The sequence below is a fragment of the Thalassospira sp. MCCC 1A02898 genome (assembly GCF_001618185.1).
Taxonomy (GTDB): domain Bacteria; phylum Pseudomonadota; class Alphaproteobacteria; order Rhodospirillales; family Thalassospiraceae; genus Thalassospira; species Thalassospira tepidiphila.
The window spans coordinates 56,547-154,928 of record NZ_LPXK01000002.1 but is presented as its reverse complement, the minus strand read 5'-3'; the positions used below and the strand labels follow the sequence as shown (position 1 = coordinate 154,928).

Here is a 98,382-nt window from a genome sequence, read left to right as displayed (position 1 = left end):
TGCCTTTATCATGGTGGGTGATGAGAGATTCGAACTCCCGACCCTCTCGGTGTAAACGAGATGCTCTAACCAGCTGAGCTAATCACCCGTCTTCTTGGGGTCCATGGCCCCGAAGCGGAGCGGAACATAGCATGGATTTTCCAAAAAGCAATGCCGGTGACGCAAGTCACCGGCATTTTTTAGCTGAACATCGTCAAACTTAGTTGACGGCGTCCTTAAGGCCTTTACCAGCCTTGAACTTCGGCTGTTTCGATGCCGGGATGTCGATTTCTTCACCGGTGCGCGGGTTGCGACCTTTTGAAGCAGCGCGAGCAGCGACAGCGAAGGTACCGAAACCAACCAGACGAACTTCGTCGCCGGATTTCAGAGAATCGGTGATGGAATCGAAAACAGCGTCTACTGCCTTGGCAGCGTCAGCTTTGGACAGATCAGCTTTAGCAGCTACACTTCCAACGAGATCGTTTTTATTCACTTCCTGGCCCCCTTGTTTGGACGTTCGGAGTTATGAGGAAATTTGGTTTGCCCCAAACCTGTTGCATGGACAGTGTAAGCAGGTCGCAAACAGCTCGTCAATGCGAGAGACGCAGTTTTCTGCGGTTTTTGACGTTTTTTTCGATTTTTTGCGCTTTACACCAATCCCGACATGTTCCTGCGCCGATTCTTGGGCAAAGTTATCCACAGAAAAAGGGGGCCGACAGTGTCGGCCCCCTTGTTTTCTGCGCGTTCTGACGATCCCTAGTGAGTCGTCACACCGCCGATTTCCGATTCTTCGCCGTCCTTGGATTTGACAGCAACGTCATCAACCTCTTCTTCCCACTCGATCGGGACAAGCGGATTGACCAAGGCGTGGCTCAGAACTTCGTCAACATGCGACACTGGAATGATTTCCATGCCGCGTTTGACGTTGTCCGGAATCTCTTCGAGATCCTTTTCGTTTTCCTGCGGGATCAGAACGGTTTTTACCCCGCCGCGCAACGCAGCCAAGAGCTTTTCTTTCAAACCGCCAATCGCAAGCACACGGCCACGCAGCGTAACTTCGCCGGTCATCGCAACGTCCTTGCGCACCGGGTTGCCGGTCAGAACCGAAACAACCGAAGTCACCATACCAACACCTGCCGACGGACCGTCTTTGGGGGTGGCACCTTCTGGCACGTGAACGTGGATGTCACGTTTCTGGAACAAGGTCGGCTTGATCCCGAAATCAACCGCACGCGAACGGACAAACGAGGTCGCCGCCTGGATTGATTCCGTCATGACTTCACCGAGTTTACCGGTGGTTTTCATGTTGCCCTTGCCCGGCACGGTAACAGATTCGATCTGAAGCAAATCGCCACCGAACTCGGTATAGGCAAGACCGGTGACAACACCGACCTGATCTTCACCCTCGGTCTCGCCGAAGCGGAACTTGCGGATACCGGCATATTTACCAAGTGTCCGCGGGGTAACACGAACCGTTTTCAGGTTTTCAAGCATGATACGCTTGGTCGCCTTACGGGCCAGCTTGGCCAATTCACGTTCGAGGCTACGCACACCGGCTTCGCGGGTGTAATAGCGGATCAGATCACGAAGTGCTTCGTCCGAGATGCTCCATTCCCCCTTCTTCAGGCCGTTATCCTTGACCTGTTTGGGAATGAGGTGACGTTTGGCGATCTCGACTTTCTCGTCTTCGGTGTAACCGGAAATCCGGATGACTTCCATACGGTCAAGCAGCGGCTGCTGCATGCGAAGCGAGTTGGCCGTGGTGACAAACATCACATCCGAAAGATCGTAATCGACTTCGAGATAGTGATCGTTAAAGGTCGAGTTCTGTTCCGGATCCAGTACCTCAAGCAATGCCGAGGCCGGATCGCCGCGGAAGTCCGAACCCATCTTTTCGATCTCGTCGAGAAGGAAGAGCGGGTTGGAATATTTCGCCTTTTTCATGCCCTGGACAATCTTGCCCGGCATGGACCCGATATAGGTCCGGCGGTGACCGCGGATTTCGGATTCATCGCGAACCCCACCGAGTGACATGCGCACAAAGCTACGCCCGGTCGCATTGGCCATCGACTTGCCAAGCGATGTTTTACCAACACCGGGAGGACCAACGAGGCAAAGGATCGGACCTTTGACCTTTTTGGTACGCGCCTGAACCGCAAGATATTCAAGGATGCGTTCCTTGACCTTTTCCAGACCGTAATGCTCCTTGTCGAGCACCTTCTTGGCCTTTTTCAGGTCGTGGGAAACACGCGAACGCTTGTTCCACGGAATGGACACCATCCAGTCAAGATAGTTGCGCACCACGGTGGCTTCTGCCGACATCGGGCTCATATTGCGCAGTTTCTTGAGTTCTGCCTGTGCCTTTTCCTTGGCTTCCTTGGGCATTTTGGCCTTGTTCAGCTTCTCTTCGATTTCAGAAGCTTCATCCTTGCCATCTTCGCCCTCGCCCAGTTCCTTCTGAATGGCTTTGAGCTGTTCATTCAGATAGTACTCGCGCTGGGTTTTCTCCATCTGGCGTTTGACGCGGTTGCGGATTTTCTTTTCAACCTGCAACACGCCAATTTCGGATTCCATGAAGCCGAAAATACGTTCCAGACGATCGCCAACCAGCTTGGTTTCCAGCAATTCCTGCTTTTCGGAAATCTTCAGCGACAGGTGGGATGCCACCGTATCGGCAAGCTTGGCCGGTTCTTCGATCTGATTGACCGACACCAGAACTTCAGGTGGAATTTTCTTGTTCAGCTTGATGTACTGTTCGAACTGGGTGACGACAGAACGGGCCAGCGCTTCGAGTTCGCTGTCATCCTCGTCACTGTCTTCACGCACCGAACCATAGGCCTGGAAGAATTCCGGGTTATCGACGTAGCCGGTAATTTCGGCACGTTTTCCGCCTTCAACCAATACCTTGACGGTTCCGTCCGGCAGCTTGAGCAGCTGCAAGACAGTTGCGACAGTACCAATTTCATAGAGATCTTCGACAGCCGGGTCATCAAGACCGGCGTCTTTCTGGGTGACAAGCAGGATCTGCTTGTCTTCGCGCATCACATCTTCGAGTGCACGCACCGATTTTTCACGTCCGACAAACAGCGGAACAATCATGTGCGGGAACACGACAATGTCACGCAACGGCAGCACCGGGTATATTTCGCCACGCGCCAATTCGACCATTATGTTCTTTCCCTACTCTGAGCCGTAACGCTGCTGTGCGGTCCTGCCATAGGCCCCGCCAGCAACGCGAACATGTTTTAGATAATCGTTAGATAATCCGGATTTCCCGCACCGCAATAGTTGCCGGTGCGGGAATTACGTTCAGGCAGTATTTTCAACACCTTCACGACGTTCTGCATGGATCAGCAACGGCTTTGCCTTTCCATTAACGACGTCAGCGTTGATGACGATTTCCTCGACGCTTTCCATGGTCGGCAGATCGAACATGGTTTCAAGCAGGATGCCTTCCATGATCGAGCGCAAACCACGCGCACCGGTCTTGCGTTCAATTGCCTTGTCGGCAATCGCCTTGAGCGCATCCGTCTGGAAGGTGAGTTTCACGTCTTCCATATCGAACAGGCGCTGATACTGCTTGATCAGTGCGTTTTTCGGCTCGGTCAAAATCTGGACCAGAGCTTCGTTGTCGAGGTCTTCGAGCGTTGCCAGAACCGGCAGACGACCAATGAATTCCGGGATAAGACCGAACTTCAAAAGATCTTCCGGCTCGACTTCGCGCAGAACATCACCAGCACGGCGTTCATCAGGGCCACGGACGTCGGCACCAAAGCCGATTGCGCTGCCCCTGCCACGCTGGGAAATCACCTTGTCCAGGCCCGCGAACGCGCCGCCGACGATGAACAGGATATTGGTGGTGTCGACCTGCAAGAATTCCTGTTGCGGATGTTTCCGGCCGCCCTGCGGCGGTACGGAAGCAACAGTGCCTTCCATGATCTTGAGCAATGCCTGCTGCACGCCCTCGCCCGAAACATCACGGGTGATGGACGGGTTGTCGGACTTGCGCGAAATCTTGTCGACTTCGTCGATATAGACGATGCCGCGCTGGGCCCGCTCGACATTGTAGTCAGCAGCCTGCAGCAGCTTGAGAATGATGTTTTCGACATCCTCACCCACATAACCGGCTTCGGTCAGGGTGGTGGCATCTGCCATGGTGAACGGCACATCAAGAATACGTGCCAGGGTCTGGGCCAGAAGCGTTTTACCGCAACCGGTCGGACCAACCAGCATGATGTTCGATTTTGCCAGTTCGATGTCTTCATTCTTGCTGGAATGGTGCAGGCGCTTGTAATGGTTGTGAACCGCGACCGAGAGAACTTTCTTCGCATGGCCCTGACCGATGACATAGTCATCAAGGACCTTGCAAATCTCTTGCGGAGAAGGCACCCCGTCTGCCGATTTGACGAGATGTGTTTTGTGCTCTTCGCGGATGATGTCCATGCAAAGCTCTACGCATTCATCACAGATGAACACGGTTGGACCGGCGATGAGCTTGCGAACCTCGTGCTGGCTCTTTCCACAGAAAGAACAGTACAGAGTGTTCTTGGAGTCCCCGCTATTCGATTTGCTCATACAAACCCCAATTACGTTTGACGTTATCTTTTATCGCCATGTTAGCCGGTAAACGATACCGATCTCAACGTTTAATCTGCGCTTTTCGGCTTTATGGCGTCATGTTTGATATGGGTTCGCTATCTTGGTTGCGAAACCCCTTGCATTAATCACCCAAACGTTCGGGCGGCCAGCAAGTTCCGAACAATAACGCCCAAGCCTGCACATACTCTTGTCTATGACTTAAAACTGCCATGAGGCAAGACATAAAAAAACGCCCCGGCCGATCACCGGGGCGTTTCCACCAATCACACCTGAGTGATCAGTCTTTCTTTTCATCACTTTCCGGCTTCGGACGCGATGTAACGACCTCGTCGATCAGACCAAATTCCTTGGCCTGATCAGGGGTGAGGAAGTTATCACGCTCCATTGCGTCTTCGATGGTCTTGAGATCGCGGCCGGTATGTTCGACATAGATCTCGTTAAGACGCTGACGCAGAGCCAGAATTTCACGGGCATGAATTTCGATGTCCGATGCCTGACCCTGGAAGCCGCCAGACGGCTGGTGGATCATGACGCGTGCATTGGGCAGGCAGTAACGCTTGCCTTTTGCACCGGCCATCAGAAGCAGCGAGCCCATGGATGCCGCCTGCCCCATGCACACCGTGGAGACATCGCAACGGATGTACTGCATGGTGTCATAGATGGCGAGACCCGAGGTCACAACACCGCCCGGTGAGTTGATGTAAAGCGAGATATCCTTATCCGGATTTTCCGATTCGAGATGCAGCAACTGCGCACAGATCAGTGACGACATGCCGTCATGGACCTGACCGTTGATGAAAACGATGCGCTCCTTAAGAAGGCGCGAAAAGATGTCATAGGCACGCTCGCCACGGCTGGTCTGTTCAACGACCATCGGTACAAGCGAATTCATCCGTTCTTCAATCATCAACTGCAATCTCCCTGCATGATCCTAAACCGTGTCCGGCCGGATTACTTGTCTTCGGATTTGTCAGCAGCTTTTTTAGCGGCCGGCTTTTTGGCTGCAGCTTTCTTGGCCGGGGCTTTTTTAGCCGGAGCCTTTTTCTCTGCGTCCTTTTTCGCCGGTGCTTTCTTAGCAGCCGATTTCTTCTTCGGAGCTTCGTCTTCCTCTTCCGGCTTCAGAAGGTCTTCAACCGAAACGGTTTTTTCTTCTACCTTGGCGAGTTCGACGATGTAATCAACGACCTTGTCTTCATATACAGGGCCCTGAAGCGCCTGCAAGGCCTGCGGGTTATTTTTATAGAATTCGATAACCTGCTGTTCCTGACCCGGATATTTCTGGGCTTCGGCAACGAGGACCTTGTTGACGTCTTCCTGAGTGACCTGGATCTCATTCTCACGGCCGACTTCTGCAAGCAGAAGGCCCAGAAGAACGCGACGTTCTGCGATTTCGCGGAACTCTTCGGTCAGCTCTTCTTCGGACTTGCCCTTGGTCTCGTCGTCTTCCTGTCCAGCTTCACGGGCCTGTTTGATCTGGCCGATGATGCCTTCGAGTTCGTTTTCAACGAGCGACTTCGGCAGTTCGAAGCTGTGGTTTTCAGCCAGCGCGTCAAGAAGCTGACGCTTCATTTTCTGACGGGAAACCGATTCGTATTCGCGGCCAAAGTCCTTGCGGATCGCTTCTTTAAGGGACTCAAGGCTGTCCTGACCGAGTTTCTTGGCCAGTTCATCATCCAGCTCAGCCGGTTTCTTTTCCTTGATTTCCTTGACGGTTACGTCGAACTCAGCGTCTTTGCCTGCGAGTTCGGCAGCACCGTAAGCTTCCGGGAATTTCACTTTGACGACGACTTCGTCACCAGCGTTCACACCGGTCAGCTGATCTTCGAAACCTTCGATGAAGGAACCCGAACCGAGTTCGAGTTCGTAATCTTCGGCTTTGCCACCTTCGAACGCTTCGCCGTCGATTTTGCCCAGAAAGTCGATAACGACAACGTCACCGGCTTTGGACTTGCGCTTGCGTGCGAGCGGTGCAGTCGTACCCTGTGCGGATGCGATGCGCTCGAGGGTTTCGTTCACCTTGCTGTCGTCAAGTTCAACAACTTCACGGGTCAGCTTCAGCTTTTTGAAGTCCATTGCTTCGATGGCCGGGATGATTTCGACTGCGATGTCGAATTCCAGATCGCCGCCTTCATCGAATTTGGTGACTTCGATTTTCGGCTGAACAGCCGGGCGCAGGTCATTGTCGTTCAGAACCTTGCCGGTGTTTTCGTTGACAGCGGCTTCAAGGACTTCGCCCATGACGGCCTGGCCGTAACGCTGACGCAGAAGTTTCGCCGGAATCTTGCCCGGACGGAAGCCCGGCAGGCGAACCTGATCCTTGATCTCGTCAAGTTTGGCGACGACTTTTTCTTCGATATGTGCGGCGGGCACGACGACTTTGAACTCGCGCGCCAGGCCTTCGTTTTTGGTTTCAGTAACCTGCATAGATAACTCTTTTGCTTGGTTCGAATAATGTCCGTTACGCGACGCAGTCCGGACGTCAGAAAGTCAATACGACTAAACGAATATGGTACCCGGTCAAATTTTCAGCCTGCTTATGGTACGGGTGAAGGGACTCGAACCCCCACGGATTGCTCCACTGGAACCTAAATCCAGCGCGTCTACCAGTTCCGCCACACCCGCACACAAGCATAGAAATCACTCCGGTCACACCGGAATGAGTGCGCCTTAATACAAACTTCGATCCCCTCATGCAAGCATCGCCTTTTCGACAAACGCAATCTTGTCGAAAATATCCATCAAACAGGGCCTAAATCGACGGCAATCAGCCGATTTCAGGTGACGCCCCCCTAGCGAAAATGACGTTTTACGGCACTGGAAACCGCGATTTTGCCCTGCCCGACGTAACTTTCGTGATTTTTTTCGATGGTCGAAAGGTCATAGAGATAGTTCACCATCATCCCGAATGACTGGTTCCAGCCATTTTCCTTGGCATTGCCATTCCAGTTCAACCGTTCTACCCGCGCACCGTTGCTCAGATGAAAATGCGCGACCGGATCAAAGGCGGTGTCCATGCCGGGACGCTTGGCATTCAAAAGATACCACGCCGTGACATATTCGATATTTGCCCGCGTGCGTTCAGAAACGCCGTCCGGGCTGGTGGCAGGTGGTTTTGGCCCCATCAGGTCATCACAATCGGTCAAGGCCGCCTCAATCGCCTTGGGCAGGCCGGTTTCCTCACCCTTGGCCATGGTATCGAGCTGCCGGTCCATCCAGTTGCGCAGTGCCGGTATTGGCGACAGGGTTGAAAACTGTTTGAGATGCGGCAGATCACGCTGCAATTGGGCGACCACCCGCTTGATCAGGAAATCGCCAAAGCTGATTCCCGCCAATCCGGCCTGCGCGTTTGATATTGAATAGAAGATCGCCGTGTCGGGCTTCGTGTCGCTTTTGGGTGCCTTTTCCCTGCCGCCCAAATCATCATCCTTGCTTTCGATCAGCTCATCGACGTTGCCTGCAATGCCGTTCACAAGCGCGACTTCCACGAAAATAAGCGGCTCATCGGGCATCCCGGGATGGAAGAAGGCGAAACACCGACGGTCTGAGGCAAGTCGACGTTTAAGGTCATCCCAGCTTTGAATGGCGTGAACGGCTTCATAGGCGATCAGTTTTTCCAGCAGTGCGGCCGGTGAATTCCATGTGATGCGTTGGAGTTCAAGAAAGCCGATATCAAACCAGCTTGCCAGCAATGTCTTGAGATCGCGTTCCAGAATGGCAAGTCCCGGGGCCACTTTGCGCCAGCGCAAAAGATCAGCCCGCAGATCAACCAGGAACTTCACACCTTGCGGTAATGAGTTGAATTCCTTGAGGATCAAGCGGAATGGCGGCACCAGTGCGGCACGCAGTTCAGTTTCAAGCAATGCCTGTTCGGCCAGATCATCAGCCGCCGTCCAATCGGCCATGACTGCCGCAACACGATCGCGGTCCACACCGAATTCATTGACCAGAAGATGCAGGAATTCACGTTTTCCCGTGTCATCAAGGCGCAAGAAATCATGTCCAAGGGCGGCTGCGCGCGCACGGGCCGATACCGCCCCACCACGCCTTGCCAGACAGTCGGCGATTTGTTCACGCCAGCGATCCTGGCGGGTCTGGCTTTCATCAAAACCAAGGCCACGCACCACCGGGCTATCTCGTAGTTCGCGCCATGCGCCACGAAGATTATCAAGGGTTCTGTCGAGAAACGTCTGAGACATGCCTGTCTCCCACTCCGATATCAGAAGAACTTCAAATCGTTTCCTCAATGCGCGATGTCCCATCCCATCACGCCATACCGTTTTTATATCGGGTGATTATACCGCAAGTGCCAGCGGCAGCGGCGACTTCTTATTCACCTTATTTCACGTCATGCCTTTTTGCGCGACGCCAGCCAAAGTTCGCGCAAGACAGCCGGAAGATGTTCCGGAATGTCTTCGGCAATCAGGCCGGGGCCGATATCCGCCCCGCTTCGTGCATGAAGCCATACCCCCATGCAGGCGGCGTCAAAACTATCCATGCCTTGCGCCATCAACCCACCAATGATCCCGGCCAACACATCGCCCGACCCGGCGGTTGCCAGCCAAGGCACATCCACCGCACTGATGGCTGCCCGCCCGTCCGGCGCGGCAATCACCGTATCAGCCCCCTTGATCAGGACAGTGGCGCTGCAGCGTTTGGCCGCGGCCCGTGCCCGACAAAGCTTGTCGCCGTTGATATCGGGAAACAGGCGGGAAAATTCGCCCTCATGCGGGGTCAGGACAGTCGGGCCTTGCACGGCAAAGCACAAGGTAGACGGATCTTCGGCAAAGCTTGTGAGTGCGTCGGCATCAAGCACCGTCGCCCGGCACAGATGCAAAAGTTTCAGAACAAGGGCACGCGTATCATCACCAACGCCAAATCCCGGCCCGATGACAAAGGCATTATGACGACAGTCATTCACAAGCGCATCAAATGCAGACATCGGGGCGGTCATGTTGCCAGGCGCATCCGATGCGTAGATCGGCAATGCCTGTGCATCTGCCACGATGGTCAGAAGCCCCACCCCGGATCGGCGTGCGGCACGCGCCACAAGGCGGGTTGCCCCGGTCATGGTAGCGCCACCAAAGGCCAAAAGATGCCCGCGATGGTATTTGTGGCCTTCAAGCCCCGGCCAATGGATGCCAGCCCGCCACAAAACCGGATCGTTGCGCCAACAGGCAGGCGCAATATCAAGGACCGTCTGATCGGTGATACCGATATCGCGCACGGCCAGTTCACCGCACATCAAACGCCCCGGTAAAAGATAATGCCCGGGCTTCGCGCGACAAAACGTCACGGTCAGGTCGGCCTTGACGGCGACACCCAGAACCATGCCGGTATTGCCATCAACCCCCGATGGTACATCCACCGCAACAACACTGCACGGGCTTGAATTGATTGTGGTGACAAGTTCGGCAACATCGCCGGTGATGGCGCGTGCAAGCCCGGCCCCGAAAATGCAATCGACCACCAGATCCGCGCCGACAACAAGGGCGGGTGAAAGAAGTTCGGTCGCCCCTTCCCAGCGGGCAGCATGCAGGGCTGCGTCCCCTTTTAGGTCAGCCACATCGCCCATCAGCCCCAAACGCACCGACCAGCCTTCATCGCGCAGAAGCTTGGCAATGGCAAAACCATCACCACCGTTGTTGCCGGGGCCACACAACACCGATACGGAACGCGGTGACCAGTGACGGATGATTTCCTCAAACACGGCGCGACCGGCATTTTGCATCAAAACGTCGCCGGGGATGCCGCCTTCGATTGTGCGGCGGTCTGCTTCGTACATTTGATCGGTTGTCAGGATTTCAAACATTTCACCCCGTCATCCTTGTCGTGAACTTCCGGTCTGCGTTGTGCATCAAGACAGCATTTAAAACAGGTCCAGTCGACTGTAGCCATTTAAATTTCACCCCACTATAGTGCAGCGAAATTCGCATGTCGGATAGTTGGCAGAAAGGCTGACCATCAGACCGCAACACGAAACTTTCCGCAGCAAGGCTTTGCCCGCATGCATGTAGTCGTCATGGGCGCCGGGGTCATCGGGACAACGGCGGCCTGGTATCTTTTGCAAAATGGTCATCAGGTTACGGTCATTGATCGTCGGCATGCCAGTGCGCAGGAAACAAGCTTTGCCAATGGCGGTCAGATTTCTGCTTGTCACGCCACACCCTGGGCGAATGCATCCACCCCCAAACAAATCCTGGGCTGGCTTGGCCGGGAAGAAGCACCGCTTCTGTTTCGGATGCGCTTTGACCCGCAGCTGTTTTCTTGGGGCTTGCGGTTCTTGCGCAACTGCACCGATGCGCGGGCCAAGATCAATCTGGAAAAGGCGCTTAGGGTTGCGATCTATAGCCGCGATTGTCTGCGTGCCCTGCGTGATGAACTTGATCTTGAATACGATCATAGCACACGTGGCATCCTGCATATCTGCCGTACTGAGCAGGACATGGTCGCGGTCGAAAAGGCCACCTCCCAGATGCAGGAATACGGCCTTAAGCGTAGGCTTGTCTCGCCCCAAGAATGTCTCAGCATTGAACCGGCCCTGCGTGATGCCACAGCCCCTATCATTGGCGGCAGCTTTACCCCGGATGATGAAAGCGGTGATGCACGCAAATTCACCGAACGTCTGAGCGAACATTGCATCGCCAAGGGCGCATCGTTTCACTTCAACACCAACATCAACGGCCTTGTGCATGATCAGGGAAAGATCACCTGTGTTCAAACAGACCAGGGTGACATCCATGCGGATGCCTTTCTGGTCTGTCTGGGCAGTTACAGCCCGTTGATGCTGGCGCCGCTTGGCATCAAATTGCCGATTTATCCGTGCAAAGGATATTCGATTAGTATTGATACCACCGGCTATTCCGGGGCACCCGAAACGGCCCTGATCGATGACAGTGTGAAAATGGTGTATTCGCGCCTCGGCACACACCTTCGGGTTGCAGGCACAGCGGAGCTTGATGGCTATAACCTTCGGATGTCGCCACGCCGCCAAAAACTTATCGTTGATAAAGCACTGGAATTATTCCCGAATTCAGGTGATCGATCCAGCGTCGATTTCTGGTCTGGTTTGCGCCCGGTAACACCGGATTCTGCCCCTGTTCTTGGGGATACGAAGTATGCTAATCTATACCTTAATACGGGGCATGGGACGTTGGGTTGGACGATGAGTTGCGGATCAGCAAAAGCCGTCGCCGATCTCATCAGCGACAAGACCCCTGACATCTCTCTGACGGGGCTGGGTATCGACCGCTTTTAGCGGACGACCTGATTATTATGGGATCACGGGCTGACATGACCAGCAACACACCAATTGGTTCAACCAATGTGCCATTGGCCGATCAGGTTGTTCTGAACGCCCTGCCCTATGCCGCCGTCATATGCGACCGCAACGGCATTGTCATGCAATGTAACGAAGCCATCGCACGTTTGATCGGTGTTTCGCGTGATCGCATGCTGGGCCGCAAGGCCGGTTTCATTTCCAAAGGCCTGATGAGCGATATCGAAGATGTGTTTTCTTCGGGCCGGACCTGGCGCGGCGATATCATTCTGGTCGGTGCTGCCAGGGAAAGCCATGTCTGCGATCTGTCCATCGCCCCGCTTGAATATTGCCAAAACAATGAAACGCGCACTGCGGTGCTGATGACGTTGCTTGAAAATGACCGTCAGGCACAGGCCGAACGCACCCTGATGGAGCAAAACCGCAATCAGTCGGATGCCAACGCCTCAAAATCCGATTTTATCGCCAATATGGGCCATGAATTGCGCACCCCGCTTAATGCGATTATCGGCAACTCCGAACTGATTGCGCATGGGGTTCTTGGCGATCTGCCCGACGGATACCGCGAATGTGGTCGTGACGTTTACGAGGCGGGCAAGCATTTGCTTGAACTGGTCAATAATGTTTTGGACGTGTCAAAGCTGTCGGCCGGTTCCATGACCTTGCAGCTTGAAGAGGCTGATCTTGGTTCGGTGATACGCGATGCCGCCCGGCTTGTCGGGGATGATATTTCGCGTCGCAGCCATCAATTGCAATTCGATCTGCCTGAACAGCCGGTATCGATGCTGTGTGACAAGCTGAAACTCAAACAGATCCTGATCAATATCCTGAGTAACGCCGCAAAATTCACACCCGAACACGGCAAGATCCGCATCGGCCTGACCACCACCGACGAGGACGTCACCTTTGCGATCGAGGATAATGGTGTCGGCATGAGCCCGAATGACATTCCCCGCGCGCTTGCCCGGTTTTCACAGCTTCATCCATCCGGGGTGAAGGAGAGTGTCGGCACCGGTCTTGGCCTGCCGCTGGCCAAGCTTCTGGTAGAACTGCATGGCGGTCGGCTTAGTATCGAAAGCGATCTTGGCAAGGGCACGACCGTGCGCATTACCCTGCCCCGCCCGTAAGCTCATATCATTAACTCCGTACAGCAAAAGACCCGCCTGGACATGTCCAAGGCGGGTCTTTTGATCTTCAGGCCTTATTGGGCCGCAGATTGATTTATCTGTTCGTGCCGCGCGATGATGTCCTTGGGCCAGCGGCTTTTGATGTAAGACAGGCTTGCAATGATTTCCTCGTCGCTCAGCACGCCCTCATAGCCCTGCATGGCCGATTTATAATCGCCCCCGGCCATTGCCGCCGGTCCGTATTTGGTCAGTTCAAACAACACCTGATCGGGGTGATGCCAAGTATGGCCCGTTTCATCATGAGGCGGTGCCGGAAGCAAACCGTCAGGACCGCGTTCCCGCCAATTGGCTTCGCCCTCAAGTCTGGCACCATGGCAGGACGCACAGTTTGCGTCATAGATCTTCTTGCCCTGCGCCACCAGTTGCAGATCACCGGGACGCAACGACACATCCTGATCCGCGATCCCGTTTGGGCCAAAGAATGTGACGATGCCATACATAATCGCCGCACCGACAAGGGCGCCAAGCGCCATAACACCTTTATTCTTCAATGTGCTCTCTCATTCTTTTGTGTTTCGGCATCACGCCTTGCGGGCAAGATCATTGATGATCGGGCAGTTCGGACGATCATCACCATGACAGGACTGCACAAGGTCGGAAAGTGTATCGCGCAGGCTTTGAAGTTCGGCGATCTTGCGTTCGATCTCTGCCAGATGGGTTTTGGCGATTTCCTTTACATCGGAAGAGGCACGGTTGCGGTCCTCGTAAAGTGACAGCAACACCCGGCAATCTTCGACCGAAAACCCCAGCCCGCGGGCACGTTGCAGGAACCGCAACTTATGCAGATCGTTTTCGTCATAGTCGCGATACCCGTTGGCAAGACGCCCCGGTGAAACCAGACCGATATCCTCGTAATAACGGATGGTTTTCGCCGGAAGTCCGCATTCAGTCGCGGCGTCAGAAATGTTCATCGCCCTCTCCTACTTCCGGACTGTCCAGCGCCGCAATGTCAGCGAGTTACCAACAACCGAGACGGAGCTAAGCGCCATCGCCGCACCGGCAATCGCCGGGCTAAGCACGCCGAATGCTGCCAACGGAACACCGACCACGTTATAGGCAAAGGCCCAGAACAGGTTCTGTGCGATCTTGCGACGGGTGGCGATCGAAATATCAATCGCGGCAGACACAAGTGCCGGATCAGACCGCATCAGGGTGATGCCAGCCGTTTCCATGGCAACATCAGTGCCACCACCCATGGCAATACCGACATCGGCCGCGGCCAGTGCAGGCGCGTCATTGATCCCGTCACCAACCATGGCCACATGACGGCCTTCCTTGCGGAGTTTTTCGACTTCACGCGCCTTGTCCTGCGGGCGAATACGACCTTCGCCACGTTCCAGGCCAAGTTCACGTGCCACGTGGCTTGCGACATCCTGACTGTCGCCCGACAACATGATCGATGAAATGCCGCGTGCCTTCAGATCAGCAATCGCCTGTTTGGCACCTTCGCGAATGCGATCCTCAAGGGTCAGGTAACCGGCAAACGTGCCATCAATCGCAACCAGAATAACGGTTCTGCCTTCGCCTTCGTGTTTCTTGATGTCCTTTGCCAGATCCTGTGACGGACCTGCGATATCAAGATCACTCAGCAAGGCTTCGCTGCCAATGGCGATTTTGTGCTTTTCAACATCGGCCATGACACCGGCACCGGTTTTGCCCTTGAAATTATCGATATCGGGCAGTGATACACCTTCATCCTTGGCAATCGAGACAACCGCACGCGCCAGGGGATGTTCACTGGCGGCCTGAACCGCTGCTGTCAGGCGCAGAAGTTCATTACGGTCAACACCCTCAACCGGGCAGATATCGCGCACGGTCGGCGTGCCTTCCGTTAGGGTTCCGGTTTTATCAAAGATGACGGTATCGACATTGTGGGCCTGTTCAAGTGCCTCGAAATTGCGGATCAGAATACCGTTGCGCGCAGCACTGCCGGTACCGGCCACCAGCGCAGTCGGCGTCGCCAGACCAAGCGCACAAGGACATGCAATCACCAGCACGGAGACGGCGGCAACGATGGATGCCTCTGCGCCAAAGCCGGTAAACAACCATGCGGCCAAGGTCAGCAGTGCAATGACAACCACAATCGGCACAAACACGGCCGATACCCGGTCGACCAGCTTCTGAACCGGGGCCTTGCCGGTCTGGGCCTTTTCAACCAGGCGAATGATCCGCGACAACGTCGTATCATCGCCAACCGCACTGACTTCGATATCAAGACGACCCGTACCGTTCACAGCGCCACCAACAACAGTATCGCCACTAACACGTGCCACAGGTCGGGTTTCGCCGGTGATCAGGCTTTCATCAAGTTCACTTTCACCGGCATGAACCTTGCCATCGACCGGCACACGTTCGCCCGGCAGAACGCGAACGATATCGCCAACCGTAAGGCTTTCAATCGCGACATCCTGTTCGCCTTCGCCCGCGACCACCTTGCGCGCACGACGTGGACGGAGCGCCATCAATTCACGAATGGCGGCTGATGCCCCGCGTTTGGCGCGTTCTTCCATGATTTTGCCCGCAAGGATCAGGGTAATGATCGCAGCGGACGCCTCGAAATAAAGATGGGTCTGCCCGGCATTGGCCGTCAGCATGTTATAGAGGCTGAGGAAATAGGCCGCCGATGTGCCAAGGGCGACCAGCACATCCATATTGGCACTGCGATGGCGCAGGGCTGCATATGCCCCCTGATAGAAGCGCGCACCGATATAGAACTGAACCGGTGTCGCAAGCGCAAGTTCAACCCATGCCGGCAGATGATAGGACACACCAAGGTTCATCCAGACCATCTGCAAAACCAGTGGTGCGGTCAGCAATGCCGATACCGCAAGAAGGATCAGGGATTTGTCCTGTTTCTTCTCGTTGCGCGCCGCCTCGTCTGCATCACCATCTTCGGATCCGGATTTATTGCGTGACGTTGCGTGATAGCCGGCATACTCAATCGCCTTGATCGCGACGGCATCATTGACCTTGCCCGACAGGGCCGAGATATCGGCACGTTCCAGCGCGAAATTGACACTTGCCGTTGTGACGCCCGGCAATGCCGAAAGTGCCTTTTCAACCCGCAAAGCGCAGTTCGCGCATGTCATGCCATCTACATCAAAGGAAAGCTTTTGGGTCACGACGCTATAGCCTGAATCCGCTACCGCCTCGGCGATTTTGGATGTATCAAGCTTGCTGTCGTCAAAATGCACATTTGCGCTGTTAAGTGCAAAGTTCACGGTGACATCAGAAACACCATCGAGACCAGCAATGGCCTTTTCAACGCGGCCTGCACAGTTTGCACAGGTCATGCCTTCGATCTCGAGGTTCACTTCGCTGGTATTGGCAGTCGGCTGCACGGATGCCCCACCGCCTGCTGCGGTATCGTACTCGTCTGTTCGGCGATCCATATCACGCACCTCAAAAAAGGGGTTATTACAAGATATGGGGCACGATAGACCTTCCAGCAACTGGAAGGTCAAGATAAAAAAGCGATATATAAAAATGCAGGACTAAGCCTCTGATACCAAAAAGAAAGCCCCGGACATTGCCGGGGCCTTCTTAAAATTGTTTGCTGGCTGATGATCAACCTTCCGGGTTTGGTTCCCCGGCTGCGCGGAACTGGATGTAGTTCGGCAGGCCCATCATGTCGATCAGGCGGATCTGCTGTTCCAGCCAATAGGCATGATCTTCTTCGCTGTCATCAAGCAAGGCGACCAGCATCTGGCGTGTCTGGAAATCATCCTCTGCCTCGGCGATCTTGATCGCCTTTTTCAGAAGATTGATCACGTGGTATTCGTGTTCAAGATCGTTTTTCATCATCTCGGGCACGGTTTTGCCGATCTTGATCGGTTCGCGCGATGCGGTATCGGGCACGCCTTCAAGGAACAGGATACGCTCGATCAGACGCTTTGCGTGTTCGAGTTCCTCATCCTTTTCGTGATGCATGCGTTCATAGAGCGAATGCAGGCCCCAATCGGCATACATTTCAGCATGTGTGTTGTACTGGTCGGCCGCCGACAGTTCGGCAGTGAGCTGTTTGTTCAGCGCGGCGAGGACCTTTTTACCACCCTTCATGGCGTAATACTCCTGATCTGATTAGTCGCCGTCGCCTGAACGGCTCTGGATGTAGTTTGCAATCCCGACATTTTCGAGCTGCCATTCTTCGGTCTCAAGCCAATCAACGTGCTCTTCCTGTTCTTCCAGGAATTTCACAAGCAGATCGCGCGTCACAAAGTCCTCGGCCTTTTCGCAGGCGGTGATGGCTTCGCGCAGAAGCGGCAGAGACGCCAATTCAAACTTCATGTCACAACTGACGATCTCTTCGACATTTTCGCCGATCATCAGTTTGTTAAGGTTCTGGAGGTTGGGAAGACCTTCAAGAAACAGAATGCGCTCAATCGTGTCGTCAGCGCGTTTCATTTCCTTGATCGAGAGCTTGTACTCATACTCGCCCATTTCTTCCACGCCCCAGTCCCGCAGCATTCTGGCATGCAGGAAATACTGGTTAATCGCAGTCAACTGGTTGGTCAGAATGCGATTAAGATATGTGATGATCTTGGGATCACCTTTCATCATGGCTCTCCTGATGGTTGGGCTATGCAGATAGTGGGAATCCACCCGGCTTGTTTCAAGGAAAAAACGCGCCTTTGATTACCATTATCAATAATTTAGCCGATTTTTCCGAAATAAGCCAGTTGGGGTGAATGACTAAAAATCATTCGCACGGATTTCCCTGAGAATGAAAATCGGTTCGGCGAAATTGCCCTTCGCAAAGATCTTGTGCCCGGATGTTTTCGTACGACTCGCAACTGCCGTGCAATCGATTGAAGCAAAACATGAAGCCGCGCTTTCAAACCATTCGTTTCATCCTTGGGGATCAACTGACACCGTCGCTTTCAAGCCTGAAGGACGCCGATCCCGATCAGGACCTGATCGTCATGGCAGAGCCGCATGACGAGGCCACCTATGTCCCCCATCATCGCCAGAAGATCGTGATGATCCTGTCTGCGATGCGCCACTTTGCCGAGGAATTGCGCGAAAACGGATTTCACGTCGCATATTTCGATTATCAAAACCATCCCACCAAATCCTTCACCGACGCCCTGAAAGCGGCCGTTACCGAGCACAACGTCAAAGAAGTCATCATCACCGAGCCCGGTGAATGGCGGGTCAAACATGAAATCGATACATGGTCCGAAGACCTTGATATCTCGGTTGATGTGCGCGCCGATGACCGGTTCTTTGCCCCGCTTTCGGCATTCGCGGATTTTGCCAAGGACCGCAAGGAACTCCGGATGGAGTATTTCTATCGCGGTTTGCGGCGCGATACCGGCATCCTGATGGAACCCGATGGCAAGCCGGTTGGCGGGCAATGGAACTTTGATCACGACAACCGTAAAAGCCTGCCCGATGATGTGACGCCCCCAACGCCAAAGACCTTTGCGCCCGACAAGATCACGCAGGGCTTGCTTGATCGCGTTTGCGATGATTTTCCCGATGCGCTGGGCAATGTTGCGTCATTCGGCTGGCCGGTCACGTGCAAGGATGCGCTTGCGGCACTTGATCATTTCATCAAGCATCGCTTGGCGCAGTTTGGCGATTACCAGGATGCGATGACGGTTAAAAGTGCCACCCTTTATCATTCCCTGATCAGCCCATGCCTCAATACCGGGCTGTTGTTGCCTGATGAAGTCTGCCGGGCTGCCGAGAAGGCCTATCATGAGGGCAAGGCACCGCTGAATGCGGTTGAGGGGTTTATTCGCCAGATCCTTGGCTGGCGGGAATATGTCCGTGGGCTTTACTGGTATCTTGGCCCGGATTACGGCAGCGGCAATCATTTTGATGCCAAACGCCCCCTGCCCGGGTTTTTCTGGGATGGTGATGTACCGATGAATTGCCTGAAACAGGCGATTGGCGAAACGCTTGAAAATGCCTATGCCCATCACATTCAGCGCTTGATGGTGATTGGCAATTTTTCCCTGCTGGCCGGGCTTGATCCCAAAGAAGTCTGCGACTGGTATCTGGCGGTCTATATCGATGCGTTTGAATGGGTTGAGCTTCCCAACACCTTTGGCATGGCGCTTTATGCCGATGGCGGCAAGATGGCGTCAAAACCCTATGCCGCCAGTGGCAAATATATCGACCGCATGTCAGATTACTGCAAGGACTGCCAGTACAACCCGCGCAACAATACCGGCAAGGATGCTTGCCCGTTTAATGCGCTTTACTGGCACTTTCTGGATCGCAACGCCGACAAGCTTGGCAACAATCCGCGCCTTGGCATGCCATATCGCAACTGGGCCCGCATGAAGGACGACAATAAGCGCGACCTGATCGCACAGGGCGACGCGTTCTTGCGCAAACTTGATGATGGCAAGCTTGACACCGGATCAGAACAAGGCAGCCTTTTCTGAGCCTTAGAAATCAAACGTGATCTGTTGATCGGATTTATAGCGCCCGGCCGGTGGACGTTTCTGTTTAAAGGTTCGGCTGCCATGTTGTTCAACAATTTGCTGTGCCTGATCGCGGAAATCATCGTTTTTGCGAATGGCCCAGATGTTGGTGCGGGCATGTCGGGCGGCGTCCATATGATCGACAATCGGCGCTGGATAATGTTTTCCGATCTCAACGCCCAGATCAATCTGTTCAATCGGGGCAAGACGCCAGGGTTCGTGAACGAAGGCGTCCGGCACGTCGAGCAATTCCGGCACCCAACGGCGGATGAACGCACCATCGGGGTCCTGATCATTAGATTGTTTGACCGGGTTATAGATGCGTGGCGTGTTGATCCCGGTCGTGCCTGATTGCATCTGGATCTGCGGGTAATGAATGCCCGGTTCGTAATCGACAAATTGCCGTGCAAGATGCAATGCGGGTTCACGCCAATGTTGCCAAAGCTGATAGCTGACAAAGGCTGTCAGCATCGCGCGCATCCTGAAATTGATCCAGCCGGTGTGATCAAGGGCCCGCATGCAGGCATCGATAAAGGGAAATCCGGTTTTGCCCGCTTTCCATGCCAGAAGTCCCGTATCATCGGGATGATCAGGCCTTAACCCGTCATAGGCCGGGTGCAGGTTTTCAATCTCGATCCCCGGTGTGGCTTCAAGCTTTTGGACGAAATGGCAATGCCAGTGTAGCCGGCTTTCATACGCCTTTAGTGCGGAAAGAAATCCTTTGGGGCGATCAGTTGCAGGCATGGCATGGATATCGCACCGTCTTTCACGCACAGCATGAATGATTTCGCGCAAGGATACTGTGCCATAGGCAATATGCGGGCTTAGCCGTGAACAGCTATCAAACGCGGTTCGGGGCGATGACATTTCGCGGTGATATCGCTGCCCGCGATAGCCAAGAAAACTGTCAAGCAACCGCATCCCCGCGCGCCGTCCACCACCCTGCGGATCATTGCAAGGTGCGGAAAGGTGCGCCACCGGATGTTGCGGAATCGTGCCGGGATCAAGATCAACAGCAGGTGTTTGAAACCGCACCTGCCCAGTCGGTGGGCTGGCAAAAAACGCCTGCCATGCCCCGTGCCAGTGATCGCGATCAAGCCTGCCACGAATGACCGCGAACTGCCGATGTTCCTGGAATGCAATGCCACTTTGGCGCGCCCAATCCGAGACGGCCAGATCACGTTTGAACGTCCAGAGATTGCCGGTTTCTTCGTGTGCATGAATGGCGCGGATATCGAATGTGTCGGCAAGCCCGGCCAAGATATCAACAACATCGCCAACCCGCACAGTAAGAGATTGACCAAGCGCACGGGCATCAGACGCCAGTTCATCAAGCGACGCACGGATAAATTGCCAATGCCGTGCTGATGTGTCTGGCAGTCGCCAATAGTCGGGCTCGACGACATAAAGCAACACAACAGGATATCCGGCAGCGATCGCCGCATTCAGCGCCGCATGATCATGCAGACGCAGATCGCGCTTTAACCAGACGATTGTGATTGCTGTGCCCATCAGCGCCACCCAACAACACCGGTTGGGTCAGGTGTGGTGGACAGACTTAAAATGCGGAAACAAAACAGCGGCATGCAAACGGAACTCGCAATCACAAGAACATTGCTTCCATACGCTGCTTGACTTTGTCCGGATTGGTTTGGCCCAGAGTCTAAGCCAGAAACACAAAAAGCCGGACTTGTGTCCGGCTTCCGCATTGGCAATCCCGATTGACGGGTGCCTATATGGTGCGAGCGTTATGCAATCGCGTCACGTGCTGCTTTACGAGCAACGTCTTTGATCTGCCACTGGGAAATCCCGACATCATCAAGATCGCGCTTATCAAGGCCGTAAAGTTCATTCGCGACCGAGCGTGCATAGGCCCAACGGCGAACAGCAACAAGAATACTGGACAGGAACATGTTGAACCTCCTTGGGTTACAATTTTGAATGCTGCCTTGGAGGTAACCTCCAACTGTCTGGCGCATTCATCAGCTTGCTTCGCGTTGCAATATGTCGAAATTCCACTTGATCCTCAACCACCAAAAAATGCATATCATCTGTGCCGTTTATTCACAGATAAACACATATGAACAAATCATACCCGACAATCCGTGGCTGATACGGCGATTAAGTATGATGTTTTGAGTTGAATTACACCTGAACGCGCATAGTGCAGCGCAGCATTTTTGCCGGCTTTTCAGGTCAAAACGCCCTGTCCTATGCCCTGCCCTCTGCAACCTTGGCAAAGGGTAAAGCAGATTGAAGGGCATGGACGGTAAGCGGCGCGGCAACGCCTTTGACCGCGAAGTCACCACAGCACACCGTCGGCTCGGTGATGTGGCTTGCCAGAACATCTGACATCAACAAGGGTGTGCCGATCTGTTTGGTCAGGCTTTCCAGACGGGCCGTCCGGTTAACCGCCACCCCCATCACGGTGAAATCCAGTCGGTGGGTACCGCCAACATTGCCATAGACCACTTCGCCGTAATGAAGCCCGACGCCAAAGCGAAGGATTGGTAAGCCTTCTTTCAAACGTTTCCGGTTGACATTTTCCAGATCGGCCAAGGCGGCTTCGGCCGCACGCACGGCGTTTTCACAGACACTTTCGGCGGATTGATTGTTTTCCTGGGCAAAGACAATCAGCATGGCATCGCCGACAAAACGCAAAATCTCGCCCCCATGGGCGCGCACGGCACGTTCAACCGTTTCAAAATAGACATTAAGACTGTCAAGCAGCTGTTCGACCGACAGCGTTTCGGTCATCACCGTGAAATCGCGCACGTCACTGAACCAAAGGGCTGCACGAATGGTTTCACCGTCGCCGCGACGAATATGACCATGCATGACCCGCGCACCGGTGCGTTCGCCCAGATAGGTATCAAGCAACGAATGTTCGATCCGTTTGGTCACATGCAGTTCAAGCACCCCGCCAACGTGATCCAGCAATCCTTCGAAACAGGCGATTTCGCTATCATCGAAACCGTCGGGCTGATCTGTCGCGATGGTCATCACGCACCAGCGTCCGCCACTGAACCGAATGCGGGTACAATAATAGTCTGTCAACCCCATGCCGATCAGTTCGCCGACAAGCGGGTGATGATCGGCCGGATTGACCCTGGCAAGGTGAATGCGCACCGGGCCACCATGCAGGTTAACGTCTTCGACCGGGCTTCCGATGTAAGAACCGCTTTCATGAATGCCGTGGGTGGCCTCCCACAGACGGGCCCCGTGTTCGCGATCCCAAAGAAACGACCAGACGGCGACTTGCGGATGGAGTGCCTCCATCGAGCAGCGCATGCGTGCAATATGAAATCCTTGGGCGTTGATCCGCGTCATCAGTTGGTCAAGGAAGGCATTTGCATCCTCGATCAGGCGACCTTCTTTGGCAATCCAGTCGATAACAGGTGCGCTATTCCACATGGTCGTCCTCTATTCCCCTGCTATCACATGATAATCACGACCAAATTCAATGCACTTATTCCGAGACGTCACAGCTTTAATGCCGACAAACGCCCTAATTGTTTTTGCTGCTCTGCAATATATTAGCGATGTATATTGCCAATTTTGTAACAAAGTGTTTCAGTTCGCAATCTGGAAACGCCCTGTTACAGTTTTGTGGATGCATTGTGCCCCTTCTCGCAGCATGTTGTCGCTGCAAATGGTTAAAAGCCAGGGAGGAAACCTAGATGTATCTGCGCAAAACCATCCTCGCCACTGGTGTGGCGTTTTCTGCACTCGCGACTGCTAACTTTGCTCATGCCGAGCCGACCGCTGAAGTTCTGCACTGGTGGACTTCGGGCGGCGAAGCAAAAGCTGTCGCATCCCTTAAAGAAGATTTCGAAGCCAATGGCGGCACCTGGGTTGATAGCCCGGTCGCTGGTGGTGCTGGCGATGCAGCCATGACCGTTCTGCGTTCGCGCGTTCTGTCGGGTGATGCACCGGCTGCTGTTCAGCTTAAAGGTCCGGCAATTCAGGAATGGGCCGAACAGGGTGCCCTTGCTGATCTCAATGACGTTGCCGCTGCTGAAGGTTGGGATGACGTTATCCCGGCTGCGATCCAGGACGTTATGAAATACGAAGGCGACTATGTTGCTGTTCCGGTAAACGTACACCGCGTTGACTGGATCTGGGCAAACCCGACCCTTCTGGCAAAAGTTGGTGCCGATTCCGCACCGACCACCTGGGACGAGTTCAACGCCCTTGCTGACAAACTCCAGGCTGCTGGCATCACGCCGGTTGCCCATGGTGGTCAGCCGTGGCAGGACGCAACCGTCTTTGAAACCGTCGTTCTTGGCCTTGGCGGCCCGGAATTCTTCCAGAGCGCTCTGGTTGATCTCGACGAAGACGCACTGAACTCCGACACCATGAAAGCGGTGTTTGACCAGATGCGCAAAATCCGTGGTTATGTCGATGCCGACTTCCCGGGTCGTGACTGGAACCTTGCAACTGCAATGGTCATGAATGGCGAAGCCGCCATGCAGATCATGGGTGACTGGGCAAAAGGCGAATTCCTTGCTGCTGGCAAAGTACCGGGCAAAGACTTCATCTGTGCAGCAACCCCGTCTGAAAACGGCTACCTGTTCAACGTTGACAGCTTTGCCATGTTCAACGTTTCGGGCGACGACAAGGTCGCAGGCCAGAAACTGCTTGCCGAACTGATTGTTGGCGAGAAGTTCCAGGAAACCTTCAACCTTCTCAAAGGTTCGATCCCGGCACGTTCAGGCGTTTCGCTTGATAAGTTCGACGATTGCGCCAAGAAGTCCGAAGCTGACCTCCAGGCCGCACAGGAAGCCGGTGGTTTCCTTCCGTCCATGGCACATGGCATGGCACTGCGTGGCCACCTTGCAGGTGCGATCGTTGACGTCGTGACCGCACATTTCAACTCCGACATGTCGTCTGACGAAGCCGTCTCGCGTCTGGTCGAAGCTGTTGAACTGGCCAAAGACTAATCTCATCTGATCAGTACAATCTGAGATATGAGCAATTTGCAGGCCCCGGATTTTCCGGGGCCTGTTTCCCACTCATTTAACTTTTGAGGCAAAGGTTATGGGGGCTTCTCAAAGCACCGAAAGCAACCTGACGGCCAGCATCCAGCGTCATCTGTCCAAGATCGTTGTTGCACCGTCCTTTGCTGCGTCCCTGTTTTTTGTCTACGGGTTCATCCTGTGGACCGGCTACATGGCGTTTTCCAAGTCGCGCATGCTTCCCGTCTGGGATTGGGCAGGGCTTCGGCAATATGAACGTCTGTGGCAGATGGAACGCTGGCATGTTGCCATTGAAAACCTGCTGATCTTTGGCGGTCTGTTTATTGTGACCTGCCTGATCATCGGGTGCCTTCTGGCAGTTCTTCTTGATCAGCGTATTCGCGCCGAAGGTGCGCTTCGTACGATCTTCCTTTATCCGATGGCCCTGTCCTTCATCGTGACGGGTACTGTCTGGAAATGGCTTCTTAATCCGGGCCTTGGCCTTGAAAGCATGATGCATGACCTCGGCTGGACGAGCTTCAAGTTCGACTGGCTGGTCAATTCGGACATGGCGATCTACACGGTTGTGATCGCAGCAGTCTGGCAGGCATCGGGCTTTGTCATGGCAATGTTCCTTGCGGCATTGCGCGGCGTCGATCAGGACATCATTCGCGCAGCCTATATGGACGGTGCCAGCCTGCCCCGGATCTATTTCGGTATCATAATTCCGTCGATCCGCCCGGTCTTCCTGAGTGCGATCGTCGTTCTGGCCCACCTTGCTGTCAAAAGCTTTGACCTTGTCATCGCGCTTACCGGTGGCGGCCCGGGCTATTCATCCGATCTTCCGGCAACCTTCATGTACACGATGGCCTTCCAGCGCAACCAGCTTGGGGTTGGTGCGGCCAGTGCCATGATGATGCTGGCAACCGTTATGGCGATCATTGTGCCGTATCTGTATTCCGAACTGCGCGGAGGCAAGAAAAATGGCTGATATTCAGACCTATAGCCACGATGCAGGCTGGAAACATACCGTTCTGCGCGGGTTGCTGTATCTTATTCTGATCCTGTTTGCGGCCTATTACCTTTTCCCGCTGATCGTCATGATTTCGACCTCGTTGAAATCACTCGACGAAATTCGTGAAGGGTCGCTGATTTCGCTGCCGCGCGTGGTGACGTTTGATGCATGGAACTATGCATGGAACGAAGCCTGCGTTGGTGTCGAATGTACCGGGATCAAAATCTATTTCTGGAACTCGGTCAAAATGGCGATCCCCGCCGTTCTGATTTCGACCTTCCTTGGTGCGATCAACGGCTATGCGTTGACCAAGTGGCGGTTCAAGGGTGCGAACATCGTCTTTGCCCTGCTGCTGTTTGGTTGCTTCATTCCGTTCCAGGTCGTTCTGCTGCCGATGTCACAGGTTCTTGGCAAGCTTGGTCTTGCAAGCTCGACCCCGGGCCTTGTTCTGGTCCACGTCGTTTACGGCCTGTGCTTTACCACCCTGTTCTTCCGGAACTACTACGTTTCGATCCCTGACGAACTGGTCAAGGCAGCCACCATTGACGGTGCCGGGTTCTTCACCATTTTCTGGCGCATTATTCTGCCGATCTCGACCCCGATCATCGTGGTTTCGGTCATCTGGCAGTTCACCCAGATCTGGAACGACTTCCTGTTCGGTGCTTCGTTTGCTTCTGGCGCAAACGCACCGATGACCGTCGCACTCAACAATATCGTCAACACCACAACCGGCGTGAAACAGTACAACGTTGATATGGCAGCAGCCCTGCTGACCGGCCTTCCGACGTTGCTGGTTTATGTTCTCGCTGGCAAATACTTCGTCCGCGGCCTGACCGCCGGCTCGGTGAAGGGATAAGCAAATGGCATCACTCACCCTCGATAAAGTTCGCAAGGCTTTTGGCCCTGTCGAAGTTCTCAAGGAAATCAACCTGGCGATTGACGATGGCGAGTTTCTCGTCCTTGTCGGTCCGTCCGGTTGCGGTAAATCGACCCTTCTGAACCTGATTGCAGGTCTGGAAACAGCCACCGACGGGGAAATCCGCATCGGGGATCGCGTTATCAACGACGTGCATCCCAAAGACCGTAACATCGCCATGGTGTTCCAGTCCTATGCGCTTTACCCGAACATGACGGTGCGCAAGAACATCACCTTTGGCCTCGAAATCCGTGGCGTTTCCAATCAGGAACGTGACAAGGCCGTTGCCGATGTTGCCAAACTGCTTCAGATCGAAGCACTTCTGGATCGCAAACCGTCCCAGCTTTCGGGTGGTCAGCGTCAACGTGTGGCCATGGGCCGCGCGCTTGTGCGTGATCCGGATATCTTCCTGTTTGACGAACCGCTTTCAAACCTAGATGCGAAACTGCGTGTCGACATGCGGACCGAGATCAAGAAACTGCATCAGCGCCTTGGCTCGACCATCGTTTATGTCACCCACGATCAGATCGAAGCCATGACCCTGGCATCGCGCATCGCGGTGATGAAGGACGGTATCCTGCAGCAGTTTGATACGCCGCAGAACATCTATGAATGCCCGAACAACATGTTTGTTGCCGGCTTCATCGGATCGCCGTCGATGAACTTCATTGATGCGACCCTGACCGAGGACAACGGCAAGCTGGCCCTGACCATCCCGCGCGATGGCAACCCGATTGTCCTGCCGCTTTTTGAGGCGCCGGAAAGCTATCGTGGCTATATCGGCAAGGATGTAGTGTTTGGCATTCGCCCAGAGGCCCTGACCCACAAACGTACCGGGTCGGACGAACCGGGCAGCCAGTATGTCAACTTCGACAGCAAGGTCGAAGTGATCGAACCGACCGGTGCCGACACCATGACCGTGATCGAAATTGCCGGGAAGGAAATCGTTGCGCGCGTCCGTCCGGACCGTCAACCGAAACCGGGCGAGAGCATGACGTTCTCGGCCGACATGTCTCAGATCAGTCTGTTTGACCCGGATACCGAGTTGCGGATCTGATCTGATTGGCGGGTGGTTCTGGGGGCCACCCGCCATTCTTCTTTTTGGGCCCTGCTCTGCCCGATACTGTGCTGAATGGCCCTAAACCCTGCGCGGCAGGGATACGATAACTTCCAGTCCTTTTCCCGGCATATTGCGCAACTCGATGCGCCCGTCATGGGCATCAATGACCGTTTTCACGATCGACAGCCCAAGACCACTTCCCCCGGTGCTGCGCGCCCGCGATCCTTCGACACGATAAAACGGCAGGAACACCTTATCCTGATGTTCGACCGGAATCCCGGGCCCTTCGTCACGGATGGTGACCAAAACCGTATCCGCCGTTGCTTCCAAACTGACATTGGCCCGATGGCCGTATTTCAGGGCATTTTCAATAAGGTTGGTAAAGGCACGCTTTAACGTACCCGGACGGCAAGACAACCGGATGCTGCGTTTGCCCTCAAAGGAATGGGCATCATCATTGCCGCCGAACACTGTGTGGACCGAGCTGAATTGTAAGGGTTGTGGCCCGGCAAAGCTCACCGGGCGGCCAAGATCGGCGTAATCGTCACAGATGGCCTCAAGCACGGAAATGAAGTCAACCGTGCGCTCTTCTTCCTTGGCGATCCAGTCACCAAGGAAATCAAGCGCGTCATTGAGAAGACTGTCCATTTCATCAAGATCGCGCAAAACGGTTTCGCGCAGTTCATCATTTTCGATGAATTCGGCACGCAGTCTTAACCGCGTGCTGGGTGTGCGCAAATCGTGTGAAATGGCGGCCAGCATCCGGGTGCGGTCCCCCAGCATCCGTGAAATACGTTCGCGCAAATCGTTATAGGCCGCGGCCATTGACCGGGCCTCGGTCGGCCCGCGTTCCTCGACCGGTGGGCCGCTGACATCATCGGCGTGATCAATAATCGCACGCGTCAGACGCTTGAACGGGCCTGCCAACAAATCGGCAAGCCCGGCAAACACGACAAGAACCGCCGCCACCCCCATCAGGAACATCAGAAAGACCAGCGATGGCGATGAATAATTCGCCCACAGCTCGTTATGGTGCACCAGAATGCGCTTGCCCGACGGCATCATGATTTCGACTTGTGCCTCAAGCCCCAGACGCGCAATTTCACGCGACAGTTCGGCAAAAAACAGGCTGGGATTTTCGGTGGCCTCGATAGTGGCGCGCTGTTCGGCACTCAAACGACCACGTTCGAAATGCACCTTGACCGAGGTTGGCCAACCGGTATTGGCCAGTCGGACCGGCATGGCGATATGCTGCGCGGGTCTGGAAAACAGCAACAAGGTCCCGACATCATCGGATGGCAGGATGCGCATTGTCATGCCATCGCGCGCAGCAATATCGATGATGTTTTCTTCAAATTCCGGGTTTTCGGCGATCCGTACCAGTTCGCGAATGGTAAAGCCAAGCGTATAGGCCCGGCCAATGCGTTCGTCCCGCTCGATCACGTAATAGGATGCCATGGCGCTAAGGGCTGCAATGATCAGCCCGCCCAGCATCATCAAAAGAAAGATACGCCCGCCCAGCGTGCGCGGCTTGTAGCGGCGCATATAGTTGCTGAATTTTGCGAACATATCGGCCATGGGTCGGCCTAAATCGTCTGGGTGTCGGCGCAGAACTGATAGCCGATGCCGCGCACTGTCTTGATCAGCTTCGGGTTCTTGGCGTCTTTTTCGATCTTGCGGCGCAGGCGACTGATCTGGATATCGATGCTGCGATCAAACGGAAGGGAGCTTTGCCCGCGCACAATATCGACAAGCTGTTCACGCGACAGCGCCCGCTTGTTGTTCTTGACCAGCGCCAGAAGCAACGAAAACTCGCCGGTCGACAGATGCACGGCGACATTATCGGCATCGCGCAATTCACGTGATCCGATATCAAGCGTCCATTCGCCGAAAATGATCTTGTGCGCCGGGGCGACTTCGTTATCAGACGGCCCAACCGCCCCCGTTTCAAAGCGCCGGAACACCGCACGGATGCGTGCCAGCAATTCACGCGGATTAAACGGTTTGGTCAGGTAATCATCCGCACCAAGTTCAAGGCCAAGAATACGATCGGTATCCTCGCCCACCGCGGTCAGCATGACAATCGGCACCTTGGAGGTCCGTCGAACATCCCGGCACAGGGCAAAGCCGTCCTCGCCCGGCAACATGATATCAAGAATCACCAGATCGATTTTCCAGTCGCGCAGTGCACGATGCATTTCATTGCCGTCGGACACGGTGGTAATGCGAAAACCGTGTTGCAACAGGAACTTCTTCAAAAGCTTCTGGATTTCCTGGTCGTCATCTACGACCAGGATATGTGGTTCACGTCGCGTCGTCAGTGTCCCGAACTCCCCTGATATTCATCGGCCATGTCCCCGACCGCGGCGGGAGTTTAGTCGATATCGCCAACGGTTTGAACCGTTTTCCATCTGGCGTTTAAAAAGGAAAAAGCCGGGCAATGCCCGGCTTCCCCATATCCAACAGTCAGGGCTGTAATCGGGTTACTGCAGGTCATAAACCTTGGTGCTACCAGATACTTCCGATGCCACCACCAGCATTGCGTTGCCGGTCGGGCTATCCTTGGCATCAACAAACTGCAGGCCTTCGGGGGCCAGTTCACCGGCAGTATCATTTTCCGGATTGCCAGAGAAACGACGATCACTGTGATAGGTGACGAATTGCGGGTTGGTCGGGTTGGTCAGGTCATAGACCATGAAGCCACCCTGACGCTCCAGCCCGATAAAGGCATAGGGCGTACCGTTTACATAGCCACTTGCAATGCCTTCTGGCTCCGGGCCCTTGTCATCGGAGCGGTTGTCACGGCTGTAGTTTTCAGTATCCGAGGAATTGAAAACATTGGGATAGTTCGCCGCCAGGATCTGCTCAAACGCATCACCACTGTCAAAGACCATTTCGCCATCGGCATTCAGAACCGAGAACGACCGTGCGCCATAGCTATAGATGACATCGAAATCACCATCGCCATCAATGTCACCCTGTGCCGTGGTGGTCTTCAAACGACCAAGATTTTCATCCTTTTGCAGGGTGCTTGCCGTCGGGAAGGCCACCGGATCAAGGGTTAGCTTGCCAACGCGGGTTTCTTCGCTGTAGCCGTCATAGTCACGTGAATCGCCTTCGTTGGCGATCAGGACCCATTCCTTGCCATCAATATTGATCGCATCAATGGTGTCAGGCATGAACATGCCCATCACCGGCCAAGTGCGGATATTGATCTTGCCGTCCTTGTCGCTGGCATCAAAGGCATGGACCAAATGATCCTTGAAACCAAGACCGGCGACGTTTTTGACGGTTGCAGTTTCGATATCGATAATCGCAACCGCGTTGTTTTCCTGCAGCGAAACATAGGCGGTTTTGCTGTCCTTGGAGACGGCGATATATTCCGGCTCCACATCCTGTGCCACGCTTGAAGCACCCGGATTGGATGTCCGCATGCCATAGGGCAGCTTGCCATCATTCAGGAACTTGAAATCAACCGTGCGGACGTCATCATCAGACAAGTTTTCTGCACCACCGGCCATGGAAATGATCGAAACACTACCTTCCGGATCATTGGTGAATGCGTCATTCGGCTCACCCTCGTTCGCGACCAGAACATATTTCCCATCCGGGGAGAACTTGATCATGTCGGGCAGTGCGCCAACGGTGACCGCTGAAATGAACCCGCCATCGGTATCAAAGAAAACGGCCTGACCCGGTGCCTGCTTATCGCTGTTTTCCACGGCTACGGCGACAACGCCATTTTTGATGGCAACACTGTTGGCACCCTTGCCCCAGGTGGAAAGATCAATCGCGGAGATCTTGGTCAGTTCGGACGGATCGGACATATCAAGAATATCGATCACTTTGTCCGCGCCATTGACGACAAAGATGCGCTTTGACACCGGATCAAATGCTGGGATTTCCGCCGCACTTTCATCGAGCATCCCGGTACGATATTCGCCCATCGGCACAATCGTGATCGGATGCGCACCCGCATTCATGACGTCACCCGCCATCTTGGTTTGGTTGGGTGCCGTGCCTGCACAGGCTGTCAGAAGCAACGAAACAGCGGCTGTCGCCATCAATGAAGAACGCATGTTTTCCCCTTGGAATAACCGTAATCAAAGCAGGCAGACTGCGTGTTTGTTGTAACGGTTTCATGACCCGGTCGTGACAGTTTCATAAATTTCTTATCGATGGGACTGCTCCAATTCCGGTCTGGTTTCGTATCGAAACTATATCTCGAAACAATCCGTCGGGACTTGCCCCGCGACCCAGACAGGAGCCACACATGCCACGGATGTCAAACGTGAATATTGCGATCATTGGTGCCGGAATGGCGGGCCTAAAGGCTGCCAGCACGCTGCACCGCATCGGCATGAACGTAACGGTTTTTGAAAAAAGCCGCGGTCTTGGCGGGCGACTGGCGTCACGGCGCACGGACTTTGGTCATTTCAATCATGGTGCGCAATATGTGACGGCGCGTGATCCCGGATTTAATGCGTTTTTGCAAGAAGCAACCGAGTTTAACGCCGCCCAGAACTGGTCCCCCAACCTGCATCGCGGGACACCCGCCCCCGCACAATCCGGTGCGGCACTCTCACCGATCGCGCGCCATGTCGGCAACCTTGCCGAAGAACCCTGGTATCAGGGCGCGCCGCAGATGAACAAACTGATCCGCCCACTGGTCGACACCTTCCCGATCCAGAAACAGCACCGCATTGTCGGTATCGAGCCATCCGGCCCGCGCAGCTTTATACTCCATGATGATCTGGACGGGACTTACGGCCCGTTTGATGGTGTGATCGTCACCGCCCCTGCCCCGCAGACTGCCGATCTTTTGCGCCCGCTTGCGCCGCGCTATGCCCCGATTGACGAGGTTGTCATGGCGCCGTGCTGGGCAGTGATGGCGGCCTTTGAAAGCCCGCTTCCCACCGGCTTTGACGCGATGCTGTATCCGAGCCCTGAAATCAGCTGGGCCGCGCGCAGCAGCCAGAACGAAGACATGTTCCATCGTCGCACACCCGATCCGTGGGTCCTGCACGCCAGCCCGGAATGGTCACGCGCCCACCTTGAAGACGACAAGGACCGCGTGATTGAAAAGCTGCTGGCGGCTCTTCGTGATGTCAGCGGTGTGAATCTGCCGGAACTTCATTCGGTGCAGGCCCATCGTTGGCGCTATGCGCGGACTGAATTGCCACTTGGCAAAAGTCACCTTAACGGCATGAACGGCCGGGTGATTGCCGCAGGCGACTGGTGCCTTGGCGCACGGGTCGAGGCGGCCTGGCGCAGTGGCCGAACAGCGGCACATGCCATGGTCGAAGCCCTGATCGGATAATCGGTAAACGTGATCCGAACGCAGTGTCATGCCGAAAAATGCCAATGGACATCGTCACAGCAAATCAGACCTGCCGCAGAAAACCTGCGTGACATGCGCGCGGCCCTTTAACTGGCGGCGCAAATGGAAGGATTGCTGGGACGAGGTTCAATATTGCTCTGACCGGTGCCGTGGCCAGCGAAAGCAACCTGCAAAAACGAACATGCAGAACCAAGTGTCATGATGTTTGACCAAAAAGACGAAGATCAGCCAACCTATGCCATCCTGCGCCAGCGCGTGATTGATCTGGCAACAGAGCGCGGGCCAGACAAAACGATATGCCCGTCCGAAGTTGCCAAAACCTTTGGCTCTTACTGGCGGGATTTGATGCCGCGCGTGCATCAGGTCGCAGAACAACTATGTGCCGAACGCAAACTGACATTTGAAAAGGGCGGCATCAGCCATGGCCAAAACCGCCCTTCGGGTCACTATCGATTGCGCATCGTCCTTGATGATCAGGACGACTAAGACAGCTTATGCGCCACGCAAGGCATGCAGGCGTTTGATCAGACCGGCCGTCGACGCATCGCGCGCACCGGCATCTTCCTTACCCTCGACCATCGGAAGCAGTTCCTTGGCAAGCTGCTTGCCAAGTTCAACCCCCCACTGGTCATAAGAATTGACGTTCCAGATGATGCCCTGAACAAAGATTTTATGTTCATACATCGCGACCAACCGGCCAAGGGTGAAGGGATCAAGCTGCTTATAGAGGATCATGGTGCTGGGCTTATTGCCATCAAACACCTTTTGCGGTGCCAGCACATCAATCTCGGCCGGTGACAGGTCACTGCCAGAGAGCTCTTCACGGACTTCGGCCTCGGTCTTGCCGCGCATCAATGCCTCGGCCTGTGCAAGGCAGTTCGACACCAGCTTGTCATGATGGTTGGCCAACGGATGAAGCGCATTGGCAGCCACGATGAAATCAACCGGGATCAGTTCCGTGCCCTGATGGATCAGCTGATAAAACGCATGCTGACCATTTGTCCCCGGTTCGCCCCAGATAATCGGGCCGGTTTCATAGGCAATCTGTTTGCCATCGCGGGTCACCGACTTGCCGTTACTTTCCATATCGGCCTGCTGCAGATAGGCTGGCAGGCGCGACAAGTGCTGGTCATAGGGCAGGATAGCCTGACTGGATGCGCCGAGCACATTGCGATACCACACCCCGATCAGGCCGAGGATCATTGGAATGTTGGTTTCAATCGGGGCGGTTTTGAAATGGTTGTCCATTGACTGCGCACCACGCAGCAATTCTTCGAACTTGTCATACCCGACGGCGAGAATGATCGGCAGACCGATTGCCGACCACAGGCTATACCGGCCACCAACCCAGTCCCAGAAACCGAATGCATTGTCGGTATCAATGCCAAACGCCGCGACTTTATCCAGCGCGGTTGAGACAGCAACAAAATGCTTGGCTACGGCGGCTTCGTCTTTCAGCATGCCTACGAGCCAATCACGCGCCGAATAGGCGTTGGTTAGCGTCTCGTCAGTGGTGAAGGTTTTGGACGCGATGATGAAAAGCGTCGTTTCCGCATCAAGGAATTTCAGCGTATCGACAATATGCGCGCCATCGACGTTGGACACGAAATGGCAGCGAATGCCATCGATGTGATAAGGACGGAGCGCCTCGTTAACCATGACCGGGCCAAGGTCTGAGCCCCCAATACCGATATTAACCACATCGGTGATTTTCTTGCCGGTATGGCCTTTCCATTCGCCGGAATGCACGCGTGCCGCGAAGTCCCTCAAACGCCCAAGAACCTCCTTGACCGCAGGCATGACGTCTTCGCCGTCAACCTCGACAGGGCCGCCATCAAGATTGCGCAGCGCTGTATGCAGGACCGCACGGTTTTCGGTGACATTGATCCGATCACCAGCAAACATCCGGTCGCGCCAGCCTTCGACATTGGCCGCCTTGGCAAGCTCAACCAGAGCCGCCATCACATCGTCGGTGATCAGGTTTTTGGAATAATCAACAAACAGGTCATTGAGGGCCGCACTGTATCGTTCAAAGCGCGCGGGATCGTTGGCAAAAGCCTGACGCAGATTGAGCTTTTCGGAAACTTCCGCGCCCAGTTGATCGAGTTTATCCCAGCTTGCGGTCATTTTATCAGCAGACATACCACCCTCGGCCCATTCAAATTTATTCATAACAATACGGTGCTATTGCCAACAGGCTAACACGCGTTTCAAACCATGTGTGGGACAGTTTGCAGTACGCGGCGGCAAGATTATGGCCGCCGCGTGATTTTTCATTTAGGCCTGTGATCTTATCGGTTCGAAAGAAAGTCTTCGACTTCTTTTTCCGTCGGCAATGCGTTGATGGCACCACGTTTGGTTGCCGTGATCGCCCCAACCGCATTGGCAAAGCGGCACGCGGCTGCAAGTTTTTCTTCAGAACCCAGAAGTTCCGGGTCCTTCAGCAGGCGCGACAGGAAGCCTGCCGTGCAACCATCCCCTGCCCCGGTGGCATCAACCGCGGTGATTTTAAAGGACGGTACAAAACCATCGAAAGCCCGCGTGATGTAACGCGATCCCTTGGGACCGTAGGTCACAATCATCGCACGCCACTGATCACACCACAGATCCTTGATGCCTTCTTCAAGATCATCCTTGCCGGAAACAAAGGTGATTTCCTCGTCCGACATCTTGACGACATCGGCCTGACTGATCGCAAGGCGCAGGATTTCACGGGCCTTTTCCGCACTCGGCCACAGCGGCAGGCGCAGGTTCGGGTCACACGAAATGATCGCGCCGTTTTCACGTGCGATCTTGATCGCCTCAAGCGTTGCCGCGCGCGGGTCATCATCGATCATGCAAAGCGTTCCGTAGTGGAACAGATCGGTAGATTTCAGCATGTCCTGATCAAGATCAGCAATGCTGAGCAACATGTCGGCTGACGGGCTGCGATAGAATGAAAATTCGCGTTCCCCGTCGGCACGCAGGGAGACGAATGCAAGCCCGGTCAGGGCTTCCTTGGTCAGGACAATGCCCGATGTATCGACATTGTCGGCCTTAAGGGTATCGACCAGAAAATGGCCAAAGGCATCATCGCCGAGTTTACCGATAAAACCGGTTTCAATACCCAGACGCTGCAAACCCACAGCCGCATTTCCCGGTGCGCCCCCGGCCGCCTTGGCAAAGGCCGGCGCATCGGCAAGGCCGGTTCCGGTCACGGTCGGAACAAAATCAATCAGCAGTTCCCCAAGACAAACAGCTTTGGCTGTCATGACGTTTCTCCGTTCGAATTGTCCGCAAATTCGGCGGATCAATGGTATGTGGTCTGTGGGACCCACCGCCTTTTAAATCGATTCAACGCGTCACACAAATGCTAATCGAACGCGGCTTCTCATTCGCCAGCATATCGGCTTTTCACATTCTTGCGCAAAAGGCTTGGCCAAAAAAGATTAGGGCTTCAGTGCGAAAATCGCCCCGGATATAAAGTCGCGAAATCAAAACCAAACCACACTAGCAGACAACAGGGCATTTTCATGAGCACACTCGTCGCACGCAATCTGATGCAAAGTTTTGATCAAATTACCGACTATTGGTCGCCAAAGATTATTGGTGAAGTGAATGACCAATATCTCAAAATTGCAAAAGTAAAAGGCGAACTGGTCTGGCATGCCCATGACGAGGAAGACGAGCTGTTCCATATCGTCAAAGGAAGCCTGATCATCGAGTTCGAAGACCACAAGGTCGAACTGAGCGAAGGTGAATTCCTGACCATCCCCAAAGGGGTCATGCATAACCCGATTGCCAAGGAAGAGTGCTGGGTCCTGCTGATCGAAAGCAAATCGACCAAACACACCGGCAATGTTGTTACTGAAAAAACCAAAACCCTGTCGCAGCAACTGTAACCTCCACGAAGTTGCTGCGACAGAGTGCCTGTGGCGGACGAATTACGTCCTCTGCAGGCCTTTGCCAAAGCCGACTTCGCGTTGGCGTTCAAGTTCGGTCATCCAGCGTTCGAACATCGCATCACGCTCAAGCTGAATGGCGTAGTGGCGATGAAGGGCTGCGGTCAGGCGTCCTTCGCGGCCAAGAAGTTCATCGGCAAAGGCGATCATGACCGAGTTCGGCCAGGCAATCGGGCGCATTTCGCGGATGGTGGTAAAGATGCTGTCTTCATCACGATCCGGCTCGCACTGTGCCATCAGCGTGATCATGGCGGCGGTCGAACGCGACACGCCCATGTGACAATGCACCAGCAAATGGCCATCGCGGCGATCCGCACGGCTTCCGATCAGGGTTTCACCATAGGCAAGGATGGCCTCTACATCAGCCTTGGTCGGGGCCGGCCGGCCTTCCTTGTCCTCGATCACGTCATGGAAACGTAAAATAGTGCGTTCATGCGGGTCAAAGTTGGCAAAAATGGTCGGGTCTTCACGTTCGGGATCAAGGACCGACAGGACATGGGTCACACCATGGCTGCGATGGGTCGGCAGTTCGTCAATACCACAGATGGTCAGGCGCGAAATAGCAATTGGTTTCATTTCCGTATCTCTTGTCTTCTTTTGTTTTTCTGATTGCTATCAGAGCACAGGAAAATGAAAAAACAAGGGCCGGTATCATGAAATAATACCGGCCCCCTTAAATTTTGATCTGAAATGTCAGATTACTTTGCGCGGTTAACCGCATGAATGTTCAGCATTTCCCACGCCATGGTCGCACCGGCAAGCGATGTGATGTCAGAAACATCATAAGGCGGAGAAACTTCGACAACGTCACTGCCGATCAGGTTCACATGCCCCGCAAGACCACGCAGGATCGATACCGCCTGATGGCTGGTCAAACCGCCCAGAACCGGCGTACCGGTGCCCGGTGCATAGCACGGATCAAGCCCATCAATGTCAAAGGTGATATAGGCCGGGTTGTCACCCACCGTGGCCTTGATTTTTTCGACAATGGCGTCAATCGACATCGACTGAACATCCGGGCCATAAAGGATATTGAACCCGTGGGTCGATTCATTGTGGGTGCGAATGCCGACCTGAATGGATTTTGACGGATTGACGATGCCCTTTTGGGCCGCGTGCCAGAACATGGTGCCGTGATCAATACGATCGCCGTCATCTTCCCAGGTATCGGAATGGGCATCAAACTGGATCAGAGAAATGCCATCACCGTACTTTTCGGCGTGTGCCTTCAAGATCGGATAGGTGATGAAGTGATCGCCACCGATGGTCAGCATCTTGGCACCGGACTGAACGATGTCACGTGCGTGATCTTCGATCATTTCCGGAAGCTTTTCCGGATGGCCCGGATCAATGACCATGTCGCCATAATCAATCACCGCCATCTCGGCAAAAATATCACGCCCGGACGGGAAATGCGGTGCCCACGCAAGGTTGGTCGATGCACGGCGCACACCCTGCGGGCCCAGACGCGTGCCCGGTCGGCTTGATGTTGCAAGATCATAAGGAATACCGGTGACAGCAACATCAATCCCATTGAGGTCGCGCGAATATCGGCGGCGCATGAAGGACAGCGCACCGGAATACATCGGCTCGCTGGTGTTCTGATGCACAGATTTCGCCGTAAAGGCGTTATCACCGCCCTTGGTGTCAATGACCCCGGTGCTGCTCATTTTTAAACCCTTCTCACTTCCCGTATCAAACCCGGACCATCTGCCTGCCAGCGGTCGACGGAGTTCTTACGCGTCGCCCAGTGCAATCCAGGTCGACTTGATTTCACAATATTTGTCCAGCGCATGCAGAGAACGGTCGCGACCGGTACCGGACTGTTTGTAACCACCAAACGGCATGGTAATTGATCCACCGTCCCAGCAATTGACCCAGACAAGACCCGAACGCAGTTTCTTTGCGGTCATGTGTGCCTTGTTGATGTCACGCGTCCAGACTGCTGCTGCCAGACCATATGGCGTATCATTTGCGGTCTGAACAGCCTCTTTCCAGTCCTTGACCGAAATAACCGACAGAACCGGGCCAAAGATTTCTTCCTTGGCAATCGTCATGTCGTTCTTGATGCCGTCAAACACGGTCGGCTCGACATAATACCCACCAGATTCGGTGCGAACCCGCTTGCCACCGGTGCGAAGAACCCCGCCCTCGCTGGAGCCTTTTTCGATATAGCCCAAAACACGGTTCATCTGGCTTTCATCGACAATCGCGCCCATCTGGCTTTTCGGATCAAGCGGATCACCCGGCTGCATTTTCGCACCCGCGGCGACCACTTTTTCAATAAACTCGTCCTTGATGCTTTCTTCGACAATCAGACGCGAACCAGCTGTGCAGACCTCGCCCTGATTATAGAAGATACCGCCCGCTGCCGCCGCGGCAGCCGCATCCATATCCGGGCAATCGGCCAGAACGATGTTCGGGCTTTTGCCACCGCATTCCAGCCAGACACGTTTCATGTTCGACTGACCGGAATACTGCAAGAACAGCTTGCCGACTTCACCCGACCCGGTAAAGGTCACGCAATCAACATCTTCATGCAGGCCAAGCGCCTTGCCCGCCGTCGGGCCAAAGCCCGGCACAACGTTTAGAACGCCTTCGGGAATACCGGCCTCAACTGCGATTTCGGCAACACGGAGTGCGGTCAGTGGTGACTGTTCAGCTGGCTTTAGGATGATCGAGTTCCCCATCGCCAGGGCCGGGCCAAGCTTCCAGACCGCCATCATCAGCGGGAAGTTCCACGGCACAACGGCGGCAACCACGCCCAGCGGTTCACGGGTGATCATGCCAATTTCGTTGGTGCCCGACGGGGAGATTTCGTCATAGATCTTGTCAATCGCCTCGGCGTACCAGCGGATGCACTTATAGGACAGCGGAATGTCATCGCGCGCGGCCAGCGTGATCGGCTTGCCCATATCAAGGCTTTCGAGAAGTGCCAGTTCGGCGGCGTTCTTTTCAAGCAGATCGGCGAAATGAAGCATGATCGCCTTGCGTTTTGCAGGGGCGGCTTCGGACCAGCTGCCTTTTTCAAACACCGCACGCGCCGATGCCACCGCACGATTGACGTCTTCGACGTCGCATTCGGCAACCTTGGTCAGCACCGACCCGTCACGCGGGCTGATGCAATCAAATGTCTTGCCGGATGCCGCATCGACATAGGCACCGTTGATGAACGCCTTGTTGCGAATATCAAGGGCGGCGGCCTGCGCGGTCAGCTGTTCAAAATTCATCGGATTGGTCATCGCAAGTCTCCTGACGGATGGCGCGTTTGGATTTTTCAAAGTTGATCATGGCTCTTGGCACCTTGGTGGGCACTCTGGCAGCACGATCTGTCATCAATATGACGGTGGTGTCGCCGCACTGACGACTTCACATTCCCCGTCACCCACATTTCGAAAACGATGTGGAATTTCTGCATTGAAGTAATAGGCATCACCGGGACCAAGCACCTTGACCCGTTCGCCCACCGTGACTTCAAGCTTGCCACGGACGACAACACCGGCTTCCTCGCCCTTCTGGACAATCAGGTTGTTACCGGTATCCCCGCCCGCAGGGTATGTTTCATGCAGCACGCGCAGGTTACGATCCTTGCGCGAAGCCCCGACAAGACGCATCGACATCGTCCCATCAGAAAGCTCGACAAGGTCTTCTTTCCTGAAAAAGATTTCTTCACCGGTATCAAGATCAATGGTGAAGAAATCAATCAGGCTCATGGGAATGCCAGCCAGAACCTTGGCCAGGCTATCAACAGACGGGCTGACCCGGTTCTGTTCAATCGTCGAGATCGTGCTGTTGGTCACACCGGCCCGGCGGGCCAGTTCACGTTGCGACAGCCCGTACATGCTGCGCACCGCCTTCAGACGATCCCCTACCTTTTGCGACATTCCCGTCTTTTCCCTGTCAAACTTTATTGTTGTTTTGTCTGGTTATACCGCGTCGAGATACCAGCGATATTCCAGCTGGGTGACTTCGGCAAAGAATTCGTCATATTCGGCACGACGGCAGATATCGAACACCTCGACAAAACGTTCGCCGAGATATTCCTTGACGATATCGCCTTCGACAAAGCGATCGAGGGCCGAAATCATGCTGCGCGGAACAATGCGTCCGTCATGCTGTTCATAGCCGTTGCCAACTGTGGGCTCGCCCGGATCAAGTTTGTTCTTCATGCCGTGATGCATTCCAGCCAGAACACACGCCAGAACCAGATACGGGTTGGCATCGGCACCCGACACACGGTGTTCAACACGCGCAGCCTTCGGGCTGCCAGCCGGAATACGAAGGGCGACGGTCCGGTTGTTCAAACCCCAGTTCGGTGACATCGGCGCATAGGCCTTGTTCTGGAACCGGCGGAAGGAGTTCGGGTTGGGTGCAAAGATCGCCATGCTTTCAAACATGCTTTCCTGCAGGCCACCAATCGCAAAGCGCAGATTGTCCGACACTTCCTCGTCACCTACCGGCGACAGGACGTTATTGTCATCCTTGTCGCGCAGCGACACATGAACATGCAGGCCGTTGCCCGCCTGATCGGAATAGGGTTTTGCCATGAAGGTCGCAGTCACGCCGTGATCCCAGGCAATCCCCTTAACCACGCGTTTGAGCTGCATGGCGTGATCTGCCGCCATCATCGGATCGGTCACGTGACCAAGATTGATTTCAAACTGCCCCGGGCCTGCCTCGGCAACGATGGTATCGGCCGGAATGCCCTGACGGTTCAGTTCGGCAACCGCATCATGCAGGACTTTTTCAAAATCCTCGATCTGTTGCAGGCCATAAACCTGCACGCCATCAGACGCAATACCACCACCAAGCGGCTGCGGCGGCAGCGGTGCGGCGGTTTCCTGGTTCTGATCGGCAAGATAGAATTCAAGTTCAAGTGCCACGGTCGGATAAAAACCATCGGCCGCCATGCGATCAACGACGCCCTGCAACACATTGCGCGGATCAGCAAAAAACTTGGTGCCGTCAAGGTTATACAGGCTCATCATCACCTGTGCGAGCGGCAGTTCACCATAAGGCACACGGCAAAGGGTTCCCGGGATCGGTTTTGCCAGATTGTCCTGATCACCGCTCGACCAAAGAAGGCCCGTGCCTTCGGGGTTGTCACCCGTGATATCAACCAGGCACATGGAGCCCGGAAGCGTTACACCTTCGCTAAAGCTTTTAAGGAATTTCTGTTTGCTGATTCGCTTGCCGCGAAACACGCCGTTAATGTCGGGAATGAGCAACTCAACAAGTTCGACATCCGGATTTTCTTCAAAGAATCGTTGGGCTTCCGCCCTACTGTCTTCGACGAACGACTTGTTCATCGTCATATACTCCCAGAGAAGGCCTGTTATTAAACTGTAACGCATCGTGCCGCGCCGGATAGCCCCGGTCAAGCCCCTTCGTTCGATATATCGTGCAAATCATGCAATGCACAATTTTCTGGCGCGACAGGATGGCTCAGTAGCACAGACCACTCACATCGACCGCCAGGTAACAAAAACTGACCTTGAATTCCTCAAAAAGATTGTCGAAAAATCCTCTTGCAAAGGTGTTCGAAAAAACGAACACTAAGGTCAGATGTTCAACATATCGCACGAAAGCAGAGCAGCGCCGCTGTCAGGAGACGTTATGAATAATTTCGACAAAACCGCCTATTGGCAGGATATTGATCAGGCTCACCACATTCACCCGTTCACCGATACGGCGGACCTGAACAATCGTGGCACCCGGGTTATCACACGTGCCGAAGGCGTCTTTATCGAAGATTCCAACGGCAAACGCTATCTTGATGGCATGGCTGGTCTGTGGTGTGTCAATGTCGGCTACGGTCGCAAGGAACTTGCCGAAGCAGCCTACAAGCAGATGCTTGAACTGCCCTATTACAACAACTTCTTCCAGTGCGCGAATACCCCGGCGATCGAGCTTTCCAAAGTTCTTGCCGAAATCACGCCCGAAGGCCTGAACCACGTTTTCTATGCCAATTCCGGCTCGGAAGCGAACGACACGGTTGTCCGCATGGTGCACCAGTACTGGAACCTTAAGGGCAAACCGGAACGTACCACCATCATCAGCCGCAAGAACGCCTATCACGGCTCCACCGTTGCCGGTGCGTCGCTTGGCGGCATGTCGGGCATGCATTCGCAGGGCGGTGCGCTGGTGCGCGATATCGTTCATATCGATCAGCCATACTGGTACGGCGAAGGCGGCGATCACACCCCCGAGGAATTCGGCCTGATTGCAGCCCGCAAGCTTGAAGAAAAGATCAAGGAACTTGGTGCAGACCGCGTTGGCGCCTTTATCGGTGAACCGATCCAGGGTGCTGGTGGCGTGATCATTCCGCCGTCAACCTACTGGCCGGAAATTCAGCGTATCTGCAAGAAATACGACATCCTTCTGATTGCGGACGAAGTCATTTGCGGCTTTGGCCGGACCGGCGAATGGTTTGGCTCGGACACCTTTGACATCAAGCCGGACCTGATGCCGATGGCAAAAGGCATGTCTTCGGGCTATTTGCCGATCTCGGCGGTTATGGTTGGCGATCGGGTTGCCGATGTCCTGATCAATGAATGCGGTGAATTCACCCACGGCTTCACCTATTCCGGTCATCCGGCATGTGCGGCGGTCGCACTTGAAAACATTCGTATCCTGCGTGAAGAAAAGATGGTCGAACGCGTCAAGGACGATATAGGCCCGTATTTCGCCAAGGCACTGAAAACCCTTGAAGACCACCCGCTGGTCGGTGCGGTCGAGACCGTCGGTCTGATTGCTGGTATGCCGCTGGTGGATGACAAGAAAACCCGCAAGATGTTTGACAAGCCGGGCACCGTTGGCACCATGTGCCGCGATGCCTGTGTGGCCAATGGCGTGATCATGCGTGCCTGTGGTGATCGCATGGTGCTGTCGCCGCCGCTTTGCATTACCAAGGAAGAAATCGACGAGCTGGTCAAACGGGCGCGTGCCGCCTTTGACGAGACCGCGAAGAAACTTGGCAAAATGTAATCCGGTTTCGATTACAGTAACTTATACAAATACCCGGCATGAGTTATCATTGCCGGGTATTTTGATTACAGCGATAATAAACCGCCAACCAAAGCCTGCCTCACAGGCATGCACTTTCCAACGCCCCTCACCCAAGCCAAGCCCCAAAAGAGCCCACCATGCTAAAACGTATCTATCAACCTGCCGCCTATCGCACCGATACCCTGCCTGACAGCTATTGGGTCGAAAGTGCATCACCACTTCCTGCCTGTGAAACCCTGCCCGAAGAAGACCAGCTTAATACCGATATCGCCATCATCGGTGGCGGTTATTGCGGCCTGTCGACGGCCCTGGAACTGGCAAAGAACGGCGCCAGTGTTGCGGTGTTTGATGCCGGTCGATCCGGTTGGGGCGCGTCGGGGCGCAATGGTGGTTTTTGTTGCATGGGTGGCAGTGGTAAGGGATTTGGCCAACTGGCGAAGACCTTTGGTGAAGACGCGGTCAAACAGTTCGCCCGTCATCAACGCGATGCCATCGATCTGGTGGATCAACGCCTGAATGACTGGGCCATTGATGCGGATCGCCATTCTGACGGCGAAGTGGTTCTGGCGCATAAACCCAACCGCGTCGCCGAACTGGCCCATGAAGCACAGGAACTATCCCATTTCACAACCATCCCGACAGAACTGCTAAGCCGCGACGCATTGAAGGAACGCGGACTTTGCGCGGCGGAAACGTATGGCGGTTTGCATGTTCAGGCCGGTTTTGGCATCAACCCGATGAAGTATCTTTCGGGCTTGCATGAACAATGCGTTCGCGCGGGTGTTCGGATATTCGAACAGGCAACCATCGAACGGTTTGAGGAAGATGGCGACACCTATCGCCTTTATGCTGGCAACCCCCAAATCACTGCCGCCAAGATCGTCATCGCCACCAACGGATATAGTGCGGAAAACCTGCCCGACTGGATTGGCGGGCGCTTGATGCCTGTCTTTTCGGGTATTCTCATTACCCGTCCGCTCCACCCGGATGAGTTGGAAAATCAAGGCTGGACCAGTGACCTGATGGCTTTTGACAGCCGCATCCTGCTGCATTATTTCCGCAAGCTGCCTGATAATCGTTTTCTGTTTGGTGGACGCGGCGGGATTACCGCAACACCCAAGGCCTTTGCCGCAGGCAAACAGGATCTGCTCGATAATTTCAAACGCATGTTCCCGGCCTGGCACGATGTTGCCTTTACCCATCACTGGAACGGGCTTGCCTGCCTGTCACAAAGCTGGCGGCCCTATATCGGTCGGGTTCCTGGGCATCACGATGTCTGGACTGCCCTTGCCTGGCATGGCAACGGGGTGGCGATGGCAAGTCTTGGTGGCAAGCTTCTGGCAGAACGGATGCTGGGCATCTGCGATGAAGAGGATCTGGGCGCTGTCTTGACGACCCCGATGGATAAATTCCCGATGGCGTCATTCCGGCGTGTGGCGCGTTCTATCGGCTATCGCTATTACGGTCTGCATGATCGCTTTGCCTGAACGGCCTTGCCGTTATCGGTGATCTGTTTGCGTTCGGACACAAAGTGACATATGTCATGTCCGAAAATCGCTTCGTCGTTTAAAGCGGTTCCAGTTGATGCGCAAAAGAGGCCCTTTACCATGTCCGAAAAACAGCCAACCCTTGCCGAAATCAAGGAACGTCGCGAAATTGCCACGCGGCGTATCAAGGAAGATACCGGCATTGATACGGACATGATCAAGAACATCGTGCATGGCTTTTACGCCAAGGTGCGCGATGACGACCTGCTGGGTCCGGTGTTTGATGAAAAGGTCGATAACTGGGACCACCATCTTGATCGCATGGTGATGTTCTGGTCCTCGGTCGCGCTTGCGACAGGCAACTATGACGGGCGCCCGATGCAAAAGCACTTGCCGCTCAAGATCACCCGTCATCACTTTGACCGCTGGTTGCAACTCTTTGCCCAAACCCTTTCGGAATATTGCGAAGAACCCGCCGCCCGACATTTCATGGAACGGGCCCTTCGCATCGCTTCAAGCTTTGAAGTCGGCATTGCCGCCCATAATGGCGTGATCCTGTCCAAGGGCGAACGCTATGACCCGGTATCAAGTTGGGAACCAAACTGATTCTGAAACGTTAGGCAATCAGACACACATAACCACGCACCCCGCAAAACCGCGGGTTTGCTTTTTGTCGGCTAAGTTGACAAATTTAAATGATTGCGATTTCATGTGGTTATGAAGAATGCTGGAAGAGTAGAAAAAAATAGCTCTGTTCGTGACGTCCAATGGACGCGCCGCAATGCGGCATCCGGCATTCTGACAATTGGATACATCTGGCCTGGAACACCCGTCCCAAAGTGGTCGGGTGTGGTTCAGTGCGTTACCGCACCTGAACTGCCCGGTTCACCGATGGTCTTTAAGTCCGATTGCAAAGTAGATTTACGAAGCGACCTGAGACGACGAAACGGAGAGCCTGGACATGTGGTCGGTGATCACTCTTATTGTCATTTTACTGGTGGGCGCCATCGCCTACACCATCTATGGCCAACGCCATCACCTCGCCCCCAGCAAGGGCAGAAAGATCAATCTCGCAGAGCGCTCCAATAGTGCCCTTCTGATCGTTGACGTCCAGGAAGATTTCACCAGTTCGGATGGCAAGCATGCCTATCCGGCCGACATGGTCGATAAACTGATCACTGCAATCAATAAACTGGTTGAAGCCGCCAATGCCAATGGAACGCCGGTGATCTCGATCCGCCAGACATTCCGTGGCTGGTACATCAACTTTCTCGTAAAGCTCCTGAATGAAGGTCGTGGCAGCCCCAAGTCCAAGGGCCTTGATCTTGATGAACGGATCAACGGCGATATCGACCACGATATCGTCAAGGCACGTGCGGACGGGTTTAGCGAACCAGAGCTTGATCGCGTTCTAGATCGTCAGAAAGTCGGCAAACTGATTATCGTGGGTCTGGACGGCGATTTCTGCGTCAAGGCAACAATGCAGGCAGCCCTGAACCGCGGGTATGACGTATCGTTCAGCGACGCGACCACTTTGGCTTTGAACCCTAAAAAATGGGAACGCACCAAGGCACTTCTGACCGCACGCGGCGCATCCGATAATACGGGCCAAGACACACAGGTCGTTAAGACCGATGCAGCGGATGCAGACCCATCTGGCGCCCGCACCCCTGACAGTACGCCCGATACGGGCAACCAGAATACCACGGTGCCCGACACCGGTGATCAGGACACCAGTGCCCAGAACAAAAAAGAGAAAGACGAAGACGAAGGACGTAAAATGGCTTAGCGCCATACAAAGCGCTAAGCTCTCCATCACGTCACATCAGATCAAAGCTTGTCGCGGATCGAATACCACAGCATCGCGGCCACCAGCATCGGGAAGCGCAACATTTTCCCGCCCGGGAACACCGGGGTTTTGATGTTGGCCATCACGTCAAACCGTTCCATGGTGCCAGAAACCGCATCGGCCATGATCTGCCCGGCAAGGGTTGCCATCGCAACCCCGTGCCCGGAATAGCCCGAAGCGGTAAAGACATTATCCTCAATCTTCTCAAAAAACGGCATGCGGTTCATCGTGATCGCCAGCGTCCCGCCCCAGCCATAATCAATCTTGACGTCTTTAAGCTGCGGATAGACTTCCAACATATGCGGCGAGACAAACGCCTTGATGTCACGCGGGAAATTATAGCCATAGGTCTCCCCGCCACCAAACAGCATGCGTTTATCCGCACTCAGCCGGTAGTAATTGATCACGAATTTTGAGTCCGCGACCGCGACATCATCACGGATCAGTTCGCGCGCCAGATCATCGCCAAGCGGCTCGGTGGCAATGACGAAATTGTTGATCGGCATGACACGTTTTGCCACCCGATCATCCAAGGCATCAAGATACCCGTTGCAGCCAAGGACAAGCTTGTTAGCGCTAACAACGCTGCTATCCTTGGTTTTCACCGTGACCTTGCCCGCCTGATTTTCATATGACGTGACAACAGCGCCTTCGAAAATGCGTGCGCCTGCCGCGCGTGCGGCATCGGCCAGACCAAGGGCGAAATTCAGCGGATGCAAATGCCCCGCCCCCGTATCAAGCGAACCGCCATGATAAAATTCGGTGCCCAGCATCGCACGCATTTCATCGCGGTCGACAAACCGGATATCCTCATAGCCGTATTCGGTTTGAAGCTTTTCGGCGTAGGCATGGGAATGTTCGACAAAGCGTGCGCGGTGATCGGCATGCAAAATGCCCGGCTTCCAGTCGCACTGGATATTATGCTTGGCAATCAGGGCCTTGACGACGTCCTTTGACTCTTCGGCGATATCCCAAAGCTTATGCGCATCATCGCGCCCGACCATCTGTTCAAGTTCATCCTGTTCACGCCGCTGGCCGGACCCGACCTGTCCGCCATTACGCCCCGACGCGCCCCAGCCAACCCGGTGCGCCTCAAGCAGGATGACGTCATAGCCGCGCTCAGACAGATGAAGTGCGGATGACAGCCCGGTAAAGCCGCCACCAATGATGACAATGTCGCAGGTCTGATCCCCTTCAAGCTTGGCGAAGGGTGCGGTCGCATTCGCCGTCGCGGCGTAATAGGAATCAGGATATTGACCCGGCCTATCATTGGCGGTCAGCAAGTTCGGGGTGAACATGAGGAACCCTCATATTTGTAAATGGATGTGGGCTTATCCTGCCCAATCCGGCCGACCTATCAAGGAAAAACTGCCCTTTTTCCGGCCTTAAATCCGCTTTTCGCCGATTATGCCAAAACCGGCCAAGTCAAGGCAGAACGATTGCGCAAAGCGGCCAACAAAGCGTGATACCTGCGGCACTGATTTTTGCTGTTGGTACGCAACAGGCCTTTGAGAATCAGCGTTTTAAGTTTTTTGGCTAACTGCCTCGACCATGCGAAGGGCGGTTTTGGTGGCTGCACAGCCACCGCGCGCTGTGCAGCGCAAATCAGGATGCATCATATTGCCGATCTTAACCGTCTGATCGACCAGTTCGTCATATGCCAGCACCGCGTCAAACCCGGCCAGAACCGCCATCGCCGAAGAAAAGGCATGCGACACACCGGCGACATTTCGGGCATGACACGGGATTTCAACATCCCCGCCCACCGGATCACAGACAAGGCCCAGCGTATTCATCAGACACATGCTGGCCGCATCAAAGCATTGCTTTGGCGTGCCGCCATAGGCCTGTGTCACCCCGGCGGCGGCCATTGCCGCCGACGCCCCGGTTTCAACTGAACAGCCACCGCATTCGGCGGCAAAGGTCCCACGCGCGGCAAACACCGCCCCGATCAATGCCATGGTTTGCAACGCGTCGGTCGCACCATCAATATCAATACCATGGCGGATCAGGCCATAAAGCGTGCCCGGCACAACACCGGCACTGCCCGCCGTTGGTGCGGCACAGACAAGGCCCCGGTTGCTGTCACGTTCCATCGCCGACAGCGCGCCGGCCATGGCATCCTGCAACACCGGGCCACCGAGCCCCGCGGGCAAGTTGGCATCACGGACAGTACGGGCCCGAAGTGTCAGAAACCGCATGACGTTGTCTTCCGGCTTGGCATCAAAGCCCTCTGCCACGACACGCAGCATCAGTTCACAGCGTTCACGAAACAGCGCACGGGTGGCTTCGCGCGATAGCCCAAGGCGTTTTGCCTCCAACACAAGCGCGGCATCGGCGATGGAGCCCCCTTCCTGATCATCCGCCACTGCAATCACCGCAGCACTTTCGGAAAACAGATCATCGGTGGCGCACACCGGATATTGCGATGCTTCGGCAAAGCGCACATCGGCAATGCCATCGCGGTTTCGAATGGCCGTCAGGACGTCGGCATTCGGCAAGGCCTGAAGCGCGATTTCAACCCGTTGGTGATCGGGTTCAACCGACACACCCAGCAGGCTGTTTTCCCCAACTGCCAGCTCGTTTGCCAACGCGTCGGCCTGTGCCACCGCTTCCGGGCCCCAGACAAAGACGGTTGCCGTTTTCCCCGTCATGAACAGGCGTTCGCCATTGCGACCGTCGATGTAATACATGCCCCCGCCGACGGATGCGCCGCTATAGAGGTCTGTACGTTGCTCGCCATCCGGGGTCGTGACACTCAGTTCAAGATCAACACGGTTTGGATGGTTGTTGTTTTCAAGCTCGGTGACTTCGATCGAGAAATGGAAGCCCTCGCCCTGCTCTACCCGGCCAAGAATTTCACGATAATCCGGATCGGTCAGCTTGGCCCCGGCAAGCCCGGCGGCAAAGTTTTCGTCCGAGCTTTGCGACTTGTAGCACGGCGCAAAGGACCCACGCGGATCAAAGCGGATCACCGCACGCCCAAGCGTTTCACCGTTGGCACAGGAAAGTTCGCGCACCAGCTTGGCCATCATATAGGGTGCCGCACAATGGGAACTGGATGGCCCGCGCATAACGGGACCGATAACGGAATTAAGCAGGCTGATTTCTTGCATGGCGGCACTTCTTCGTTGGCGCTGTACGTCGCGGGATTTGCATACAATATGCCATGATCATCCTCCGATGCGGAACCGATTGCAATCACCGGAAATAAAAATCCCCGATCCATCAAAAAATGAACCGGGGATAATCATCAGACTATTTAAAGCCCGCAAATTTAGCGCTGCTTGGTTTCCCATTCCGGATGCACGAAGTATGGCGCATTCGATGGTGCCAACGGCGTGCGACCGCGGATGATGTCGGCGGCCTTTTCACCGATCATGATGGTCGGGGCATTGAGGTTACCCGATGCGATGGTTGGCATGATCGAGCTGTCGACCACGCGAAGGCCTTCGACGCCATGCACGCGGGTTTTCTCGTCGACCACCGACATCTCATCACTGCCCATCTTGCACGAACAGGACGGGTGATAAGCACTTTCGGCGTGATCGGCGACAAATGCGTCGATCTCTTCATCGGTCTGAATGTCCTTGCCCGGTGCAATTTCCGCCCCGCGCAGATCAGCAAAGGCTTCCTGGGCAAAGATTTCGCGGGTCAGACGCACCGATGCGCGCATTTCTTCCCAATCTTCCGGGTGGCTCATATAGTTCGGATCAATGATCGGGCGATCCTTGGGGTTGGCGGACGCCAGACGGACCGTACCGCGCGATTTGGAACGCATCGGACCGACATGGGCCTGAAAGCCATCGCCTTCGGCTGCCTTGGAGCCGTTATAGTTAATCGCGGCTGGCAGGAAGTGATACTGAATATCCGGGTGCTGCACGCCCGCCTTGGAACGGATAAAGCCGCCCGCCTCGAAATGGTTGCTGGCACCAAGACCGGTTTTGAACAGATACCATTCCGCCCCGATCTTAAGCTTGTTCCACCAATCGAGTTTGCTGTTCAGGCTGATGGGTTTGGTGCATTCCATCTGGACATAGAGTTCAAGATGGTCCTGAAGGTTTTCACCAACACCGGGCAAATCATGAACAACATCAATGCCATGTTCACGCAAATGCGCCGCCGGACCAACGCCCGAAAGCATCAGAAGCTTTGGCGAGTTGATCGAACCGGCCGAAATAATGACTTCGCGATCAACAAGGGCGCGCTTGTTTTCGCCGTCATGGAAAAAGTCGAGGCCGATGGCCCGTTTTCCTTCGAAAACAACACGTTGCGCGAAGGCCTTGTGATAAACGGTCAGGTTCGGGCGCTTCATCGCCGGATGCAGATAGGCGCGCGCGGTTGACCAGCGACGGCCCTTATAAACCGTCATATCCATGGTCCCGAGACCTTCCTGGCGATAGCCGTTCTGATCCGGGGTGAATTCATAGCCCGCCTGCTGACCGGCCTTGATCCAGGCCTTGTGCAGGTCGTTCTGACAGGCACCGGTCGTCACATGCAGCGGACCATCACCGCCGTGATATTCATCGCCCTCGGTGTCTTCATTGCGCGTATCGGCCTTGCGGAAATATGGCAGGCAGCGTGCATAATCCCATTCCTTGAGGCTTGCGTCTTCTTCGGCCCAGCGATTGTAATCAAGGGCGTGACCACGAACATAAGCCATGCCGTTGACCGAACTTGAACCGCCATAAACGCGCCCGCGCGGCGTTTCCATGCGGCGGTTGTTCAGGTTGGGCTGCGGCGTTGTCCAATAAGCCCAGTTATAGGTTTCCGACTGCATAGGATAGGACAGCGCGGTCGGCATATGGATGCGCCAGTCCCACCAGTGATCCTTTGGTCCGGCTTCGATCACCAGAACCTTAACCTCGGCATCTTCGGTCAGTCGGTTGGCAAGCACAGCCCCTGCCGAACCTGAACCGACAATCACATAATCATATTTTTCAGTGGTCGTTGGGGTCGTCATTTCTGATCCCTTGTTTGGTCGTGCTGTGTGGGCAGCCGGTGAGTGGTTGGCGACGTTGGTTGGTCAAAGCCCCTTAGTAAGGGGCCTCAACATCGCCGGCTTCGACATAAACGGATTTGATGCGGGTGTAATATTCAATCGCCGCACGGCCGTTTTCGCGGCCCACGCCCGATTTCTTGACCCCGCCAAACGGCATTTCGATCGGCGTGATGTTATAGGTGTTGATCCAGCAGGTGCCGGCCTCAAGCCGTGCGACCACGCGATGACCACGCGACAGATCCTTGGTGAACACGCCTGCGGCCAGACCATATTCGGTGTCATTGGCGCGCTTGATCACTTCGTCTTCGTCGCTGAAGGTCAGGACAGACATTACCGGGCCAAAGATTTCCTCGCGCACGATGGTCATGTCATCGGTGCAACCAGCAAACACGGTCGGTGCAACAAAAAGTCCGCCTTCCGGCATGCCCTCAGTGACGGCATGACCACCAAGAACGCATTTGGCGCCCTCTGCCTTGCCCTTTTCGATATAGGACATGACCTGTTCGTATTGTGCCTTGGTGACAATCGGGCCAACCTGGGTTTCAGGTTTTTCCGGATCGCCAAGAACAAGATCCTTGGAACGCGCGATCAGCTTTTCGATGAAGGCATCGGCAACGCTTTCGTGGACAAACACACGCGTCCCGTTCGAGCAAATCTGACCTGATGAATAGAAGTTCGCCATCTGCGCGCCCGATACCGCGTTATCCAGATCGGCATCTTCGAACACGATCATCGGCGACTTGCCGCCCAGTTCCATGGTGACGGCCTTCATGCCACCTGCGGCAACAGAGGCCACCTTGGCACCGGTTGCGGCCGATCCGGTCAGGGAAATCTTGTCAACGCCCGGATGTTCCACCAGCGCGGCACCGCTTTCGCGCGCGCCCTGCACAACGTTGTAAACGCCATCGGGAAGACCGGCTTCTTTAAGGGCCTCGGCAACTGCAATGGCCGAAAGCGGCGTGGTTTCGGACGGCTTGTAAACAACCGCGTTGCCGCATGCCAGTGCCGGGGCTGCTTTCCAGCAGGCGATCTGGATCGGATAGTTCCAGGCACCGATGGCACCACAAACCCCAACCGGTTCGCGGCGGGTATAGGCAAAGTTGCCCGCAAGATCGATATGTTCGCCCGCAAGGCTGCCTGCCACACCGGCAAAGTATTCAAGGCATTCAACACCTGAAATCACATCGACAATTTCGGTTTCCTGAATGGCACGCCCGGTATCACGGGTTTCAACCAGCGCCAGTTCATCATTGCGATCCCGCAGGATCTGGGCGGCCTTGAAAAGGACACGTGCCCGTTCGGCAGCTGGTGTGTTTTTCCAGATTTCGAAACCGGCGCGTGCGGCCTTGACCGCGGCATCAACATCAGCAGCGGTGCTTTCGTGGCCCTTGGCCAGAACCGTGTTGGTCGCAGGGTTAAGGGTAACCATCTCTGCGCCCGAACCCTGAGTCTTCTTGCCGTTGATGAAATTCTGGATTTGATAAAGGCTCATCTTGAAACTCCTGCAGGCCACCGGGACAACCGGCAGCCGTGGTCTTTGTGTTTTGGTTCGATTACTTCTTTACGTGCTTCTTTGGGCTCGGCGAATTCGCCAGATACAGGCGCAAGGTGCCCAGCACCATCTTGCGCGCCCCGGCAATGTCGGCCTGTCCGCGTGACAGACCGGTTCGCACCCAGATGCCGTCAACCATGGCGGCAATTGCAGACGAGATTTCATCTGCGCATTCTTCGGTGGTCAATTGACGCAACTCGTGGCGCAGATTGGATGCAAGGCGTTGAAAATAGATATTGTTCAGACGCCGCAACTGATCGGAAAACGGCACCTGCGCCCAGAAAGACAGCCAGGCCACCGTCACCTGCGGGGTGAACTGTTCTTCGTTGAAGTTGGTATTGATGATCGCTTCGAGACGGTCCATCGGCGTTTTGGCCGTTGCCAGTCGCACCATGTAGTCATTGCGCAAATCCTTCATCAGGGAGCGCATGGTTTCCTGCAACAGGGCGTTCTTGCCGCCAAAATAGTGCGAAATAATCCCGGACGACATCCCGGCAGCCTTAGAGATCCGCGCAATCGTGGTGTCGGCGAATCCGTGCTGGTGAATGGTTTCAATCGTTGCGTCGATCAACTGCCTGCGGCGTACAGGCTGCATACCAACTTTGGGCATTAATTCATCCAATCCTCTGCGTTGCGAAGGGTTCAGAGCGCGTCGCATTTAATCTGTACCATTTTGCCGGAGGCAGCCTTCTGTCGCACAAGGAAAGATCAGCAGAGCGTAGCGGGGCTACGGTCAATGATCTTGACGCTGTGGGGCGGAAGGCTGTTCCGGCCCGAAGGGTTTGATTTTGGCGGCGTTTCGCGACGTTACACCGTTTGAACGATGCGCCGCATCGCTCTGCACGCTGTGCCTTGCCAAACGACACGCCAAAAACAAACAAAATGATGCAGATTAAAAGCGACGCGCTCTACCGCCGGTGCAACAGCATAAGACGCAGTTTTTAATCCTTCGCAATTGACGTCTCGTGAATATGCTGTAATTTAATTGAACAATCAATCAATAAAAACACGCCGACATATGCGGCGCGTTTCTCAGGGCTTTTGGCCTTTGCTGCGCGGCTATGCGGCTGTTTTTGTGATTATTCCGGCCCATCACACCCATTCAGGGGAATGTGGTTGATGGCTCTGGGCGAGTGTTGGCGACATGTTTGTTGCGTTGATGTTCGTCTGGCCTCCGGAACCGAGCGTCTTCTGGTGACCGGCCAAATCCGGTCATCAGCAACATCAGGTTTATACAAGGGAGAACCAGAAGCATGACCAATCTTTCCACGTTCGGCCGCCTTCTTGGCAGCACCATTATTGCGACCACCCTTCTGGGTGCCACTGCTGCCAAAGCAGCCGATAGCGATGCCTGCAAAACCGTGACTTTCTCTGATGTGGGCTGGACCGACATCACTGCAACCACGGCGACCGCATCCGTGATCCTTGAATCACTTGGCTATACCGCGGAAACCGAATTGCTGTCGGTACCGGTCACCTACACGAGCCTTGCCAATGGCGACGTTGACGTCTTCCTCGGCAACTGGATGCCGACCATGGCAGCCGATATTCAGCCCTACCTTGATAAAGGCACCGTTGTGTCGACCGGCGCCAACCTTGAAGGTGCGAAATACACCCTTGCTGTGAGCCAGAACGCCTTTGATGCGGGTCTTAAGGACTTTGCCGACATTGCAAAGTTCAAGGATCAGCTTGATGGCGAGATTTACGGCATCGAGCCGGGTAATGACGGCAACCGCCTTATCCAGGACATGATCGACAGCAACCAGTTCGGTCTGGGCGAGTTCGAACTTGTTGAATCCTCCGAACAGGGCATGCTGGCCGAGGTAAGCCGCAAATCATCGCGCGATCAGTTCATCGTCTTCCTCGGTTGGGAACCGCATCCGATGAATGCGAAATACGACATGGCCTATCTTGATGGTGGCGATGACGTCTTTGGCCCGAACTTTGGCGGTGCGACTGTTCACACCAACCTGCGTGCCGGTTACACCGACGAATGCCCGAATGCGGGTAAATTCGTGACCAACCTGAAATTCAGCCTCGCCATGGAAAACGAAATCATGGACGCGATCCTGAACGAAGGTACCGACCCGGCAGAAGCCGCAACCGCATGGCTTAAAGCCAACCCGGATGCAGCTTATGCATGGCTTGACGGTGTGACCACCTTTGACGGTGGCGATGCCAAAGCAGCCCTGAAATCCGGTCTTGGTCTTTAAGCACCGCGATTGATTTTACCGATGCGCCCGCCTCTGGTTTCCATTTGTGGCTTCCGGCCGACGCGGGCGCATCGGATGTATTTTTCTTAATTCTCATTGAACGGATTTTTTCGCATGGAATGGCTCACGGAAACGAAGATTCCGCTGGGACAGTGGATATCGTCCCTGATGGATGCGCTGAACGAACATGCCGATTTCGTTTTCTATACCGTTTCGGATGTTCTCGAATTCATTATTGAAAACACCATCGATTTTCTGGTGTGGCTGCCTGCCCTTTTGATCATTGCGGTCTTCGGGGCGCTTGCCGCTGTCTTGCATAAATCATGGAAACTGACGGCGTTTACTGTTCTGTCCCTGTTGCTGGTGGTCAATCTTGGCTATTGGGAAGAAACCATGGAAACGCTGGCGCTGGTGATCTATGCGACGCTGTTTTGCATGTTGATCGGTGTGCCGCTTGGCGTGGCATCCGCCCACCGCCCGTGGCTGCATCAGGCGATGCGCCCGGTTCTTGACCTGATGCAGACGATCCCGACATTCGTGTATCTGATCCCGACCCTGATCCTGTTTGGTCTTGGCGTCGTTCCCGGTCTTATTTCAACCGTGATCTTTGCGATTGCCGCCCCGATCCGCCTGACCCATCTTGGCATTTCCAACACCCCGAAATCCCTTCTTGAAGCCGGGGAAAGCTTTGGCTGCACGCCGCGCCAGTTGCTGTTCAAGGTTGAATTGCCATCGGCCATGCCATCGATCATGGCGGGCCTGACCCAGTGCATCATGCTGTCGCTGTCGATGGTGGTGATTGCCGCCCTCGTCGGGGCAGACGGCCTTGGCAAGCCGGTTGTGCGTGCGCTTAATACGGTGAATATCGCGCAAGGCTTTGAAGCCGGTCTGGCAATTGTGATTCTGGCCATCGTGCTGGACCGCATCTGCCGTCGTGACCACAAAGAAAAGTCGGGGCAGTGATCATGAGCAATGCTGTTGAATTCGATAAGATTGATGTGATCTTTGGCAACCGTCAGGCAGAATCACTTGAACTGCTTGATCAGGGCAAAACCCGCGAAGAAATTGCGGCTGCCACCAACAATGTTCTTGGTGTCGCCGATGTAAGTTTTGACGTTCCAGAAGGCGAGATTTGTGTCCTGATGGGCCTTTCGGGATCTGGCAAATCATCGCTTCTGCGCTGTGTGAATGGCCTTAACGCCGTGTCACGCGGATCACTTCGTGTGCGGGCGGGCGATGACATGGTCGATGTCACGAGCTGCAATGCCACAACATTACGGAACCTGCGTCGTAAAAATGTCGCCATGGTCTTCCAGCAATTCGCCCTGTTCCCGTGGCGAACGGTTGAAGACAATGTCGGCTTTGGCCTTGAACTGGGCGGTATGGGTCCGCTTGAGCGCCGCGAGATCGTGCGTGAAAAACTGGCCCTTGTTGGACTGGATAAATGGGCAAACAAATATGCCCATGAACTGTCCGGCGGCATGCAGCAGCGTGTTGGCCTGGCGCGTGCCTTTGCCACCGATGCGCCGATCCTTCTGATGGATGAACCGTTCTCGGCCCTTGATCCGCTGATCCGTAACCGTCTGCAGGACGAGTTGCTGGATTTGCAGGAGAAGCTCAATAAAACCATCCTGTTTGTCAGCCACGACCTTGATGAAGCCATGAAGCTCGGCAATTCGATTGCCATCATGGAAGGTGGATATGTCGTGCAGCATGGCACGCCGGAAGACATCGCGCTCCGCCCGGCCAACGAATATGTTGCGGACTTTGTGGCGCATATGAACCCGGTCAATATCCTGCGTGGACGGGCGATCATGCATCGCCTTGATAGCGATCAGAAATCGGGCAATACCGAGTTCCTGCTCGAAGACGCCAATATCCGCGTCACCCTTCAGGATGGCGTTGTCCGGTCCGCCAACAATGGCGAACGCGGCGAGCTTAAGCTGATCAATTATGACGGCACCCTGCCCGATGAACTGGACGCAACCGACAACTCGATTGTCTTTGTCGCGCAGGAGGATGTGCTGCTGAAGGATCTGATCGAGATGCGATCGATCACCCAGAACCCGGTCATCCTGACCCGCGATGGCAAGGTGACCGGCACGCTGGGCCGCAAGGAGTTCTTTGACAGTTTGACGCAAACCGCATCGGTTGCGGATTAAGCTGATCAAATAGTCTGATGATTAAAAGGGCGCCCTGGAAACAAGGCGCCCTTTTGTATGAGGAATGAATTACCCGCCGGTGACCGGCGGGAACAGTGCGATTTCGGTGGCCTTTGTGACGTCGGTATCAGGCGTGGCATATTCCTGATCGACAGCAACCCGAATGATCGCGGGATCCGCCAGGGCATTGGCAAAGTTCTCTCCGCGACCGGGCAGCCATGCCAGCAGGTCGGCAACCGTTTTGACGGTATCTGGAAGGTCAATGGCCTCTTCCGCCATACCTATGCGGTCCTTGACCCATGAAAAATAGATCAGCTTCATGTTTATTCCTGACAACAAACTTCAATTTGCCCGCATGCTTGCGCAAGACCCTGCCCGGTGGCAAGTCCCAATGACGTGATTGGGGCAAATCAGCCCCTATGGATAGACAAAATAGCCGTCCGGTGCCGCATCCAACCGCGCCGTCAGGTTTTCGATAAAGAACCGTTCCGCCCGGCTCAGTGACATGCGCGGGTTGGTCACCAGATAAATATCAATCGCCGGCGGATCGATATAGGGCGGCAAGCGCCAAAGCTGCCCACGGTCGGTCGCACTTTGTACAACGTGGATCGGCAGAGGCCCGATGCCAAGCCCGGCATTGATCAGGCGACGGACTTCTTCAAGATGCGGGCTGACCGCTACCACCTTGCCCTTCATGCCTTCCTGCGCGCGCAGGACTGCGACCGGGGCCAGTGCATCACTGAGCTGGTCGGTTGCAAAGGACACAAATGCCTCGCGGCGCAGATCGGCCAGGGTCAGGTCCTTTTGGCCGAACAAATGATGGGTCGGGCCACAGAAAAAGCCGAAATGTTCGCGATACAAACGGCGATATTCCAGTCTGGGATGGCGTTCCTTGACCAGACAGATGCCAAAACTGGCCTGCTGTGACAGCACCTGATCGACGACATTTACCGAGGTCGCAACATCAATCTCATAGGTGACTTCGGGATGGGCACGATTGAATTCAAACAGAGCATCATCAAGGGGTGGGAACACCACATGACTGGCCAGCCACATATGCAAATGTCCGGTCAACTGATTGCCGCTATCAGACATCACATCGGACAAGCGCCGGATGGCACCGCAGATTTCCCGACATTCGTGATAAAGCGCCAATCCCTGCTCAGTCACTTCAAACCGGCCGCGTTCACGGTCAATCAGACGCGCGCCAATCTGATCTTCAAGCCGTTTGAGCGCGTTACTGACACTGGGCTGGCGCAGCAATAACCGGTTGGCCGCCCCGGTGATCGAGCGTTCCTCGACAATAACGGTAAAGGTATGCAGCAGATTCCAGTCGAACTGCCGACGCATTAACTCATTCATTCTGCTGACCTTTCCGACATTTCTAGGACCACACATAGATATTGGCTATGAGATCTATTCTACTTATCTATTTGTGCTATGTGCAAGTCTGGGTTGGAATGCCTTCAACAAATTTCTTCACGGCCAAATAACCGGGTGCGGCACTGACCGCAGACAATAACGGGAGGCACAAATGGCCGCAGATGTCGCCGGAGCCCGCAGGACTCCGTGGGTACTGCTATCACCATCACTGGCAACCATCAGCCTGCTGCTGATTGTGCCAATGCTGTTCATTGTCGTTTATTCATTCTGGTTGCGCACCGCGACCGGTGCGGATCAGGTCGGCTTTTATCTCGATAACTGGATTGAAGTTCTGGGCGACCGGTTTTATCGCGACATCCTGTTCCAGACCCTTTTGATTGCCTTTTACACCACGGTTATTTGCGCATTTGTCGGGTATATCCCGGCCTATTTCGTTGCCAATACGCGGATGAAATCCAAGGCGTTCCTGTTGCTTTTGCTGATGTTGCCATTCTGGATCAGCTATATCATCAGAACGATGTCGTGGATCAATATTCTGGGCACATCAGGGGCGCTTAATACCCTTTTGATATCAATCGGCATCATCGATGACCCGATCCAGATGCTGTATAACCAGCAGACCGTGGTTCTGGGCCTTGTGCATTATCTGCTGCCCTTCATGATCCTCAATGTCTATGTCAGCCTTGATGGCATCGACAAGAACCTGACCGAAGCCGCCCAAAGCCTTGGCTGCACCGGCTTTCAGGCCTTCCGCGAAGTGACATTGCCGCTGTCTATGCCCGGTTTGGCGGCGGGATCGTTGCTGTGCTTTGTGCTGGCGGCGGGCACCTATATCACCCCGATTGTTCTTGGCGGGCCGCGTGATGCGATGTTTGCCAACCTTGTGTTCGAAGCCATCGTGACACAGCTCAACTGGCCTCTTGGCTCGGCACTCTCGCTCGTGCTGCTGGCGCTTCTGGGCGCACTGGTCATCATTTACACCCGCTATCTCGGCATCGATCAGATCGCCAAGAGCTTCAAGTAAGGGAGAGATATGATGATGTCCGGTTGGTCAGTAATCCGAATTGCCACGATCCTTGTCTATCTGTTCCTGTTTGCGCCGGTAGCGGTTGTCATTCTGTTGGCGTTCAATGCCAACCAGTTCGGCAGTTTCCCGATTGAGGGCTTTTCCCTCCGCTGGTTTGAAGCGCTTTGGAACAATGATGCGATTGTGCGGGCGTTCAAGACGTCGCTTTTGCTTGGTGTGCTGACAGCCGCCATTTCGACAACACTTGGCACCCTCGCCGCCCTTGCCATGGTCAGATACGATTTCCCCGGGAAACGGACCATTTCGACCCTTCTGGTTGCCCCAATCCTGATCCCGGAAGTCGTTCTGGCTGTGGCGCTCCTACTGTTTTTGCAGTTCCTGTCGATGCCAAAAAGCTTCGGGCTTCTGTTGATGGGCCATGTGGTCTTTACCCTGCCGTTTGTGGTGCTGGTGGTTCAGGCGCGTCTGGTTTCCATCCGCCGCGACGTCGAAGAAGCCGCCATGAGCCTTGGCGCGACACCTGTGCAGACCTTCTTTGAAGTGACCCTGCCCTTGATGTTGCCCGCCGTCATGGCCGGGATGCTGTTTGCCTTTACCATTTCGTTTGATGACATCACCGGCACCCTGTTCTGGAAGCCGGGCGGTGTTGAAACCGTCCCGACCCAAATCTTTGCCATGCTGCGCAACTCGATCAGCCCGGAAATCAACGCGCTTGGTGCTGTGATGGTGATCTTCACCATTGCCCTGCCGCTGGTGGCGGCATCGATTGCGCGGGTCATGGCCATGCGCAAGGTGGGCGCATCGAAATAACTTTTTGCACAATGCGGATAACCGCCAAAACCAAGAACAACACCAAAAAAACAACGACCAACAACAAGACCGATCAACGGATATATCGTTTTATCAGGAGGCCTTAAATGGACGATACCAAACGTTATGAACGCCTACTTAATCGCTATCGCGACGGGGACATTAACCGCCGTACTTTCCTGACCGCACTGGGTGCGGCCGGCGTTGTTGCCGGGGTCACCGGCGGCCCGATGGGCATGCTGGCCCGCAAGGCGATGGCCGCAACCCCGGAACAGGTCCGCTTTGATGGTTGGGGCGGCGTTGTTTCCGAGGCATTCGAAAAATATGCCTTCGCGCCCTATACCAAGAAAACCGGCATTGAAGTGGTTTCGGGCACCTTTGGCGGTGCGGACGAATATATTGCCCGCGTCAAGGCCAGCCAGCCGGGCGAATTCAACCTCGCCCACCTGTCGGGCGTGTTCGACTATGCGCGCTATCACGGTCTGGAACTGACGTCCGAACTCAATGAAGACAACATTCCGAACCTGAAAAACGTCATCCCGACACTGGTCGAGCCGCTGCGCAAGATCACCGGCGGTACGATTTCAGCCGTTCCGTATGATTACGGCACCACCGGCATTGCCTATAACCGCAAATATATCAGCGACGACGAAGCCAAGGCCAAGGGTGCCAAGCTGATGGTTGATGAAGCCTATAAAGGCAAAATCGGCGGCTGGGGCGAATGGAAAACCCGTATCTGGTACGGCGCAATGCAGTCCGATCAGGACCCGAACAACATTCAGAATATCGAAGCCGTTTGGGACATGGTCCGCGCGCACCGTGACCTTGCGCTGAAATACTGGTCTTCGGGGGCGGAACTGATGAGCCTTCTGGCCGAAGAAGAAATCTATGTCACCGAAGGCTGGTCTGGCCGCATCAAGGCACTGCAGGATCAGGGCCATGACATTGGCTATCTTGATCCGGCCGGTGGCCTTGGTTGGCAGGAATGCCTGTTTGTGCTGCGTGGCAGCCCGATGGCGGCCTGTGAAGAACTTCTGAACTTCATGCTGGAGCCGGAAGTGGCGATTGCCGTTGCCGAAGGTCAAAGCTATCCGCCGGCCCTTGATCCGCAGAAGATCGAACTGGGCGAGGTCATCCCGACCCTTCCGGCATTTGATCCGAGCGGAACACTTTCGTCGCTTAGCTTCTTTGATCCGGCATACTGGAACGAAAACGAAGCTGACTGGTCGAAAACGTTCTCGCGTGTGCAGCGCGGCTACTAAGCCCCGCCTGCTTGCCTGAAACTGTGTCCTGGCCGCGCACAACCGGCCAGGACAGACTTGCCGCCTTATGTCGGGTGCGGCGCAATTCAGACAGGGTATTTAACAATGGCAGACAGACAAAACGCTGTTGAACTGCACAATGTCGTTAAACGGTTTGGTGAATTCACCGCCGTCAAACGCATTGATTTGACCGTCCCGGACAACAGTTTTGTAACTTTCCTTGGTCCGTCGGGCTGTGGCAAGACAACGACGCTGCGCATGATTGCGGGTCTGACCGATATTACCGAGGGGGATATTCTGATCCGCGGCAAACGGGTCAACAGCCTGCCGATCCACAAGCGCAATCTCGGCCTTGTGTTTCAGAACTATGCCCTGTTCCCGCACAAGACGATCTTTGACAACATCGCCTTTGGCCTGAAATACCGCAAGGTTTCAAAGGCCGACATTGCCGAGAAGGTCAACAAGGCGCTTGATCTAGTTCAGTTGCCGCATGTCGCAGACCGCTATCCCAATCAGCTTTCCGGTGGCCAGCAGCAGCGCATTGCCTTGGCGCGTGCGATTGTGATTGAACCGGATGTGTTGCTGCTTGATGAACCGCTTTCAGCCCTTGATGCCAATCTGCGCGAAGAAATGCGGGTGGAACTGAAACGCATCCAGCGCGAGCTTGGCGTCGCCACAGTGTTCGTCACCCATGACCAGTCCGAGGCCCTTGCCATGTCCGACAAGCTGGTTGTCATGAATAATGGTTTTGTCGAACAGGAAGGCGCGCCTGAGGAAGTTTACAACAATCCGGCATCTGCCTTTGTTGCCGACTTCCTTGGTCATTCCAATATCATCCAAGCCAACCTCGGCAGCCCCGATGCCGCCTTTACCCAAGTGGCACTTGAAAGCGGCGAGACATTGCTGACCACGGACGAACAGACCGCCAAGGCAAAGAATTCCAAAGACGTTCGCGCCGTGATCCGGGCCGAGAAAATTGACCTTTCCGAAGAAAACCGCGCTACCGATGGCGTGATTTCGATCCCCGGCAAGGTCAAAACCGTTGACTATCTGGGCCAACAGGCCCGTTACTTTGTCGAGGCCAATGGCCGCGACTGGCAGGTCATCAACCCGATTGATGCCCACCCCCATAAGGAAGGGGCCGATATCTTCATGCATATCGCGGCCCGTAATTGTGTGTTGTTACCCGGCCATCAGGATTAATCCTCCGCCGGTTCAGGAGAGCCACCAGAATGACGCATGATCCCAAAAGCCCCGTCGGACATAACCGGGAATCCCGTCTGTTTTATCAAAGCCGGTCCCGTCGCCCGCTGATCGAGCGATCAGAAGGCGTTTATATGTGGGACGTTGATGGCAAACGTTATATCGATGCGTCCAGCGGTGCCATGGTCAGCAATATCGGCCATAGCGACCCGCGCGTGATCGCCGCCATGACCAAGCAGCTTGAAAAGGCCAGCTTCGCCTATCGCCTGCATTTCGAAAATGACGCGGCCGAAGACCTTGCAATCCGCCTTGCCGACCGTGCACCAGGCGATCTTGAGCGCGTATTCTTTGTTTCTGGCGGGTCGGAGGCGGTTGAAAGCTGCATCAAGCTTGCCCGGCAATATGCACTGGCCAAGGGCCAGGCACAGCGCACGAAAATCATTTCACGCTTTCCGAGCTATCATGGTGCGACATTGGGTGCGCTTGCCATCACCGGCTATACGCCGATGCATGCGCCCTTCGCCCCCATGATGGTCGATCAGCCGAAAATTCCCGCACCGACGTGTTATCTTGATCGTGATGATCTGAGCGATCATGACCGCGGCATCAAATATGCCAACATGCTGGAAGCCGAAATCATCAAACAGGGCCCGGAAACCGTTCTTGGCTTCATCATGGAACCTGTTGGCGGGGCTGCCACCGGCGCACTGGTTGCCCCGGACAGTTACTATGGCCGCATTCGCGAGATTTGCGATCAGTACGGCATTCTTCTGATCTATGACGAGGTCATGACGGGGGCCGGCCGAACCGGCAAGTATTTCGCAGCCGAGCATTGGGGCATCGTGCCCGATATCCTTGCCGTATCCAAGGGATTGGCCGCCGGTTACGCGCCACTTGGTGCGATGATCGCACCCGACCGCATTGTTGGACCGGTGCTTGATCATGGCGGGTTCATTCATGGTTATACCTATGCCGGCAACCCGTTGGCCTGTGCGGCGGGCAATGGCGTCCTTGATGTGATCGAGGAGGACAATCTGCTTGAAAATGCCGCGACCAATGGTGCGGCACTCAAGGATGAATTGACCAAGCTTGCCGATGATTTCGCAATGATCGGTGATGTGCGCGGCAAAGGTTTGTTGCTGGCGGTTGAACTGGTCAAGGACCGCGACAGCATGGAACCGCTTGATCCCAAACATATGGCGGCAGCCCGACTGGTCGATATCGCCTATGACATGGGCCTGATCATTTACTGGCGCCGCACACGCGGCGGGTATCGCGGCGATCATGTCATGATCTGCCCGCCCATGACGATTACCAAGGAACAGTTTTCCGATATCCTTGTGCCGCTGCGCAAGGCATTGAGCGAACTGCAAGACGAACTCGAAGTCGCAGGAGCCTTCGCATGAGCCGCAAAGTCATCATCACCTGTGCGATTACCGGATCGGTTCATACCCCGTCCATGAGCCCGCATTTGCCGGTCACACCCGATGAAATCGCAACGCAGGCGATTGATGCCGCCAATGCCGGGGCATCAATCCTGCACCTGCATGCACGTGATCCCAAAACCGGTTATCCAAGCCCGGATCCGGATGTGTTCATGCAGTTCCTGCCAAAGATAAAGGCGGCAACCAATGCGGTGATCAACATTTCGACCGGTGGCGGCATGAACATGAATGTTCGTGACCGCATCCGGGCCGCACGCGAAGCGGCACCGGAAATGGCATCACTGAACATGGGTACGATGAATTTCGGCCTGTTCCCGGCCCTTGCCAGCCGCAATGAATGGAAACATGACTGGGAACCGGAATTCCTTGAAAGCAGCCGTGATTTTGTTTTCAAGAACACGTTTTCAGACATCGAAACCATTCTGGCCGAACTGGGTGACGCCAATGGCACCCGTTTCGAATTTGAATGTTATGACGTTGGGCACCTTTATACCCTGGCGCATTTTGTCGATCGCGGCCTGATCAAGGGGCCGATCTTCATTCAGTTCGTGTTGGGCGTTCTAGGCGGCATTGGCGCCGATCCTGATAACCTGGCGCATCTGAAACGCACCGCTGACAAGCTGTTTGGTGATCAGTATCAGTTTTCTGTTCTGGGGGCGGGACGCCATCAGATGCCGCTTGGCAGCATGTCGGCCGCGATGGGCGGCAATGTGCGGGTCGGGCTTGAAGACAACCTGTATATCAAGAAGGGCGAACTGGCGCCGGACAACGCATCGCAAGTTCGCAAAATCCGCGAGGTGCTTGACGGGTTGTCGCTTGAAATCGCAACTCCGGACGAGGCACGCGCGATCCTGGGTCTGAAAGGCGGCGACAAGGTCGCCTTCTGACGACAACCCCAACAAAGCCACCACCGTTTGACCACTTCATGTGAAAGGCGGCAGAGATGATGCATGCCTATTTCTCAGACGATCAGCTTCGCCATCACGGCAAGACATTCATTGTCGCGGGCGAAAAAAAGCCGATCCCCGAAGTCCCCGAACGCGCAGAAATCCTGCGCGGTGCGGTCGGGCGTCTGGGTCTTGATCTTCATGCCCCCAACGACGCCGGGCTTGCCCCGATTGCCGCCATTCACGATGCGCAATATCTGAACTTCCTGCAGACCATTCATGATGAATGGCAGGATGTCGGGGGTGCGGAACAGGTCATTCCAAACATCCACCCGTTTGATCGCAACGGCCCCTACCCGCGTCATCCGGCGGGCAAGGCGGGCTTTCATCTTGGCGATACATCGTGCCCGGTCTCACCCACCACATGGCATTCGGCCTATGCCAGCGCACAAACCGCAATTGCCGCTGCCCGTCATGTGCGTGATCAGGGCGCGAATACCGCCTATGCCCTGTGCCGTCCGCCGGGCCATCATGCCAGTGGCAATATTGCCGGGGGGTTTTGTTACCTGAACAACAGTGCAATTGCCGCCGAGGAGCTCCGCACCAAATATGACCGCGTAGCGATCCTTGACGTCGATTTGCATCATGGCAACGGGACCCAGCATATTTTCTATGACCGGCCTGATGTCATGACTTTGTCGATCCATGCTGATCCGATGGATTTTTATCCGTTCTATTGGGGGCATGCCGAGGAACTTGGCGCACAGGACGGGCTTGGCTTTAACCATAATCAGCCCCTGCCCCTTGGCAGTGGTGATGCGGTGTTTCTTGATGCGCTTGACCGGGCATTGGCGAAGATCGACGATTTCGGTGCGGATGCGGTTATTATCGCGCTTGGCCTTGATGCATCACGCGATGATCCGTTTGGCGGATTGACGGTCAGCCCCGACGGTTTTGCCCGGATCGGCGAAAAAATTGGCACCCTTTCCTGCCCGACCGTTCTGGTGCAGGAAGGTGGTTATGTTAGTGAAACACTTGCAGAAAACCTTTATCAATTTATCAGCGGCTTTGGCGCGACCACCAAAACAAACCCGATTTAAGAAGGCCCCACATGACACATTCGGACATCCTGATCATCGGCGGCGGCATTGCCGGAATGTCAGCTGCATTCTTTTTGGCCAAGGCGGGCAAATCCGTCACGGTTCTCGAACGCGAAGACCAGCCGGGCTATCACAGCACGGGCCGCTCAGCAGCCCTTTATAGCGAGACCTATGGCCCGAAGATCATCCGCAAGATGTCGACCGCCAGCCGGGCTTTCTTCATCACCCCGCCAAACGGATTTACCGAAAACCCGATCCTGACCCCGCGCGGCATCATCATGACCGCTGCCCCGGGCGAAGAAGCCAAACTTGATGCCATCCTGACTGAGGGTCGCGCAAACGGGGCGAACTTTGTTGAACTGACGCCCGATGAACTTAAGGAAATTGTGCCAGTCATTCATACCGACCGGGTGGCCAAGGCGGCCTATGAACCGGATGCCATGGATATTGACGTGCATGCGCTTCACTGGGGCTTTATTCGCCAGTTCAAGGCGCTTGGCGGTTCGGTTATCACCAAGACCGATGTCAGCGCGATTGGCAAGGCAGACGGCAAATGGCAGGTCACGTTGGCCAAGGGTGATGTCTATACCGGCAATATCGTTGTGAATGCTGCGGGTGCCTGGGCCGACGAGATCGCAACCAAGGCCGGGATCAAGCCGCTTGGCATCGTTCCCAAACGCCGCACGGCAGTAATGGTGGATGTTCCCGCTGACGTCAAACCGCATGGCTGGCCGTTGGTCGCAAGCCTCGATGAGACGCTTTATTTCAAGGAAGATGCCGGTCGCTTGCTGGTGTCCCCGGCCGACACCACACCGACCGAGCCGCATGATGTCCAGCCCGAAGAACTTGATATCGCGATTACCATTGATCGCCTGATGACCGCTACCAGCATCGAGGTCCGCCGTCCGGGTGAAAGCTGGGCCGGATTGCGCAGCTTCTTTGCCGATGGCGATCCGGTATCAAGCTTTGATCCGGCTGATGACAGTTTCTATTGGCTGGCGGGTCAAGGCGGTTACGGTATTCAAACCGCACCGGCCATGGGCGAATATGCCGCAAGCATCATCACCGGAAACGGTGTACCGCCGCAGATGGAAAAGCTTGGCATTACCAAAGATGCCCTGTCTGCAACCCGCCCCACCCTCGCCACCGGCAAATAAATCATCAGAACCGGCCGTTTTGGAGAACCACCAATGTTAGACTTTGATCGCGCGGCCCTTCGCGAAGCTGTTTCAAAGCGCACCCAAAGTGCGATTGATGATTTGTGCGCGCTGGTGCGTCATGACAGCCTGCTTGGCAACGAAGCATCCGCGCAAGGTTGGATTGCCGACAAGTTTGCGGCGATGGGGCTGGATGTTGAACGGGTCAAGATTGATATCAGCGCCCTCCGTGATCAGCCGGGCTTTTCGCCGCCGGTGATTGACGGCTATGACGGGCGTGAAAACGTTGTTGGCCTGCACCGCCCGCAAAACCCGACGGGGCGCAGCCTGATCCTCAATGGTCATATGGATGTCGTGCCGACTGGCCCGGCGGAACAGTGGCGGTTTGGGCCCTTCACGCCGCATGTCGAGGATGACTGGATTTACGGGCGTGGGGCGGGCGATATGAAGGCCGGGATCATTGCCTATTGCCATGCGCTTCAGGCGCTGCACGATATTGGTCTTGAACCGGCTGCCCCCGTTACCCTGCAATCGGTGATCGAGGAAGAATGTACCGGCAATGGCGCGCTGGCCTGCCTGCATGCCGGATACAAGGCCGATTGCGCCATCATTCCCGAACCGTTCAACCAGACCCTGATGACCGCCCAGCTCGGTGTCATGTGGTTCCAGATCCATGTATCGGGCAGCCCGGCACATGTTCTCGATACCTCAGCAGGCAGCAACGCGATTGAGGCGGCCTTTGGTTTCTTTGAAACATTGAAGGAAGTCGAGGAAATCTGGAACCACCCGACCCACCGTCATGCGGCGTTTGGCGCGCATGTCCATCCGGTGAACTTCAATCTGGGCAAGATTGAAGGCGGTGAATGGGCGTCCACCGTGCCGCCGGTTTGCACCGCTGATATCCGTGTTGGGTTCTATCCGGGCATGGAGCTTGAAAAGGTGCGCGAAACCGTTGAGGCCGTCAAACAAAGCGCGCTTGATAACCACCCGGCTTGCAAAGGGGCCAAGATCGAGATCACCTATCGCGGTTTCCAGGCTGAAGGCTGCGAGATGGATATAAATCATCCGATGATGTCGATGATTGGCGACATTCATCAGGAAGTGACCGGCAAGGAGATCAGAAACCTTGCCTCGACCGCGACGACCGATGCGCGCTTTTTCCAGATTTATGGCAATATCCCGGCCACCTGTTATGGCCCGAAGGCCGAACGTATTCACGGGATTGACGAACGGGTTTCGATTGCGTCGATGATGGAAGTCACCGAGGTTCTTGCCCTGTTCATTGCCGACTGGTGCGGCGTACAAAAGCGTGCTACCTAAATCTCAATTCGAATAATATATCCAATGCTTTAACAAGGAGCGTTTCATGAGCATCCAGCGTCTTCACACCGGCCCGCGTATGAGCCAGGCCGTTGTCCATGGCAACACCATCTATCTGGCCGGTCAGGTTGGTAACCCCGATAGCGACATCACCAACCAGACCAAGGAATGCCTTGAAAAGGTTGATGCGCTTCTGGCCGAATGCGGTTCGAGCAAAGAAAACATCCTGTCGACCACCGTCTGGCTTGCCGACATGAAAGACTTTGCCGCAATGAACGCCGTTTGGGATGCATGGGTCCCGCAGGGTCACACCCCGGGTCGCGCCTGCGGCGAAGCAAAGCTTGCCACCCCGGATTATCTGGTTGAGTTCATTGTGATTGCGGCCAAGCCGTAAGTCACTTTGGCACCAATTAAAAAACGCCTGACACGGGAAACCGGTCAGGCGTTTTTTTGTTTCATCGGAAATCTGGTGGGCTAAACCCGGTCTTCGCGCGTGACGATCAGGGATGTCGCCTCCAGCGTTCTGTGCACCGGGCATTTATCGGCAATCTCGACCAAACGCTGACGGGTGGCATCATCCAGATCGCCGGTGAACCGGATGATGCGCTCGAACCGGTCAATCTTGCCACCTTTTGCCGAATGCTGTTCGCCGCATTCCGCACAATCATCGGCATGGACTTTTTGATGCAGGACTTCGGCACGGATGGAATCAATCGGGATCCCCTTATGATCGGCATACATCCGGATCGTCATCACCGTGCAACTGCCAAGGGCGGTTGACAGATAATCATAGGGCGAAGGCCCACTATCGAGCCCGCCGACCTTTTCCGGCTCGTCGGCCAGCAGGCGGTGCTTGCCCGCCATGACCATCGACTGGAACTTGCCAAGACCGGTTTCACGGACAATCACACCTTCGCCGATATCCGGTTTTGCCGATTTGCCTTCCGGCAGATATCGCTTGGCCCATGCGGCAATCACGGACGCGGTGTACTGCGCATCATCAGGATCACTCAGCAAATGGTCGGCTTGATCAAGCGAGACAAAGCTTTTGGGATGCTTGGCCGCATCAAAAATCTTGCCCGCATTTTCAATCCCGACAGTCTGATCAAGCGGGGCATGCAGCACCAGAAGCGCCTTTTTCATCTTTGCCACCTGTGTTGGCAGATCATATCCACTAAGGTCATCGACAAACTGCTTGCGAATGACAAACGGCCGCCCGCCAAGGCAAACTTCGGCCTCGCCCTTTTCGCGGATTTCATCAAGATGATCGGCAAAGTTATGGGTGACGTGATGAACATCTGCCGGTGCGCCAATGGTTGCAACCGCCGTTGCCTCCTTGATGCGATCAGCCACGGCCAGAACCGCTGCCCCACCAAGTGAATGTCCGATCAGAAGTTTCGGGGCCTCAAACGCGTCACGCAGGAAATCGGCCGCACGTTCAAGGTCATCAAGGTTGGATGTAAAGTTGGTCGAGGCGAAATCACCGCCCGATCCACCCAGGCCGGTAAAGTCAAACCGCAACACACCGATGCCCTCAATCGTCAGCGCCTCGGCAATTTTGCGGGCGGCAATCAGATCCTTGGTACAGGTGAAACAATGGGCAAACAGCGCATAGGCCTTGACCGGCCCGGTCGGCAGGTCTAGCCGTGCGGCCAGTTCGGCACCATGGGCCCCTTCAAATGTCACCTTGATCGGTTTTCCGGGCATTGTCATTCTCCTGACCTTTGAGGGGTGAAATCATACTGCTATTTCAGATAGTCCCCGATAATATCCTTCTTGATGCCACCGTAACACGGACAGTTCAGTGATGATCGTTCAAACCGAACGCACAATTTTGCGAGAAGCCACACATGACGACGCCCCGTTCATTCTTCAGCTGCTAAATGAGCCCGGATGGCTTCGGTTTATCGGTGATCGCAACATTCATGACCTTCAGGCGGCGCGAGATTATATCGATCTGCGTTTTCGGGAAAACTATGACAAGCTTGGCTTTGGGATGTGCGTTGCACTGGAAAAACACAGCAAAAGCCCGATTGGCCTGATCGGCTTTGTAAAGCGTGACACGCTTGATGCCCCTGATATCGGCTATGCCGTGACCGAGGCCCATCAGGGCAAGGGATATGCCTATGAAGTCAGTTCGGCACTGATCAATCATGGCTGGCATCACTACGGGTTTGACAAGATTTATGGCTATTGCCTGCCCGACAATGTCGCGTCTGTTCGGATGCTTGAAAAGCTCGGCCTGACTTATCTGCGCGATCAGGATGTCAATCATTCTGGCGAGATATGCAGGCTTTATATGGCAACCCGCCCCTAAGACTCATCGCAAAGACCAAAACAAAACCCCGCGATCTGATGATGCGGGGTTTTTGATTATTTGCGACGAATACCGATCTTGCGACCAACCCCGGACGGGATGGGTAAATTGGCGTGCGCGTCCTTGATCTTGTTTAGTGTTTCCATGATGTCATCGGGGAACGGGGCCGAACGCCGCTCCTTCATGTTGATATGCATGGTGATGATTTCATTGGTCGCGGCCAGCCAGCCCTCAGTGCCATGGCGCATTTCATGATACATGTGAATGCGTTTCTGATCGCAATCCAGAACACGGGTATGGATCACGTATGGATCATCCTGATGAATTTCGCGATCATAGGTCACATGCATTTCAAGCCCGAAGGTCGATCCGCCGCGCCGTTCGGGATAGCTATATCCCATCCCCACCGCATCAAGAAACGCCATCGATCCCAGATCGAATGCCACCACGTAATAACCGACATTCATATGGCCGTTGAAATCAATCCATTCGGGTTTGATATGCCCGCGAAAGGCTTCAAGCGGTTCAGGCGCAAACAGATCGGTGCTGATCATTTTTCGACGGCCTTTACGACTGCGACCGCCGCGACGAAATCTTCAAGCGAATGACCAACCGATTTAAAGACCGTGCATTCCGTATCAGATTCACGGCCTTTGACCTGCCCGCGGGTCAGGCCGAACAGATCGCCGATGATGTCGGATTTCGCAATCGCCCCGCTGTCGATGGCCTGAACGACGTCGCCGCCTTCGGCACTCGCCCCTTCGAAACTATCGACATAGATGCGGCACTTTTGCATGACGGCGTCATCGGTTTCGCGCATGGTTGGCTTGAACGCGCCGACCAGATCAACGTGCGTACCTTCACGCAGCCAGTCGCCATGTACGAGTGGCGCGGTCGAAAGGGTTGCGCATGAAATCAGATCGGCCGTCTTGCACGCCCCTTCGAGGTCATCCGTGCCCTTGGCGGTGAAGCCCAATTCGGCAATCTCGGTCGCGAGTTTTGCGGCCTTTTCGGGATTGCGGTTCCAGATCGTGACATTCTTGATCGGGCGAACTGATGCATGTGCCTTGATCAATTGGGGGGCCATCGCCCCGGACCCGACCATGACCATGTCGCTGGTGTCCTTGCGCGCCAGATAGTCGCATGCCAATGCGGATGCGGCAGCCGTACGGCGCGTGGTCAGTTTGGTGCCATCAATGACGGCGGATGGCTGGCCGGTAACGGCATCGAGCAAAACATAGGTGCCGGAAACAGCCGGAAGATTGCGCGCCGAATTGCCCGGCACGACGGCGGCGATTTTTACACCTGCTGCGCCATCCTTTTGCCAGGCTGGCATGATCAGGAAGGTTGCGTCATCCTCGTTACTGCGTTCCATGTTGAAATGACTGCGCAGGGGTGCTTCGCAGCCTTGTTTAAACCCGTCGCGAAGGGCTTCGACCAGATCACGGGGCGAGACGAATTTTTCGATATCTTCGGCAGTAATGAAACGCATGGGCCTTCCTGTATAAGCATTTTTGTTTTCAGCGCGGTAGCGGTCATATTTTATACCACGTTGAGCCACGCACGTCACAGGAAGACCAGCAGTTTTTTATGCTGTTTTGAAGGAATTTCAGCGCGATTTACGGCAACAAAAACCGTTTGAGCGTGCCAAACAGGGATCCGGTGCCAAGGAACACTTCTTCAAGCACGGTAAAGTGGTTTGCACCCCATGCCTTGTAGACCGAAACCTTAAGCCCGGCACTGCCGCAATAAGCACCATAGGCATCGCTTTGGCGGACAAATTCGGGGCTTTCATTACCGCCGACGACCACCATCAAACGCGCATCAAGCGGCACGCCATCCAGCATCGGTGAATTGTCGGCAGCTGACGCTTCGTCAAGCCGGACATCATCATTGATCGTCGTGTGGCGGATCGGTTCAAGATCAAAAACACCGGAAATCGGTACAATGGCCTCAAACGGCATCGCATCGCCAAGCGTTTCGGCCCAATCATGTGTGGCAAGGCGGGCGACGATCTGACCACCCGCCGAGTGGCCCGAAATCGAAATCCGGTCGCGGTCGCCGTTAAATTCTTCGATATGCTGATAAATATAGGTAATCGCGCGCACGGCTTCTTCGGTGATGTCGGCCACGGTTACATCCGGGCACAGATCATAATTCGGGCAGATGACCGTGAACCCGGCGGCGACCAGATCACGCGCGACAAAGGCATAATCCTTTTTGTCCTGACTGCGCCAATAACCACCATGGAAAAACACATGCACCGGTGCGCCCGGATCGGATGCCATGAAGATATCCATGGTTTCCTTGGGCCCGTCGCCATAGCGCACATCAATCTTGCCGCCAAGCTGGGCGCGGGTTTCGTCGGACAGTTTCACGAACCGTTCAAAATGGGTCATGAAGTCCGGCACGGTTTCGCGCGGATTATATTGCCATTCAAGCTCTGCTGCTGTGAAACCGCCCCAAGCCATCGGAACCTCATTATTATCGGTGAAAACGATCTCGCCCGGTTCAATCTTTCTTTAATTTCGGATTGTTTGCAAACACTTCGCAAAATAGATGGTGCTTTTAACCGAACTCACCAACGCGTACAGATCGCTCCCGCAAAAAAAGAGCCATGACCGGGCGTTAAACCCAATCATGGCCCCAATCCTTGACCAGTCCCTTGCAGGGAGACTTTTAACGGCTCGAATGTGTGGCTTTTGAACCGCTTGCGACTGGCACAAGGTAAACTTTCTAACCGGCCTTCTTTTCGAACGGATCTTCGACAATCGGCCACAGGGCGCGGGTCAAATGACGATATCCGTTCGTTTTCGGGTCGGACGGGTATGGTCCGTGCACATCGACATAAATGATCTCGCCCGCGATCTTGGCAAACGAGTCATAAAAATGGTTCGTCGATTTGATAAACAGGTATTTCTTCGATACCGGATCGATACCCATGTTGGAAAACAGGCTGGGATCAAAGCTTTGCGACCGGTTGGTATTGAGGATCACCTCCCCCCCGTCGGGCAGGATGATCACGGCGCAATCGCCAAGCGGAACGATGCTTTCACCGAAATACTGCCAGGCATCGCGTTTCAAGGTTTTGACCCGGACCTCGGCATCAATCGGCGCACCGGCATGGGCACCGGTTTTCCCGCCAAAACGCAGGGGTAAAACCGCACCCTCGCCCGCGGAAAAACAGGTCCGTACCGCCATCGGATCCCACAGGGTGCCAAAGGCATAATCGTTAAGTCCGCGTTCGATCACGGCCCGCAGCAAAATGGTGCTATCGCCCGGAACACCACCGCCCGGATTATCCCAGACATCGGTCAGGACAATCGGTTTGGCATCGGATGCCAGCGCCTGATCAAGCGCATCATCGGGTTTGGCAAAATCAGGCCGGGTGGCCCCACGGAAACCAAACAACTCAACCCCCAGGTTTCGTGCTATCTGCCTGGCTTCCGCAGGGTTATCGTTGGTGGTGACAATGACCTTGGCCCCAAGATCGGGCACGTCACCGGCCATAAATCCGTGAATGAAGGATACCGACAAGATATTGCCTGTTCCTTCCATTGCCTTTGCCCGGTCAATGAAAGACCGCATCGGTTCGCGCGAGGTGGGCAGGACCTCGATCATATGGCAGTCAAAAACTTCCTTGGTCGGTTTGATTTCGCCGCGCAATGTGCGCAATACAAGATCAACCACAGCCCGGCCGGTTTCGACAAAATCGGTATGGGGGAATTCTTTGAACGCGACAATAATGTCAGCGTTATCAATGCGTTTCGCGGTCAAATGACTGTGCGGATCAAAGCTTGTGCCAATCACGACATCAGGGCCGACCAGTGCGCGAATGCGCGCAATCAGATCACCTTCGCAATCAAGATAATCCTGGGCCACCATTGCGCCATGCAGACCAAGGATCACGCCATCGACCGGCATGGCCGCACGCAATTGGCCAAGCACCTCGTCGCGCAACTGCTCATAGGTTTGACGGTTGACCAACCCGCCCGGTTCCGCCCATGTCGCGGTTCCTTCGATCAGATCCCAGCCTTCCTTGGCGGCACGCAGGCGGCCTTCGGTAAAGACGGCACTGCACAGTGTCGGGGTGACCGGATGCTGGCCCGGCGGGGCATAAAAGCTTTCCTGAAAATCGGAAAAATCAGTGCGCAAAGGTGAAAATGTATTGGTCTCGGTTGCAATCGAGGCGCAAAAAATCCGCATGGCCCGTGCCTTTGTTATTGGTCTTTTGATATCAGCTAAAGAATTCCGAAGGGGCGAGAACCCCGCCCCTTCGGCAATTGGAATGGCTTATTCCATGTAACGGTTGGCGTTGGCCTTCTCGACTTCTTCCTTGAACAGGTTCAGAAGTTTGACGCCTTCATCGCCAAGGCTTTCCTGAACGTGCTTGACCACGACCGGCTGGGTTGCCTCTTTGAACTTTTCACGGTCCTCAGCCGACAGCGCGGTGATTTCCATTTTGTCCTTAAGGCCGGCAAGACCACGATCAGATGCCTCGATCACGCGTGACACGCCACGGCTTGCAACAACGCAAGACTGTGCAGCGTAACGAATGATTTTCTGCTGATCGGCGGTCAGGTCATCCCAGAATGCCTTCGACAGCATCATGGTGTATGGCGAGAACAGGTGGTTGGTCAGGGTCAGGTAGCCCTGAACTTCGTTGAACTTGGCAAAGGTCACGGTCGGAACCGGGTTCATCTGACCATCGATCACACCAGTCTGAAGACCGGCATAAACTTCGCCCCAGGCCATCGGATATGCTTCGGCACCAAGGGCCTGCATGATTTTCTGATGGGATGGCAGCGACATGGTACGAATGCGGATACCCTTGAAATCTTCAAGCGTTGCAATCGAATGCTGCGAGTTGGTCACAGCAAAGAACCCGCCGGTATCCGGGAAGCCAAGAACCTTCACATCACCCAGTTCGCCTTCGATGTCGCTTGCAAGCGTCTCGCCAAACGGACCATCAAACACGTCATAGGTCGATGCGTTGCTATCAAACGCAAAGGCAAGGTTCAGAACATCAATACGCGGATAGTAAGACGCCAGTGCACCGGTCGAGGTCAGGGTACCCTGGATCAGGCCATCACGGACCATCTGAACATGTTCGGCAGCCGAACCAAGCTGGTTGGACGGATAAACTTCGACTTCGATTTCACCGTTGGTATCGGCTTCGACGATGTTGGCGAAAACAGCCGTGCAGGCATGTGCCGGGTTTTCAAACGGGTCGGTCTTGTTGTCGTGCGCGAATTTAAGAACCTTCGGCTCGGCGAATGCCATCGAGGTGCTGCCCATCAGCATCGCGGTTGCAAGGGCGGCTGCGCCCAAACGCTTTACGGTTTTCATTTCTACCTCTCCTTGATTTAACGACTTTATGTGTCCGGCGTTATTGTGGTGTGCGCCCCAGCCCGGACCTGACCGGGGCTATATTCATCCCGATGACTTAGCGGAAGCCCAGCAATCGCGGTATCACGAGGGCAAGGTCCGACCAGAAGGCAAACAGGAACAGCACGCCCAGCTCGGCCAAAAGGAATGGCCAAAGTTGTGCGGCAATCTTTTCAAGCTTTTCACCTGTGACGGATGACAGGACAAACAGACAGGCCCCGACAGGCGGCGTCATCAGCGAGATGTTGAGTGCGAGGATAAAGATGATCCCGGCATGGATCGGGTCCATGCCGATCTGAACGGTCAGCGGCACCAGAACCGGGGCCAGAATGATCAGGATGGCGTTGATATCCATCACCATGCCGATCATCAAAAGCAGACCGACAATCATGAAAATCACGATGTAGGGATTTTCTGAAACGCCCAGAACCATGGTCGCGACTTCTTGCGGGATGCGGTTGAAGCTCAGCCACCAGCCAAGGATCGACGCAAAGGCAATGATCACAAAGATCACCCCGGTCACACGTGCTGTGCGCACCAACATCCTGAAGAAATCAGCAAAGCTAAGCGCGCGGTAAACAAACACACCAATGAACAGGGCATAGGCCACCGCAACCGATGCGGCCTCGGTCGGGGTGACGATCCCGCCAAGAATACCGCCCAGAATGATCAATGGCATGATCAGTGCGGTGATCGATGATTTGAAAATCTTCCAGACTTCCAAAAGCGACGCGCGGCGTTCATTTTTCGGCAGATTCTTGGATCGTGCGGTAACGGCAATCACCGTCATGCAGATCAGGCAGATCATAAGTCCGGGCAGGATACCGGCGGCAAACAGCCCCCCGATTGAAACGCCCATCAGTGATCCATAAACAACCATCAAACCCGATGGCGGAATGGTCGGCCCAATGATCGATCCGGCGGCAGTCACCGCACAGGCATAATCCCGGCGATATCCGCGTTCGACCATGGCAGGTACCAGCGTCTTGCCAAAGGCTGCGGCATCGGCGGTTGCGGCACCGGTTAGACCGGCAAAGAAAACAGATGCCAGCATGTTGGTATGGGCCAGCCCGCCCCGCATGTGCCCGACGAGTGCCTGGGCGAATTTCACCAACCGGCTGGTAATGCCGATATGGTTCATGATTTCGCCAGCCAGAATAAAGAACGGCATGGCAAGGAACGGGAAGACATTCAGCCCGTTAAAGACCTTGCTTGGGCCCTGGGACAAGAACATCCCCCCGCCCATGTCAAACAGGCCAACAACGCCTGCCACACCCAGGGCAAAGCCAATCGGCATGCCCAGAACCATCAGAACGACAAAGATAATGGCGACGATCATTCTGCGCCCTCCGCAAGATCAACCGGGACAAAACGGCCCTGATCACGCAAGGCAACGAGGAGGAGCTGAATGGCAGCAAGCAATGCCGAAACCGGCACGGCGGCATAAGGCAGTGCCAGTGACATGCCGAAAATCATCGCCTGACGGCGCATACCGCCTTGGGCGAAATCAAATCCATAGATCGCAAGGTAAAGGAAGGCTGCGAGCGCAATCAGATCCACCAGAAACAGGATTGTGCGCTGGATCGGCATCGGCAGGCTTAGAACAAACATGCCAATCCCGATATGTTCGCGCCGCGCAATCCCGGCCGAGATCGCCAGAAGTGCCGCCCAGATCATCAGATAGCGGGCCAGTTCTTCCGGCCATGGCAGTTGCCAATGAAATAAGTATCGGTCAACGACACCCAGCCAGACGTCCAGAACAAGAACAAGCATCAGAACCGCTATGATGCGTTCAACCACCCAATTCAGGCACCAGCTTGCGGTTGCAGCTGTGGTTTCAATACGGCGTAAAGCCATCTCCGCCAAACTCTCCACTGATCAAATGTTATGTAATTTTTCTACATACTGAGGTCCATTTTGTAGTTTGTCTACATTATTTATCTCCAAAGTTTCATATTTTTGCTCTTAAACTGACTTTTAAACTGCTATAAGTAGCTTAACTACATTATAAGATTTCGCAGCGACCCTGTTTCGACCAGACTTTCAAGCAGGAAATTCACCAATCGGATCAAGGATTAAGGCGTCCGAGATCCAAACGCCCCAAAGCCCGAAACAGCAACCTCGCCGTCTCGTGCATTGAATAACTACATGGTCAATTTCGACCGGGTTAATGTCGGGCAAAACGATGATATTTGATGTGAGAAAACACGCGTGCGGGGTACTGACATGACGCTTAAATTGAAATGGTGGCTATCGCCTGCAAACGGAAATAATGTTAGTTCCCAATAAGGTGTCGGTTTTGACACACCAAACCAGATAGACGGATCAGGTCGATTCCATGCAACAAACCGCCGACATCATCAGCCTGCTGCGCAGCCAGTCGGGCAAATTCCCGAACCGCGAACAACTGGTCGCGGACTATGTCAGCGCACATCTGGAAGATGTCACAACCATCGCCCTGTCCGATCTGGCGAAAAATGTCGGGGTCAGCGAACCCACCGTCATTCGGTTTTGCCGCACCTTGGGGTGCGACGGATTTCGCGATTTTAAAATCCGTCTGGCGCAAAACCTTGCTGTCAGCATTCAGTATCTGACATCCGAAGACATTTCAGATGACACAACCGCCGCAGATGTCCTGTCAAACCATGTTCTGGGCGTGATCATTGATAACCTGCGTCTGCTGCGTGATCAGTTATCCTCCGATCAAATTGACCAGGCTGCCGACATTCTGGTCAAGGCACGTCAGGTGGCGTTTTTCGGGGTTGGGGGTGGATCGACCACTGTGGCGTTTGATGCCGCAAACCGCTTTTTCCGGCTGGGAATTCCGGCACAATCGCAAAGCGACGGCTATTTGCAGCGGATGCTGGCCTCGACCTTTGGCGCAGAGGACGTGATATTCGCGATTTCCACCGGTGGTCGCCCGACGGAAATCATCCATTCCGCTGCCATTGCGCGCCAATATGGTGCCAAGGTCATCTCATTGACCAACCCTGACAGTCCGCTTGCCGCCGAGAGTGACTTGGTCATATCAATCAATATGCCGGAAAACCCCGACATCTATAAACCAACCGCCACGCGCCATGCGTTTCTGGCAACAATCGACGTGATTGCGACGGCCGTGGCACGACGGATGCCCGATCAGGCCAAGGAAAAGCTGCGACGTATTCGCTCGTCGCTGCTGACGGTTAATCCCCCAACCGGGCACCAACCCATCGGCGACTAAGATTTGAGCTGCCTTAGTAATCAAGTCTGAATTGAACGCCAGCCTTGCTATCGATTTCTGTGCTTTCGCTGGTGACACTGATATTTGGCGTGACTTCAATCTCGACTTCGACGCCGCTTGATCCAGGCGTTGAACCGGCCTTGGTGCCGACATAGACCCCCTCTGTCAGGTATTTGCCAACCTTGACCTCCGGCCCGTCTTCGCCGCCACCGACGCGCAGGACATCTGCACCGATAAAGCGTCGGATGCTGCCAACCACATCAAGACCACTACCACCGCCAGAAAGTTCGTTCAGGGCACTTGCCAGTTGCACGGCCTCGACTGCCGACAGGCTGCCCTGTGATTTGCCAAACAGGACCTGAGAAAGGATTTCGTCTTCCGGCAAGGACGGATTGGACGACAACACCAGTTCCGGATCGCTTGACGGCCCTTGGAAGCCTGCGGTCACGACGAGATCTTCGGTGGTATAAACCCCTTCGATATCAAGCATCGGATCAGGGGGCGACGCACCGGCAAAGGTAATCTGAGAATCCCGGATCACAAATGTTTTGCCGATGACATCAAGCTGCCCGCGCAGGGCCGATAGCTGCCCGGTGATGCGTGGATCATCGGTGGTGCCGGAAATCTCAAGTCGACCGCCCCACTCGGAATCAAGTCCCTTGCCGCGCACAAACAGGCGCCCCGGGATATCAACGGTGACATCAAGATTGCCGGTAAAGGCGTCGTCAGCTTCCTGTGTATCCTCGGCCTTTTCGACCTGCGCGGCGTCCGGCAGATTTTCAATCTCGATGGTCGGAACCGATTCCGGCAAGGCCAGGGTCAGATCGACCTCCCCGCGCAGGACCGACACCGTGCTTTGGATATCGGCCTCCGACTGGGATCCGGTCACGCTGGCTTTTACATCCGCCCAGAATTGCAGTTCATCCTTACGTGATACGGCAACGTTTCGCAGATCAGCCGAAACATCATAGCGCATCTCGCCACCGTCAAGCAGATCAAGATCAACCGATGCATCAACAGTGCCTTTGCCACCATCCGTGGCCGTAATGGACGGAATGGAAAGACCCGCCTGATCAAAGGTGCCCTCAAGCGTCATCTGATCAAGGATGGTGCCATATTCGAGGTTTTCATATCGTCCATTGGCAAGCGCAACATCCCCGTTCCAACGGATATCATCAAGCGTCCCAGCGACATCAAGCGCAAGTTTGATCTTGCCCGACAGCTGATGATCGGGTGCCGGGACATAAGGCCAGAATTCGGCAATTTGACCATTCACACGCACGCGGGCAGAAACCGGCGCAGCAAGATCCGGGCTGAATTCCTGTTCAAGCACAGAAATCGCAAGCGGAACATTGCCTTCGGCTGTCAGTGCTTCGACATCGCCATTGCCAAGAGACGCCTGCCCTGCAAGTTTGCCTTCCTCAAGCGTGATATCAAGCCGCATTTCAAAGGGCTTCAGCCCCGCCACTGCCTTTGCCGTGATGCCGGAAATGCGGCCATTGACCTGCGCACTTGGCAAGTTCCCGCGTGTTTCACGCAAGGACGCATCAAGATTTGCGGTGCCGCTCAGCCCGTCAAAGCCGGAAATACGCCCCCACGGACCAAGATCAAAATCATTAAGGTGGAGCTCACCCGAAATGGATTTTTGCCCGGCTTCCTGATCAAGGCTTGCGACAAGATGGCCGGTGCCAACGGTCAGGTCGGCGTCGAGTTGCTGCCGCCCGTTTTCACGCAAAACAAGTTCCAGTGGTTTTCGAAGCTCAATCGTCTGATCGCCAATGATCGCTTCAAGCCGATTGGCCGTCACAGCGATATCATTGCCAAGCGAAAGATCAGCAGCCAAGTCGGTCGAAATCGGTACATTGCCCTGATAAAGACCCGAACTCGTCAGCGTGATGGTAAGCGCGTCCATGCCGCCGTCAACGTCAACGGTAATCTCGCCAACGGCAATTGATCCGGCAATAATGTCACGGCCATCCAGTTCCGCTGAAATTTCCGGCACGTCAAACGCATTACCGACCGTCGCGGTCAGCTCAACATCCTCGATCATCGTCGGATTGGTGCCATCTGTGCTTGCCATCCGCAGGCCCTTGGCCGATGCGTTTGCCGTAATGCTTTGGCGTTGACCATCCGGACGAAGGGCAATATCGGCCGTCACGGTGCCGTTCACCAAGCTCACACCAAACTGATCGAGAAATTCGGCATCGAGATTTGACAGCGTAACATCACCGCGCATTGGAATGCTGTAGTCGGGCAAGGCAATATTGCCGCTCAACGCGACATGTTCGCCTTTAAGCGATATCTGCTCAACGCGAAGCGCATCTTCGGGCAGGACAAGATTTGCAGCCACTTCGTATGGTCGGTTAGCAAAGGTGAAGTTGCCATTATTGACAAGCGACAGAATAGCTTGATCTGACCACGTCATGCGGCTGGTCAGTACGATATCGGAGAATTCCTGACCCGAAACAGCAAGGCTTGGAACACTTAATTCAAACGTCCCCGGGGGTGCCGCCAAGTCACCTTCGAGATTGGCTGTCAGCTTTGCCGGGGCCATTTCAATGCCCAGATCCGGCGGCACGGCACCAGATGCAATATCAAGCGTGCTTTCAAGCGACAGTTTCTCGAATGCCTCTGTAATTCGAAGCATCAGCGGACCGTCAATCATTGCGGTATCAAGTGCGCTGACATCAACGCTGAGATCAAGATCAGGCGCAAGTGTCACATCGCCCGTAATACGGGGCTCGGGCCCGACGATACGATCAAGATCGGCGATCCCGAAACCGGCCTGACTGGCTGAAACCTCGATCCCGGTTTCCAGACCACTGGTCTCTGACCAGGTCAGGCCGGGCAAGGCAACCTGCCCCTGCCCGCGCAGATCAAGCCCCGAAATCGGCGCAAAAATCGCAAGATCGCGGATATCGGCCACGATGTTTGATGTCGTGACGACCAGATCCTCGTTAACGTCCGCCTGCCCGCGGAGCGTCATATCAGGCGTGTTCAACGCCAGATTGCGGATCGCAATATCGGCAAAGTCCGGCGACATCCGCGCATCAAACGACATGTCCTGCGCCGCGCCCAGAAACGCGCCGAGATTCGGATCATCCCAATCCGTGCCGGTGGAAGAAAATGCGACGGTTGCGTCAAGTGGCTCATCCGCGTCATCGGGGGCTGCCATATCGGCCTGCAAGGCGATGTCGCCAATACGCGACACAGGCGTTTTCACATCACGGCCATTTACCCGCAGCGAGACACCAGGCATCGAAAGATTGCCATTGACCTGAACGGAAAGCCCAAGTTCCGCCCATGAAACTGCATCGTCAATAAGTGCCGACATTGCAGGATCAATATCGGCCGTTAAATCGGCCGTCATCAGGCTGTCTTCAAGGTCAAGTTCCGTTGTGCCAGACAGCGCCAGCACATCTGCCATTGCGATGGAAATGCGATCAAACGAAAGGATTTGTTCTGATTGATCAAATGCCCCGCCAACGCCCAGTGCGACTTCTTTATCCATGCTTGCAGGCAGTTGTTCGCTTATGCGTTCCTGCGGTGACAGCGCACCGTCGAGCGTAAATGCCACAAAATCCGAAGACAGTTGAACGCCAATGTCACTTGTAAGCGATGCATAGCCCGCCGCCGACAGGTCAATCGTGCCTTTCCAGTCATTGGCCGGACCATCGCCATTAAGCGCAATCTTGATATCGGTTGCGCTGGCCGGATCAACGCCAGCCAGGGTCATGACAAGCCCTTCGCGCCCCAACAACCCATCAATCTCGGCTGCAAGATGTTGTCCGGGGCCGTCAAAATCCAGATCAAGTTTTATCCGGTCGGTACCGCCATCACGTGGCTGCAAATCCAGAAAGGCTGTCGCAGACAGGTTTGTGCCAACCTTTGCCCGCCCGTTCAGGCTATAGAGGAAACTGTTACCGGTAACCTGATCAACAATGGCAATTTCGCCAAGCTCAAGCGCGTCAAGCGAAACCGCCAGTGGCAGGGCAAAGCCACCGCTGTCTTCGTCCTCTTCCTCAACCGTTTCCGGTGCGGTGCCGTCGGGCAAAATGACATTGGTCGTTGCCAGACTGATCTGATTGATTTGCAACCGACCAGCCAAAAGTGCGGTCGGCGACCAGTCAAATTCGATATCATTGATATCAAGATGCAACCCGTCTGTGGCGCGATCCATCGTCACCTGATCAAGGGTCAATTCCGTCCACAAACTGCCTTCGACCCGGCCAAGCGCAAATTCGCTGTCGGTTGCGGCGGATACGGCCTCGTTGATCATCGGGGTTACCATCCGCAATACCGGACCGGTCCCGGCAACGGCAATCAGGCCGGCAAGTCCAAGCACAGCCCCGCCCAGACCATAGGCACCATAGCGCAGCCACTTTGTCGAAGAACGGCGCGATGCGGAACGTTTGGGATTATTCGGTGGTGACGTGTCAGACCCGGTCAAAATGCCTGCCCCAGACTGATATAGAATTGAAAATCGTCATCAACGTTGTCGCGTTTATCAAGTGGTACTGCGACATCAAAACGCAGCGGCCCGACCGCGGTGTAATAACGGAAGCCAAGACCGGCAGCCCATAGAAGACTGATGTCTTCAGGTTCGGATCTGGCATAAACGTTACCACCTTCGATGAATGGCACGATGCCAAAGCTTTCGGTCACACGGGCGCGGAATTCGGCACCGACTTCCAGTACGGAACGCCCGCCCAGCGGATCATTATCATCATCAAGAGGACCGACTTTCTGGTATTCGTAGCCCCGGATTGATCCGCCACCACCGGAATAATAGCGTTTGTTCGACGGCAGGTTTCCGCGATCCTCGCCGATAATGGTACCGGTGCGCGCACGGGCTGCCAGGACATAGTCGCCCTCGTCGTCAATCGACAGGTATTGCGACCCGACGACTGACACGGTGGTGAAACCGGTATCCTTGTCGGTCAGCCCCATATAGGGCGATACGTTGATTTCAAAACGGTTCCCCCGGCTCGGATCAAGGGGATTGTCGGTGTTGTCATGGCGCAAGATGCCCCGCAAACCGGCAAGATAGAATTCCTCGTTCGGGGAGTCTGATCCGGTCAGGTCGGAATATTCCGCAGTGACACCAAATGTGGTTGTCCAGTTTTCCCAAAGCGGCCGTTCGATACCGGCAAAGCTATCAAGCGTTGAACCCTTATAGGCGTCAGTATCGTTGTTTTTGGCGTTGGCCTCGGCGACAAAGGACTGACGCCGTTCAAGAAACTGCGGCTTTTTGAATTCTGCCGACAGACCTTGTTCAAGGCTTGAAACATCAATCCCCAGCCGCAGACGTTCACCCGCACCAAACAGATTGCGATGTTCCCAGAACGCGTTGGCACCAGGACCATCGGCGGTCGAGAAATTCACCCCGCCGCCGATCGAACGCATTTTGCGTTCAACCACCTCGATCTCAACCGGGATTTCGCCATCGTCGTTTACCGGACCGGCAACCTTGACGATCACACTGTCAAACAGGTTGGTTTGCGCCAGATCGCGGCGCGTGGTGCGCACCTGATCGGGATGATATTGCTCACCCGACCGCCAACTGCGGTATCCTGCGATGAAGTCCGCATCGACATCCTCTGCACCATTAACGGTAATCTTGCCAAAATCGGCCTGCGGCCCGGTTTCAAAGGCATAATTGATCGTAATGGTTTTTTGCGCGGTGTCGGCCAATACGGTTCGCTTGCCAGCCTCCACAAGCGGGTAACCCTGTTCACGCAGGATATCGACACCGTATTGTTCGCCCAGAATGATCGGCTCCGCGGTCGCGCGCTGCCCGATCTCAAGGCGGGTCTTTTCAAGTTCCTTATCCGTCGCATGGCGTTCCACCACACGATCGGGGTATGTGATCACAAGGTTCACCGCCGAAATCAGATAAGGTGTGCCGACATCGATATTATAGGTCAGAACCAGTGGGGTTGGCTGTTCGGATGTTGATGCCAATGCATCATCCCCGGACTGGCCATCGGCCGGATCTTGTTCTGAACCAGCTTCAGGTACGTCTTGGGCTGGCGCGCTTGATGTATCTGCGGCGGCCTTTTCATTAATTTCAAAGGTGATCTGCCCGTCATAAAATCCCTTCGACCGCAGAACAGCCTGAAACCGTTCGACGTCGTCTTCAGCGCGGCGTTGCAGGCCCGCGCGCGAAGCGGTCGGGCGCGACTGCAAACGGCGCGCCGTACTGACCCCATCCAACGCCGCAATCAGATTTTCTTCCTGGGGATCAATGCCGGCAATTTCGACTTCATAGGGGATGGTTTGTTGCAGATCATTTTGCGCAATCTCGCTATCAGCGCCGTCGCCAAAGCCAAGCACACCACTTAAGCCCTCGTCCGAGGTGCACGCCGAAAGCATCGAGCCCGCCAATAAAAGCGGAACGATTGCAAACCTGCGCCTGAGGATCGGAGATGTGTCTAGGATGCGTTTATTCAAACCATCTTGCCCTTGAAAGCTTTGCGGACGCAGTGCAACGTACGCCAACCTGTTTGTTTCTGATCTCTTGTTTATATAAGTGCAAACGATCAGGATGATTAAATGTTTCACAGCAGGCCCAATGAAAACACCTTATTTTCATTGGACGCACTGGTCGAGTGTGACCTGTGCCATGATCCATGAAAAAAAGGCATGGCTATGAACAATAAATGCGCTTGCGACGAACGATCTTTGGGCGTACCGGAAGTTGAGCGCAACATATTTACCCTCATCGTAGGAGAGCTGCACAGTGACTTTGCCCCAGACCAATACTGTCATCATCCGTGCAGCCGTGCGCGACGACCTTGATGGTCTTTGCGCGCTTGAAAGCGGCAATTTCGAAAGCGATCTGATTTCGCGGGCTTCTTTTTCGCGGTTCCTGCGTCAGGCCAGCGCGCGCCTTCTTGTTGCAGACGCCGGTGATGCCGATCATCCTGAAATTGTCGGGTATGGTTTGCTGTTGCTGCGCACCAATACGGTTACAGCACGGATTTACTCGCTGGCGATTGCAAAAGACTGGCGCGGCAAGGGATTGGGCACACAGCTTTTGGCTGGCCTTGAAAATCTGGCGATGGATGCGGGATGCACGCGCATGCGCCTTGAAGTCCGTGTGACCAACGAAACTGCGCGCAATCTTTATGAACGCCATGGCTATGTCCGGATTGCCGACCTTCCAGGATATTACGAGGATGGCAGTGATGGCATCCGCCTTGAACACGCACTTTATGACGGCGAAAGCGCTGTCAGCCCGGCGGTTGCCACCGGTGCGCCACTGATTTTGGTCGACCGTCTGTCAGATCAACGCTTTGCCGTATCGGGGGCCCGTGTGATGCGGGTGCGCGATTATCTGGCCCTTGATCATGGTGTGCGCAACCGGCGTGTGATCAACCTTTGCCAGTCCTATGAATATCTTTCGCGCGGTTATTATTGCAGCCTTCTAGCGGCAGCCCGCGCAGAACGCGTCATTCCCGAGGCCGATGTTCTTTTGGATCTGAACTGGAAACGGCTTCAGAAAACTGCGCGTGCGGAACTCAGCCCGCAAATCATCGAGGCACTGGAAAAATCCGGCCAGACACCTGATCAGGCCCCGGATCATATCGATGTCTATTTCGGGCGAACCGCCAACAAGAAGTTCCGTCAGATTGGCGAACGCGCCTTTGATCAGTTCCGCTGCCCGATCCTGCGCCTGCATCTGAACAAGCAGGACCGCAGAATTTTGCGCGAAATCGAAGCCCCGTCGATCAGCCAGCTTGATGACGACAAACTTGTCGAGTTCGAGGCCGCACTCCGTGCCTATTTGCGTGGGCGTGTGCGCAAGCAGGGTAACGTCACCCCGCCGACAGCCCTTGTCGCGATCCTGCATGACCCGGATGAAGTCCTGCCTCCATCGGATAAAGAAGCGCTGGCCAATTTCGTGCAGGCCGCATCCGATCTTGGGGCCAAGGCCGAGCTGATTACGGCCAAGGATTTTCATCATCTTTCCGAATTTGATGCCCTTTTGATCCGCGAAACCACCGCCCTTGATCACCATACCTATCGCTTTGCCAAGCGGGCGGTAAAGGAAGGTATTCCGGTGATTGATGATCCGGACTCGATGCTACGTTGTACCAACAAGGTCTATTTGGCCGAATTGCTGCGCACACACCGCATCCCGGCACCCAAAAGTGCGATTTTCGATAAGCGCCGCATTCCCGACATCGCAAAGCAATTCAGCTTCCCGTCGGTTTTGAAGGTGCCCGATGGCTGTTTCTCGCGCGGGGTGCGCAAGGTCAAATCGCCAGACCACCTGAACGAAGTCGCGACCGAGATGTTCAAGAACTCCGAACTTCTCGTCATTCAGGAATATGTCGAAACCACCTTTGACTGGCGGATTGGCGTTCTGGGCGGTGAAGCCATCTTTGCCAGCCGCTATTTCATGGCACCGGGCCACTGGCAGATCGTCAAACACGAAGATGATGGCAAAAGCTATGAGGAAGGCGGGTTTGAAACCCTTGCAGTCGAAGATGCCCCTGCCGACATCGTTGCCACGGCCCTTGCCTCTGCACGTTTGATGGGCGACGGCCTTTATGGCGTGGATGTCAAGGAAACGCCCTATGGCCCGATGGTGATCGAGGTGAATGACAACCCCAATATCGATGCCGGGGTTGAGGATGTGGTTCTGGGAATGGACTTGTATCGCCGGATCATTGCGCATCTTCTTGGCAAGATCGCACGCCCATAAGGGCCTCTGCAGCATTCCATAAAAGCAAAAGGCCGGGTTTTTACCCGGCCTTTTTGTCAATGAAGACGGCGGCTTGCAGTTTATCGCGGCCATAACGCGCCATCAGATCAAACTCGTGACGCAAGATCGGCACGGACAGACAGTCACTGCCGGTATAGGGTTCATGGTCTTCGCCAATATCGGGATCGCTGACATAGACAAACCGGTCATCAAAGCCCGAAACTACCACCCAGTGCGGGATTTTATCGCCATAAATGCGGTATTGGCTGATCAGGACCAGGGCCATTTTGCCCTGTTTGGTGCGTTCTTCGATCTCGGCAATGCCAAACGGGCCGGTCGTAACCGAAATACCGGCATCAAGTGCCTGACGGGCAAAGTCGTAATGGACCAGTTCGACCACTTCGCGGTTTTTCGGCTTTCGCACCGTATCAACGAATAACGGCCCGTCCCGGCTGCTCAGCACTTCGACATCAAAGCCGCGCTTGTGCGCCGCCAACGCCAGACCCAGCGGGCCACAGCCGCCGTGGCCAGACGTCATGAAGATCGTGGTGGCTTCGCGCCACAGCGCGATCTCAAGATTACGATCAAGTTCGATATCCTGATCCAGCGCATTCATCGCCATCATCAAGGCCGCCGGACCACAGGTAAATGGCAGGGTCTGGTGATAGAAATGGATCGGCGATGGCAAATGCATGGCATTGGGAACCAATACCTTTTCCATGCGAAGCGCATTGGAATGATCGGGATAATAATCCGGATAAAGTGCAAATTCGCGATATCCGACCGATTTGAAAAGCCGGATCGCATCCTTGTTTTTCTGGCTGACTTCAAGACGCAGGATCGGTGTGCCGAAATCAAGGCTGAGTTCTTCGGCCCGTTCAATCAGGGCACGACCAATCCCCTGCCCGCGCTGATCAGGTGACACCGCCATCGAATAAAGGCGCGCAAGTGCGACGTTGCTGCGAAAAATCACCAACGCGTAGCCAACAACAACGCCCCCGTCCTTTGTGGTTTCTGCCACGGTCAAACGCGCGGTCTCACTGCCGACGAAACGTTTGAAGGCACGCCGGGTCAGTCGGTCGACTTCAAAGGACCGGTTTTCGATCTCGCACAGGGCGTCGAGATCATCGCTCTTTGCCAATCGAAATCTGATGTTGGAAAGTTGGTCTGCGTTTGACGTCATACCGGTGCCACTTGATAAAACCATGCCAGATACAGCATGCGCGGACATATCGTCATGAAACGCACAAAAGCAATAGTGCAATTTATGCGATGCTCACTGCGTTTTTTGCACAGCAACGCACCGCATAACCTGCAAATTCAAACAGCTTAGCCGCGTGCTGCAATCCGCGGTGCCAGCGGCGCAATATCATATCCGGCCTCCGCCGCGGCCTTGACGATATCGCCAACCTGCTTCTGCCCGGCATTGGCCAGCGACCACAGGATCGTGCAGCGTGTACCACTGCGGCAATAGGCAAAGATGGGCTTTTCGGCGGCGGCCAAATTGGCTGCAAAGGCATCTGCATCCGCATCCGACACATTGCCGCTTGCGACGGGCTGGAAGATCGCCTTCATACCGGCAGCCTCGGCCTTGGCGGCGACTTCGGAAAATGACGGCTGCCCGGGATCTTCGCCATCCGGGCGGTTGCAAATGATGGTCTTGAAACCGGCCGCAGCGATTTCGTCAATCGCGGCAAGCGGCATTTGCGGGGATACAGTCAGTTCATCACTCAGGCGTTTCATTTTTATATTCCGTTCGTCGTTGCTGGTCGCCGTGCCCAAGTGTGGGCATCAACAGCACGTCTATCCAACATACCGCAGAGATCTACGGACGCCAGCATAACGTTCAAACAACAACAGATCGAACGGAATATTCCGGTTTCAAACGCCGTTTATTACCTTATTTGGAAAGCGGACAGGTCCGCAGGCCAAACAGCATGTAAAGCGGGCAAAAACGCAGTGCCGCAGTCGCCAACATGACAACACCGGCAGCAATCATCACCCAGCCGTAAACGCCATAGGCCATGCCGCCACCTTCGGGCGTGGCCGAAACAAACGGAATGGCCAGCAAAACAACACCGGCAATCGCACGGACAACACGGTCCAGAGTTCCAACATTCGCCATAACTTCCTCCTTGGGAAAAGCTCTGATGGAGTGATTTATAACATTATAATCCAATCGATTACTTTGATACTTATCAATCGCCTCCATGCGGATCGGTACTTTGGCGGATGCCCTATTTCGTGGCTTGCCCAATGGTTGCGACCATGCCAAAAGTTCAAAACCCAAATGATATCAAGCTCCTCAGGAAACGCGCAGATATGAGCAACACCGCAAAAGCCGTCCCGGATTTTCCGTCATGGTGTCAAACCAATCCGAATGGTGCGTTTTCAGACTGGCTGAAGGCATCCTGTGCGGATCAATGGCGTGCGGTAACCCACCATGTCTTTACCGATGCCTGGGGTGATGCCGCCCTGCCCAAGGCCAATCTTGAAAATTATCTTATTCAGGATCACCGGTTTATTGATCGGTTTGTTGCCCTGTTGGCCGCGGCCGTATCGCGCGCACCAAGCCTGAAGGATCGCATTCCGGGGTGTCAGTTCCTTGCCCTGGTCACGGGCGAAGAAAACACCTATTTCGAACGATCCTTTGTCGCCCTTGGCGTATCCGATGATGCACGTGAAAACATGCCGGACTGGCAGGCAACAGCAGCGTTCAAACAACTTATGAAAGACGCCACGGACAGCAACAGTTACGCCAATATGCTGGCCGTTCTGGCCGTTGCCGAGGGCACCTATCTTGGCTGGGCGGATCGGGTCAACAAGACCATCGCCAAACGCCCCGATGATTTCTGGTACGCCGAATGGATTGATCTGCATGTCGGGGTGTATTTTGAAAGTGTGGTTGCCTATCTGAATAGCCAACTGGATCAGGTTGGACCGTCACTGTCAGATGGAGACCGCGCCGAATGCCTGTCCTATTTCAATCGTGCAACCGATCTTGAATGTCAGTTCTTTGATACGGCATGGGGACCACAAGAATGATCACAATTCGTCCGTTTGCGAACAGTGATGCCACGGCCTTGGTCGAGATTTACCGCCACTCCGTTACGGAAATTGGCCCCAACGCCTATAATCCCGAACAGGTTGCGGTGTGGGCAAAGCTGCTGCCGACGCCGGAACGGTTTATCGAAATCATGACAGATGGACGGTTCAGTCTTGTCGCGGTTGATGGCAATGATCAGGTTGTCGCATTTGGCGATGTCGAGGCCGATGGCCATATCGGGTTTCTGTATGCCCTGCCCGATTTTGCGGGCAAAGGTATTGTGACAAAGCTGTACGACGCGCTTGAAGCGCACGCGCGTAAACAGGATATCGGCAAGCTTTATTCCGAGGCCAGTGAATTTGCCAAATCCTTCCTGCTTAAACAGGGCTTTGGCGTTGTGGAGCGGCGCGATTTCGAAGTCGCCGGCGTACCAATCCATAATTACGCGGTCGAAAAGCGCCTGCGCGCAACACGCTGAACCAAATCACCGTATCACACACAAAAAAGGCTGCCATCCGGCAGCCTTTTTCCTAGTCGCGCAAGCCACGCTTGGCGGCCCCCAAAACACGATCGATAAACACATCCGACTGCCCGATATAATTGACCGGGTTACGGATATGCGCCCAATCCACCGGGGCCTCGGTCAGTTTTGGCAATTCATCAAACAGGTTCGATGCGTTTTCTGCCGACTTGGCAATCGCATCTTTGACCAACTTATCTGCCGCATCGCGGCCAAGGTGATCGGCCAGCGCAAATGTCGCGGCCTCTGCCAGCATCGCCCCGCGTGACAGTTCAAGGTTTTCGGCCATACGCCCGGCATTGATTTTAAGATCCGGCACCATATCAACCGCCTGCGCAAGTGCCGCACCGGTTGCGGTAATGATCTGCGGCAAGGTCAGCCATTCCAGAAGCCAGCTTGCCCCGCTTCGTTCATGATCATGGAGCTGCGCCTGGGCAAAGGTGCCCAGCAGTCCAGCATTGAAACGTGCCAGTGTCACCAGCATTTCCGCCTGCACCGGATTGGATTTATGCGGCATGGTCGATGACCCGCCGCCCTTGCCCGGTTGAACCTCGGCAATTTCGGACTGTGCCAGCAGAACCAAGTCCTGCCCCATCTTGCCAAGCGCGCCGGTTAACGCTGTTAACTGGCTTGCGAAATCAACAAGGACGTCACGCTGCGCATGCCAGGGCATATCGGCAAGCGGAAGATCAAGTTCTTCGGAAAGATTGCTTTCGACGTCTGCGGCCTTCACCCCGATCGAGGCCAATGTGCCAGCAGCCCCGCCAAACGAAATCCGCAACAAATCCGATGACAGGGTATCAATCCGGTGATCAATCCGCACAAGCGGTGCGAGCCATCCGGCAGCCTTGAGACCAAAGGTCGTCGGGACAGCCTGTTGGGATCGCGTCCGACCGATCATCACTGTTGTGCGATGGGTATCGGCATGGGCATACAGCGCCTTGGCCAGTTTGCGAATGCGGCGACGGATAATCGCAACCGCATCGCGCAGCTGCAGGACAAGTGCGCTATCAACCACATCCTGGCTGGTGGCGCCAAAATGGACATAGCGCGCATCTTCACCGCCAATTTCCGCCTTGAGCGCCTTAACAAGGGCCGGCACAGGCACACCGGCACTGGCCGTTGCAGTCGCAAGGCTTGCCGGATCGGGCGTAAAATCACGGCAGACTTCGGCGATGCGGGTGGCACTTTTTTCGGGGATCACACCTGCGCGCGCCTCGGCCGCGGCAAGGGCCGATTCAAAAAGCAGCATGGATGCAATCTGTGCCCGGTCATCAAACAGGGCCGCGATCTCCGGATCGGAAAACAGATTTCCAAGCAGGGCAGAGTCAAAGGGCGAAACGCTCATCAGGGGTCATCCACCGTTCAAACAGGTGTGAAATCAAGTCGATAGTGTCGCGCCAGCAACCATATTGGTCAATAACGCAAAAAGAAGCCCCTGCCCGACAATCGGCACAGGGGCACCTTTTTCAAGATCAATCAGCCATCAGCCTTAAACAGCTTCAAGCGCAATCGCAATCCCCTGACCGACACCAATGCACATGGTTGCCAGCGCCCGCTTGCCACCAGAACGTTTCATCTGAAGCGCAGCCGTGCCGGTGATACGTGCACCCGACATACCCAACGGATGACCAAGGGCAATCGCGCCACCATTCGGGTTCACACGTGCGTCGTCATCAGCAATGCCAAGATCACGAAGCGTCGCAAGCCCTTGTGAAGCAAAGGCTTCGTTCAGTTCGATCACGTCAAGCTGCTCTGTCGACCAGCCAAGACGCGCGAGAAGTTTTTTCGATGCCGGTGCCGGGCCAAAGCCCATGATGCGCGGTGCAACACCCGCAGTCGCGCCACCAACAACCCGTGCAATCGGGGTCAGGCCGTATTTTTTGACAGCGGCCTCGGATGCGATGATCAGGGCCGCAGCCCCGTCATTGACACCCGATGCGTTACCGGCCGTAACCGAACCGCCTTCGCGGAACGGGGTCGGCAATTTGGCAAGTTTTTCGGCCGTGGTGCCCGGACGCGGATGTTCATCCTTGTCCACGACAATGGCATCGCCTTTACGCTGCGGAATGGTGACCGGGGTGATTTCCTCGCCCAGATTACCATTTTCCTGTGCGGCGACCGCCTTGTCCTGCGACCGGGCGGCAAAGGTGTCCTGATCTTCGCGGGAAATCTTGAAGTCCTCGGCAACGTTTTCGCCGGTTTCGGGCATGGAATCCACGCCGTACTGTTTCTTCATCACCGGGTTGACGAAGCGCCAGCCGATGGTGGTGTCATAAATCTCCGCATTGCGCGAAAATGCTGACGTCGCCTTTGGCATGACAAACGGCGCACGTGACATGCTCTCAACGCCACCGGCAATCATCAGATCGGCTTCGCCCGATTTGATGGCACGTGCGGCCATAATGATCGCATCCATGCCCGAACCGCACAGACGGTTGACCGTGGTTCCGGTCACTGTTTCCGGTAGCCCTGCCAAAAGCGAAGACATACGCGCAACGTTGCGGTTGTCTTCACCAGCCTGGTTGGCACAGCCAAAGATGACATCGTCAACAGCGGCAAAATCCAGATCCGGATTGCGGTCGATCAGCGCCTTGAGCGGAACAGCGCCAAGATCATCGGCGCGCACCTGCGACAGGCTGCCACCAAAGCGGCCAATCGGGGTGCGGATATAATCGCAAATATATGCGTCAGCCATTTCTAAGATCCTTATTATTGCTCTTACTGCTGGTCCCCATGGGCCTTGGCGGTACGAGCATGCAGTTCACGCAGAACCTGCAATTCTTTCTCGGACGGGATCGCAGTTTCCGCGACTTCGTCGGCAAACTCAACATCCCAACCGGTATTTTCGATGATTTCTTCGCGGGTTACGCCCGGATGGATCGAGGTCACAACGAATTGCTTGCCCACCGGATGCGGTTCCATGATGCAAAGATCGGTGATCAGACGCGACGGCCCCTTGGTATCAACGCCGTAAGATGCACGATCATTGCCACCCTTGCCGTGACCAAGCGATGTCACGAAATCGATCTTTTCAACAAAGCCACGCTTGCTTTGCTTCATCACAAGGAACACTTCGCCACAGCTGGTCGCAATTTCCGGCGCACCACCGCCGCCCGGCAGGCGGACTTTGGGGTTGTCGTAATCACCAATCACGGTGGTGTTGATGTTGCCATACTTATCAAGCTGGGCCGCACCAAGGAAGCCAACCGAAATCTTGCCACCCTGAAGCCAGTAACGGAACATTTCCGGCACGGCGACCGTGTTGACAGCGGTTTCGCACAGCTCGCCATCACCAATCGACAGCGGCAGGACATCGGGCTTGGTGCCGATCGTGCCGCTTTCATAAATAAGCGTAATGTCCGGCGCATGGGTCAAGCGTGCCAAGTTGCACGCAGCCGACGGCATCCCAATGCCAACAAAGCACACATCGTCGTTTTTAAGCGCGCGTGCAGCGGATACCGTCATCATTTCAGTCGGGGTATATTCAACCATGATTTTTCCTCCGCTTAGCCTTTGTTTGCTTCACGCTTGGCCGCGAAATCTTCGGGACCGCCATTAATGACATGCTCTTCGAGCCAGGCCTGGAACGTTTCGCGATCACGTGCAATCGGATCCCATGCCTTATAGAACGCGTTGTCGCGCTTATAATATCCTTGGGCATAGGACGGATGCGCCCCACCCGGCACTTCAACAATCGCAGTCACCGCCCAGTTCGGCAGCATGACGGCATTTGGCGAAATATCGCCGAAATCATCAACAATCTCTTCGACGGTGATGATGGATTTCTTGGCCGCCAGAACAGCTTCTTTCTGCACACCGACAATACCTTCAAACAGGACGTCGCCCTTTTTGTTGGCTTTCTGGGCATGCACGACGGTGACGTCCGGGCGGATCGCCGGAACGGCCGCCAGGCTTTCACCGGTGAAAGGGCATTCGATGAACTTGATGCTCGGGTTCACGCGCGGCAGTTCCGCCCCGCGATAGCCCTTAAACACTGCGCAAGGCAGGCCCGCAGCACCCGCGTCATAGGCGTTGGCCATCGCCGCGTGGCTGTGTTCTTCGATCTCAAGCTTGGTCGGCCAGCTTTTTTCATAGGCATCGCGCAGACGGTGCAACGAGCCAACACCGGGGTTCCCGCCCCAGGAAAAGATCAGCTTCTTGGCACAACCGGCCCCGATCAACTGATCATAGATCACATCAGGCGTCATGCGGACCAAGGTCAGGTTCTTGATGCCCTGACGGATAATCTCGTGCCCTGCGGCATGCGGGATCAGATGGGTAAAGCCTTCCATCGAGATGGTGTCGCCATCCTTAACGCAGGATGCGACTGCTTCTTTAAGCGACATGAAACGTGCAACCACGGCAAAACTCCTGTGGCATCAATCCAAAACATTAGAAACGCGGGGCAATTGCCCCGGTAGTGCAGGAAATTCAGGTCGATGGCTGCGACCGCCGGCTTTCCCCAAAGCAGCGGACGCAGCCATCGGGCCAGATCGACTTACACGTCGAAGAACACGGTTTCCGCGTCCCCCTGCATGTGAATATCGATCCGGTATTCAATCCCCGTCGGGGTTTCGACACGCTTGGCAATCAGGGTGTCGCGACGATCCGCTGGCACCGACTGCAAAACAGGGTCCTTGGCATTCAGATCCGCCTCGTCATCGAAGTAAAAACGGGTAAAGGCGTGAACCAGCATGCCGCGCATGAAGACGATGACGTTGACAAACGGCGCCTCGGCATCTTCGACAACACCAGGCTTTACCGTATCAAACCAGAAGCACAGCTTCGCATCCGTGCCGGTGCCGCAGCGGCCAAGCCCCCGGAATCCGGTATCAGCCACATCAATCGGCTTTTCGTTGTAATTGCCGTCGGCGTCGGCCTGCCAGATTTCGATCATTGCATCATTGACCGGATTGCCGTCGCCATCAAAGACGGTACCAGTAATGCGGATATGTTCACCTTTGGCATCCGGGCCGGCGACGGTCGGATCGGCAATGTCGGTAAAGTCGTATGCGTACTGGCCTGCGGTCAAGCCATAGGCGAAATACGGACCAACCGTCTGTGAGGGGGTTTCACCATAAGCCATGACTTAATTCTCCATCGGGGTGCCGTTGCGTCCACGCAGGACAATGTCGAACTGATAACCAAGGGCAAAGCCCTCCTCGGTCTTGTCGATCGAGAATTTGGCAATCAGGCGTTCACGGGCCGCTGCGTCCTCAGTCCCAAGGAAAATCGGATCGAGATCAAGCAACGGATCACCCGGGAAATACATCTGGGTCACAAGACGGGTGGCAAAGCCCGGACCAAACAACGACAGGTGAATATGGTTCGGACGCCAAGCATTGAAGTGGTTGCCCCACGGATAGGCGCCCGGCTTGATGGTATAGAATTTGTAATTGCCCTGATCATCGGTAAAGCAACGCCCCGACCCGCGGAAGTTCGGATCGAGCGGCGCATCATGCTGATCGACCTTGTGCACGTAACGGCCTGCTGCGTTCGCCTGCCAGACTTCGACCAGGATATTGGGCTGCGGACGACCATCGGTATCCATCACCCGACCATGCACGACAATGCGTTCGCCAAGCGGCTCACCATT

84 protein-coding genes and 2 tRNA genes (1 of these 86 cut by a window edge) are annotated in these 98,382 nt (G+C 55.0%); 33 read left to right on the top strand and 53 right to left on the bottom strand.

Annotated features, from left to right (window positions below; translation table 11 throughout):
• Nucleotides 1-11: 11 nt before the first annotated feature.
• The 9 genes from AUQ41_RS04525 to AUQ41_RS04485 form a co-directional block, all read right to left on the bottom strand.
• A tRNA-Val gene (locus tag AUQ41_RS04525) sits at nt 12-88 on the bottom strand.
• Between the two features lie 111 nt (nt 89-199).
• Nucleotides 200-472 carry an HU family DNA-binding protein gene (locus tag AUQ41_RS04520; RefSeq protein ID WP_008891813.1) on the bottom strand — a complete coding sequence of 91 codons (273 nt, stop codon included), beginning with the start codon at nt 470-472 and terminating at the stop codon, nt 200-202.
• A gap of 263 nt (nt 473-735) precedes the next feature.
• The gene (lon, locus tag AUQ41_RS04515; protein ID WP_008891814.1) at nt 736-3,147 is read right to left on the bottom strand and encodes an endopeptidase La; all 2,412 of its coding nucleotides are present in this window, start codon (nt 3,145-3,147) and stop codon (nt 736-738) included.
• Between the two features lie 141 nt (nt 3,148-3,288).
• Nucleotides 3,289-4,554 (bottom strand): ATP-dependent Clp protease ATP-binding subunit ClpX, encoded by a 1,266-nt coding sequence (gene clpX, locus AUQ41_RS04510; RefSeq protein WP_008891815.1) that lies wholly within the window; start codon nt 4,552-4,554, stop codon nt 3,289-3,291.
• A 301-nt stretch (nt 4,555-4,855) separates the two neighbouring features.
• Nucleotides 4,856-5,485 (bottom strand): ATP-dependent Clp endopeptidase proteolytic subunit ClpP, encoded by a 630-nt coding sequence (gene clpP, locus AUQ41_RS04505; RefSeq protein WP_008891816.1) that lies wholly within the window; start codon nt 5,483-5,485, stop codon nt 4,856-4,858.
• A 44-nt stretch (nt 5,486-5,529) separates the two neighbouring features.
• Complete coding sequence (tig, locus tag AUQ41_RS04500) at nt 5,530-7,002, bottom strand: trigger factor (RefSeq protein WP_008891817.1); 1,473 nt, start codon at nt 7,000-7,002, stop codon at nt 5,530-5,532.
• A gap of 113 nt (nt 7,003-7,115) precedes the next feature.
• Nucleotides 7,116-7,200: transfer RNA gene (locus tag AUQ41_RS04495), tRNA-Leu, on the bottom strand.
• 167 nt (nt 7,201-7,367) lie between these two features.
• Nucleotides 7,368-8,774 (bottom strand): malonyl-CoA decarboxylase, encoded by a 1,407-nt coding sequence (locus tag AUQ41_RS04490; RefSeq protein ID WP_063086956.1) that lies wholly within the window; start codon nt 8,772-8,774, stop codon nt 7,368-7,370.
• 149 nt (nt 8,775-8,923) lie between these two features.
• A complete protein-coding gene (locus AUQ41_RS04485; protein WP_063086955.1) occupies nt 8,924-10,387 on the bottom strand; it encodes an NAD(P)H-hydrate dehydratase in 1,464 nt (487 codons plus the stop codon).
• Nucleotides 10,388-10,582: 195 nt separating this feature from the next.
• On the opposite strand from AUQ41_RS04485, the gene AUQ41_RS04480 reads away from it, so the two are divergent.
• Together AUQ41_RS04480 and AUQ41_RS04475 are read left to right on the top strand one after the other, a co-directional pair.
• Entirely contained in the window at nt 10,583-11,833 is a 1,251-nt protein-coding gene (locus tag AUQ41_RS04480; protein ID WP_063086954.1) for a D-amino acid dehydrogenase, read from the top strand.
• Nucleotides 11,834-11,868: 35 nt separating this feature from the next.
• Entirely contained in the window at nt 11,869-12,981 is a 1,113-nt protein-coding gene (locus tag AUQ41_RS04475) for a PAS domain-containing sensor histidine kinase (RefSeq protein WP_063086973.1), read from the top strand.
• Nucleotides 12,982-13,055: 74 nt separating this feature from the next.
• On the opposite strand, the gene AUQ41_RS04470 is transcribed toward AUQ41_RS04475, so the two are convergent.
• The 5 genes from AUQ41_RS04470 to bfr (AUQ41_RS04450) all read right to left on the bottom strand — a co-directional run bounded on the left by AUQ41_RS04470 (nt 13,056) and on the right by bfr (AUQ41_RS04450) (nt 17,598).
• Nucleotides 13,056-13,532 (bottom strand): cytochrome c, encoded by a 477-nt coding sequence (locus tag AUQ41_RS04470; protein ID WP_232308309.1) that lies wholly within the window; start codon nt 13,530-13,532, stop codon nt 13,056-13,058.
• 30 nt (nt 13,533-13,562) lie between these two features.
• A complete protein-coding gene (cueR, locus tag AUQ41_RS04465) occupies nt 13,563-13,952 on the bottom strand; it encodes a Cu(I)-responsive transcriptional regulator (protein WP_008891823.1) in 390 nt (129 codons plus the stop codon).
• Between the two features lie 9 nt (nt 13,953-13,961).
• A complete protein-coding gene (locus tag AUQ41_RS04460; protein ID WP_083952783.1) occupies nt 13,962-16,433 on the bottom strand; it encodes a heavy metal translocating P-type ATPase in 2,472 nt (823 codons plus the stop codon).
• Nucleotides 16,434-16,608: 175 nt separating this feature from the next.
• A complete protein-coding gene (bfr, locus tag AUQ41_RS04455; protein ID WP_063086952.1) occupies nt 16,609-17,100 on the bottom strand; it encodes a bacterioferritin in 492 nt (163 codons plus the stop codon).
• A gap of 21 nt (nt 17,101-17,121) precedes the next feature.
• Nucleotides 17,122-17,598 carry a bacterioferritin gene (bfr, locus tag AUQ41_RS04450; RefSeq protein WP_063086951.1) on the bottom strand — a complete coding sequence of 159 codons (477 nt, stop codon included), beginning with the start codon at nt 17,596-17,598 and terminating at the stop codon, nt 17,122-17,124.
• Nucleotides 17,599-17,861: 263 nt separating this feature from the next.
• On the opposite strand from bfr (AUQ41_RS04450), the gene AUQ41_RS04445 reads away from it, so the two are divergent.
• A complete protein-coding gene (locus AUQ41_RS04445) occupies nt 17,862-19,439 on the top strand; it encodes a cryptochrome/photolyase family protein (RefSeq protein ID WP_063086950.1) in 1,578 nt (525 codons plus the stop codon).
• Between the two features lie 3 nt (nt 19,440-19,442).
• Here AUQ41_RS04445 and AUQ41_RS04440 read toward each other — a convergent pair whose 3' ends face one another.
• From AUQ41_RS04440 to AUQ41_RS04435, 3 genes are all read right to left on the bottom strand, one after another.
• Nucleotides 19,443-20,990 carry a cryptochrome/deoxyribodipyrimidine photo-lyase family protein gene (locus AUQ41_RS04440; RefSeq protein ID WP_063086971.1) on the bottom strand — a complete coding sequence of 516 codons (1,548 nt, stop codon included), beginning with the start codon at nt 20,988-20,990 and terminating at the stop codon, nt 19,443-19,445.
• 236 nt (nt 20,991-21,226) lie between these two features.
• On the bottom strand, nt 21,227-21,391 hold the full coding sequence (locus AUQ41_RS20500) for a DUF1127 domain-containing protein (RefSeq protein WP_008891829.1): 165 nt from the start codon (nt 21,389-21,391) through the stop codon (nt 21,227-21,229).
• A gap of 298 nt (nt 21,392-21,689) precedes the next feature.
• Entirely contained in the window at nt 21,690-22,892 is a 1,203-nt protein-coding gene (locus AUQ41_RS04435; RefSeq protein WP_063086949.1) for an adenylate/guanylate cyclase domain-containing protein, read from the bottom strand.
• A 266-nt stretch (nt 22,893-23,158) separates the two neighbouring features.
• On the opposite strand from AUQ41_RS04435, the gene AUQ41_RS04430 reads away from it, so the two are divergent.
• The 4 genes from AUQ41_RS04430 to AUQ41_RS04415 all read left to right on the top strand — a co-directional run bounded on the left by AUQ41_RS04430 (nt 23,159) and on the right by AUQ41_RS04415 (nt 27,424).
• Nucleotides 23,159-24,421, top strand: a complete 1,263-nt coding sequence (locus AUQ41_RS04430) for an ABC transporter substrate-binding protein (RefSeq protein WP_063086948.1) — start codon at nt 23,159-23,161, stop codon at nt 24,419-24,421.
• Nucleotides 24,422-24,518: 97 nt separating this feature from the next.
• Entirely contained in the window at nt 24,519-25,427 is a 909-nt protein-coding gene (locus AUQ41_RS04425) for a carbohydrate ABC transporter permease (RefSeq protein WP_008891832.1), read from the top strand.
• Complete coding sequence (locus tag AUQ41_RS04420; RefSeq protein ID WP_063086947.1) at nt 25,420-26,307, top strand: carbohydrate ABC transporter permease; 888 nt, start codon at nt 25,420-25,422, stop codon at nt 26,305-26,307. Before AUQ41_RS04425 ends, AUQ41_RS04420 begins: the two co-directional genes overlap by 8 nt.
• A gap of 4 nt (nt 26,308-26,311) precedes the next feature.
• The gene (locus AUQ41_RS04415) at nt 26,312-27,424 is read left to right on the top strand and encodes an ABC transporter ATP-binding protein (RefSeq protein WP_063086946.1); all 1,113 of its coding nucleotides are present in this window, start codon (nt 26,312-26,314) and stop codon (nt 27,422-27,424) included.
• 81 nt (nt 27,425-27,505) lie between these two features.
• Here the strand turns inward: AUQ41_RS04415 and AUQ41_RS04410 are convergent, their stop codons facing one another.
• The 3 genes from AUQ41_RS04410 to AUQ41_RS04400 all read right to left on the bottom strand — a co-directional run bounded on the left by AUQ41_RS04410 (nt 27,506) and on the right by AUQ41_RS04400 (nt 31,506).
• On the bottom strand, nt 27,506-29,005 hold the full coding sequence (locus AUQ41_RS04410) for a cell wall metabolism sensor histidine kinase WalK (protein ID WP_063086945.1): 1,500 nt from the start codon (nt 29,003-29,005) through the stop codon (nt 27,506-27,508).
• Nucleotides 29,006-29,013: 8 nt separating this feature from the next.
• Nucleotides 29,014-29,748 carry a response regulator gene (locus AUQ41_RS04405; protein ID WP_063086944.1) on the bottom strand — a complete coding sequence of 245 codons (735 nt, stop codon included), beginning with the start codon at nt 29,746-29,748 and terminating at the stop codon, nt 29,014-29,016.
• 162 nt (nt 29,749-29,910) lie between these two features.
• The gene (locus AUQ41_RS04400; RefSeq protein WP_232308308.1) at nt 29,911-31,506 is read right to left on the bottom strand and encodes a choice-of-anchor I family protein; all 1,596 of its coding nucleotides are present in this window, start codon (nt 31,504-31,506) and stop codon (nt 29,911-29,913) included.
• Between the two features lie 194 nt (nt 31,507-31,700).
• On the opposite strand from AUQ41_RS04400, the gene AUQ41_RS04395 reads away from it, so the two are divergent.
• Genes AUQ41_RS04395 through AUQ41_RS04390 form a run of 3 tightly spaced genes read left to right on the top strand, consistent with a single transcriptional unit; the run spans nt 31,701 to nt 33,254 of the window.
• Nucleotides 31,701-32,747 carry an NAD(P)/FAD-dependent oxidoreductase gene (locus tag AUQ41_RS04395; protein ID WP_063086943.1) on the top strand — a complete coding sequence of 349 codons (1,047 nt, stop codon included), beginning with the start codon at nt 31,701-31,703 and terminating at the stop codon, nt 32,745-32,747.
• 28 nt (nt 32,748-32,775) lie between these two features.
• On the top strand, nt 32,776-32,970 hold the full coding sequence (locus tag AUQ41_RS20495) for a DUF2256 domain-containing protein (protein WP_083952784.1): 195 nt from the start codon (nt 32,776-32,778) through the stop codon (nt 32,968-32,970).
• Complete coding sequence (locus tag AUQ41_RS04390; protein WP_143588720.1) at nt 32,967-33,254, top strand: DUF3253 domain-containing protein; 288 nt, start codon at nt 32,967-32,969, stop codon at nt 33,252-33,254. The genes AUQ41_RS20495 and AUQ41_RS04390 overlap by 4 nt, the downstream gene beginning before the upstream one ends.
• Before the next feature lie 6 nt (nt 33,255-33,260).
• Here the strand turns inward: AUQ41_RS04390 and pgi are convergent, their stop codons facing one another.
• Together pgi and AUQ41_RS04380 are read right to left on the bottom strand one after the other, a co-directional pair.
• The gene (gene pgi, locus AUQ41_RS04385; RefSeq protein ID WP_063086969.1) at nt 33,261-34,910 is read right to left on the bottom strand and encodes a glucose-6-phosphate isomerase; all 1,650 of its coding nucleotides are present in this window, start codon (nt 34,908-34,910) and stop codon (nt 33,261-33,263) included.
• A gap of 149 nt (nt 34,911-35,059) precedes the next feature.
• Nucleotides 35,060-36,019 carry a PfkB family carbohydrate kinase gene (locus AUQ41_RS04380; RefSeq protein ID WP_063086941.1) on the bottom strand — a complete coding sequence of 320 codons (960 nt, stop codon included), beginning with the start codon at nt 36,017-36,019 and terminating at the stop codon, nt 35,060-35,062.
• 261 nt (nt 36,020-36,280) lie between these two features.
• Between AUQ41_RS04380 and AUQ41_RS04375 the strand changes: the two genes are divergently transcribed.
• Entirely contained in the window at nt 36,281-36,649 is a 369-nt protein-coding gene (locus AUQ41_RS04375; RefSeq protein WP_008891842.1) for a cupin domain-containing protein, read from the top strand.
• 42 nt (nt 36,650-36,691) lie between these two features.
• On the opposite strand, the gene AUQ41_RS04370 is transcribed toward AUQ41_RS04375, so the two are convergent.
• From AUQ41_RS04370 to AUQ41_RS04350, 5 genes are all read right to left on the bottom strand, one after another.
• Complete coding sequence (locus tag AUQ41_RS04370; RefSeq protein ID WP_008891843.1) at nt 36,692-37,285, bottom strand: tyrosine phosphatase family protein; 594 nt, start codon at nt 37,283-37,285, stop codon at nt 36,692-36,694.
• Between the two features lie 122 nt (nt 37,286-37,407).
• The gene (gene speB, locus AUQ41_RS04365; RefSeq protein WP_063086940.1) at nt 37,408-38,379 is read right to left on the bottom strand and encodes an agmatinase; all 972 of its coding nucleotides are present in this window, start codon (nt 38,377-38,379) and stop codon (nt 37,408-37,410) included.
• A gap of 66 nt (nt 38,380-38,445) precedes the next feature.
• On the bottom strand, nt 38,446-39,951 hold the full coding sequence (locus AUQ41_RS04360; RefSeq protein WP_063086939.1) for an aldehyde dehydrogenase: 1,506 nt from the start codon (nt 39,949-39,951) through the stop codon (nt 38,446-38,448).
• A gap of 93 nt (nt 39,952-40,044) precedes the next feature.
• Nucleotides 40,045-40,593 (bottom strand): cupin domain-containing protein, encoded by a 549-nt coding sequence (locus AUQ41_RS04355; protein ID WP_008891846.1) that lies wholly within the window; start codon nt 40,591-40,593, stop codon nt 40,045-40,047.
• 42 nt (nt 40,594-40,635) lie between these two features.
• Entirely contained in the window at nt 40,636-42,018 is a 1,383-nt protein-coding gene (locus tag AUQ41_RS04350) for a glutamine synthetase family protein (RefSeq protein WP_063086968.1), read from the bottom strand.
• 307 nt (nt 42,019-42,325) lie between these two features.
• On the opposite strand from AUQ41_RS04350, the gene AUQ41_RS04345 reads away from it, so the two are divergent.
• The 4 genes from AUQ41_RS04345 (at nt 42,326) to AUQ41_RS04330 (ending at nt 46,993) form a co-directional block, all read left to right on the top strand.
• The gene (locus AUQ41_RS04345) at nt 42,326-43,696 is read left to right on the top strand and encodes an aspartate aminotransferase family protein (RefSeq protein WP_063086938.1); all 1,371 of its coding nucleotides are present in this window, start codon (nt 42,326-42,328) and stop codon (nt 43,694-43,696) included.
• A gap of 158 nt (nt 43,697-43,854) precedes the next feature.
• Entirely contained in the window at nt 43,855-45,204 is a 1,350-nt protein-coding gene (locus AUQ41_RS04340; RefSeq protein ID WP_063086937.1) for an FAD-binding oxidoreductase, read from the top strand.
• A gap of 120 nt (nt 45,205-45,324) precedes the next feature.
• Nucleotides 45,325-45,810 (top strand): group III truncated hemoglobin, encoded by a 486-nt coding sequence (locus AUQ41_RS04335; protein ID WP_063086936.1) that lies wholly within the window; start codon nt 45,325-45,327, stop codon nt 45,808-45,810.
• A 355-nt stretch (nt 45,811-46,165) separates the two neighbouring features.
• Nucleotides 46,166-46,993 (top strand): cysteine hydrolase family protein, encoded by an 828-nt coding sequence (locus AUQ41_RS04330; RefSeq protein ID WP_063086935.1) that lies wholly within the window; start codon nt 46,166-46,168, stop codon nt 46,991-46,993.
• 41 nt (nt 46,994-47,034) lie between these two features.
• On the opposite strand, the gene AUQ41_RS04325 is transcribed toward AUQ41_RS04330, so the two are convergent.
• The 5 genes from AUQ41_RS04325 to betI all read right to left on the bottom strand — a co-directional run bounded on the left by AUQ41_RS04325 (nt 47,035) and on the right by betI (nt 54,217).
• Nucleotides 47,035-48,351, bottom strand: coding sequence for an FAD-binding oxidoreductase (locus AUQ41_RS04325; RefSeq protein WP_063086934.1), 1,317 nt, complete (start codon nt 48,349-48,351; stop codon nt 47,035-47,037).
• A 225-nt stretch (nt 48,352-48,576) separates the two neighbouring features.
• On the bottom strand, nt 48,577-50,169 hold the full coding sequence (locus AUQ41_RS04320; RefSeq protein ID WP_063086933.1) for an L-serine ammonia-lyase, iron-sulfur-dependent, subunit alpha: 1,593 nt from the start codon (nt 50,167-50,169) through the stop codon (nt 48,577-48,579).
• 161 nt (nt 50,170-50,330) lie between these two features.
• Complete coding sequence (gene betA, locus AUQ41_RS04315) at nt 50,331-52,016, bottom strand: choline dehydrogenase (RefSeq protein WP_063086932.1); 1,686 nt, start codon at nt 52,014-52,016, stop codon at nt 50,331-50,333.
• Between the two features lie 73 nt (nt 52,017-52,089).
• Entirely contained in the window at nt 52,090-53,547 is a 1,458-nt protein-coding gene (gene betB, locus AUQ41_RS04310) for a betaine-aldehyde dehydrogenase (protein WP_063086931.1), read from the bottom strand.
• 61 nt (nt 53,548-53,608) lie between these two features.
• The gene (gene betI / locus AUQ41_RS04305) at nt 53,609-54,217 is read right to left on the bottom strand and encodes a transcriptional regulator BetI (protein WP_063086930.1); all 609 of its coding nucleotides are present in this window, start codon (nt 54,215-54,217) and stop codon (nt 53,609-53,611) included.
• Between the two features lie 643 nt (nt 54,218-54,860).
• On the opposite strand from betI, the gene AUQ41_RS04300 reads away from it, so the two are divergent.
• From AUQ41_RS04300 to choV, 3 genes are all read left to right on the top strand, one after another.
• Nucleotides 54,861-55,820, top strand: coding sequence for a choline ABC transporter substrate-binding protein (locus AUQ41_RS04300; protein WP_063086929.1), 960 nt, complete (start codon nt 54,861-54,863; stop codon nt 55,818-55,820).
• A 114-nt stretch (nt 55,821-55,934) separates the two neighbouring features.
• Nucleotides 55,935-56,783: a choline ABC transporter permease subunit gene (gene choW, locus AUQ41_RS04295; RefSeq protein WP_008891859.1), complete on the top strand. Its 849-nt coding sequence runs from the start codon at nt 55,935-55,937 to the stop codon at nt 56,781-56,783.
• Between the two features lie 2 nt (nt 56,784-56,785).
• Nucleotides 56,786-57,982, top strand: a complete 1,197-nt coding sequence (gene choV / locus AUQ41_RS04290) for a choline ABC transporter ATP-binding protein (protein ID WP_063086928.1) — start codon at nt 56,786-56,788, stop codon at nt 57,980-57,982.
• A 69-nt stretch (nt 57,983-58,051) separates the two neighbouring features.
• Here the strand turns inward: choV and moaD are convergent, their stop codons facing one another.
• Together moaD and AUQ41_RS04280 are read right to left on the bottom strand one after the other, a co-directional pair.
• Complete coding sequence (gene moaD / locus AUQ41_RS04285; RefSeq protein ID WP_063086927.1) at nt 58,052-58,303, bottom strand: molybdopterin converting factor subunit 1; 252 nt, start codon at nt 58,301-58,303, stop codon at nt 58,052-58,054.
• 96 nt (nt 58,304-58,399) lie between these two features.
• Nucleotides 58,400-59,344: a LysR family transcriptional regulator gene (locus AUQ41_RS04280; protein WP_232308307.1), complete on the bottom strand. Its 945-nt coding sequence runs from the start codon at nt 59,342-59,344 to the stop codon at nt 58,400-58,402.
• 172 nt (nt 59,345-59,516) lie between these two features.
• Here AUQ41_RS04280 and AUQ41_RS04275 point away from each other — a divergent pair, with 172 nt between their 5' ends.
• The 10 genes from AUQ41_RS04275 (at nt 59,517) to AUQ41_RS04230 (ending at nt 69,970) form a co-directional block, all read left to right on the top strand.
• Nucleotides 59,517-60,389 (top strand): ABC transporter permease, encoded by an 873-nt coding sequence (locus AUQ41_RS04275; protein WP_063086925.1) that lies wholly within the window; start codon nt 59,517-59,519, stop codon nt 60,387-60,389.
• Between the two features lie 9 nt (nt 60,390-60,398).
• Nucleotides 60,399-61,202, top strand: coding sequence for an ABC transporter permease (locus AUQ41_RS04270; protein WP_232308306.1), 804 nt, complete (start codon nt 60,399-60,401; stop codon nt 61,200-61,202).
• Nucleotides 61,203-61,309: 107 nt separating this feature from the next.
• Entirely contained in the window at nt 61,310-62,464 is a 1,155-nt protein-coding gene (locus AUQ41_RS04265) for a PotD/PotF family extracellular solute-binding protein (RefSeq protein WP_063086924.1), read from the top strand.
• A 105-nt stretch (nt 62,465-62,569) separates the two neighbouring features.
• Nucleotides 62,570-63,667, top strand: coding sequence for an ABC transporter ATP-binding protein (locus tag AUQ41_RS04260; RefSeq protein WP_063086923.1), 1,098 nt, complete (start codon nt 62,570-62,572; stop codon nt 63,665-63,667).
• A 29-nt stretch (nt 63,668-63,696) separates the two neighbouring features.
• Nucleotides 63,697-65,073, top strand: coding sequence for an aspartate aminotransferase family protein (locus AUQ41_RS04255; RefSeq protein WP_063086922.1), 1,377 nt, complete (start codon nt 63,697-63,699; stop codon nt 65,071-65,073).
• Nucleotides 65,070-65,999, top strand: a complete 930-nt coding sequence (locus tag AUQ41_RS04250; protein ID WP_063086921.1) for a 3-keto-5-aminohexanoate cleavage protein — start codon at nt 65,070-65,072, stop codon at nt 65,997-65,999. Before AUQ41_RS04255 ends, AUQ41_RS04250 begins: the two co-directional genes overlap by 4 nt.
• A 56-nt stretch (nt 66,000-66,055) precedes the next feature.
• Nucleotides 66,056-67,099, top strand: coding sequence for a histone deacetylase family protein (locus tag AUQ41_RS04245; RefSeq protein ID WP_143588721.1), 1,044 nt, complete (start codon nt 66,056-66,058; stop codon nt 67,097-67,099).
• A gap of 11 nt (nt 67,100-67,110) precedes the next feature.
• Nucleotides 67,111-68,256, top strand: a complete 1,146-nt coding sequence (locus AUQ41_RS04240; RefSeq protein ID WP_063086920.1) for an FAD-binding oxidoreductase — start codon at nt 67,111-67,113, stop codon at nt 68,254-68,256.
• A 33-nt stretch (nt 68,257-68,289) separates the two neighbouring features.
• The gene (locus AUQ41_RS04235) at nt 68,290-69,576 is read left to right on the top strand and encodes an ArgE/DapE family deacylase (RefSeq protein WP_063086919.1); all 1,287 of its coding nucleotides are present in this window, start codon (nt 68,290-68,292) and stop codon (nt 69,574-69,576) included.
• A gap of 46 nt (nt 69,577-69,622) precedes the next feature.
• Entirely contained in the window at nt 69,623-69,970 is a 348-nt protein-coding gene (locus AUQ41_RS04230; RefSeq protein ID WP_008891872.1) for a RidA family protein, read from the top strand.
• Nucleotides 69,971-70,050: 80 nt separating this feature from the next.
• On the opposite strand, the gene AUQ41_RS04225 is transcribed toward AUQ41_RS04230, so the two are convergent.
• Entirely contained in the window at nt 70,051-71,283 is a 1,233-nt protein-coding gene (locus AUQ41_RS04225) for a bifunctional alpha/beta hydrolase/OsmC family protein (RefSeq protein ID WP_063086918.1), read from the bottom strand.
• A gap of 100 nt (nt 71,284-71,383) precedes the next feature.
• Between AUQ41_RS04225 and AUQ41_RS04220 the strand changes: the two genes are divergently transcribed.
• Nucleotides 71,384-71,893 carry a GNAT family N-acetyltransferase gene (locus tag AUQ41_RS04220; RefSeq protein WP_063086917.1) on the top strand — a complete coding sequence of 170 codons (510 nt, stop codon included), beginning with the start codon at nt 71,384-71,386 and terminating at the stop codon, nt 71,891-71,893.
• Nucleotides 71,894-71,949: 56 nt separating this feature from the next.
• Here the strand turns inward: AUQ41_RS04220 and AUQ41_RS04215 are convergent, their stop codons facing one another.
• The 7 genes from AUQ41_RS04215 to AUQ41_RS04185 form a co-directional block, all read right to left on the bottom strand.
• Entirely contained in the window at nt 71,950-72,447 is a 498-nt protein-coding gene (locus tag AUQ41_RS04215) for a thioesterase family protein (RefSeq protein ID WP_063086916.1), read from the bottom strand.
• On the bottom strand, nt 72,444-73,385 hold the full coding sequence (locus AUQ41_RS04210; protein ID WP_063086915.1) for an ornithine cyclodeaminase family protein: 942 nt from the start codon (nt 73,383-73,385) through the stop codon (nt 72,444-72,446). The genes AUQ41_RS04215 and AUQ41_RS04210 overlap by 4 nt, the downstream gene beginning before the upstream one ends.
• A gap of 127 nt (nt 73,386-73,512) precedes the next feature.
• A complete protein-coding gene (locus AUQ41_RS04205; protein ID WP_063086914.1) occupies nt 73,513-74,364 on the bottom strand; it encodes an alpha/beta hydrolase in 852 nt (283 codons plus the stop codon).
• 265 nt (nt 74,365-74,629) lie between these two features.
• On the bottom strand, nt 74,630-76,099 hold the full coding sequence (locus AUQ41_RS04200; RefSeq protein ID WP_063086913.1) for a M81 family metallopeptidase: 1,470 nt from the start codon (nt 76,097-76,099) through the stop codon (nt 74,630-74,632).
• 87 nt (nt 76,100-76,186) lie between these two features.
• Nucleotides 76,187-77,242: a DctP family TRAP transporter solute-binding subunit gene (locus tag AUQ41_RS04195; RefSeq protein WP_063086912.1), complete on the bottom strand. Its 1,056-nt coding sequence runs from the start codon at nt 77,240-77,242 to the stop codon at nt 76,187-76,189.
• Between the two features lie 97 nt (nt 77,243-77,339).
• Complete coding sequence (locus AUQ41_RS04190) at nt 77,340-78,620, bottom strand: TRAP transporter large permease (RefSeq protein WP_063086911.1); 1,281 nt, start codon at nt 78,618-78,620, stop codon at nt 77,340-77,342.
• Complete coding sequence (locus AUQ41_RS04185; RefSeq protein ID WP_063086910.1) at nt 78,617-79,138, bottom strand: TRAP transporter small permease; 522 nt, start codon at nt 79,136-79,138, stop codon at nt 78,617-78,619. The genes AUQ41_RS04190 and AUQ41_RS04185 overlap by 4 nt, the downstream gene beginning before the upstream one ends.
• 481 nt (nt 79,139-79,619) lie before the next feature.
• Between AUQ41_RS04185 and AUQ41_RS04180 the strand changes: the two genes are divergently transcribed.
• Nucleotides 79,620-80,504, top strand: a complete 885-nt coding sequence (locus AUQ41_RS04180; protein WP_063086909.1) for a MurR/RpiR family transcriptional regulator — start codon at nt 79,620-79,622, stop codon at nt 80,502-80,504.
• A 13-nt stretch (nt 80,505-80,517) separates the two neighbouring features.
• On the opposite strand, the gene AUQ41_RS04175 is transcribed toward AUQ41_RS04180, so the two are convergent.
• Together AUQ41_RS04175 and AUQ41_RS04170 are read right to left on the bottom strand one after the other, a co-directional pair.
• A complete protein-coding gene (locus AUQ41_RS04175; protein ID WP_063086908.1) occupies nt 80,518-84,954 on the bottom strand; it encodes a translocation/assembly module TamB domain-containing protein in 4,437 nt (1,478 codons plus the stop codon).
• Entirely contained in the window at nt 84,951-86,879 is a 1,929-nt protein-coding gene (locus tag AUQ41_RS04170; protein WP_063086907.1) for an autotransporter assembly complex family protein, read from the bottom strand. The genes AUQ41_RS04175 and AUQ41_RS04170 overlap by 4 nt, the downstream gene beginning before the upstream one ends.
• A 367-nt stretch (nt 86,880-87,246) precedes the next feature.
• Between AUQ41_RS04170 and AUQ41_RS04165 the strand changes: the two genes are divergently transcribed.
• On the top strand, nt 87,247-89,217 hold the full coding sequence (locus AUQ41_RS04165) for a GNAT family N-acetyltransferase (protein WP_063086906.1): 1,971 nt from the start codon (nt 87,247-87,249) through the stop codon (nt 89,215-89,217).
• A 40-nt stretch (nt 89,218-89,257) separates the two neighbouring features.
• On the opposite strand, the gene AUQ41_RS04160 is transcribed toward AUQ41_RS04165, so the two are convergent.
• From AUQ41_RS04160 to AUQ41_RS04150, 3 genes are all read right to left on the bottom strand, one after another.
• Nucleotides 89,258-90,358 carry a peptidase C39 family protein gene (locus tag AUQ41_RS04160; RefSeq protein ID WP_232308305.1) on the bottom strand — a complete coding sequence of 367 codons (1,101 nt, stop codon included), beginning with the start codon at nt 90,356-90,358 and terminating at the stop codon, nt 89,258-89,260.
• A 188-nt stretch (nt 90,359-90,546) separates the two neighbouring features.
• Nucleotides 90,547-90,960: a TIGR01244 family sulfur transferase gene (locus AUQ41_RS04155; protein WP_063086905.1), complete on the bottom strand. Its 414-nt coding sequence runs from the start codon at nt 90,958-90,960 to the stop codon at nt 90,547-90,549.
• 157 nt (nt 90,961-91,117) lie between these two features.
• A complete protein-coding gene (locus AUQ41_RS04150) occupies nt 91,118-91,342 on the bottom strand; it encodes a DUF2892 domain-containing protein (RefSeq protein WP_063086904.1) in 225 nt (74 codons plus the stop codon).
• 197 nt (nt 91,343-91,539) lie between these two features.
• On the opposite strand from AUQ41_RS04150, the gene AUQ41_RS04145 reads away from it, so the two are divergent.
• Both AUQ41_RS04145 and AUQ41_RS04140 read left to right on the top strand, forming a co-directional pair.
• Nucleotides 91,540-92,262: a TenA family protein gene (locus AUQ41_RS04145; RefSeq protein WP_063086903.1), complete on the top strand. Its 723-nt coding sequence runs from the start codon at nt 91,540-91,542 to the stop codon at nt 92,260-92,262.
• Nucleotides 92,259-92,741, top strand: coding sequence for a GNAT family N-acetyltransferase (locus AUQ41_RS04140; RefSeq protein ID WP_083952787.1), 483 nt, complete (start codon nt 92,259-92,261; stop codon nt 92,739-92,741). Before AUQ41_RS04145 ends, AUQ41_RS04140 begins: the two co-directional genes overlap by 4 nt.
• Before the next feature lie 52 nt (nt 92,742-92,793).
• On the opposite strand, the gene pcaB is transcribed toward AUQ41_RS04140, so the two are convergent.
• The 6 genes from pcaB to pcaH form a co-directional block, all read right to left on the bottom strand.
• A complete protein-coding gene (pcaB, locus tag AUQ41_RS04135) occupies nt 92,794-94,131 on the bottom strand; it encodes a 3-carboxy-cis,cis-muconate cycloisomerase (RefSeq protein WP_063086901.1) in 1,338 nt (445 codons plus the stop codon).
• A 144-nt stretch (nt 94,132-94,275) separates the two neighbouring features.
• Nucleotides 94,276-95,481, bottom strand: a complete 1,206-nt coding sequence (gene pcaF / locus AUQ41_RS04130) for a 3-oxoadipyl-CoA thiolase (RefSeq protein WP_063086900.1) — start codon at nt 95,479-95,481, stop codon at nt 94,276-94,278.
• A gap of 23 nt (nt 95,482-95,504) precedes the next feature.
• Nucleotides 95,505-96,278 (bottom strand): CoA-transferase subunit beta, encoded by a 774-nt coding sequence (locus AUQ41_RS04125; RefSeq protein ID WP_008891893.1) that lies wholly within the window; start codon nt 96,276-96,278, stop codon nt 95,505-95,507.
• A gap of 14 nt (nt 96,279-96,292) precedes the next feature.
• Nucleotides 96,293-97,147, bottom strand: a complete 855-nt coding sequence (locus tag AUQ41_RS04120) for a CoA transferase subunit A (RefSeq protein ID WP_063086899.1) — start codon at nt 97,145-97,147, stop codon at nt 96,293-96,295.
• Between the two features lie 137 nt (nt 97,148-97,284).
• Nucleotides 97,285-97,872 (bottom strand): protocatechuate 3,4-dioxygenase subunit alpha, encoded by a 588-nt coding sequence (pcaG, locus tag AUQ41_RS04115; RefSeq protein WP_063086898.1) that lies wholly within the window; start codon nt 97,870-97,872, stop codon nt 97,285-97,287.
• Between the two features lie 3 nt (nt 97,873-97,875).
• Nucleotides 97,876-98,382: the 3' portion of a protocatechuate 3,4-dioxygenase subunit beta gene (gene pcaH, locus AUQ41_RS04110; RefSeq protein WP_008891896.1), read on the bottom strand. It continues 195 nt past the right edge of the window; the window shows 507 of its 702 coding nt (coding positions 196-702); its start codon lies beyond the right edge, outside the window — the gene reads right to left on this strand; its stop codon occupies nt 97,876-97,878.

Bases quoted from the DNA above. Each gene is read 5' to 3' on its own strand.
- lon (WP_008891814.1), bottom strand. From the start codon at position 3,147: ATGGTCGAATTGGCGCGTGGCGAAATATACCCGGTGCTGCCGTTGCGT.
- clpX (WP_008891815.1), bottom strand. From the start codon at position 4,554: ATGAGCAAATCGAATAGCGGGGACTCCAAGAACACTCTGTACTGTTCT.
- clpP (WP_008891816.1), bottom strand. From the start codon at position 5,485: ATGATTGAAGAACGGATGAATTCGCTTGTACCGATGGTCGTTGAACAG.
- tig (WP_008891817.1), bottom strand. From the start codon at position 7,002: ATGCAGGTTACTGAAACCAAAAACGAAGGCCTGGCGCGCGAGTTCAAA.
- AUQ41_RS04490 (WP_063086956.1), bottom strand. From the start codon at position 8,774: ATGTCTCAGACGTTTCTCGACAGAACCCTTGATAATCTTCGTGGCGCA.
- AUQ41_RS04485 (WP_063086955.1), bottom strand. From the start codon at position 10,387: ATGTTTGAAATCCTGACAACCGATCAAATGTACGAAGCAGACCGCCGC.
- AUQ41_RS04480 (WP_063086954.1), top strand. From the start codon at position 10,583: ATGCATGTAGTCGTCATGGGCGCCGGGGTCATCGGGACAACGGCGGCC.
- AUQ41_RS04475 (WP_063086973.1), top strand. From the start codon at position 11,869: ATGACCAGCAACACACCAATTGGTTCAACCAATGTGCCATTGGCCGAT.
- cueR (WP_008891823.1), bottom strand. From the start codon at position 13,952: ATGAACATTTCTGACGCCGCGACTGAATGCGGACTTCCGGCGAAAACC.
- AUQ41_RS04460 (WP_083952783.1), bottom strand. From the start codon at position 16,433: ATGGATCGCCGAACAGACGAGTACGATACCGCAGCAGGCGGTGGGGCA.
- bfr (WP_063086952.1), bottom strand. From the start codon at position 17,100: ATGAAGGGTGGTAAAAAGGTCCTCGCCGCGCTGAACAAACAGCTCACT.
- bfr (WP_063086951.1), bottom strand. From the start codon at position 17,598: ATGAAAGGTGATCCCAAGATCATCACATATCTTAATCGCATTCTGACC.
- AUQ41_RS04445 (WP_063086950.1), top strand. From the start codon at position 17,862: ATGAAGCCGCGCTTTCAAACCATTCGTTTCATCCTTGGGGATCAACTG.
- AUQ41_RS04440 (WP_063086971.1), bottom strand. From the start codon at position 20,990: ATGGGCACAGCAATCACAATCGTCTGGTTAAAGCGCGATCTGCGTCTG.
- AUQ41_RS20500 (WP_008891829.1), bottom strand. From the start codon at position 21,391: ATGTTCCTGTCCAGTATTCTTGTTGCTGTTCGCCGTTGGGCCTATGCA.
- AUQ41_RS04435 (WP_063086949.1), bottom strand. From the start codon at position 22,892: ATGTGGAATAGCGCACCTGTTATCGACTGGATTGCCAAAGAAGGTCGC.
- AUQ41_RS04430 (WP_063086948.1), top strand. From the start codon at position 23,159: ATGTATCTGCGCAAAACCATCCTCGCCACTGGTGTGGCGTTTTCTGCA.
- AUQ41_RS04425 (WP_008891832.1), top strand. From the start codon at position 24,519: ATGGGGGCTTCTCAAAGCACCGAAAGCAACCTGACGGCCAGCATCCAG.
- AUQ41_RS04420 (WP_063086947.1), top strand. From the start codon at position 25,420: ATGGCTGATATTCAGACCTATAGCCACGATGCAGGCTGGAAACATACC.
- AUQ41_RS04415 (WP_063086946.1), top strand. From the start codon at position 26,312: ATGGCATCACTCACCCTCGATAAAGTTCGCAAGGCTTTTGGCCCTGTC.
- AUQ41_RS04410 (WP_063086945.1), bottom strand. From the start codon at position 29,005: ATGGCCGATATGTTCGCAAAATTCAGCAACTATATGCGCCGCTACAAG.
- AUQ41_RS04400 (WP_232308308.1), bottom strand. From the start codon at position 31,506: ATGCGTTCTTCATTGATGGCGACAGCCGCTGTTTCGTTGCTTCTGACA.
- AUQ41_RS04395 (WP_063086943.1), top strand. From the start codon at position 31,701: ATGCCACGGATGTCAAACGTGAATATTGCGATCATTGGTGCCGGAATG.
- AUQ41_RS20495 (WP_083952784.1), top strand. From the start codon at position 32,776: ATGCCGAAAAATGCCAATGGACATCGTCACAGCAAATCAGACCTGCCG.
- AUQ41_RS04390 (WP_143588720.1), top strand. From the start codon at position 32,967: ATGATGTTTGACCAAAAAGACGAAGATCAGCCAACCTATGCCATCCTG.
- pgi (WP_063086969.1), bottom strand. From the start codon at position 34,910: ATGTCTGCTGATAAAATGACCGCAAGCTGGGATAAACTCGATCAACTG.
- AUQ41_RS04380 (WP_063086941.1), bottom strand. From the start codon at position 36,019: ATGACAGCCAAAGCTGTTTGTCTTGGGGAACTGCTGATTGATTTTGTT.
- AUQ41_RS04375 (WP_008891842.1), top strand. From the start codon at position 36,281: ATGAGCACACTCGTCGCACGCAATCTGATGCAAAGTTTTGATCAAATT.
- AUQ41_RS04370 (WP_008891843.1), bottom strand. From the start codon at position 37,285: ATGAAACCAATTGCTATTTCGCGCCTGACCATCTGTGGTATTGACGAA.
- speB (WP_063086940.1), bottom strand. From the start codon at position 38,379: ATGAGCAGCACCGGGGTCATTGACACCAAGGGCGGTGATAACGCCTTT.
- AUQ41_RS04360 (WP_063086939.1), bottom strand. From the start codon at position 39,951: ATGACCAATCCGATGAATTTTGAACAGCTGACCGCGCAGGCCGCCGCC.
- AUQ41_RS04355 (WP_008891846.1), bottom strand. From the start codon at position 40,593: ATGTCGCAAAAGGTAGGGGATCGTCTGAAGGCGGTGCGCAGCATGTAC.
- AUQ41_RS04350 (WP_063086968.1), bottom strand. From the start codon at position 42,018: ATGAACAAGTCGTTCGTCGAAGACAGTAGGGCGGAAGCCCAACGATTC.
- AUQ41_RS04345 (WP_063086938.1), top strand. From the start codon at position 42,326: ATGAATAATTTCGACAAAACCGCCTATTGGCAGGATATTGATCAGGCT.
- AUQ41_RS04340 (WP_063086937.1), top strand. From the start codon at position 43,855: ATGCTAAAACGTATCTATCAACCTGCCGCCTATCGCACCGATACCCTG.
- AUQ41_RS04335 (WP_063086936.1), top strand. From the start codon at position 45,325: ATGTCCGAAAAACAGCCAACCCTTGCCGAAATCAAGGAACGTCGCGAA.
- AUQ41_RS04330 (WP_063086935.1), top strand. From the start codon at position 46,166: ATGTGGTCGGTGATCACTCTTATTGTCATTTTACTGGTGGGCGCCATC.
- AUQ41_RS04325 (WP_063086934.1), bottom strand. From the start codon at position 48,351: ATGTTCACCCCGAACTTGCTGACCGCCAATGATAGGCCGGGTCAATAT.
- AUQ41_RS04320 (WP_063086933.1), bottom strand. From the start codon at position 50,169: ATGCAAGAAATCAGCCTGCTTAATTCCGTTATCGGTCCCGTTATGCGC.
- betA (WP_063086932.1), bottom strand. From the start codon at position 52,016: ATGACGACCCCAACGACCACTGAAAAATATGATTATGTGATTGTCGGT.
- betB (WP_063086931.1), bottom strand. From the start codon at position 53,547: ATGAGCCTTTATCAAATCCAGAATTTCATCAACGGCAAGAAGACTCAG.
- betI (WP_063086930.1), bottom strand. From the start codon at position 54,217: ATGCCCAAAGTTGGTATGCAGCCTGTACGCCGCAGGCAGTTGATCGAC.
- AUQ41_RS04300 (WP_063086929.1), top strand. From the start codon at position 54,861: ATGACCAATCTTTCCACGTTCGGCCGCCTTCTTGGCAGCACCATTATT.
- choW (WP_008891859.1), top strand. From the start codon at position 55,935: ATGGAATGGCTCACGGAAACGAAGATTCCGCTGGGACAGTGGATATCG.
- choV (WP_063086928.1), top strand. From the start codon at position 56,786: ATGAGCAATGCTGTTGAATTCGATAAGATTGATGTGATCTTTGGCAAC.
- moaD (WP_063086927.1), bottom strand. From the start codon at position 58,303: ATGAAGCTGATCTATTTTTCATGGGTCAAGGACCGCATAGGTATGGCG.
- AUQ41_RS04280 (WP_232308307.1), bottom strand. From the start codon at position 59,344: ATGAATGAGTTAATGCGTCGGCAGTTCGACTGGAATCTGCTGCATACC.
- AUQ41_RS04275 (WP_063086925.1), top strand. From the start codon at position 59,517: ATGGCCGCAGATGTCGCCGGAGCCCGCAGGACTCCGTGGGTACTGCTA.
- AUQ41_RS04270 (WP_232308306.1), top strand. From the start codon at position 60,399: ATGATGATGTCCGGTTGGTCAGTAATCCGAATTGCCACGATCCTTGTC.
- AUQ41_RS04265 (WP_063086924.1), top strand. From the start codon at position 61,310: ATGGACGATACCAAACGTTATGAACGCCTACTTAATCGCTATCGCGAC.
- AUQ41_RS04260 (WP_063086923.1), top strand. From the start codon at position 62,570: ATGGCAGACAGACAAAACGCTGTTGAACTGCACAATGTCGTTAAACGG.
- AUQ41_RS04255 (WP_063086922.1), top strand. From the start codon at position 63,697: ATGACGCATGATCCCAAAAGCCCCGTCGGACATAACCGGGAATCCCGT.
- AUQ41_RS04250 (WP_063086921.1), top strand. From the start codon at position 65,070: ATGAGCCGCAAAGTCATCATCACCTGTGCGATTACCGGATCGGTTCAT.
- AUQ41_RS04245 (WP_143588721.1), top strand. From the start codon at position 66,056: ATGATGCATGCCTATTTCTCAGACGATCAGCTTCGCCATCACGGCAAG.
- AUQ41_RS04240 (WP_063086920.1), top strand. From the start codon at position 67,111: ATGACACATTCGGACATCCTGATCATCGGCGGCGGCATTGCCGGAATG.
- AUQ41_RS04235 (WP_063086919.1), top strand. From the start codon at position 68,290: ATGTTAGACTTTGATCGCGCGGCCCTTCGCGAAGCTGTTTCAAAGCGC.
- AUQ41_RS04230 (WP_008891872.1), top strand. From the start codon at position 69,623: ATGAGCATCCAGCGTCTTCACACCGGCCCGCGTATGAGCCAGGCCGTT.
- AUQ41_RS04225 (WP_063086918.1), bottom strand. From the start codon at position 71,283: ATGCCCGGAAAACCGATCAAGGTGACATTTGAAGGGGCCCATGGTGCC.
- AUQ41_RS04220 (WP_063086917.1), top strand. From the start codon at position 71,384: ATGATCGTTCAAACCGAACGCACAATTTTGCGAGAAGCCACACATGAC.
- AUQ41_RS04215 (WP_063086916.1), bottom strand. From the start codon at position 72,447: ATGATCAGCACCGATCTGTTTGCGCCTGAACCGCTTGAAGCCTTTCGC.
- AUQ41_RS04210 (WP_063086915.1), bottom strand. From the start codon at position 73,385: ATGCGTTTCATTACTGCCGAAGATATCGAAAAATTCGTCTCGCCCCGT.
- AUQ41_RS04205 (WP_063086914.1), bottom strand. From the start codon at position 74,364: ATGGCTTGGGGCGGTTTCACAGCAGCAGAGCTTGAATGGCAATATAAT.
- AUQ41_RS04200 (WP_063086913.1), bottom strand. From the start codon at position 76,099: ATGCGGATTTTTTGCGCCTCGATTGCAACCGAGACCAATACATTTTCA.
- AUQ41_RS04195 (WP_063086912.1), bottom strand. From the start codon at position 77,242: ATGAAAACCGTAAAGCGTTTGGGCGCAGCCGCCCTTGCAACCGCGATG.
- AUQ41_RS04190 (WP_063086911.1), bottom strand. From the start codon at position 78,620: ATGATCGTCGCCATTATCTTTGTCGTTCTGATGGTTCTGGGCATGCCG.
- AUQ41_RS04185 (WP_063086910.1), bottom strand. From the start codon at position 79,138: ATGGCTTTACGCCGTATTGAAACCACAGCTGCAACCGCAAGCTGGTGC.
- AUQ41_RS04180 (WP_063086909.1), top strand. From the start codon at position 79,620: ATGCAACAAACCGCCGACATCATCAGCCTGCTGCGCAGCCAGTCGGGC.
- AUQ41_RS04170 (WP_063086907.1), bottom strand. From the start codon at position 86,879: ATGCTTTCGGCGTGCACCTCGGACGAGGGCTTAAGTGGTGTGCTTGGC.
- AUQ41_RS04155 (WP_063086905.1), bottom strand. From the start codon at position 90,960: ATGAAACGCCTGAGTGATGAACTGACTGTATCCCCGCAAATGCCGCTT.
- AUQ41_RS04150 (WP_063086904.1), bottom strand. From the start codon at position 91,342: ATGGCGAATGTTGGAACTCTGGACCGTGTTGTCCGTGCGATTGCCGGT.
- AUQ41_RS04145 (WP_063086903.1), top strand. From the start codon at position 91,540: ATGAGCAACACCGCAAAAGCCGTCCCGGATTTTCCGTCATGGTGTCAA.
- AUQ41_RS04140 (WP_083952787.1), top strand. From the start codon at position 92,259: ATGATCACAATTCGTCCGTTTGCGAACAGTGATGCCACGGCCTTGGTC.
- pcaB (WP_063086901.1), bottom strand. From the start codon at position 94,131: ATGAGCGTTTCGCCCTTTGACTCTGCCCTGCTTGGAAATCTGTTTTCC.
- pcaF (WP_063086900.1), bottom strand. From the start codon at position 95,481: ATGGCTGACGCATATATTTGCGATTATATCCGCACCCCGATTGGCCGC.
- AUQ41_RS04125 (WP_008891893.1), bottom strand. From the start codon at position 96,278: ATGGTTGAATATACCCCGACTGAAATGATGACGGTATCCGCTGCACGC.
- pcaG (WP_063086898.1), bottom strand. From the start codon at position 97,872: ATGGCTTATGGTGAAACCCCCTCACAGACGGTTGGTCCGTATTTCGCC.